General features: G+C 49.3%; 61 protein-coding genes and 1 riboswitch. Of the genes, 23 read left to right on the top strand and 38 right to left on the bottom strand.

Annotated features, from left to right (window positions below; genetic code table 11):
- Window positions 1-425: 425 nt before the first annotated feature.
- The 5 genes from ACTHMC_RS26660 to ACTHMC_RS26640 all read left to right on the top strand — a co-directional run bounded on the left by ACTHMC_RS26660 (window position 426) and on the right by ACTHMC_RS26640 (window position 5,200).
- Window positions 426-1,103: an OmpA family protein gene (locus ACTHMC_RS26660; RefSeq protein ID WP_440417989.1), complete on the top strand. Its 678-nt coding sequence runs from the start codon at window positions 426-428 to the stop codon at window positions 1,101-1,103.
- Between the two features lie 50 nt (window positions 1,104-1,153).
- On the top strand, window positions 1,154-1,801 hold the full coding sequence (locus ACTHMC_RS26655) for a porin family protein (protein ID WP_440417987.1): 648 nt from the start codon (window positions 1,154-1,156) through the stop codon (window positions 1,799-1,801).
- A 103-nt stretch (window positions 1,802-1,904) separates the two neighbouring features.
- A riboswitch (SAM riboswitch) is annotated at window positions 1,905-2,021 on the top strand.
- Window positions 2,022-2,265: 244 nt separating this feature from the next.
- A complete protein-coding gene (locus ACTHMC_RS26650) occupies window positions 2,266-3,456 on the top strand; it encodes a trans-sulfuration enzyme family protein (RefSeq protein ID WP_440417986.1) in 1,191 nt (396 codons plus the stop codon).
- Window positions 3,457-3,465: 9 nt separating this feature from the next.
- On the top strand, window positions 3,466-3,906 hold the full coding sequence (queF, locus tag ACTHMC_RS26645; RefSeq protein ID WP_440417985.1) for a preQ(1) synthase: 441 nt from the start codon (window positions 3,466-3,468) through the stop codon (window positions 3,904-3,906).
- 37 nt (window positions 3,907-3,943) lie between these two features.
- Entirely contained in the window at window positions 3,944-5,200 is a 1,257-nt protein-coding gene (locus ACTHMC_RS26640) for a homoserine dehydrogenase (protein WP_440417983.1), read from the top strand.
- A gap of 92 nt (window positions 5,201-5,292) precedes the next feature.
- Here ACTHMC_RS26640 and ACTHMC_RS26635 read toward each other — a convergent pair whose 3' ends face one another.
- From ACTHMC_RS26635 to thrA, 8 genes are all read right to left on the bottom strand, one after another.
- A complete protein-coding gene (locus ACTHMC_RS26635) occupies window positions 5,293-6,405 on the bottom strand; it encodes a TlpA family protein disulfide reductase (RefSeq protein ID WP_440417981.1) in 1,113 nt (370 codons plus the stop codon).
- 16 nt (window positions 6,406-6,421) lie between these two features.
- Window positions 6,422-7,945, bottom strand: coding sequence for a RagB/SusD family nutrient uptake outer membrane protein (locus ACTHMC_RS26630; RefSeq protein WP_440417980.1), 1,524 nt, complete (start codon window positions 7,943-7,945; stop codon window positions 6,422-6,424).
- Between the two features lie 10 nt (window positions 7,946-7,955).
- Entirely contained in the window at window positions 7,956-11,540 is a 3,585-nt protein-coding gene (locus ACTHMC_RS26625) for a SusC/RagA family TonB-linked outer membrane protein (RefSeq protein ID WP_440417978.1), read from the bottom strand.
- 140 nt (window positions 11,541-11,680) lie between these two features.
- Window positions 11,681-12,862 (bottom strand): FecR family protein, encoded by a 1,182-nt coding sequence (locus ACTHMC_RS26620; protein ID WP_440417976.1) that lies wholly within the window; start codon window positions 12,860-12,862, stop codon window positions 11,681-11,683.
- Window positions 12,863-12,941: 79 nt separating this feature from the next.
- Complete coding sequence (locus ACTHMC_RS26615) at window positions 12,942-13,553, bottom strand: RNA polymerase sigma-70 factor (protein WP_440417974.1); 612 nt, start codon at window positions 13,551-13,553, stop codon at window positions 12,942-12,944.
- Between the two features lie 110 nt (window positions 13,554-13,663).
- A complete protein-coding gene (gene thrC, locus ACTHMC_RS26610) occupies window positions 13,664-14,965 on the bottom strand; it encodes a threonine synthase (protein ID WP_440417973.1) in 1,302 nt (433 codons plus the stop codon).
- Between the two features lie 9 nt (window positions 14,966-14,974).
- Window positions 14,975-15,916 carry a homoserine kinase gene (locus ACTHMC_RS26605; RefSeq protein WP_440417971.1) on the bottom strand — a complete coding sequence of 314 codons (942 nt, stop codon included), beginning with the start codon at window positions 15,914-15,916 and terminating at the stop codon, window positions 14,975-14,977.
- 20 nt (window positions 15,917-15,936) lie between these two features.
- Window positions 15,937-18,372 carry a bifunctional aspartate kinase/homoserine dehydrogenase I gene (thrA, locus tag ACTHMC_RS26600; protein ID WP_440417970.1) on the bottom strand — a complete coding sequence of 812 codons (2,436 nt, stop codon included), beginning with the start codon at window positions 18,370-18,372 and terminating at the stop codon, window positions 15,937-15,939.
- A gap of 332 nt (window positions 18,373-18,704) precedes the next feature.
- On the opposite strand from thrA, the gene ACTHMC_RS26595 reads away from it, so the two are divergent.
- On the top strand, window positions 18,705-21,284 hold the full coding sequence (locus ACTHMC_RS26595) for a phosphoenolpyruvate carboxylase (protein ID WP_440417968.1): 2,580 nt from the start codon (window positions 18,705-18,707) through the stop codon (window positions 21,282-21,284).
- Window positions 21,285-21,419: 135 nt separating this feature from the next.
- On the opposite strand, the gene ACTHMC_RS26590 is transcribed toward ACTHMC_RS26595, so the two are convergent.
- From ACTHMC_RS26590 to ACTHMC_RS26580, 3 genes are all read right to left on the bottom strand, one after another.
- Window positions 21,420-22,544, bottom strand: coding sequence for an outer membrane beta-barrel protein (locus tag ACTHMC_RS26590; protein WP_440417966.1), 1,125 nt, complete (start codon window positions 22,542-22,544; stop codon window positions 21,420-21,422).
- A gap of 85 nt (window positions 22,545-22,629) precedes the next feature.
- Entirely contained in the window at window positions 22,630-24,018 is a 1,389-nt protein-coding gene (locus tag ACTHMC_RS26585) for an ammonium transporter (protein WP_440417965.1), read from the bottom strand.
- Window positions 24,019-24,265: 247 nt separating this feature from the next.
- Entirely contained in the window at window positions 24,266-25,402 is a 1,137-nt protein-coding gene (locus ACTHMC_RS26580; protein WP_440417964.1) for a sensor histidine kinase, read from the bottom strand.
- Between the two features lie 142 nt (window positions 25,403-25,544).
- On the opposite strand from ACTHMC_RS26580, the gene ACTHMC_RS26575 reads away from it, so the two are divergent.
- Complete coding sequence (locus ACTHMC_RS26575; RefSeq protein ID WP_440417962.1) at window positions 25,545-26,153, top strand: Crp/Fnr family transcriptional regulator; 609 nt, start codon at window positions 25,545-25,547, stop codon at window positions 26,151-26,153.
- A gap of 168 nt (window positions 26,154-26,321) precedes the next feature.
- On the opposite strand, the gene ACTHMC_RS26570 is transcribed toward ACTHMC_RS26575, so the two are convergent.
- From ACTHMC_RS26570 to ACTHMC_RS26520, 11 genes are all read right to left on the bottom strand, one after another.
- Window positions 26,322-27,827: a glutamate synthase subunit beta gene (locus ACTHMC_RS26570; protein ID WP_440417961.1), complete on the bottom strand. Its 1,506-nt coding sequence runs from the start codon at window positions 27,825-27,827 to the stop codon at window positions 26,322-26,324.
- A gap of 40 nt (window positions 27,828-27,867) precedes the next feature.
- Window positions 27,868-32,388, bottom strand: a complete 4,521-nt coding sequence (gene gltB / locus ACTHMC_RS26565) for a glutamate synthase large subunit (protein WP_440417960.1) — start codon at window positions 32,386-32,388, stop codon at window positions 27,868-27,870.
- Window positions 32,389-32,550: 162 nt separating this feature from the next.
- Window positions 32,551-33,366 carry a hypothetical protein gene (locus ACTHMC_RS26560; protein ID WP_440417958.1) on the bottom strand — a complete coding sequence of 272 codons (816 nt, stop codon included), beginning with the start codon at window positions 33,364-33,366 and terminating at the stop codon, window positions 32,551-32,553.
- 225 nt (window positions 33,367-33,591) lie between these two features.
- Entirely contained in the window at window positions 33,592-34,041 is a 450-nt protein-coding gene (locus ACTHMC_RS26555) for a LytR/AlgR family response regulator transcription factor (protein ID WP_440417956.1), read from the bottom strand.
- 537 nt (window positions 34,042-34,578) lie between these two features.
- Window positions 34,579-35,298 carry a hypothetical protein gene (locus ACTHMC_RS26550; RefSeq protein WP_440417954.1) on the bottom strand — a complete coding sequence of 240 codons (720 nt, stop codon included), beginning with the start codon at window positions 35,296-35,298 and terminating at the stop codon, window positions 34,579-34,581.
- A 175-nt stretch (window positions 35,299-35,473) separates the two neighbouring features.
- Window positions 35,474-37,543: an alpha-ketoacid dehydrogenase subunit alpha/beta gene (locus ACTHMC_RS26545; RefSeq protein WP_440417952.1), complete on the bottom strand. Its 2,070-nt coding sequence runs from the start codon at window positions 37,541-37,543 to the stop codon at window positions 35,474-35,476.
- A gap of 130 nt (window positions 37,544-37,673) precedes the next feature.
- Entirely contained in the window at window positions 37,674-38,285 is a 612-nt protein-coding gene (locus ACTHMC_RS26540; RefSeq protein ID WP_440417951.1) for a fumarylacetoacetate hydrolase family protein, read from the bottom strand.
- Window positions 38,286-38,432: 147 nt separating this feature from the next.
- Window positions 38,433-39,011: an aminoacyl-tRNA hydrolase gene (gene pth, locus ACTHMC_RS26535; RefSeq protein ID WP_440417950.1), complete on the bottom strand. Its 579-nt coding sequence runs from the start codon at window positions 39,009-39,011 to the stop codon at window positions 38,433-38,435.
- 173 nt (window positions 39,012-39,184) lie between these two features.
- On the bottom strand, window positions 39,185-39,793 hold the full coding sequence (locus ACTHMC_RS26530; RefSeq protein ID WP_440417948.1) for a 50S ribosomal protein L25: 609 nt from the start codon (window positions 39,791-39,793) through the stop codon (window positions 39,185-39,187).
- 41 nt (window positions 39,794-39,834) lie between these two features.
- The gene (locus ACTHMC_RS26525; RefSeq protein WP_440417946.1) at window positions 39,835-40,785 is read right to left on the bottom strand and encodes a ribose-phosphate pyrophosphokinase; all 951 of its coding nucleotides are present in this window, start codon (window positions 40,783-40,785) and stop codon (window positions 39,835-39,837) included.
- A gap of 188 nt (window positions 40,786-40,973) precedes the next feature.
- The gene (locus tag ACTHMC_RS26520) at window positions 40,974-41,189 is read right to left on the bottom strand and encodes a hypothetical protein (RefSeq protein ID WP_440417945.1); all 216 of its coding nucleotides are present in this window, start codon (window positions 41,187-41,189) and stop codon (window positions 40,974-40,976) included.
- A gap of 129 nt (window positions 41,190-41,318) precedes the next feature.
- Here ACTHMC_RS26520 and radC point away from each other — a divergent pair, with 129 nt between their 5' ends.
- Entirely contained in the window at window positions 41,319-42,008 is a 690-nt protein-coding gene (gene radC / locus ACTHMC_RS26515; RefSeq protein ID WP_440417943.1) for a RadC family protein, read from the top strand.
- Between the two features lie 4 nt (window positions 42,009-42,012).
- Here the strand turns inward: radC and ACTHMC_RS26510 are convergent, their stop codons facing one another.
- From ACTHMC_RS26510 to ACTHMC_RS26485, 6 genes are all read right to left on the bottom strand, one after another.
- A complete protein-coding gene (locus ACTHMC_RS26510; protein ID WP_440417941.1) occupies window positions 42,013-42,327 on the bottom strand; it encodes a DUF3467 domain-containing protein in 315 nt (104 codons plus the stop codon).
- A gap of 92 nt (window positions 42,328-42,419) precedes the next feature.
- Window positions 42,420-43,280, bottom strand: coding sequence for a BT_3987 domain-containing protein (locus ACTHMC_RS26505; protein ID WP_440417940.1), 861 nt, complete (start codon window positions 43,278-43,280; stop codon window positions 42,420-42,422).
- A 21-nt stretch (window positions 43,281-43,301) separates the two neighbouring features.
- Complete coding sequence (locus ACTHMC_RS26500) at window positions 43,302-44,795, bottom strand: SusD/RagB family nutrient-binding outer membrane lipoprotein (protein ID WP_440417938.1); 1,494 nt, start codon at window positions 44,793-44,795, stop codon at window positions 43,302-43,304.
- Window positions 44,796-44,806: 11 nt separating this feature from the next.
- The gene (locus tag ACTHMC_RS26495; RefSeq protein ID WP_440417937.1) at window positions 44,807-47,962 is read right to left on the bottom strand and encodes a SusC/RagA family TonB-linked outer membrane protein; all 3,156 of its coding nucleotides are present in this window, start codon (window positions 47,960-47,962) and stop codon (window positions 44,807-44,809) included.
- 254 nt (window positions 47,963-48,216) lie between these two features.
- Window positions 48,217-50,208, bottom strand: a complete 1,992-nt coding sequence (locus ACTHMC_RS26490; protein WP_440417936.1) for a ComEA family DNA-binding protein — start codon at window positions 50,206-50,208, stop codon at window positions 48,217-48,219.
- Window positions 50,205-51,023: a hypothetical protein gene (locus ACTHMC_RS26485; RefSeq protein WP_440417935.1), complete on the bottom strand. Its 819-nt coding sequence runs from the start codon at window positions 51,021-51,023 to the stop codon at window positions 50,205-50,207. Before ACTHMC_RS26485 ends, ACTHMC_RS26490 begins: the two co-directional genes overlap by 4 nt.
- 81 nt (window positions 51,024-51,104) lie before the next feature.
- Here ACTHMC_RS26485 and folD point away from each other — a divergent pair, with 81 nt between their 5' ends.
- The 10 genes from folD to ACTHMC_RS26435 all read left to right on the top strand — a co-directional run bounded on the left by folD (window position 51,105) and on the right by ACTHMC_RS26435 (window position 64,396).
- On the top strand, window positions 51,105-51,980 hold the full coding sequence (folD, locus tag ACTHMC_RS26480) for a bifunctional methylenetetrahydrofolate dehydrogenase/methenyltetrahydrofolate cyclohydrolase FolD (protein WP_440417933.1): 876 nt from the start codon (window positions 51,105-51,107) through the stop codon (window positions 51,978-51,980).
- 30 nt (window positions 51,981-52,010) lie between these two features.
- On the top strand, window positions 52,011-52,625 hold the full coding sequence (locus tag ACTHMC_RS26475) for a 7-carboxy-7-deazaguanine synthase QueE (protein WP_440417932.1): 615 nt from the start codon (window positions 52,011-52,013) through the stop codon (window positions 52,623-52,625).
- Between the two features lie 104 nt (window positions 52,626-52,729).
- Entirely contained in the window at window positions 52,730-54,646 is a 1,917-nt protein-coding gene (locus ACTHMC_RS26470) for an OmpA family protein (RefSeq protein ID WP_440417931.1), read from the top strand.
- 651 nt (window positions 54,647-55,297) lie between these two features.
- Entirely contained in the window at window positions 55,298-56,401 is a 1,104-nt protein-coding gene (gene dprA, locus ACTHMC_RS26465; protein WP_440417929.1) for a DNA-processing protein DprA, read from the top strand.
- Window positions 56,402-56,505: 104 nt separating this feature from the next.
- Window positions 56,506-58,008, top strand: a complete 1,503-nt coding sequence (guaB, locus tag ACTHMC_RS26460; RefSeq protein ID WP_440417928.1) for an IMP dehydrogenase — start codon at window positions 56,506-56,508, stop codon at window positions 58,006-58,008.
- A 27-nt stretch (window positions 58,009-58,035) separates the two neighbouring features.
- A complete protein-coding gene (locus tag ACTHMC_RS26455; RefSeq protein WP_440417926.1) occupies window positions 58,036-59,205 on the top strand; it encodes an Lnb N-terminal periplasmic domain-containing protein in 1,170 nt (389 codons plus the stop codon).
- 12 nt (window positions 59,206-59,217) lie between these two features.
- The gene (locus ACTHMC_RS26450) at window positions 59,218-60,045 is read left to right on the top strand and encodes an alpha/beta fold hydrolase (protein WP_440417924.1); all 828 of its coding nucleotides are present in this window, start codon (window positions 59,218-59,220) and stop codon (window positions 60,043-60,045) included.
- A 184-nt stretch (window positions 60,046-60,229) separates the two neighbouring features.
- Window positions 60,230-62,908, top strand: coding sequence for a PKD domain-containing protein (locus tag ACTHMC_RS26445; protein ID WP_440417922.1), 2,679 nt, complete (start codon window positions 60,230-60,232; stop codon window positions 62,906-62,908).
- A 120-nt stretch (window positions 62,909-63,028) separates the two neighbouring features.
- Window positions 63,029-63,790, top strand: a complete 762-nt coding sequence (locus tag ACTHMC_RS26440) for an SDR family NAD(P)-dependent oxidoreductase (RefSeq protein ID WP_440417921.1) — start codon at window positions 63,029-63,031, stop codon at window positions 63,788-63,790.
- Window positions 63,791-63,898: 108 nt separating this feature from the next.
- Complete coding sequence (locus ACTHMC_RS26435) at window positions 63,899-64,396, top strand: hypothetical protein (RefSeq protein ID WP_440417919.1); 498 nt, start codon at window positions 63,899-63,901, stop codon at window positions 64,394-64,396.
- A 58-nt stretch (window positions 64,397-64,454) separates the two neighbouring features.
- Here the strand turns inward: ACTHMC_RS26435 and sprA are convergent, their stop codons facing one another.
- Window positions 64,455-71,549 carry a T9SS outer membrane translocon Sov/SprA gene (gene sprA, locus ACTHMC_RS26430; protein ID WP_440417918.1) on the bottom strand — a complete coding sequence of 2,365 codons (7,095 nt, stop codon included), beginning with the start codon at window positions 71,547-71,549 and terminating at the stop codon, window positions 64,455-64,457.
- Window positions 71,550-71,647: 98 nt separating this feature from the next.
- A complete protein-coding gene (ruvA, locus tag ACTHMC_RS26425) occupies window positions 71,648-72,232 on the bottom strand; it encodes a Holliday junction branch migration protein RuvA (protein ID WP_440417916.1) in 585 nt (194 codons plus the stop codon).
- Between the two features lie 132 nt (window positions 72,233-72,364).
- On the opposite strand from ruvA, the gene ACTHMC_RS26420 reads away from it, so the two are divergent.
- From ACTHMC_RS26420 to ACTHMC_RS26410, 3 genes are read left to right on the top strand one after another with little or no spacing between them, the layout of a single operon-like run.
- Window positions 72,365-73,357, top strand: a complete 993-nt coding sequence (locus ACTHMC_RS26420) for a beta-ketoacyl-ACP synthase III (protein WP_440417914.1) — start codon at window positions 72,365-72,367, stop codon at window positions 73,355-73,357.
- A gap of 11 nt (window positions 73,358-73,368) precedes the next feature.
- Window positions 73,369-73,833, top strand: coding sequence for an N-acetyltransferase family protein (locus ACTHMC_RS26415; RefSeq protein WP_440417912.1), 465 nt, complete (start codon window positions 73,369-73,371; stop codon window positions 73,831-73,833).
- 35 nt (window positions 73,834-73,868) lie between these two features.
- Window positions 73,869-75,212 carry a S41 family peptidase gene (locus tag ACTHMC_RS26410; RefSeq protein WP_440417910.1) on the top strand — a complete coding sequence of 448 codons (1,344 nt, stop codon included), beginning with the start codon at window positions 73,869-73,871 and terminating at the stop codon, window positions 75,210-75,212.
- Window position 75,213: 1 nt separating this feature from the next.
- Here ACTHMC_RS26410 and ACTHMC_RS26405 read toward each other — a convergent pair whose 3' ends face one another.
- The 5 genes from ACTHMC_RS26405 to ACTHMC_RS26385 form a co-directional block, all read right to left on the bottom strand.
- Window positions 75,214-75,666 carry a hypothetical protein gene (locus tag ACTHMC_RS26405; RefSeq protein ID WP_440417909.1) on the bottom strand — a complete coding sequence of 151 codons (453 nt, stop codon included), beginning with the start codon at window positions 75,664-75,666 and terminating at the stop codon, window positions 75,214-75,216.
- Window positions 75,667-75,804: 138 nt separating this feature from the next.
- Entirely contained in the window at window positions 75,805-76,695 is an 891-nt protein-coding gene (gene fabD, locus ACTHMC_RS26400; RefSeq protein WP_440417907.1) for an ACP S-malonyltransferase, read from the bottom strand.
- Window positions 76,696-76,837: 142 nt separating this feature from the next.
- Window positions 76,838-77,434, bottom strand: coding sequence for a GTP cyclohydrolase I FolE (gene folE / locus ACTHMC_RS26395; RefSeq protein ID WP_440417906.1), 597 nt, complete (start codon window positions 77,432-77,434; stop codon window positions 76,838-76,840).
- 15 nt (window positions 77,435-77,449) lie between these two features.
- Window positions 77,450-77,869, bottom strand: coding sequence for a 6-pyruvoyl trahydropterin synthase family protein (locus ACTHMC_RS26390; RefSeq protein ID WP_440417904.1), 420 nt, complete (start codon window positions 77,867-77,869; stop codon window positions 77,450-77,452).
- A 38-nt stretch (window positions 77,870-77,907) separates the two neighbouring features.
- On the bottom strand, window positions 77,908-78,318 hold the full coding sequence (locus ACTHMC_RS26385) for a 6-pyruvoyl trahydropterin synthase family protein (protein WP_440417902.1): 411 nt from the start codon (window positions 78,316-78,318) through the stop codon (window positions 77,908-77,910).
- A 66-nt stretch (window positions 78,319-78,384) separates the two neighbouring features.
- On the opposite strand from ACTHMC_RS26385, the gene mqnB reads away from it, so the two are divergent.
- Both mqnB and ACTHMC_RS26375 read left to right on the top strand, forming a co-directional pair.
- Window positions 78,385-79,059, top strand: a complete 675-nt coding sequence (gene mqnB / locus ACTHMC_RS26380) for a futalosine hydrolase (RefSeq protein ID WP_440417900.1) — start codon at window positions 78,385-78,387, stop codon at window positions 79,057-79,059.
- Window positions 79,060-79,064: 5 nt separating this feature from the next.
- Window positions 79,065-79,904: a 1,4-dihydroxy-6-naphthoate synthase gene (locus ACTHMC_RS26375; RefSeq protein WP_440417898.1), complete on the top strand. Its 840-nt coding sequence runs from the start codon at window positions 79,065-79,067 to the stop codon at window positions 79,902-79,904.
- Window positions 79,905-80,050: 146 nt separating this feature from the next.
- Here ACTHMC_RS26375 and ACTHMC_RS26370 read toward each other — a convergent pair whose 3' ends face one another.
- The 3 genes from ACTHMC_RS26370 to ACTHMC_RS26360 form a co-directional block, all read right to left on the bottom strand.
- A complete protein-coding gene (locus ACTHMC_RS26370; protein ID WP_440417896.1) occupies window positions 80,051-81,361 on the bottom strand; it encodes a cryptochrome/photolyase family protein in 1,311 nt (436 codons plus the stop codon).
- 53 nt (window positions 81,362-81,414) lie between these two features.
- Window positions 81,415-82,266, bottom strand: a complete 852-nt coding sequence (locus ACTHMC_RS26365) for an aminotransferase class IV (RefSeq protein WP_440417894.1) — start codon at window positions 82,264-82,266, stop codon at window positions 81,415-81,417.
- 66 nt (window positions 82,267-82,332) lie between these two features.
- On the bottom strand, window positions 82,333-83,010 hold the full coding sequence (locus ACTHMC_RS26360) for a response regulator transcription factor (RefSeq protein WP_130543275.1): 678 nt from the start codon (window positions 83,008-83,010) through the stop codon (window positions 82,333-82,335).
- Window positions 83,011-83,792 lie beyond the last annotated feature (782 nt).

The raw sequence follows: 83,792 nt of genomic DNA, 5'->3' as shown, positions 1-83,792 counted from the left end.
TTCCTGCTGTGCCGTTCCGTTATTTTGTCCGTTTTCACCTGGCACTGCCTTGTTTACTTTACCATTTGCCATAATTGCAGAGGGTGTGTTTAAATTTGTTTCCGGGCTGCATTTTATTGAGAGAATTACACAAATCGCAGTCCACACCGGGGAAACATCAAAGATAAGAACAAAAGCAGACCGGAAAAGTTGTAGAACTCCAACTACTTTTTCAAGCTCATTGTCAATGAGATAGGTACCAGAATGCTATTGTGGTATAAAAATTGAAAAGGCAAGGATGAGTTTTCAAGATCAGGTGGATATTCTACTGTATGTAGTATTGCTAATTTTAATGAGTTTTGTGACCTCGTTTAGCCTGCTCTGAATAATTAGCGAACAATCAGTTCATTGGAAGTTTACCTTGATTTACATTTAAAAAAAAGTTTATGAAACAACTTAAAAACACCCTGACAGGAATTATGGCAGTATCTGTGATTTTAGCAGGCTGCAGCAGCATGAACAAAACACAAAAAGGAGCAGTAATCGGAACGGCCGGCGGCGCCGCAGTAGGTGCGGTGATCGGTAAAGCGGCAGGGAATACGGCACTGGGCGCCATCATCGGGGCCGCAGTGGGTGGTGTTACTGGTACTGTGATCGGAAAAAAAATGGACAAACAGGCATCTGAGATCAAGAACGAAGTACCCGGAGCCACCGTTGAGCGTGTAGGCGAAGGTATCGTTGTTGAGTTTGCAGATAAGAATGCAGTACTGTTTGGTTACGACAAAGCTGACCTGACTCCTTCAACAGAAGCAAGTCTGAAAAAGCTGGTTGCCATCCTGAAAGATTATCCTGATACCAATATCGAGGTTCAGGGCCACACAGACAGCAGGGGTACCGATGAGTACAATATGCAGCTGTCTCAGAGAAGAGCTACTTCAGTAGCTGGTTACCTCACCAGGAATGGTGTTGCAAGCGGACGTGTAACTACAAAAGGTTATGGCGAATCAGCTCCGGTTGCAACCAATGATACAGACGAAGGCCGCGCACAGAACCGTCGCGTTAACTTCCTGATCACAGCCAATGAGAAAATGAAGAATGAGGCTAAGAAAGAAGCAAATCAGTAATCATAAACAACCCTTAAAAACAAACCAATTCTTAAACAAAAACCAAGCAAATGAAAAGGAAATTTTTGGCTCTTAGCGCAATCTTAGCTCTGATGGCAGGTGCAGCGCAGGCACAGAACAAAACCACTTTTGGTGTTCGTGCAGGTGTAAACTTTCAGAATCTGACAGGTGAAGATGCAAGTGGCGATAAATACAATAACAAACTCAAAACCGGATTCAATGTTGGAGTGAATGCTGAAATTCCTCTTGCTGACGAGTTCTTCCTTCAGCCAGGTGTGCTTTTCAGCACCAAAGGCGCAAAACTGGAAGGTTCCGGTGACGTAAAAGCAAACATCGGCTATATTGAAGTTCCTGTTAACTTCCTCTACAAAGCTGACCTGGGTCAGGGCAAACTCCTGATGGGTGTGGGACCTTACGTAGGTATCGGCGTAACAGGCAAGTTTAAAGGTGATGACGGCGAAGCCGATATCAAATTCACGAACGATGCAAAAGCTGCTGATTACGTAGGTAAAGTTCCGATGAAACGTATCGACGCCGGTGGTAACCTGCTGTTCGGGTACGAGTTCGCCAGCAAATTCTCTGTTCAACTCAATGCCCAGTTAGGCATGCTCAATCTCGCCCCGAAATTCGAGGGAGAAAAGCCTGAAGGCAAAACCAAGAATACCGGTTTCGGTGTTTCTGTAGGATACAGATTCTAAACGGTCTCTTTTCCGCCGTTATTATAGGCCTGGAAACTCCGGTTTCCAGGTTTTTTTGTTTATATCAGATTGCTGATTATCTTTGCACCAGTTCTTTTTACATCTCTTATCAAGAAAGGCAGAGGGAAATGGCCCGATGAAGCCTTGACAACCTATTCTCCGTTTACAAAAACAGAGGAAAAGGTGCCAATACCACCGCTTAACAGCGGACTGATAAGTCAGATAATAGCTTCAAACAATACGCCTTCAAAACATATTGAAAAGCTCTTCCTGACTATCGGAAGAGTTTTTTTTTGCCCCTGCAGGAAAGCTTGCCAGCCTCCGCAGCCGCGCAGAACAACTCTCCCGATCGTTTTCCACTCTTGATAATGGCTGTCGCAGAACACTGTTTAATCACAATCATCAACGATGGTGCGCACTGAAAAAAACACATTCATCAGCACTCATCACAAAAACTGTTTATCATGCAAGCGACAACACAACTCATTCACAGCATTCCCGTTGATCCGTTGACCGGAGCTGTATCAGTACCTATCTATCAGACCTCCACCTTTGTGCAGGAAGCACCGGGTGTGAACAAAGGCTATGATTATGCACGCAGTGGCAATCCCACGCGCGCCACACTGGAAACTCTCATCGCTCAGCTCGAAGGCGGCTCCACAGGCCTCGCATTCGCATCAGGCCTCGCAGCCATCGATGCCGTTGCCAAACTCCTTAAAACAGGCGATGAGATCGTGGCGGTAGATGATATCTATGGCGGCGCTTACCGCCTCTTTACACAGGTGTATGCACAGTTTGGCGTAAAGATCAATTTTGTGGACACAACCGATCCCGAAAAAGTATTCAACGCCATCACGCCCAATACCAAACTGATCTGGCTGGAAACACCCACCAATCCAACACTGAAGATCTCAGACATTCAGGCCATCGCTAAAATCGCAAAGGCCAGTAATTGTTGGCTCTGTGTAGACAATACCTTCGCCACTCCTGCCCTGCAGCAGCCCCTGCTCCTCGGAGCAGACATCGTGGTGCATTCCGCCACCAAGTATCTCGGCGGCCACAGTGATCTCATTGCAGGCCTCGTTGTAACCAAAGACCCCGAGCTCGGAGCAAGGATCAAATTCTTTCAGAATGCAACAGGTAATATCCTCGGGCCATTCGACAGCTGGCTGGTGATCCGCGGCATCGAAACGCTGCACCTGCGCCTCCGTCAGCATTGTGAGAGCGCACTCACCATCGCCAAATTCCTGGAGCAGCATCCTGCCGTTGATAAAGTATATTATCCCGGACTGGCTTCCCACCCCAACCATGAGGTGGCGAAAAAACAATCCAAAGGATTCGGTGGCATCGTGAGTTTCTCGCTGAAGGCCGATCATATCGATGCAGCCACTGCACTGGTAACTTCCACACAGCTCTTCAAACTGGCAGAAAGCCTTGGAGGCATCAAGAGCCTCGTGAGCCACCCCGCCAGCATGACGCATAAATCCATCCCCGCTGAAAAGCGCCAGGCGGCGGGTGTTTCAGACAGTCTCATCAGGCTCAGCCTTGGCCTGGAAGACGTACAGGACCTGATCAGCGACCTTGAACAGGCATTCAATACAAGCGCAGCCAAACTGGAAAAAATCAACACAGGCAAGCAAACAATTGCCTGTTAAGCCAAGTATATGAGCACAGAAGTTTTAAAAACGTACAAAGACATAGACCGTAGCATTTTGAAAGGTATCCCGAACCCTACAGACCAGGCGTACGAGATAAAGATCAAGATCCCGGAATTCACATTCCTCGGTGTTAAAGAGCAACCGGACTTTGCCGTGATCTACCTCACCTTCTACCCCGGAAAGAAAGTGATAGAACTGAAATCACTCAAGCAATACATCTTCCAGTTGCGCAATATCGTTGCTTCCTATGAGCGGCTGATCAATATCATTTATGATGATCTCCAGGCAGCTTACGAGCCAACGCGAATGCGCCTCGTAATGATCTGCAACCCCAGGGGTGGCATCAGTTCCAAACTGACCATCGATTCTGACTGGAAGATCCGCGGCGGCAATGAGTCCTTCAATGACTGGAAGCTCATTGAAGACGAATGGGAAGTAACCATGTAACGATATCAAATCAACTATCAATATATAATCATCAACGATGGACGCACATAAGCAACTGACGATCGGCTTATTCGGTTTTGGTGTAGTAGGCGAAGGACTTTATAAAGTGCTTCAGCAGACACCATCTCTGAAAGCCAGCATAAAGAAAGTCTGTATCAAGAACCCCGGAAAGAAACGCAACGCACCAGATTCTCTGTTCACTACGGATAAAGATGTTCTGCTGAACGACCCCGAGATCAATGTGATCGTGGAAGTGATCAATGAATCAGAGAATGCATTCAATATTGTTTCCACTGCCCTGAAGAACGGAAAGGATGTGGTGAGCGCCAGCAAGAAAATGATTGCTGAGCACCTGCCCGAACTGCTGGAACTGCAGAAACAAACAGACCGCTCCTTCCTCTGCGAAGCCGCCGCCTGTGCGTCTATCCCCGTGATCCGCAACCTGGAAGAGTATTACGACAATGACCTCCTCCACTCTATCAAAGCCATCGTGAACGGTTCCACCAATTTCATCCTCACCAAAATGTTCGAGGAGAACCTGAACTTCCGCGATGCGCTCATCCTGGCACAACAACTCGGCTTTGCCGAAACCGATCCCAAACTGGATGTGGAAGGTTATGACGCCGTCAACAAATGGGCCTTCCTGCTCACTCATGCTTATGGCATTATCGAGCATCCCGATAATATCGTATTTAACGGCATCCAGAACATCCAGGCAGGAGACGCCAATGTTGCCCGCGAGAAACATTACGATATCAAACTGGTGGCACAGGCACAGAAACTCCAGAATGGTAAAGTGGCCGCATTCGTATTGCCACAGTTCATCAAACACGACGACCACCTGGCCTTTGTAAAGAATGAATACAATGGGGTGGTGATCGAAAGCGGATTCTCCGACAAACAATTCTTCTACGGAAAAGGCGCAGGCAGCTTCCCTACTGCATCTGCAGTACTGAGCGACCTGTCAGCGCTCCGTTACCAATACAAATACGAATACAAGAAACTCTACCACCATACGCCGCAGGAGCTCACCAACGACTTCTATGTTCGCGTGTATGTGAGCTTCGACGACTGGAAATTCATCCCCAAAGACAAGTTCGAGTGGATCGAAGAATGGCATGCTGAAACCGACCGCAAATACCTGGTGGGCGTAGTGGCATTCCAGGAACTGCGCAGCAATAACTGGTGGAGGGAAAATAATACATCCCTGGTACTGGCACCTGACCCCATTATTGAAGATGTGGAGATCAGGAAGCTCAAGAAGAAAAGCCTGGAGCTGGCCGGGATCGTTTAAATATTTAGTGTTTGAAAGATTGAATTAAAAAAGCGAGGCTGTATCAAATCAATGATACAGCCTCTTCGTTTTCATAGCAATACTTTCAATCTCTATTGCTCAAACAATTCTTTCAGCTTTTTTTCTATCTGTCCGTTCCCGTTCTTATCGAAACCGATCTCCTTCATAAGGATCTTACCATCCGGACCAACCAGGAAGGCAGTAGGAACACCAGTTACGCCAAAACCACTTATATACACCTTCTTCGTATCCAGCACCTGGGGCCAGGGAAGCTGCTGGTTATTGAGCTCTTTCAGCCAGGCTGATCTCACTTCATCGATGGAAATGCCGAGGATCTCAAATTTTTCACCGCCGTATTTTTTGTATACGGCTTTCATGTGCGGGAAAGAAGCTTTACACGGCCCGCACCAACTGCTCCAGAAATCGATCAGCAGGTATTTACCTTTAAGACTGCTGAAAGAAATACTGTCCCCTTCCGGCGTTGGTAAAGTGAAGTCAATTACCTCGTTGCCAATAGCAGCCAGCTTGAGTCCATTCAGGTGATCACCCACCGGCTTACCCGGTACCGATGCCTGTTGAGCAGGACTGAGCTTGTAGTATAACCTTTCGAGATCTGCTGTAGTGAGCATATTCTGATAACGGCTCAACACATAAGCGCCAATGTAGGAGGAGGCATTTGCTTCTACAAACCTGGTCACATAAGGAAGCACTTTCTCCCGCTTCAGCTGCACAAGCGCTTTTATTCTGTTAGTGTCGTTTTTGCCGGACTGAGGAAAACGTTTTTCGAGCGCTGCTTTGATCTCTTCATTCAGTTTCCTGTTGCCTGTTTCAAATTTATGGAAAGCCACTGCAGTTCTGTTCCCGCTGACAGTACCGGAAAACATCCCTTTGGTGATATCCGCCACTTTCAGGTAAATGACGCCTGACCCGTCTGGCACCAGCTGAAAAGCCGGTGGCCCCTGCATGGTCCTGGAATCATATTCAGAATACAGGAAAGGCACAACACCAGGCTCCCATGGGATACTGATGGTAAATGCGCCATCCTTCATTACAACAGAATCTTCTTTCACATTGTCTCCGAAATAATAGATCTTATTGTATCCCTTCGTATCACCTTTTACGATCCCTTTGATGACAATTTTCGTTTGTGCAGCCAGGTTAGTCAACAGTCCCGTCAGCACTATTGCAACGATCAACTTTTTCATAGTAGTACATTAATGATTAAAACGGGCGGTTTTCCAACGAAATCCCCCAGTTGGGATTGAACTTCAGCACCACATTTGAAATAGGGAATATAAAATCCCTTGAGTCGATGGTGCCAGTATAGGTTTGTCCGCCTACAGTATGTGTGATCTGTGATTGGGACCAGGGCTTTCCTGCATCCAATGTGAAACGTTTGAGGTCCATGAATCTTTTCAGTCCACCTACCGGCAGTTCTCTTCTTCTTTCTTCCAGCACCCATTGGATCACCTGGTCCTGTGTGCCTGTAGTCAGATCAGGAGTTCCGGTCAGCAGCCTGAATTTGCGCAGCGTATTGAGGTCGGCAATGGCCAGTGAAAGTTTATTATTCCTGGCATACGCTTCAGCGCGCATGAGCAATACTTCGGGCCATGAAAATCCTTCTGTCAGTTTCATTTTCCGGAAGCGGTAATTACTGATTCGTGTACCATCATCATAACCTCCGCCAAGGTTTGTTTTATATCCGGGCGCATTGATATAGAAAAATTTCCAGCGCAGGTCATTCGCCTGATCATACAAGGCCATCAAAGCTGCGGAAGGATACGAAAGCTGGCTGGCGATCCCTGCATCTTTATCGGTTCCCCGGTAGAACAGCATTTCACGGTTGTTTACCAGGAGCAGCCTGGTATCCTGCGCAGATATTATAGGGCTGGTAATGGGATTGGCAGTGCTCCAGGAGAACTGGTTGTAGTTGTAAAGCACATTCGCCGGATTGCCTGCTGCTCCTGCATTCCAGGCCAGATCTGAATAATACTCCACGCTGTCGTATCGTTGGGTGAACAAATGACAATAAGCGAGCATGGCATAACCGGCTGCTTTGCCGGCTCTTGAAGGCCAGGTGGATCTTTCAGGCAGATCAGGCAGCGCAGCGTACAGATCATGCAGCACCCTGTTCACCACTTCCCCGGAAGTGGAGAGATCGGGAATACGCACGTTGATATCTGGACTTACCACGTAAGGAATGGTTTTGGTGGCATTGGCCGTTCCGGGTTTGTAGACCGGCCCGTATACGCCATTGGCGTTGAAATAACACCAGGCCCTTGCCACCAGCGCCTGTGCAACGGACCTTCTTCCCATGGCTTCTTCTTCAGCCGCCTTACCGGCAATGCCACGGATCCCTTCTATCACGTTGTTGAAATAGGATATCTGCGGATAGATACCTAACACACCATTGCTCCAGAAATAATCCTGGAGGTTCGGGTCTTTGTACGGCTGACGGTAAACATGTGCATAATACCGTTCCAGGTTGGGGTGACTGGCAAGTACATACCCCACTTTTGCCTGCCCTTCCGTGATCTCGATATTATCTCCCAGCCCGGACAGGCTGGCGCCTTTGTTCTGGTCGAGGAAATTGGATTCCATGAGATTGGTATTGTCGAGCAAATGATCGTAATCCGCCACTGTTACCGGGATCAGTTTTCCTTTGGGCTTAACGTCCAGGTACTTCTTACAGGAACTGATCATAATGGCGCTGACAATGAATATAGATATATTTCGAATAAGCATGATAGTTAGTTTACAGGTTTACGGAAAATCCGATGTAGAATTCAGGCATCAGCGGCAGTCTTCTGACAACGGTGGCATTGAGCCCCTGCTCGATGGCTTCAGGGTCGATACCCACATTATTGGCTTTCACCGTCCAGAGGTTGCGGCCCTGAAAATAGATCCGTGCGCTGTTGAGACCTGTATTGCCCCAGATCTTATTATCGAGCCTGTAAGACACCGTAACGTCCCTCAGCTTCATGAAGTCTGCTTTTTCCACCAGAACATCTGAATAAGGGAAATACCAGGCATCCGAGCTGAATGCAGATAATTTGGGATAGATAGTGGTCAGTTCATCACCTGGTTTGCGCCAGCGCTGGCCAACATCCTTGTGATCGATATTGTTACCGTTGAATGCATCCCTGCGGAACACTCCCCCGAGCTGGGAGATGAACATGAAGCTTACATCAAAGCGCTGGTAAGTGAAACTGTTGGTAAGGCTCAATACAAATTTCGGTCTGGCCGTTCCTGCATACACCATATCTTTTACCGTTACTTCATTTCCGTACACTTTACCTTTTTCTTCCGTATAATACTGTGGCGTTCCCGTATCATCGAGTCCGGCAAAACGGTAAGCAAAGATGGCATCCAGGGGATAGCCTTGTTTCAATACAGCACCTGCGTTGTTGCCCAGAATTGCATTGGGAGCGGCAGCACTATACGTCAGGAAGCCGGTACTGGGATAATCGAAATTGAACTCCTGTACCTTACTTTTATTGTAGCTTCCAATAAAGTACACATTCCAGCCGAAATCCTTATTCCTGATCACATCGGATTCCAGGGAAAGCTCGATACCTGTATTCCTGGCTGCACCTGCATTCCGTGTAACGGAGAACCTGCCATAGGTAGGATCGATGAAGTCAGGCGAGAAGAGGTCTTTGCTGAGCTTATTGTAGAAATCAAGCGTAAGGTTGAGCCTGTTCCCGAACAAGCTCATATCCGTTCCCACATTAGTGATCAGCGTGCGCTCCCAGCGGAGTGAATTATTGGGCAATGATGATATGGTATAGGGTATACCGCCGGAGATCGGGGAATAGGCTCCCGGTGCTACCAGCAGATAAGGTCCTTCAGTCAGTGAGATATTCCCATTGATACCATAAGAGCCGCGAATGTTCAGCTTATCGATCCAGGGTACATGGAAGAATGATTCCTGTCCCAGTTTGTAAGTGCCACCCACAGACCAGTTAGGCCTGTACCTGTAGCGCGGATCGGTGCCGAAGGTATTGGCCTGGTCCATCCGGATGCTGCCACTCAGGATGAAGCGGTTATCATATTCGTAGGAACCATTTGAATATACAGACACGAACCTGTTATCGCGGAACTGATATGATCCGTTAGGCAATGTGGCATAGTCGTCACCGAACAGCCAGTCGGCCGAATAAGCATAGCTGTTATAATCAATATAATTGAAAGGCTGAACAGATCCTGCCTGATCGTTATAACCCGGTCTGGCAGGAGAGATATTATTATCCAGCACGTCTTTGTTTATCTCACCGCCTGCAATAACCGAAATACGGTGCAGTTTATTGAATGTCTTTCCATAATTGGCCTGCGCCCTCAAAGTGTAAGACTCGCTCTGGTTGCGGGTTTCATAAATGATGCCTCCATCAGGCAGATAGTGTTTGCCGGGAGTTGCCCTCGAGGAGGAAGCATTGTACTGACTTCTTACATAGAATGAGTTCACATCGCGGATGCTTCGCAACAGTCCGCTTCCCCTGCTCCAGACACCACCCACTTCAGCATTCAGCCCGTCAATAATGTTCACGGATACGCTGGCACCCAGCCTTGTGAGGTAGTTCTGGTTCCTCGTAGTTTCAAGGGCCTGATCGTTCAGAGGATTAAAACCCATATTCTTGAGACCGCCATACCTGTTACCATAATCTGCATACAGATCCAGTATCTCAGGCCTTACTGCGGGAATGTCCTGCGGATTACCGGACTGGTCAACAAGGTTGTAATAAGGCCTCATGATGCTCCAGGTGGTGAAGTCCGTTACATCATCCGCTGTGTTCATGGGTGACTTACTGGAGCTGAAATTGATATTGGAGAAAAGCTTTACCGTTACACCGTTCAGCGGCTTCCAGTCGTTTTTCAGATCGAGTATCAACCTGTTGTCGCTGCTATGCTGCATATTATTCTGGTTGGTGATGTAGCGGATGGCAGCATTGGTGGCACTTTTATCGGTGCTGGAAGAAATGGATAAATTATGCTGCTGCGTGAACCTGTTTCTGAACAGGTGGCGCTCCAGCTGGTCCATGGTATTGTTCCCGCGTAGTTTATCCAGTTCTGTATTCAATTCATCATCCGTGATCAGCCCATCTTCATGCATTACCAGCAATTGTGTTACACGGCCGTAACTGGTGTAGTAATTATAGTCATCCCTTACGGTGGCCGCATCACTGTTATAATTGGCGATCTCTGCATCCACGTAATCAGCCGCACTGGTCTTATTGAGGTAAGACAGGCGGGGGCGTTCTGTAAGCCCGGTGCTGCCCTTATAGCTTAGTTGCAGTTTACCTTTCTTCGCAGATTTAGTGGTGATCACTATTACGCCGTTTGAGGAGCGGGCGCCGTAAATAGAGGCGGCCACGGCATCTTTCAGCACAGTGAAGGTCTCGATATTATCGATATTGATGGATTCAAGTCCACCCGTAACAGGAAACCCGTCTACCACTACCAGGGGTTCTCCATTGCCCAGGAAGGTGGACCTGCCACGCACTTCCACCTTACCGCCCTTGGTGATGGCAACACCGGCGGCCTGTCCTTCCAGTGCAGTGAGCAGACTGGGCTGCAGTTTACCTTCCAGTCTTTTGGTTTGTACGGAAGAGTAAGACCCGGTCATTCTCTCGCGGGAGATCTGCTGATAACCCGTATTCACCACCACCGCCACTTCATCCAGTTTGGTGTTGGCCGGGCTCAGCTTCACTGTCAGTGGCACTTGGCCTTTGAGCATGGCGGCAGTAACAGTTACCTCGCGCGGCGCATATCCTACAAAAGAGAAGAGCAGTACATCGCCTTCGTTGACGGTTATTGAAAAATTCCCATCGGCACCGGATACCACGCCTTTTCCGGAACCTTTGATCTGGATATTCACGCCCGGCATCTGAATACCATCCATATCAGTGACCTTCCCCGTGATGGGCGGTGCTACCTGCAGGATCAGTAATTCAGGCTGCGGAGGGGGTAATGCTTTGCGCGAAAGAATGATGGTTTTTCCCTGGATCATATAATTCAGCCGTTGATCTTTCAGGATCAGGCCCAGCGCCTGCTGTAGGGGCATATCAGCAATGGACAGGGAAACCTTTCCGGCATCGGCCAACAGCTCTTTATTGCTGAACAACACATAACCGGTTTGTTGCTCGATCACAGAGAAAACCTGTTTCAGGGTCATGTCCCTGCCGGAGATGGTAACGGACTGGGCAGTGCCGGTGGCATGCGCCGAAACCAGGGCAGTGAACAGGAAAATAGGTAGCAGCCTCATCACTTTAGAGATTTGTGCAGGCAGCCTGCATCCGTTCAGGGCACGGAGATACAGGCAACCATTAGCAGTTTTTTGCATAACTTGTGAACTGTTTTGGTTGTAAATAAAAGTGGTTGCGAAACCTTTTAGGATCAGCTGAAACGTTGCCGGAACCGAGGCCAATCGATTCCGGCTTTTCATTATACATAGGAGGAAAGGCGGATAAGTATAATATTGTATCAGGGAGTTACCACAAGTGTTCTTCCTTCGAGGCGGAAATGCACATTTGATTTCTCCAATGCTATAAGCAGACCATTCAAGGGTATATCCCTGGTCATTTTTCCAACAAATTCAATATCGGGCACGCCGGCTTCATACTTCACATCTATATCGTACCATCTTTTCAACTGACGCATCACTTCATCCAGCCTGGCATCTTCAAAATCAAACACACCATTCTTCCAGGCCATCACTTTTCCAGTGGCTGCTTTTCTTACGCTGAGTTCTTTTGCGGCTGGCTTCTTTTGGAGGGAAGCCTGCTGCCCGGGCTCCAGCAATACTTTCTGTTTGGTGCGTGTGCCTGTTACAGCCACTTTCCCTTCAAGCAAGGTAGTGTTCAGCAAAGGTTCATCTTCATACGCATTCACATTGAAGTGAGTGCCCAGCACTTCCACTTCAAACCTGTTATCAGCATTCACTAAAAAAGGAACTCTCCTGCCCTGTTCTGTTGCAGGCGCAGCTTCGAAATACACTTCTCCTGTAATATCCACCCTACGGATATTTTTCGCGAACCTAGTAGGGTACCTGATAGAACTGGCCGCGTTCAGCCAGGCCACAGTGCCATCCGGGAGCATGATCCTGAACTGTCTGCCTTTGGGTGTTGCCAGCGTATTGAATGTTTCCTTTTCATTTTCTTCACCGGTATTTTTATATTCAAGCTGTCCGTTCTGCAGGTACAATGCTGCGCCGTTCTGATTGGCAAATATGCCATTGCCCAGGGTATCCAGCAGCACTTTCGTTCCATCGGCCAGGGTGAGTGTAGCTCCCTCCTGTCCGGGCTGGATAACTGCTATTGTTGACTGTTCAGCATGAGCAGTCCCTTCCTTTTTTGTTTCACCGGCGAAATACCAGGTGCCGGCAATCAGCAACACCAGGGCTGCTGCAGCGCTCCACCAGTATCTTCTGAAATATGAAGTCCTATTGCCCACGCGGGTTTGCAGTGTTGAGCGCATCCGCTGGTAAGCATCTTCAAAACCCTCCTGCATCGCATACCCCTTCAGCTGTTGCTCCTGCATTATCTTATCCAGTTCCTCCTGGAATTCAGACTGCATCAGCAGTTTGGAAAGCAGCTTCCTGCCCTCCTGATCGAGAGAGCCATCCAGCCAGGCGGCAATCATTTTTCTAAAGTCTTGTGGACCCATATTTACATCGGTAGCGCTTCGCGCTGTTTAATGGACGCATGAAAAAGGAAGGATAAGGGGTGGAACGAAAAATATTTTTCTATTTTCTTCCCAGCCAGCAAGCTGACAGGAGAAGCAAGGCATTGAAAAGGCCCGGATAGCCGGCCATTTTTGATTTAAGGAAGCTGAGGGCTTCACTGATATGTTCATTCACCGTGGCTTTGGAGATCTGCAATTGATCGGCAATTTCCTGGTGAGAGAGGCCTTCCTGCCTGCTCATCCTGAATACCTGGCGCCGCCTGGGAGGCAGTTGGTCGATGGCTTGCTGAAGCAGTTCACGGGACTGCTTGTAATCGAGTTGCATGACGGGGGAATCGCCGGGCAGGGCTGCAATTTCAGGAAGGAAGCTATTAAATTCATTGTCAGGTTCCCGGAGCAGTTTACGCAATCCGGAGATGGTCCTGTTACGTGTAACAACATGAAGCCAGGGCTCAAAATCGGCCACAATGGCCAGTTTAGACCGGTTGAGCCAGATACTGAAGAAGATATCCTGCGTGATATCTTCGGCCTGAGCGGCATCTTTGATATAAGTGCGGACATGGGCGAATACCTGCAGCCAGTACTGATCAAACAGGAGGGTAAATGCTTTCGTATCATCATCGGCAATACGTAGCAGCAGTTCCCTGGGATTATATGAAACGTTCGTAGACAAGTTTTGCAAACTACAGATAAAATAGCATTGCTATTCCGCCTGTTTGCTTTTCCTTTCAAAAATAATAATGCAGGCATGAACAATACCTGCATTATGTGTAACAAAGGATATCAGCGGAGTGTCAGCAATTCCGCCTTCAACGCCTCATACTCCGGCTCCATCAACACGCTTTCCTTTTGCAGATGCATGATAGAACGCACTGATTCCGGTAACGGAATATTGCTGCCGATCACCGGTTCCACCACATCATAGAATTTCACAGGGTGGGCCGTTTCCAGAAAGAAACCTTTCTCATCCGGGTGTGATTGCAGGTATTGCTGTAATGCTTTATAACCCACTGCCCCATGCGGGTCGGGTAAGTAACCATATGAGTTGTATACTTCGCGGATTGCCTTCCTGGTTTCCACATCCGTTACGCTGTAACTGGTCAGCACATTTTTCAGTGAGCCCAGTTCCTGGTTGAACAATTCCAGTACACGCACAAAATTGCTGGGATCCCCCACATCCATGGCGTTGGAAATGGTAGCCACAGCAGGCTTCGGCTTGTACTCCCCTGATTGCAGAAACTCCGGAACAACAGCATTGGCATTGGTGGCTGCCACAAAATGCTGCACAGGCATTCCGGAACAGTAAGCCAGCAGGCCTGCACAGATATTCCCGAAATTACCACTGGGCACACAGATCACTGGAGGGTGTTGTTTATCTTTCCACTGCTGCCAGGCAAACAGGTAATAGAATTGTTGCGGCAACCAGCGCGCCACATTGATGGAATTGGCGGAAGTGAGAAACAGCTGCTGAGTAAGATCAGCATCGGCGAAAGCCTGCTTCACCAGTTTCTGGCAATCATCAAAACTGCCGTTCACCTCCAGCGCCCGGATATTCTTACCCAGCGTGGTCAGTTGCTTTTCCTGCACCGAGCTCACTTTGCCGGAGGGATACAGGATCACCACTTCCACCCCGGGTACATCATAAAAGCCATGCGCCACCGCACCACCGGTATCTCCGGAAGTAGCCACCAGCACTACTACTTTCTCAGTGACACTTTGGGAGAAATACCCGAGACAGCGGCTCATGAACCTGGCACCCACATCCTTGAAAGCCAGCGTGGGCCCATGGAATAACTCCAGGGTGCTTATATTTTCGTTTATGCGTACCAATGGTATTTCAAAATTAACGGTCTCACTCACTATCCTGCGGAGATCATCTTCAGGAATAGCATCGCCCACATAAGGGCTGATCACCCGGTAAGCGATCTCCTCTTTGCGGAGGCCTTCAATATTTTCAATGAACGATTTTTCGAACAGGGGTATTCGTTCAGGAAAATACAGGCCTTTATCTGGCGCCTGTCCGCTGATGGCCGCTTCCTTGAAACCAACGGCCGGTGATTGTCTGTTCAGACTATAATATTGCATGATGGTTGTTTAAGTTGTTTGAGAAGGCACGGGCGAAATGCGCATACCTTCATAACTGATACTTGTAACGTATGTCCTGAAATCGATGCCCAGCTTAGTGTATACATCCTGCATCAGTTTCTCCACTTCGTATGCGGTGGACTCTTTTTCGCTGAGCATAAAGATGCTGGGACCGGAACCGGATATGCCGCCGCCCAGTGCACCGGCTTCACGGCTTTTTGATTTTACATCATCAAAACCCGGAATGAGGATACTGCGCACGGGTTCGATGATCACATCTTCCAGCGAACGGCCGATCAATGCATAATCCTGTTTCAGCAATCCCGCAACCAATCCGGCTATATTGCCCCATTGCTTGATGGCGCTCTTGAGTTGCACTTCCTTGCGCAGGATCTGCCGGGCATCTGCTGTCCGCACTTCAATCTGCGGATGCACTACCGTAACAAAAAGCGGCGGGCCGGAAAGCTGTACAATATCCAGCGGATGAATGGAGCGGATCAAAGTGATACCACCATAAATGCAGGGCGCGATATTGTCTGCGTGCTTTACACCACTGGCCACCTTCTCTCCGTTCATGGCAAAGCGCACCAGGTCCTCATTGGAGAAGGGATTGCCCAGCAGATGATTGGCAGCTACCACAGCTCCTGCAGAGCTCGCAGCGCTGGACCCCAGTCCACTACCGGGTTTGATGCGTTTATCCGTAACCAGGTGAAAGCCCGGAGGGTTATCCAGTTCTTCCAGCATGGCCAGTAAAGCAGCACCTGCCACATTCTTTTCCGGTTCAGTGGGCAGCTGATAAATATCTGTATGTTCGATAGTGATGCCCGGCTCTTCTTTCAGCGAGAGGGTCATTACATCATCGGGGCGATGCAATGCCATTCCCAATACGTCGAATCCGCAAACGAGATTGGCCACTGTGGCGGGAGCATGCACCTGAACTGACTGACTCATGTGTTGTTTGTTTTATTTGATTAATGGGCTGCGCGAAGTATATCTGCAAATACACCACTGGCAGTTACTTCCGCGCCTGCTCCTGCGCCCTTGATCACCATCGGCTGATCAGGATAGCGGTTGGTATAGAACAATACCACATTGTCTTTTCCGTACAGGTGGTAAAGGTTATGCTCCGGCCCGATATGCTGCAGCCCAACGGAGGCTTTGCCATTATCAAAGCTGGCCACGAATTTCAGTTTCTTTCCCTCTTTGGCAGCTTCCTGGAACAGGCTCTTGAAATGAGCTTCCTGGTTGGCCATCTCCTTGTAGAAATCAGCTACGCTGCCTTCCATACAACTGGCAGGCATGAATGATTTATTGGAGATGTCTTCCATTTCCAGTTGCTCACCGGATTCACGGGCAAGGATCATGATCTTGCGCATCACATCGGTACCGCTGAGATCGAGACGTGGATCGGGTTCGGTGTACCCCTCATCCTGCGCCTGTTTCACCACTTCAGCAAAAGGCTTCTCCCCATTGTAATGATTGAAAACGAAGTTGAGGGTGCCGCTCAGTACTGCTTCGATCCTGTTCACCACATCACCGGTACGCTTCAGGTCATTGAGTGTTCCTATCACCGGTAATCCTGCGCCCACATTGGTTTCAAAGAGGAAGCTGGCATTGAACTCACGGGCCAGGTCTTTCAGCCTGCGGTAATAAGCATACACAGAAGAGCAGGCCACTTTATTGCAGGCAACTACAGAGATGCTCTTTGATAAAAGCTGGTCGTATACCTTAGCCACTTCATCATTGGCGGTAACATCCACAAACACGGAGTTGCGGAGATTACGCAGTCTCACCTGGTCAACAAATCCCTGTAAGCTCATCGGCTCGCCGGCTTCCAGCACTTCTTTCCAGTTGTTCAGGTCCACTCCTTCTTCTTTGAATACCATTTTCCGGCTGTTCGCCATTCCTATAACCCTTAGCTGTAACCGAAGTGTATCCATCAGGTATTGCTGTTGCTGCTGCAACTGTGCAATCAGCTTACCACCTACATTACCGGTTCCTGCCACAAAGAGGTTCACCTGCTTGTAGGTGGTCTCGAAGAACTCTTCATGCAGTACGTTGATGGCTTTGCGCACATCGGAGGCGGCCACTACCGAAGTGATATTACGTTCGGAGGAACCCTGCGCAATGGCGCGGACATTCACGCCGTTGCGGCCCATGGCACCGAACATTTTGCCGCTCACGCCCGGGTGGCTCTTCATATTATCACCCACCAGTGCTACAACGGCCAGTTCTTTCTCTATCACCAGCGGGTCTACCTTGCCGGACTGGATCTCAAACCGGAAGGTTTCATCGATCACCTGCTTGGCTTTTTCTGCCAGTGCATCTTCAATGCCTACACAGATGCTGTGCTCGGAAGATCCTTGTGTGATAAGGATCACATTGATCTGTTCACTGGCCAGCGCTTCGAATAATCTCTTTGAAAAACCGGGGATGCCCACCATGCCGCCGCCTTCGAGGCTGAGCAGGGTGATCTTGTTAATGCTGGCAATACCACGGATATGATTGCCATTGAGGCTTACTTCTCTTTCAATCAAAGTTCCATATGCTTCCGGCTCGAATGTATTCTTTACCCACACAGGGATATCTTTCTTCATTACAGGCTGAATGGTAGGCGGATAGATCACCTTTGCCCCGAAGTGTGAAAGCTCCATCGCCTCCTGGTAAGAGATATGCGGCAATGCCTTTGCATGCGGAACCAGGCGCGGATCGGCAGTCATCATACCACTTACATCGGTCCAGATCTCCAGCACTTTTGCATCCAATGCAGCGGCAAAAATAGCGGCAGTATAATCGGAGCCACCTCTGCCTAAAGTGGAGGTTTGTCTTTGTGCATTGGAAGCGATGAAACCAGGCACTACAAACAGCTGATCATTCACTGAGTTGAAATACTGCTGAATGGCATGATCAGTGATATCCCTTACTACGGCTGCATTTCCGAAGTTGGAATCAGTAAGCAGCAGCTCGCGCGAATCCTTCCATACTGCACCCAGCTCACTCATGCGCGCAGCGATCAGGTGTGAGCTCATCAGTTCTCCGAAAGCCGCAATCCGGTCTTTGGTGCGTGCGGATAATTCACCGAGTAAGAACACGCCATTGCATACATCTTCAATTTCGTTGCAACGCTGCTTCACCCAACTGAGCACGCTGCTCTGCTTTGAAACGGGGATCAGGGCTTTCACGGCTTCGAGATGCCGTTGCTCTATTACCTGTAAAACGTTCTTGTATTGTTCATCGCCTGCGGCAGCCAGGGCCCCGCTCTGCAAAAGCAGGTCAGTAACGCCTCCCAGCGCGGATACTACCACCACGGTTCTGTCTTTTTCCAGTGCCTGCTGCACAATAGCCACTACTTTATTGATGTTGACGGCATTGGCTACTGAACTGCCACCAAATTTCAGGACCTGCATATATTGATTGTTGAATGAATGATTGATATAAGAGAATAAAGAATAACCTTTTCGGTATCGATTTGTAGCTTAAACAGCCCAGAAGGTAATATGGAAATATACAACCCTTAGCGGGTTGTTGTAATCGTAATAATAGTGGACGTAGCCGTGGTAGCTACGGAGGCAGAAGAGATGATATGTTTGTTGATTGCCACTATTATTTTACTAGATAGGTCAAATATACAACGTGTATTCTATAACAGCCGTTAGTTTCAAAAAATAATTTTCTGTTGCCGGATGATAAAATTTTATGGCGTAATTTCAGCACCCATCAATTCAAAATGCTTTAAAACATGGACCACCAGTCGTCGAGAGGGTTGCAGCAATTCAAGAACTATGTAGGGATTAAGTTTCAGTTATACAACAGTTTATTCACTTCCCTGCCCTTTCACCGCATCGAAAAAACAGGTATTCTTCTTTCTTTATTACTCAATAACTGTGAAGAAGGCTTCAAGCGAAAGTTAAGCCCCGTTCAGATCATCGATGAGTTTTTCGAGAAACATACATCCTATACCAAGGAGCAGGAGAAGATTGATCTCCTCTTCCGTTTCATTCAATATGTAGAACGGCAGGTAGTACTGTTCGATGCACTGGAAGATGCGGCTTTCCGCGATGTGAACGATATGAATGGCATCGGTACCCTCAAACACCTGGAGTCTGAAGTATTACAGGAGAATGCACAACAGCAACTGATCGAAAAGCTGAAAGACTTCTCTATCCGCCTGGTGCTCACTGCGCATCCCACTCAGTTCTATCCCGGCACCGTGCTCGGCATCATCAACGATCTTTCCCGCGCATTGCAGGAAAACAATGCCGCACAGATCAATACTTATTTACAACAGTTGGGTAAAACGCCTTTCTTCAAAAAGCAGAAACCCACTCCATACGATGAAGCCATCAGCCTTGTGTGGTACCTGGAGAATATCTTCTACCAGGCGGCAGGCCGCATCATCAACTTCATGAAACAACAGTTCCCTGAAGCAGTACCCAGCCATAACCCGGTGATCACAATGGGCTTCTGGCCCGGCGGCGACCGCGATGGAAATCCGAATGTAAGAGTAGATACCACACTCAAAGTGGCAGACACCCTTCGCGGCAGCATCATCAAATGTTATTACCTGGATGTGCGCAGGCTCAAACGCAGGCTTACCTTCAAAGGCGTTGACACCATCCTCAATGAACTGGAAAAAGAACTCTATAACAATATCTTCATCCCCGGTCAGCGTACCGCTATTTCAAAACAGGGATTGCTGGATGAACTCTTCAAGATCCGCGACATCCTGGTTTACCAGCACAATGGCTTGTTCCAGCACCTGGTAGACAGCCTGATCAATAAGATCCAGGTATTCGGCCTGCACTTCGCTTCGCTGGATATCCGCCAGGACAGCTCCGTACACAACACTGTGCTGGAAGCCATTGCAGAGAAAGGTGATGGACTGCCTGAGAATTATGCATCACTCAGCACAGAAGAAAAGATCAACACACTAACGTCGTTGACTAAGCGAAGTACACCGGATATATACGAAGACGGTGTTGTTAAAGACACCCTTGATACTATCTGCGCCGTCAAAACCATCCAGGAGTACAACGGGCAGGAAGGCTGCAACCGTTATATCATCAGCCAGTGCAACAGCGTGCTCAACGTACTGGAAGTATTTGCCCTCTTCACCTTGTGTGGATGGGATAAAGAAGAACTGAGCATCGATATCGTTCCGCTTTTTGAAACCATCGATGATCTTCAGAAAGCAGGAGAGATCATGGTGGCCTTATATAAGAACCCGGTGTACAAAGCCCATCTGGCCAAACGCCAGAGCAGGCAGACCATCATGCTTGGTTTCTCAGATGGCACCAAGGATGGCGGCTACCTCATGGCTAACTGGAGTATCTTCAAGGCCAAAGAAGAGCTCACCCGTTTATCAAAAGAATATGAGATAGATGTGGTGTTCTTCGATGGCCGCGGCGGCCCCCCCGCACGAGGTGGTGGCAAAACACATAAGTTCTATGCGAGTATGGGCAGGAATATCTCCAACCAGGAGATCCAGCTCACTATTCAGGGACAAACCGTGAGCTCCAATTTCGGCACCATCGATTCAGCGCAGTTCAATATCGAGCAACTCCTCAATGCAGGTATCAGCAACGATCTCTTCTCTACCCGGGAAAGGACGCTGGATGCTGCAGAGGAAGAACTGCTGAAAGAACTGGCGCAGGAAAGTCTCGATGCCTACAAGGAACTGAAAGACCACCCAGATTTTCTGCAATACCTCAGTCATATCAGCCCGCTGAAATTCTACAGCGAAACCAATATCGGAAGCCGTCCTGCCAAGCGCGGCAGCGGCGGAAAGCTCAGCCTGAAAGATCTCCGCGCCATTCCATTCGTGGGCGCCTGGAGCCAGCTGAAGCAGAACGTTACCGGTTACTACGGCGTGGGCGCGGCCTTGCAGGTGCTCGACAAAAAGGGGAAGACACCTCAACTGAGACAACTCTACCAGCAGTCACTTTTCTTCAGAACGCTTATAGATAACTGTGAGATGGCCATGAAGAAATGTTTCTTCCCGCTTACAGAATACCTGGCGCAGGACGAACGTTATGGCGAGATCTGGAACAAGATCTACAACGAGTACGAGCTCACACAGCGTTATATCTTCCAGCTCACAGGCAAGAAGGAACTGATGGCAGACTATCCGGTTGAGCAGCTGTCTATCATGATGCGCGAGCGCATTGTGTTACCACTGACTACCATTCAGCAGTATGCCCTTACAAGGATCCGGCAGATGGAAGAGGAATTAGCACCTGCGCAACACCGTGAGATCCTGGAGAAGCTGGTGATCAGAAGTGCCTTCGGTATCATCAATGCAGGACGCAATTCGGCTTAAGCCATAAAAAAGGAAAGGCGCCGGAGACCCGGCACCCCTCATTCTTAACAAAACAACACAAGAAATTTAAGCAGTAAGTAGTGGTTGTTTGGTTAATAAGCTGTAGTTGTGTTTCTATTTGTTGCGTTAATTCATTTAGAATTTATAGATAGCGGCCAGCAGGAAACTGGCGGTTGACTTTGTGGGAGCAAGGTCCTTATCATAGAAGAGGTCCTTGTTCGCATTGTCGAACCTGATCTCAGGAATGAAAGTGAATCCATCCACCTTGAAGTTGGCAGAGAGCGTTGTTGCGATCACGGAGCCGCCTTCAGGAGAGAATGCATATACTTTCAGCTGGTCCTTATCTTCAAAATACTCACCACGTAATGTAAGGCCGAACCAGGGCTTGGGATCAACGTTCAGGTACACGGCAGATCCCCACCAGTTTTTGGCATCGGTATTCTTGGTGCCATCCCAGAGCTTGGTGCTGTTGTAAGTACCATTGAATCCTACATTGAACTTGTCGCTCACCTTCACAGTGGCAACAAAATCCACCTGGTTCACTTTGGCTGTGTCAGGGGCTTTACCACCTACATAGTTGAGGAAGAATTTCACGTCGTCAGTAGCAGCAAGACTGTACTGTGCGAGGATGAATTTCTTATTGATCTGCTCATCCGGTGGAATGCGGTAGTCGGTTGGATTGGCCACACCCAGCATGAACCCATGTTTACCTTTGGTTACTTCCGCTTTCAGACCGGTATGACCGAACGGACCGTTGGTAAACATATAGCTCATACTGTAGTTGCGATTGAGATAGGGGTCCAGAACTTCGTAACCCACATGCGTTCCCCAGGTACCGGCAGTGAGTTTCAGCCAGTCTGTAGGTGCGTAGGTGATATAGAGTTGTTTTACTGCTGCCAGTAAAGTGCCTTTATCGTTGTATGCAAATTCTTCTGCGCGGGTACCGAAGCCCAGGTCAGCCACGATGCCTACTTTGCCCTGTGTATGCTCCAGCTTGAGTGAGGCCATACCAAGGGCAAAACTGTTATGAGAACCGGTGAAGGATGTAAAGTTATTATAACCCACAGCCTTTGTTGGTTTGGCGAAATTATACCTGTAATAAACATCGGCGTAACCTGAGATCACAGTTGAAGGTTTGGGCTCTTCCGGAGCGGATGTGGTCTGAGCAGCAGTAGTGGTTACGGGAGCAGAGGCTTCCTGGGCGATTGCCGGTACGAAACAAGCCATAGCAAGGCCTGTTGCAAAAAATTTTTGTAACATTGCAATAGATTTTAAGTGTTAAAGGAAAAGGGTACGGAGATGAGCGTGTTCCAGACGCTTGTCATTCATCCGTACCTTTTTCTATTTAATGTTCAGCCTCAATAAGTTTTTCTTCGTTGATTTTTCCATTGTTATGCACCAACAATGTTCCCTGGAGATATTTCTCATTATGCTGGGTAGCATCCAGACCGAGTTCTTCTTCTTCAGAAGTAACACGCAGGGGAAGAATGAAATTGATGAATTTGAATATAAGCCAGGATACAGTAAAGCTGAAGGTTACCGCAATGAGCATGCCTTTCACCTGTGTCCACAGGAAACCTGCATTGCCCAGCCAGAGGCCGTCAGCGCCAGCTCCATTCACTGCTTTGGTGGCAAATACGCCAGTCAGCAGCATACCTACGATACCGCCGAGACCATGACAGGGGAATACATCCAGCGTATCATCCAGTGTTGATTTCTGTTTGTAGAAAACAGCAATATTGGAAACCAGGGCGGCTACCACACCGATAGTGATGCTCTGAGGGATGGCAACAAAACCTGCAGCAGGTGTGATAGCCACCAGACCAACTACCGCACCGATACAGAAGCCCAGTACAGATGGTTTTTTACCACGGAGTACATCAAAGAACATCCAGCTCAGACCGGCAGCAGCAGCAGCCGTATTTGTTGTGAAGAAGGCGGACACGGCCAGGCTGTTGGCAGCCAGTGCAGATCCTGCGTTGAAACCGAACCATCCGAACCAGAGGAGGCCGGTACCGATGAGAACATAAGGGATATTGGCAGGTGGGATCTCCCTGTGTTCTTTATGTGAATTACGGCGTTTCAGCACCAGGGCTCCAGCCAGGGCAGCCATACCTGCAGAAATATGCACTACGGTACCACCGGCAAAGTCCAGCACACCCATCTTGAACAGGAAGCCATCAGCGTTCCATGTCCAGTGCGCCAGCGGTGCGTATACCAGCAGGCTGAAGAGCGCAATAAAGAGAATGTAAGAGGTAAAACGGATCCGTTCAGCCACAGCACCTACCACCAGGCCCGGGGTAATGATGGCGAACATCAGCTGGAATACGGCAAACAGGGAGCGCGGGATAGTACCCCAGGGCTCACCGGAAGCTACACCTTTGAAGAAAAAATGGGTAGTCGGGTCACCGATGACACCACCGATGCTGGGGCCAAAACAGAGGCTATATCCTACCACCACCCACAGGATGCTTACCACGCCTGCAGCTGCCACGCTCTTGATCATTGTAGAGATCACGTTCTTTCTGTGCACCATGCCGCCGTAAAAGAAGGCCAGGCCGGGTGTCATCAGGAATACCAGTGCTGCGGCAACTATAACCCACACAATGTCCGCAGAATTATAAGCTCCCTTTGTGTCCACGAAGTCCGGGACCGAGGGAACAAATATCGCAGCTATCGCCACACCTGCCAGAACCAGGAATGGAGCTACCGATTTAAGCGTGATCTTTTTCATACCAGTTGATTTTAGTGTTGTTATTAAGAATAAAAATATGTGTGTTATTTATACTAAAATACCGCTAAAATCTTTCGAAATCAAGTCTACTATTTAAATAATAAATATTTATAATATTAACATTTATTAGTTTTTAATGTCTTGAAACAACTACTGGGGCTGTATTCTATAGAATATTCAAAAGGGAAATGCAAAAACATGCACTTATTGCATGTCATCTAAAAAAAGTTTTTTCCAACTATTTTTTTCAAATGCCATTATTGTTGAACGCAGGGCTCATGGCATTGAATGCTGGTGCCGGAGCGGCAACCAACTGAATGGCCCGGGCGGGCTCTTTTTCCTGAAAAGGGATATGAAAAGTAAAATGAAGACAGTCATCCGTTCTCTCCACTTCCAGGTTCTCATCATACAGCTTTTTTAAGCGCATCTGCGTATTGCGCAGCCCCACTCCCCTGGTCTGGAACATTTGTCGCAGGTCTTTTCCCTGCACTAACCCGGTATTGCTCACCCGGATCATCAGTTTCCTGGCCTGACGGATAAGCGATAATACGATCACCCCTCCTTCCACCGAAGGTTCGATGCCGTGTTTCAGCGCATTTTCCACCAGCGGCTGAAACAGCATACTGGGAACCTGCACATTATCCAAGCCCTCTTCCATATGGATCACCACCCGGAGGCGATCGCCAAAACGATGCTGCTCCAGGGAAAGATAAGTCCTGATAAACTCCACTTCCTGCTTCAGCGAAACCCTGTCTTCCTGCGAAGCCATCATAGCATACCGGAATATATCGGCCAGCCGCGCGATGAGCTCCCGCGTAAACTCCTGCTGCGCAGGAACAGAACCACTGATACTGTTGAGGGTGTTGAATAAAAAATGAGGTTGGATCTGCGCTTTGAGACCGGCGATCTCTGTTTCGTATTCTATCCTGCGTAATTCTTTTTCGCGCGTACTCTGCTCTTCCTTCTGACGGAAGTAGTGGTACAGATGCAGGAAACTGAATGCCTGGATATAGAAAAGTACATTATGCCAGAGATTGGAGAATACCTGCACACCAGTCATCACCGGATAATGGATCAGCGTATTGTAAACGGCATAGGCCAGCACCCATATTGTATAGAAGATAATAACAGTGATCAGGTGCAGCACCACTCTTTTCTGCCAGCTGGCAAAGGGAAAGATCTTGAAGTGAAGCCACCAGCCCGGCACACAGGACACAGTAATGATCATCGCATCCACGGCAATATCCTTCACCTGCATGGCAGTGAAGCCAGTATTGATCAGCTGCGGCATGCCATAGATCATGTCAGTAACCAGGATGGTCAGAAACAACACAACGGGCTCAAGCCAGTTGGCACCTGCAGGCAAACGGTCGTGTTTTTTCATTGCTATACTCATGTCGGCGTTCCTCGTCAATACAAATGTAAATGATGCCGGTTCCGGATGCTAATCTGCTGCCTGCCATCGGCACTTTTCCGACATAGGTCAGATTTTTTATAACTTACCGTATTATCAATCCTGCAAATCAATGAATCCATTTGAACATGTGCTGCAATGGCTGAACGTACGGAATATCCGGCTGAACCAGCAACAACTCAACCTGATCCGCGACCATACGATCATTCGTACCGCCAAACCCAAAGAAACGCTGATGGGGCAGGACCAGGTGGTGGAAAAATTCTATTTCCTGAACAGCGGCATTATCAGGCTCTACAGAATTCATAACGGAGATGATCATACGCTCGGATTGGTAAATTCGCATGAATTCCTGGCTGCGCCCCAACTGGTGCTCTCCAGGGAAGTATCTACATGCGGCATAGAAACCCTCACCGACGTGGACCTGCTTGAATGGGATGGGGACGCATTCCTGAAAATAAAACAACTGATACCCGAAGTATATACCATTGAACTGGCAGTGATGGCAAGATTACTGAACTGGGTACAGCAGAACCAGATAGAGATGATCTGCTTCCCCGCAGAAAAGCGCTACCAGCTGATGCTCGAGCGGCAACCGGAAGTAGTGCTGAACATTCCACTCAAATACATCGCCTCCTATCTGGGTATACATACAGATAGCCTGAGCAGGATCAGGAAGGGTGCATCTGCGGAGACCAGTCGTTCGCGTCCCCGCGAGTAACTAATATTCCGTTGCCTCCGGCGACACGGTGTTCGCCAGAGGCGAACAAATAGTACTCCCTCGCCAGAGGGGAACGAGTGCTACCCGATTATCTGGCATACCTTCAAAAAAAGAGACGACCCTTACGGGCCGCCTCTCACACTAAAAACATTACGATCTGCAGAATAACTATATTGTTGCCAGAACCGTGTTCTGATCCTTGCTTTCCAGTAACGATGACCCCATCAGGAACTCATCCACTTTACGGGCCGCTTCGCGGCCTTCGCTGATTGCCCATACCACCAGGCTCTGCCCTCTTCTCACATCACCGGCTGCAAAGATCTTCTGAATGCTGGACTGATATTCTTTCTCGTCTGCTTTCACATTCCCACGATTATCAAGTTCAACACCTAACTGCTGCAACAGCCCTTCATGCTCGGGATGCACAAATCCCATCGCCAGCAATGCCAGCTCACAGGGAATTTCTCTTTCACTTCCTGCTATCTCCACAAACTGTGCAGGCCTGCCATCTTCCATCAGCTTCCATTCCAGGTCAACCACGGTGAGTGATTTCAGTTTTCCGTTCGCATCACCATTGAAAGATTTTGTGGCGATGGCCCACTGGCGCTGCACCCCTTCTTCATGTGAAGTGGAAACTTTCAGCGTCATGGGATAACTGGGCCAGGGCATATAAGCTGTGCGCTTTTCAGGAGGTAAAGGCAACAACTCAAACTGGTAGACGCTTTTTGCACCCTGGCGGTTGGAAGTCCCTACACAGTCGCTGCCCGTATCACCACCACCGATCACCACTACATTCTTGCCGGTAGCCAGTATGTCTTTGCTGAAAATATTGCTTTCGATATTTGCCCTGGCCAGCGGGTCTTTGCCGGCATTACGCTTGTTCTGTTGTTTGAGGAACTGCATGGCAAAATGAACACCATCCAGCGAGCGGCCGGGCACTTCCAGGTCGCGTGGTTTGGTAGAACCACATGCCAGCACAATCGCCTGGTATTCGCGAAGCAGGTCATTGATGCCTATGTTCACACCGATGTTTTCGTTACACCTGAAAGTGATGCCTTCTTCTTCCAGCAGTTTGATGCGGCGGTCGATCACAGATTTCTCCAGTTTGAAATCAGGGATGCCATATCGCAGCAGTCCACCAGGTGCATCATCACGCTCAAATACCGTTACAGTATGACCGGCATAATTGAGCTGCGCGGCCGCCGCCATACCGGCAGGGCCTGAGCCTATCACGGCAATTTTCTTTCCGGTGCGCACATTCGGTTTCCGGGGTTTCACAAAACCCTTGTCGAATGCGATTTCGATAATATGCTTTTCAATTTCCTCGATAGCTACCGGAGGCTGGTTGATACCCAGCACGCAGGCAGACTCACAGGGAGCCGGACAGATACGGCCGGTGAACTCGGGGAAATTATTGGTAGATGTAAGGATCTCGTATGCTTCGAGCCAGTTCTTGCGATACACGGCGTCGTTGAACTCCGGGATCACATTGCCCAGCGGGCATCCGCTGTGACAGAAAGGAACGCCGCAGTTCATACAGCGCGCTGATTGCTGGTTGAGTGCCTGCTCGGAATAGCGCTCAACAAATTCACCATAATTCTTCAAACGCTGCTCCACAGCTGTTTTGCCGGGAAGTGCGCGGGTGAACTCCAAAAATCCTGTAGGCTTTGCCATATCTTAATTCGTTGACGGGATGAGTAGTGATTGTTTAGGATCAGGAAGGTTTTGCATTGGTAACCTTCGCTTTCAGCTGCAATGCTTTCTTGTAATCGGCAGGGAATACTTTCACAAAATGCTGAGCCTGGTTCTCGATATCATCCAGCACAAATTTTGCTACAGTACTGCCCGTATAAGCATAGTGCCTGGTGATCACATCCTGCAGGAATTTGATATCATCCTGATCAAGCGGATCCAGATCCACCATCTCGCGGTTCACACGGCCAGGGAATTGCCCCTTCACATCATACACATAAGCAATACCTCCACTCATACCTGCTGCAAAGTTCCTACCTGTTTCTCCCAGGATCACCACGCGGCCACCGGTCATATATTCACAACCGTGATCGCCTGTTCCTTCCACTACCACTTCTGCACCCGAGTTACGCACGCAGAAACGCTCACCTGCCTTACCCCGGATATACGCTTCTCCGGCAGTAGCGCCGTAAAAAGCAGTATTACCGATCACGATATTCTCTTCGGGAATATAAGTGGACTGACGGTGCGGATACACAATCAGTTTGGCGCCGCTGAGGCCCTTACCGAAATAGTCATTCGCATCACCTTCCAGCTCCAGTGTAACTCCTTTGGTATTGAAGGCGCCGAAGCTCTGCCCGGCCGTACCGGTGAAATTGAAGTGAATGGTATCTTCCGGCAATCCTTCCGACTTGTACACTTTGGTGATCTCGTTGGAAAGAAGTGTTCCGATAGTACGGTCGATATTCCTTACCGGGAAAGAAGCGGTTACCCGTTCACGTGAGTCGATAGCAGGTTTGGCTGCTTCCAGCAACTGCCAGTCGAGGATCTCTGCCATTCCATGATCCTGGTCCTCCATATGATACAACCCGGTGAACGGAGAGGCGGGCTCTTTGTAAAGGATCGGAGAAAGATCCAGCTTACTGTATTTCCAGTGTTCGATATCATCACGCACTTCCAGGTTATCTACCTGTCCCACCATTTCATTGATGGTTTTGTAACCCAGCTCTGCCATGATCTCGCGCAGGTCCTGCACCAGGAATTTAAAGAAGTTCACCACATGATCTGCATCACCGGTGAAGCGCTTACGTAGCTCAGGGTCCTGTGTGGCAACACCTACGGGACAGGTATTCAAATGGCATTTGCGCATCATGATACAACCTTCCACTACCAGCGCGGCGGTGGCAACACCCCACTCTTCTGCTCCCAGCAAGGTTGCGATGGCAATATCACGGCCGGTCTTCATCTGGCCATCCGCCTGCAGCACTACCCTGCTGCGCAGTTTATTTTTTACCAGTGTCTGGTGAGACTCGGCGAGACCGAGCTCCCATGGCAGACCTGCATGTTTGATGGAACTGAGTGGCGAAGCGCCTGTACCGCCATCATTGCCTGATACCAGGATCACATCGGCTTTCGCTTTGGCAACACCAGCGGCGATAGTGCCTACCCCTGCCTTACTTACCAGCTTCACGTTGATGCGCGCAGCACGGTTGGCGTTTTTAAGGTCGAAGATGAGCTGAGCGAGATCCTCGATTGAGTAGATATCGTGGTGTGGCGGCGGAGAGATCAGACCAACACCTGGTGTGGAGTGACGGGTCTTACCGATCCAGTCATCCACTTTGTGTCCGGGCAATTGACCACCTTCTCCCGGCTTGGCGCCCTGCGCCATCTTGATCTGCAGTTCATCTGCTTCGGTCAGGTATAAACTGGTTACACCAAAGCGCGCAGAGGCCACCTGCTTGATAGCACTTCTCATACTATCGCCATTCGCCATTTTGTTGTACCTGCTTTCATCTTCTCCACCTTCGCCGGTATTGCTTTTACCACCGAGACGGTTCATGGCAATCGCCAGTGTGGTATGTGCTTCCCAGGAAATGGAGCCGAAAGACATGGCGCCTGTTGCAAAACGGCGATAGATATTTTCAGCCGGTTCCACCTCGTCGATGGAGATAGCCGGGCGTGTTCTCCTGAACCTGAACAGGCCACGCAGTGTGGCTGCTTTCTCAGCCTGCTCGTTCACCAGTTTAGTATACTTCTTGAAAGTATTGTATTCGTTCATCCTGGTGGAATACTGCAGCAGGTGGATGGTCTGTGGGTTGAACAGATGGAATTCACCTTTGCGTTTCCACTGGTAGAGCCCGCCCACCATCAAACGGTCAACAGGCACATTCTTTTTACTGAAGGAGAAGAGGTGCTTGGAGAGCGCTTCTCTTGCGATCTCATCCAGACCCATGCCTTCGATACGGCTGGTTGCTCCGGTGAAATATTTATCCACCACTTCATGGTTGATACCGATGATCTCGAAGATCTGCGCACCCTGGTACGACTGTAAAGTGGAGATTCCCATTTTGGAGAAGACCTTCAGCAGGCCATCGTTTACGGCCTTGATATAATTCTTCTTGAGTTGTTCTGCATCCAGATTGGTCTGCAACTTGTCCGTGAGCTTCATGTCGCGGATAGAACTGAGCGCCAGGTACGGGTTGATGGCAGTTGCACCGAAACCTAAGAGACAGGCGAAATGATGCACTTCCCAGACATCGCCTGCTTCCACCACAATACCAACCTGACCACGAAGTCCTTTACGGATCAGGTGGTGGTGAACTGCGGCTGTGGCTAACAGTGAGGGAATGGGCGCGTGATCGGAATCGATGGCGCGGTCCTGCAGCACCAGTACTTCAAACCCGTCCTCCACAGCATCCACCGCATAGCGGCAGATACGGTCCAGTGCGGCTTTCAGCCTGCCTGGTTTTCCGTCTGCCCGGAAATAACACTGCAGTGTTTTAGCCTGGAAGATACCGGTATCGATACTGCGGATCTTTTCGAGTTCATGATTGGTGAGTACCGGATGCTTCAGCGCAACGGTATGGCAGCTCAGCGGATCTTCCTGCAGGAGGTTGCCGTTATTACCTACGAAAGTGGCAAGGCTCATGACCATTCTCTCGCGGATCGGATCGATCGGAGGGTTGGTCACCTGCGCAAAGAGTTGTTTGAAATAGCTGCTGAGATGTTGAGGCTGATCGCTGAGAACAGCCAGCGGAACATCCGTGCCCATGGAACCGATCGGCTCCTTGCCATCGATGGCCATAGGCGCTACGATGGTTTCCAGGTCTTCCGTTGAATAGCCGAAAGCCTTCTGGTATTTGAACACCTGATCATGTTCCAGATGCGTGAACATCACGCGTGGTTCAGGCAGTTCGTTCAAACGGATCTTGTATTTGTTGAGCCATTCAGCATATGGCTTCTGTGAAGTGATCTGCGATTTCAGTTCATCATCGCTGATGATACGCCCCTGCTCCATATCCACCACGAACATCTTGCCGGGCTGCAGCCTTCCCTTCTCTTTCACGAGTGTGGGATGCACGGGCAGTGCGCCGGTTTCAGACGCCATGATCACACGGTCATCCGTAGTAACGCAATAGCGGGAAGGACGGAGACCGTTCCTGTCGAGCGTGGCGCCGATGATCTTACCATCGGTGAAAGAGATGGAAGCAGGACCATCCCAGGGCTCCATCATGGCTGCATGGAATTCGTAGAAGGCCTTCTTCACCGGGTCCATATCCTCATTGCCATCCCATGCTTCGGGGATGAGCATCATCATCACATGTGGCAGTGAGCGCCCGGAGAGCGTGAGCAGTTCGATCATATTGTCGAGACAGGCGGAATCCGACTGTCCTTCTGTTACGATAGGCAGCAGCATTTCCATTTCTTCACGGGTGAAGAGATTGGAAGTAAAACCTTTCTCCGATGTTTTCAGCCAGTTGAGGTTACCCTGCAGCGTATTGATCTCACCGTTATGAGCGATATAACGGAAAGGCTGCGCCAGTTTCCAGCTGGGGAATGTGTTGGTGGCAAAGCGGGAGTGCACCAGTCCGAATGCGCTCACCACTCTTTTGTTGCTGAGGTCAGGGAAATAATTCCTTACCTGGTTACTGGTAAGCTGGCCTTTGTATACAACAGTTTTATAAGAGAGGGAAGCGATGTAGAAACCGATAGCATCGCGCTTTACGGTATTATTGATCACGTGGCTGGCGTAATTGCGCAGTACGAACAATTTGCGTTCAAACTCTTCAGGGTTGGTGATATGGTCAGGGCAGGCGATGAACACATGCTCCATTTCAGGTTCCACGCTGAGTGCGGTAGCACCGATACCATCGGGGTTTACAGGCACTTTCCGGTAAGCGATCACTTCCAGTCCCAGCTTTTCCACGGAACGGTTGAAGATATCACGGCATTCTTCCCGCAGACGGATCTCACGGGGGAAGAAGATCACCCCAACGCCGTACCTGCCGAAAGCAGGAAGGGGAACGCCGAGGCGGATACATTCATCGAAGAAAAACTCGTGGGGTGTCTGGATCATGATACCTGCACCATCGCCGGTATTGCTTTCGCAGCCGCAGGCGCCACGATGCTCCATGTTTTCGAGGACTGTGAGGGCATCGGAGATGTGCTGGTGGGATTTGTGACCTTTGATATTGGCTACGAAACCGATACCACAGGCGTCTCGCTCAAAGGAAGGATGATATAAACCCTGGTTACTTGACATCGTTGACAATTAGTTTTGAAATTTATCTAATAATAAACGCACTTTATAAGACGAATCTTAAAAAGTGGACAAGCAACCAGCTGAAATTACAACAAAAAGATAATAATACCGTTGATTTATTCAATTAATTTTTCTTACTAACGTTAGTATGGAAATGGACAATTACAGTACATCCGGGATATCAAAACTGTGTAGTATGGTAAGGTCATTACCGGTATCTTCATTTAGCAGGATGAGGAAAATCTCGGCATTATCCCAGGGGTAGGCGCTGATATTTCCGGACCAGTCCTCAAATATTTTTGAATCGATGATGAATCCGTTGCCATCGAAACATTCCCCGTTTGCACATTCAAAGGATTTAGCTCCCAGCGGTGTTTTGGAATTGGGGCCGGTGCGTTTGTAGGCAGCCCTTTCAAAATGTACATAGTCCCATTTGGGATCGCGCCTCAGGAATTCAAAATAAGGATCAGAGCAATCCATGGGAACAGTCAGCTGAAAGCTCCTGGTGGCGTCTGAAAGCACCACGTATGGCTTCCATTCTTTCTTCAGTTCATTTAGGGGCGCTTTTACGGCAACGCCGGTCTGTACCAGCCGCAGATCCTTCTTCACCCTGAATTGCCGCCAGATCACTTTGTTATCGTTCTTAAGCTTCATGTCAATCACAAAGGAGGCACTGTATTGTCCTTCGGCCATTCCATCGATATCGATCCTCAGCAGATGATTGCCTTTGGTGAATCTTTTCAGATACTGCAGGCCGTTGCCTTCTCTTTGCAGCACTACATATCCTGAATCCACCCGGGCCAGTTCAATGGTGGATGCATCAAAATGCACCTGCAGTTCTCCCTGAACAGGGGCTGTTGGGTATTCCGGTGCAGGTTCAGGTGCAGGTTCCTCTTTACCGTTGTTCTTACTGCAGGATGCAGACAGTATTCCCACTACTGCTGCAAGCAGTGGCAGTACTTTGAAATTTTTAAGCATTACGATTTGATTTGTGTATTGACAATAAAAATGCAGCTGTGCGTGAGTGCACAGAACTGACAGGTATCCGGACAGTGAATAATGTAGTTTCAGGAGCGGGGTGGCGCTGCTGAATTGAAGAAAAAGTTAGCCGGGGTTTGCAATACAGGCAAGTGAGGGGGAATGCAATCCGGTGAAGCGGAAAAACGGGATACCGGCCGGGGTGTGGGCCGGTGTATACACTTGTTATTCTCCCAGCCAGGCTTTGAAAGCAGGTACTCTCTCGCGGCTGATGATGATGGGATCGGGATGAAGCGGTTTCACTTCCACTCTCAGCTTACCATGTGTGCTCACAAGCACTTTTTCAATGGCATCATGGCTGATGATGAACTGACGGCTGACCCTGAAAAATCTTTCCGGGGAGATGAGCTTCTCGATCTCTGTGATGGTGTAATCCAGGATATGATCCTTATTGTCCGACATCTTTACGAAAGTGAGTTTTTCGCGGAGGTAGAAATAACGGATCTCGTTCACAGGAAGGGAGATCAGCTGATGTCCTTTCTTTACGAGGAACCTGGATTTATAATCGGGAGAAACCTTCTCAGGAAAATATTCCTGGAAGAATTGTTTCCAGGCAGTTTCTGAGTCGGGTACCGCCTGGGTGAGATGTTGCATCGCTGCGTGCATTGCGTTCATGACTATTAGGTTTGTTGGTGATTCATTGATCTGACAACAAAAATGCATCGTTCGTTACCATTCATCACTACCATTTGGCCAAAACCACATGAATATGCGATCCAAACTGCGTTATTCGCCCATCCAAACACTAAAATCAGCATGCTGAAAAAAAAGAAGGTGGTAGAAACCACCTTCGAGTCACATGAGAAAAATTCTATACCGCAACTAAGGTTAATGATCCAGGGATGAGTTGCGTCAGAAGTAGCATAAGGGAAATCCCCGGAGAAATATTTCGAAATACATTAGATTAATATACGATACAGGAAGAAGGTTCAACTAAAACAGGAGAAGGTGTGGGTTTATTACGAGATGCAAAAGAACTCAAAATTTATTGCCGGAAATAGTTAAAATGTGCGAAATGACAGATTATCCATATTAACAGAGCAAAAAGCACTCTGACGGGTTTTAAAAATAGGCAGTTCCGGAGAACCGGAACTGCGAGTCACATGAGAAAATTCGAATGCAGCAACCAATACACCGGGTGGTTGCGAATTATTATTTTCCCGGAATGCTTTCTCTGGCAACCATTGTTTTTGATGTATGCAACGGCTGCTGATGCAAAATGTCGAGCAACATCTCGTAGATGTCCGCTGAACGGTGATTGTATCTGAATTCAGTTTCTTTAACGTGCAGGTAGAGGGTGCCACCATTGAGGCCGCGGAATTTCACTAGCCTTGATTTGAGCATGCCCCAGAAAATATCGATATCATCCTGTACATTCTTTATGCCATTGCCATGCCCGTTAATTCCGTTGAGGCGATGCAACCTGATGCTGTTGAAATCGGCAATTCCCTTGTACAGGTGTAGTGAATATTTCTCAACCAGATCCGATCCTGCATCAACCCGTCCCTTGATCCAGTCGTTCAGCCAGTCACCATCCACTTCCGGTAATTTGTCCGTGTAGATATGATCCTCCTTTTTATAGATGCCATAGAAAGGCTTCCTGGAGCCGTTCTCGGCATTATCCAAACCAAGTGCTGTACTGTCAACTGGAATAAAAGCATGTGTGCCTTTTGATACACGCAGGGGATTTCGCTCTTCGCAGAAGCGGGCTATATGTGTGCGGATAAGCTTGAAATAAGCATTCACCGTGATACGGCTGATGCCTGTAACGCTTGCGATCTGTGTGGCTGTCAGATCATCGCAGAATAATTTAATAAGTTCCCTGACCTTCCTTTCGGAAAGGTGGGCACCTTTCAGGTATTTGTTCTTCATGGCGGCGCGAGGTGGTTAAGTACGATACTTTACGTAAATAAGGTACTTTTTATGCGATTCGCATTGTTAAAATTTTACGAGCGGCCAATGAGTGGGATGTATGACGTAGAAAGATAATATACTTATCTAGTCTATATCAACTTATTGGGTAGTATGGAACTAACGGAGTAAAGGATCAGCTACTGAGCAACTGATTTACCAGGTGTGCAACCTTATCAGGGTTGGGAAGCATCGCCTGCTCCAGCACCATGTTCATGGGTACTGCGGGCAGGTTGAGTGCGCCCAGCACTTCAACAGGTGCATCAAGCCATTGGAAACAGTTGCGTGAGATCCTGCCTGCCAGTGCTTCCGCAAAGGAATTATTCTGTTGCTCCTCTGTAAGCACCAGGCATTTTCCGTGTTTCTTTACTGTTTCATACACCAGCTCTTCATCCAGCGGGAAGAGGGTACGGAGATCGATGATCTCCACCTGTCCGGGGAATCTTTTTGCTGCTGCTTTAGCCCAGTAAACGCCCATACCATAAGTTATGATACAGCAGGAACTTCCTTCGTTCACTCTTGCTGCATCAGCCGCTGCTACAATCATGCCTTTTCCGAAAGGCAGAACATAATCACGGGAAGGCTCATGCGCTTTTGCATCTTCGGTGCCCGGAACCTTGCTCCAGTACAATCCTTTGTGCTCAAGCATTACTACGGGATTGGGATCGAGGAAAGCCGATTTCATCAGGCCTTTCATATCGGCTGCATTGGAAGGATAGGCTATTTTGATGCCTTTGATGGAAAGAAGCGTGGTTTCGATACTACCGCTGTGATAAGGGCCACCACCACCATAGGCTCCGATGGGGATGCGGATCACGGTCTGTATGGGGAATTTGCCACAGCTAAGATATGCTGATTTTGAGATCTCAGTAACAAGCTGGTTGAGGCCGGGGTATATATAATCTGCAAACTGCACTTCCACGATGGGCTTGAGGCCCACTGCGCTCATGCCTACAGTAGACCCGATGATATAGGCTTCCTGGATGGCCGTATTGAAGACACGATGATCGCCGAACTGTTCGGCCAGCGTGGCTGCTTCGCGGAACACGCCTCCCAGCCTTCTGCCTACGTCCTGGCCGTATAGAATGGCCTCCGGGAAATCCTCCATCAGTTCACGGATGGCAAAAAGCGCTGCATCCACCATCATGATCTTGTCGCCACTGCCATTGCCATTCCTGCTGCCCTTTTCTTCCGTAACCGGCGTGGGGGCAAATACATGTTGTGTTACGGTTGCCGGATCAGGATCAGGTGCCTGTACGGCCATTGCAAACTGGTTATCTACAAACTGAACGGTTTCTGTTTCCATCAGCTGAAGGTCTGCTTCTGCAATGCCTGATTCCAGGAGCCGCTGGCGAAGTTTCGGACCGGGATCGTCTACCAGGTGTTTGTTCCAGTCTTCCTGCGTACGGTAGAATTCTTTTCTCACACCACTGGTATGATGCCCCAGCAGCGGCACTTTTGCCTGCACCAGGTATGGTCCGCGGTGTTGCCGCACATACTGGATGATGCGGCGCATATTGTTGTAGCTTTCTTCAAAGTCACTACCGTTGATGCGTACGCGCCCCATACCCGGGAAGCCGCCCGCATAATCGTAAGCATCCATTGCCCGTGCTTCTTCGGAACTAACGGAGATGCCCCAGTTATTATCCTGTACCAGGTATATGATGGGCAGTTTTTTGAGAACGGCAAACTGAAAGGCTTCGCTCACCTCTCCTTCCGTAACGCTGGCATCACCGAGTGAACATACCACCACGGGCATTTCGCCGGCAGGGCCGAGTGGCAGGGAAGCTGCATGGATCTGTTCCAGGAACTGCACACCCTGCGCCAGGCCGGTGGTTGGAATGGCCTGCATGCCGGTGGCGCTGCTCTGGTGAATGATGGTTGGTTTATCGTTGCCCCTGTAGTTGGGGTGACTGTAATATTCACGGCCTCCTGTGAAGATATCCTCACCTTTTGCCAGTAACTGCAGCATCAGCTGGTAGGGCGTAAAGCCCAGGCCCAGGAGGATGCTCTCATCACGGTAATACGGGCTCACATAGTCGCAGGGCAGCAACTGAAAAGCGGTAGCCAGCTGAATGGCTTCATGGCCGCGTGAGGTGGAATGCACGTATTTACAAACCTGTCTGTTGGATTCATATTTCTCAGCCATCGCCTTTGCTGTGCACATCAGGCGATAGGCTTTCATCATAGTATCTGTACTGGTCATAACGTCTTATGCGGTATATCGGGCAAAAGTAATAAAAACAATAACGATTGTTAGTTTTATATTGGTTAAGCATAAAAAAAGCCCTCCCGCAGAAGCGGAACGGCTTTTTCCTTGTAGTGATCTATAACTGTTATTTGATCTCGAGGTTCAACATGCTTTCATCTTCGATGAAGGCTTCGAGCTCATCTCCTACCACGCATTCTCCAACGCCTGCGGGGGTGCCGGTGAAAACGAGGTCGCCGATGTTCACGGAAAAATAATTCGAAATGTGAGCGATCACTTTATCGAAACTATTGATCATGAGATTGGCATTGCCCTGCTGAACAAGTTCCTTGTTCTTGTAGAGGCAGAAGTTGAGGTCTTTCTTATTCTTTACGTTCTGAAAGGGGATCCATTTACCGATCACAGCGGAGTTGTCCCACGCTTTTGCTTTCTCCCATGGCAGTCCTTTCTCTTTCAGCTCACGTTGTACATCGCGGGCAGTGAAGTCTATACCGGCAGTAACTGCGTCGTAGTATTTATTGGCAAACCTTTCCTGGATGTATTTACCGTTCTTTGATATTCTTAATACCAGTTCACATTCGTAATCCAGTTCATTTGTGAATTCAGGATAGTAGAACGGAGTGTGTGCCTGCAACAGAGCACTTTTTGGTTTCAGAAATATGATAGGCTCATCTGGTACTTCGTTTCCCAATTCATTTGCGTGTGCCACGTAATTACGGCCTACACAGAATATTTTCATACACAACAAAGGGTTTAACTGTGATAATTGTTTTCAAGTTTCATAACCTGGACAGGTGGGGGTACAGTTGCATAGAAATATTGAATATCAAAAAGTTATTATCCATTCCGGGATACAATTGCGAAAATAAAGATTCAAATTAACAAATCATAGTGGAAACTCCAATTTATTAACCTCATTCATGGTGCGTTCAATCCCAATGTGGACAATGCTTTCGATAGCTTCGACGCTCTTCTGTATCTTCTGCATCACAACAGGAATTTCCTCTTTCCACCATTTCCCCAACACATATTCTGCCTGCATTCCTTTGGGATAATTGTTACCGATGCCAAACCGTAGTCTGGGATACTGATCGGTTCCAAGTATCGCCTGAATGCTCTTCAAGCCGTTATGACCTCCATCGCTACCCGAAAGTCTCAGTCGAAGTTTCGACAGTGGTATTGCGAGCTCATCTACGATGACGATCATATTCGAAGGGGCGATCTTTTCTTTGTCGAGCCAATATTTAACAGCTTTCCCACTCAGGTTCATATAAGTGGTTGGCTTGATAATTATCAACTGTTTTCCGCGATATTTCAGTTCAGCCAGGTCTGCAAGCCTGTCTGACCGGAATGGAACACTATGCTTGACGGCAAGTGCGTCAGCCACATCAAAACCAATATTGTGGCGGGTTCCGGCGTATTCGATGCCAATATTGCCTAAACCTACGATAAGGAATTTTGACATACTAGAATCTTTTAATCCGTTCCTGTTACTGAGATCTGTGTAAAGGTTATGCGGGAACGATTAGTGGTTTCTGGAGCGGAACTTTTCAGTAACAGGAAATCTCACCTGAAATAAAAACAAGCCCGGCAAGGTTTCCGGGCTTGGATTTTATTTCAATGCTTTTTTAACTGGACTTATTTCTTTGCAGCAGGTTTAGCAGCGCCACCTTTAGCAGGTGCAGCAGCTTCTTCCTGTTTCAGCTGACGGGTCATCACTACAGAAGCGATGGGGATACGTGGAGAGTTCAGGATCTCGTAGTTATCAAGCTTCACGTCTTCTACACGGATGTTTCCGTTCAGTTCCAGACCTGTCAGGTCAACTTCGATATTCTCTTTCAGATATTTTGGAAGAGTTTTTACCTTCAGTGATTTGATCTTTGTGATCAGTTTACCACCGGCTTTAACACCAGCAGAAGTACCCACGAACTTCAGCGGAAGCGTAGCTACGATAGCTTTGTCTTCTACCAGTTCCAGGAAGTCGATATGGTTCAGTTCATCAGTTACCTTATTGAACTGGATATCTTTCAGGATGGTCCTGTAAGTTTTTCCGTCAACTTTGATTTCTGCTACCTGAAACTCCGGAGTGTAAACAAGCGGTTTAAAAGCCAGCACTGGAGCTGAAAAACTAACTTCCGATGCACCGCCATAAATTACACCAGGCACCTGACCCTGAGAGCGAAGTTGGCGGGTGGCTTTTTTCCCGGTTTCGGTCCTCAGTTGTCCTTCGATTGTAATTGCTTTCATTTTTATATGTTTGTTTAAATTGAACACAAAGTGCTGTCACCTTATTTGTTCCTCAGCTGGCTGTGGATGAACAGGCCGGTGATGCTCCTGTTCTCGTATGCGTTGCGGATGGCCACTGCAAACAGTTCTGCCACGCTCAGCACTTTTATCTTTGATATCTTCTGCTTCAGGGGAATGGTATCACAAACCACCAGTTCCTCCAGTACACTGTTCTCGATATTTGAGTAGGCGTTGCCGCTCAGTACCGGGTGTGTACAGAGTGCCCTTACACTCCTGGCTCCTTTCTCCAGCAGCAATCCTGCTGACTTGGCAAGGGTACCGCCCGTATCACAGATATCATCTATAAGAACTACGTCCCTGTCTGTAACATCACCGATCACAACCATGCTGGCGATCTCGTTGGCCCGTTTCCGGTGCTTATCGCAGATCACCATATCTGCATTGAAGTAGGTGGCAATCTCACGGATCCTGTTGGCGCTGCCTACGTCAGGGGCCGCAAAGGTAAGATTTTCCAGCTGAAGTTGCTGAATGTAAGGAATAAATATGGCAGAACTGTCCAGGTGATCCACCGGAATGTCGAAATAGCCCTGAATCTGGGGAGCATGGAGGTCCATGGTAATCACCCTGTCAGCGCCAGCGGCTACTAACATATTGGCAATCAGCTTGGATCCGATGGCTACCCGGGGCTTGTCCTTCCTGTCCTGGCGGGCATACCCGTAATAAGGTATCACCACTACCACTTTGTAGGCGGATGCCCTTCTGGCTGCATCGATCATGAGCAGGATCTCGAGGATATTCTCTGCGGGAGCAAAAGTGGACTGCACCAGGAAAACCATGTCGCCTCTGATACTTTCCTGGAAAACAGGTTGAATTTCGCCATCGCTGAACTTGGAAATAGTGATTTTTCCCAGCGTGGTGCCATATTGCTGTGCTATTTTTTCGGCGAGGTACTGAGACCCGGTGCCGGAAAAGATCTTGACAGTTGTTTCCATACCAACATTAAAAATGTGCGGCGAAGATAAAGCGAAGGAAGGGGATTAGGGGTAATCCGGTCAATAATAATTTTTGACGGAGGAACAAAAAACAAGGGTACGGACAAGCGGCATGCCGCCGCAGGAGAACGGACGAATATAAAAAAAGCCGGCCGTGTTTCAGACCGGTTATTGATTATTTATGTGCTTTATTTACCAGTAACTGTGAGCAAAACCTGGCTGCTGCCCGCTATTGATCTTTCAACAGGCGCTTTCTTTTCTGCCATTGATTTCCTTGGATTGGCAGCATGAAAGATGGCAGAACAGATAAAGATGGAGAAGAACAGCGCAACGAAGTACATACCTGCGCAGAATAAGAACGGTTGATAGCCACCGATGGCTGAGAGGGTAGTTTTTCGCTTCATGGATAGTCGATTTTAGGGCTTCTGAAAAAGTATTGGATTTTCCTTAACATTATAACGCGGGCATAGTACAATTATTATTCCCGGTGGTTATATAATGTATGGGGTAAAATTAAATGCCCTTTGTGGCTTATGCAAGAGAAAAAATACGCTATTAAAGACTGGCCCGAGGATGACCGGCCCAGGGAAAAACTACTTGGTAAAACTCCCAGTGCACTATCTAATGCTGAACTGCTGGCTATACTTTTCAATAAAGGCACCCGTGATAAATCTGCGGTTGATCTTGCGCGTGAAGTACTCAATCTCACCAATAATGATCTTGTGGAACTTTCCCGCAAATCAGTTGATGAGCTCATGCTGATAAAAGGGATCGGCAAGGCCAAAGCCACTGCCATAGCCGCCTGCCTTGAACTGGGAAGGCGTCGTCAGGCCTCCCTTCCCAAACGATTGTCTCTCATCAATGCCAGCCGGGAAGCAGCCAATTACCTGAAAACCCATTTGGGCCATCATTCGCAGGAAATATTCGGAGTGATTTATCTGAACCATGCAAACGATGCAAAATGCTACCTTCTTCACCAGGGAGGTATCACTTCCACCACCGTAGATGTACGGGTAGTTTTGAAAAAAGCACTGGAAACAGACACTGTAAAAATGATCCTCTTCCACAATCACCCATCCGGCAACCTGCAGCCGAGCGCTGCAGATAAATCCATTACCTCACGTATCAGCGATGCAGCACGGCTCCTCGATATGGAAGTACTGGACCACCTTATCATAGCAGAGCACGATTATTTCAGTTTTGCAGACAAAGGTTTACTCTGATTACTTAAGCCTGTGCAGAAGGACCACCAAAATTCATCGGGATCTGGGATTCTTCCAGGTCCTGGATCTTGCCATTGATGCTCTCAAACCGGTTGATGTTCTCCGTGAGTGCCTTCATGAAACGTTTGGCATGCTGGGGTGTCAGGATCACCCTGCTCTTCACCTTGCTCTTTGGGGTACCGGGCATCACATTCACGAAGTCAACAACAAACTCCGCATGTGAATGGGTAATGATCACAAGGTTCGCGTACTGCCCTTCAGCTACTTCTTCTGAGATCTCGATATTCAGTTGATTATTTTGCTCCTGTTGGTCTTGCATATATGATGTATTGCTGCGAAGATAACATGTAGCAGGCATAAAATGAGGGGCGGTCATCATCAGATGCCGCCCCTGGGTGCTGGTTGCAAGGTTTATTTCTTTTTTATCTGCTCCCTGATGATCCGCGGTCCCCCTGCCCCATTGTAGGAATAGTTCAGGGTGAATGTCTGCGTGGCAGGGTCATAGGTGTTCGGCCCCTGATAATCTATATTGGGAGTGGCGCCGAACTTGGCAATAGACACGGTATTGTCAGCATTGATGGTAAGTATCATCTGGTAACCCGATCCACCCAGATCTCCCAGGTTGGCCTGCACGGAATTGGGTTCCACGGTCACCAGCTCCTTCTCTTCATCTATATCCCTGGTACCTGCCGTAGGGTGAATGAATTTACCGGTAGCCTGGTACAGCCCATGGTACTTGTTTTTTACCCTGAGCTCCACTACCTGTTTGCCATAGTTACCACTGATGGGATAATTGGGAGAAGTGGAGGCGATCCTCAGTCCCAGCGCAAACTTTCCTGTTTCCAGGAATGCCGGGTTCCTGATAGTTCCATTCAGCTCCGCTTCCCTGCTGCCCTTGGGAATGGTGATCTGTAATGTCTGAAAAGCATAATTGGCCGCCGGCAATGGCGCCAGGCTGCCATCAGTACGGTTGTTGAACTCGGTGATCACTGCGGGGTCCACCACAAGCGTTACCTGGATGTCTTCCGGAGCCGGCTGCTCTGAAGCCAGGTTCACCGTTATCATTTTAAAAGTGGTATCGCCATTACTGAAATTCAGTACCTGGCCGTAGGATCCGATGATCGGCCCCATCACTTCCACCACTTTGCTGTTCTTATCGATCACTACATTGGCCATATGATCGTCATAAGCCTTGTCTTTCAGGCAACCCGTTGCCGCTATCAGCAGCAGGCCCGCACAGGAAAAAGCAAGGAGTTTATGTTGTGCATTCATATCAGAAAGTTTTTTACATGATTATTTATCCCAGAACACAGGCGTGTTGGGGGTGATATTTCCCTGTGCCTGAACATTGGCGCTGTTCACAGCATATTCCGCAGACGGATAGATCAGCCTGAGCGGTATCACTCTCGATCCCCTGGCCTGGTTCACGGAAAGCGGAACATCGGCGGGGACTCCCAGCCTCCTGTAATCATTCCATGCTTCCAGCGGATTGATGCCGATGAGCGCCAGGTATTTCTGCTTCACAATGAACTTCACTTTAGCGTCTACAGAGCCGCCTGAATTGGCCCAGTCAGCGCCGGATGTTTCCAGGTAGGCCGTTGCCTCATCCTCTGCATTTTCTACACCCAGCCACTCGAATGATTCATACACGGCATTTTCATATGCCTCCTGCGCATCACCGGGCAGCCAGCCACGGGCAACAGCTTCTGCTTCCAGGAACATACTCTCCACGGAAGTGATGATCCACTGGTCCTGGTCAAATCCTTTCACCAGTCCCTCTCCTATATTGGAAGTACGGTCGCCATTGAAATTCACATCCGGGTCCCTTCCGTACACCGTGCCTACATAAGGCACGGCAGGGTTCAGCGGCGTAGCGGCTGGTTTGAAGAAATATTCCAGCCTGGGATCTGCCCCGTTCCTCAGCTGCGTAACGATATAAGCATTGGCGCGGAAATACTCATTGGCCTGGTTGCCGGATGGAGTAAGACCATAAGCGCCATAGAAAGGGCTCTGCTTATTGGCGTCATTCACATAACCCGGATTGGCCGCTGCACTTTCACCAAATGAGAGTACGCCACCATGGGCTGTGATCTTGGCCAGTTCTGCTGCAGGATTGGGAACTGTGATGGAATTGCGGATGAGCATACGAAGCTTGATGGTATTGGCAAATTTTGTCCAGAGTTCTGCATCACCGTGATAAATGATATCCACCCTCTCATCCACCGATGTAACAGACGCATTTTCCATCAGCGTAATGGCAGTATCCAGTTTCAGCTGCAGGCTTGCATACACATCTTCTCCTTTGTCATACACGGGCGTGGGAAACTCAAATGGCTTGAATGCCTGTGAGTAGGGGATATTTCCATAGAGGTCCACCAGGTTCTGGAACAGGTGCGCCTTTGCTATCATGGCCATGGCACGCATATAGTCCTGTCCTTTTGCCTTTGCTTTTGTTTCCGCCACATCCAGGTCAAAGAGCGCGTTGTAAATATTGGCCCATTTTGTTTCCTGGAAAGAGCTGGTGATATTGTAAGTGCTCTCTTCCGTATTGGGGTTATAGGAACCTGACGGCGACCAGTAACCCATCCAGTTGGCCAGCCAGCCATAAGCCAGCGCAGTCTGAGCACCTGTATTGCTGAGTGCATTTGGCAGGATGAGCTCTGCCGTGATATTCGATTCCGTAACGTTGTTCGGATTCTTGTTGATATCCAGCTGCTTTTTGCAACCCGCTATTCCTGCGGACAGCATCACAACCGGCAGTATCCATTTATACATTGAATGTTTCATTGTAATAAAATTTAGAAGGTCAGTGTAATGTATCCACCGAATGTTCTGGCAGGAGGCGTTGAGAATACGTTGTTCAAGCCGAATGTATTACCAGCGGCTGTATAGTTGAACTCGGGATCCGTCCACTGGTTGGATTTTGGAATGAACGCAAAGAGGTTCCTTCCTGTGAACCCGATCACCGCCTTCTTGATCACCTGTGATTCGCCGATGAATTTGAACGGCAGCACATAGGAGATAGCTACTTCACGCAGCTTCCAGTAAGCAGCGCTGGAGAAGTAGTTGGTAGCTATGGAAGTATTGGTGGCACCCACAGCCCAGAAGCTTCTGTTGCCGCTGGATGTGGTAAGATTGGTGTTCTCCACATACTTTCCTGTACCATCATCATACACGGAGTTTGGAAATACGAAACGCTGACGGCCGAACTGCGCACTGCGCTGTGAGATGCCAGTGAAGTCCATATCGGAACCGATGCCATGGTATGCATAGTGACCTCCCTTGTAATCCCATGTCATGGAGAAAGTAAGCCCTTTCCAGCTGAAGCTTGGGTTGAAACCGAGTGTCCAGAGTGGCATGGACCTGCCACGGGTCACCAGGCTGTCTTCCAGCATAGGATCACCGGTTACCCTGTCAACGATCACCCTGCCCTGCGCATCACGCGCATAATCACTGAGCTTGAACACAAAGGCAGGCTTGCCAACAATGGCATAGTTGAAGGCGTCAGGAGAGCTGGCAGCGATCTGCGTGAACAGGTTGGTACCGCCGATGGCCAGTTCATTGATACCCGGAAAAAGAGAAGTCACCTTGTTGTCGTTGTAAGTGGCATTGATACTGAAGTTGATCCTTCCCTGCCCGATCTTCACAAGCGGCGTCAGGTTCAGATCGATCTCCACACCATAGTTCTCAAAGTCGGCCGTATTGGTACGGTACAGCGTATATCCTGTGGCGGATGACTGTTGTACATCCAGGATCTGGTCTGTATTTTTCTGATGGTAGTAAGTAGCGTCCAGGTTGAAGCGATTGTTCATGAAGCCTAGTTCCACGCCCACTTCCTTTGAATTCACTTTTTCAGGCTGGATGTTCGGATTGGTTACGCCATTGTCTGCACTGAAACCACCGAGGCCACCGTATGGGAAACCGCCCGTCTGGCTGTAAGTGGCTTCCAGTGCATAAGTTCCAAGATTCACGTTGGCAGATTTGGACCAGGAGCCACGCAGTTTTGCATAAGACAGGAATTTGCTTTCGCCCAGCGCAGGAATGGCGTCGGTGAGCAATACCGAAGCACTTACGCTTGGATAGAAATAGGAGTTGTTATCGATATTGAGCCGGCTGTCCCAGTCATTGGCTGCTGAGAATTCCAGGTTGGCCCAACCCTTGTAATTCAGACTTACCTGTCCGAATACCGATACCAGACGGTTCTTGATATTGCTCTCCGTTCCTACGGCTTCGCCGGAGCGGTTGCTGAGGTTGAAGAGATAAGGAACCACCAGGTTATTACCGGTAGTATTGATATTTTTTGCTCTGTTCTCACGGTAACGGCCACCCGCTATATAAGTAACAGCAAAATCGCCGGGCAATTCTTTTCTTCCATTGAGGAAGAATTCATGTGTGATCCGGTTATTGAAATCGCTGCCATCGGCTACGCTTCCTGGTGCCGCATCAAACTGCTGGCCACGGTGGTCCTGCGCAAACTGAGTGGTCTCAATAGGTGCGTTCTCATTCTTGAAAGTGCCGTAGGTAAAGGAAGTACCGATGCGGTAAGTAGCCTGCAACCAATCGAACAGATCATAGTTGAGCTCCAGGCCGCCAAGCAGGTTATCCGTTCTTCCTTTGGAGCGATGCGCTTCAATGGCCCAGTACGGGTTCACAAAGTACTCGTTGTAGTAATTGGAATACTGCGCATACTTGTTGTTGCGGATATCCTTGTAACTGGTGAGGGGCACATGCATGGGCGTATTGAGCACCGTGAAGTATACGCTGCCATTGTAGCTGCTGGCAAAGCGGGCTGCATAAGCAGCATTGTTCACGATGTCATAATTGCTCTGAACATAGTTCAGGTTGAGGGTGGCTTTGAACTTTCCGTATTCACGGCTGGTGTTGATGCGGATAGAGTTCCTTTTGTTCACGTCTTTAGGCATCAGGCCTTTCAGGTCGGCGAGCTGGGCAGACATGTAGAAGTCTTTTGCGGCATAGGCCACATCGGTCTGCAGCGTAAGACCATTGTTCCAGAATTTTTTCTTTTCATTCTTCAGTGGACTGTAGCGCACGCGCTGAACATCGCCGTCTTCCAGTTCCGGACCGAGATCAATCATTTCTCCATTGAACTCCGGGCCAAACTGCTGGTTCTCGATGGGATCATACAATGGGCGGCCCAGTGCATCTTCACTGGTTCCTCCGCCAAAACGTGATTGCATTTTAGGCAGGAAGCTCACGCGGGCAAGCTGAACGGACTGGCCTACCACAAAGTAGGGCTTTCCTGTAGAGCCCCTCTTGGTGGTAACGAGGATCACACCGTTCACACCGTCCGGTCCGTAAAGAGCCGCAGCGGATGCGCCTTTGAGTACGTTCACGTCTTCCACATCGTTCGGGTTCAGCACAGAGATGAAACCGAGAGAAATAGGAATATTGTCAACTACCAGCAGGGGCTGGTTATTGCCCGTGAGGGAACGGAGGCCGCGCAGGTTGATCTTGGTTTCTTCAAACACACCACTGTTGACGGTGGTGATGCTCAAACCGGAAACCTTTCCGGTCAGGCCGTTCTGAAGGTTCACCGTTTTTGCCTGGTTGATCTCACTGTTACGCACACGCGCAGTTGCATATCCCAGTTCTTTAGCCTGACGGCGTACACCCAATGCCGTTACCACCACTTCCTGGAGGTTACCGGTTTTAACAAGGGTAACAGACAGCACGTCGCTGGTACCAACTGTTACTTCTGAAGATTGGGTTCCCACCGCTGTGAAGACAAGTACATCGCCGGTGGCAGCTGAGATTCTGAAATTTCCGTTGACGTCCGAGGTAACGCCTTTTCCGGTGCTTTTGTGAGTTACTGAAGTGAAAGGTACCGGTTCTCCCTGATTGTCCCGGACCTGGCCGGTGATAAACCGGCTTTGGGCAGTTACCGATACGCAATAGAGTATCAGCACTGCGAGCAGTGAAAGAATTTTTCTCATGTGACTAGTGAGTTTAATTTTGAACTACGTAAATATAGGAAGATTTAAATCTTCCCAAAAAAATGTTAAAACAGGGAGGCGGATTAAAATGTAGACAACAGGAATTTTGAAAATGCTGCCAAAAAATCAAAATGTTTTTAAAAAGAACCCAGCATTTCGGGCAGCCACAATTCAGTCCCCTGCTGCTTTTCAGTAAATTGGTGATACATAGCAGATTAGCACTTGCGGTTTTATGCAGCCTCTTTCCACCACCATCAGCGCAGCCCGAACATCAATTGCACACGCAGATCCGTTTGAGGAATTTCCTCCCCTTCTTCAGCAGGTACTGGCAGCCCGGAAGGACGTACAGCGATGGCATATTTCAACCATAATTCAGCACTCCACCTTCCTGGTTTATTTGCCAGTTTATAACGTGTAAGCACATACGAACGGATGGCATTCCCGGCAAAAGCAGGCATGGAATAACTGTATAAAACGTCCCGCTCATAACTGTAGACCCTGCTCAGATAACTGCCTGTTTCATAGATATGCAGCCTTGCATTGAGCTGCCATCGCCTGCTGGCTTTGAAGCTGGCATCCAGCCATAGGCTCACCCCGCTTTCTTCCGGTACGCCTTTTATACCTGCAAGCAGAAAATCCGTCCGCTGCCTGATGGTAAAGCGGGGGCCCATCTCCCAGCTCCATTGCACCCGCCATTGCCTGCGCTGCTGCCAGCCCGGATATTTCACGGCAAATGTATCAGCCCCGTTCAATGGTTTCAATGCATACTGGTAACGGAACTGCCAGCTGATCTTTCTGGAAGGTTGCCAGGTCATCAATAGCAGGTGCTCATACCCGTTAGCAGGCGCATCCACCCGGTAACGAAGCCAGGGAAAACGGAAGATATCCGTCTGCGCCTGCAGCTTCCAGCAACGGTTCAACTGCCAGTCGAGCCGCAAAGCAATACCTTCTTCATTGGAAGGCGCAGCACCCTGCGAAACCGCGCTGCTGAACAGGCTCTGGTATTGTTTACTGAAATAGCGATAGCTGACAGCCAGTTGCAAGGCCGGCAACAGACTGCAAAGCATGCCGGCTGTGCCTGCTGTCTGTGCACGCTGATCGATGGCAAACTCACCGAACAAATGAAGGTTGCGGATGGTGAAGGCATAATCCGCGCTTGCATTGCCCCATTGCTTACCACTGATAGCAAACAACCTGTACACCGCAGGCGGCGGCCGGAATGCAATGGATGACCGGTACTCAACAGCATTCAGTCCCAGCTGCAGGCTGCGATGCCTCCACCGCAGGCTTGCGCCTGTGGTGAGCAATTTAACAGTATGCTTTGCTTCCTGCTCAGACAAAGTGCGATGATAACCACTGGTAATGAAATTAGTGAAGTACCGGCCCGCACTATCGTTTTGCAGGTGTGCTGATAATTTACGGTACGATATGAATGCAGTCACCTGTAATTTTCCGGTACCCATAGTAACGCCAATCCCACGATGGAAGTTGAACTCCCCTGCCGAACTGTATGGCTGCAATACTTCGCCTTGTTTTTTGGCGCCCAGCACTGCACTGAACGCATAATTCATCCCCTGCCATTGTATCAGTCCCTGCCCCATGTTCACCTGGAAATCCCCCAGGGCCAGCACCTGCAAAGGCCCCACCCTTCTGGCAAAAAGATGGGCGGAATAAAAATCGAATCCCTGCTGTTGCACACCCTTGAAAAAGGATTCTCCGGCATCTTTATCAGCAGTGATGCCCCATTGCAACTGCCGCCCGCATTTATAACGATACCGTACATACGAAGACGGTCCTCCTGCAGCGAACCACTTTCCAGTCCTCAGCAACAGACTTCCCTCCCCTTCCCTGAACCTTTTCAGGAAAGGCAGGTCGCCTGCTTCCGATTCTCGGATGCTTACAAAGGGCTGGATCCTTTGAATGGTTTCCACGTCCCAGCCGGGAATTGCCTGTAATTCATAAATGCTCAGCAACCTGCCGAAAGTTTGCCGGTAGAGCAGGAAATTTCTGATCTGCCAGGGTTGCAACAGTTGAAGTTCCTGCAGATCATCGGCAGTGGCCATATTGAGCCGGAGAGGATGATGGCGGCGGTGTTCATACAATTGCCACTGTCCGTCATCTTCGGTCATGTTTTCTTCTCTTGCCTTCAGTTGTTCCAGCTGCAGTTCCTGCATCGTTTCTTCTTCCTGGGCGTACACAAACAGCGTTTGTGCGATCATCATAAAAAGCACCATCATCGTTCTCATAACCCTCCTTTTTCAGCGCCTGAAACGATCAGCAGCACACCGGGCGAAAATCCCAGTATGGCATGATAACTACCGGTAACGCCTAACTGTATCAGGCCGCATAACCATTTCACCCGCATCGATGGCCGGGACTCAGCCAGGTCCAGGAAACAACTGGCCATCAGCCGCTCCCCTGCCTTGCAGTGAATGCCGGTTTGTATGGCAGCCCGCTGATTTTCATTGCCCATAAGCGTTGCCTCCAGCAGGATGCCTTCTGCTACCAGCCATCCTAACCCTGCCGCATAACCGTAAGCAGGCCGCAGGCCAGGGGCATTGGAAAACATATCGCCGCCCAGGCGATAGAGTTGCATACCCGTTGTGATGGCCGGACTTAGCTGCCAGAGCAGTCCGATATTGCCGGAGACCTGCCACTGGTTACCATACCCACTGGCCGATTGCGCCGTGTAATTGAAAGTTGCCCCAATACTCCATCTACCCAGTTTTTTGCCATAACCCAGACTGGTTTCCCAGTTGCGGTAATGACTGATGCCGGCATAATCCATCGAAACAGCCCAGCCACTGCCTGCGGCGGGTGCGCCTGCCACCAGCTGGTACTGCTGCAATCCTGGCAGGAGGTATTTCTTTTCTACCCAGGCTCCTGCCTCAAAATCCCTGATGCTTCCCAGCAGGGCGGGGTTAATTCTCGATGAAAAAATATCAGCAAACGTTTGATTATAAGCCGCTGCATGGAGTGGAAGCAGGGCTGGCGATTGTGTGATTTGGGCTACAGCGCGCGCTCCCAGCGCGCAAAACAGGCCCCAGAGGATTGTTTTCAAATAGTAGATTTTCCATGGAAACAAAAAACGAGGAAAGTTTTACTATTCGTTTCATTAAAATTCTTCAGTTACCTTTGCGCCATGGAAATTTTAGACGGACAAGTTGTATCGCAGGCCACCAAAGATGAATTGAAGGTGAAAGTTGGACAATTGACCGCAGCAGGCAAGAAGGTTCCGCACCTCGCCGCTGTGCTGGTTGGAAGCAATGGCGCCAGCGAAACCTATGTTGGTTCCAAAGTAAGGACCTGCGAAGAGATCGGTTATAAATCAACCCTCCTCCGCCTCCCTGAAGATATCAGTGAATTCAAGTTGCTGCAGGCCATTGAAGACCTGAACAACGACCCTGATGTTGACGGCATCCTGGTACAACTCCCGCTCCCAAAACATATTTCCGAAGCCAAAGTGATCGAAACCATCGATCCTTCCAAGGATGTGGACGGTTTCCATCCCGTAAGTGCCGGAAAGCTGGTACAGGGGCTTCCTACATTTGTTTCCGCTACTCCGCACGGCATTATGCTGATGCTGGAACATTATAAGATCGAAACCAAAGGCAAACATGCCGTGGTGATCGGCCGCAGTAATATTGTAGGCCGCCCCATGAGCATCCTGCTCAGCGCCAATACCAATCCCGGTAACTGCACGGTTACCGTTTGCCATTCTCAAACAAAGAACCTTAAAGAGATCTGCCTCCAGGCCGATATCATTGTGGCTGCCCTGGGCAGGCCCGAGTTTGTAACGGCAGACATGGTAAAAGAAGGCGCCGTGGTGATAGACGTGGGTATCACCCGTGTAGCAGACGCCACTAAAAAAAGAGGCTATTCCATCAAAGGAGATGTTGACTTTACCAATGTTTCCCCCAAATGCAGTTATATCACTCCTGTACCGGGTGGCGTAGGACCGATGACCATCGCTGCGCTGATGGCCAATACCTACAGGGCCTGCATGGAAAGGAACTAGCATTGTTCATCATTATCCTACCTTTGCATCATGTCAGAAATCGTTACCACTCAGCTTCCTGTAATGGAATCCTTCTACACCATTCAGGGTGAAGGTTATCATCAGGGAAGGGCCGCTTACTTCATCCGCCTCGGCGGTTGTGATGTGGGCTGTGTATGGTGTGATGTGAAGGATAGCTGGGACGCGGCAAAACATCCGCTGCATGATATCGGCACCATTGTGGCCGGCGCGGCACAATATCCCGGCCGTATTGCCATCATCACCGGCGGCGAACCGCTGATGCACGATTGCACCCCGCTCACCGGTGCCCTGCACGAGGCAGGCTTTCAAACGCATATCGAAACCTCCGGCGCCCATCCTGTGAGTGGTAAATGGGACTGGATCTGCCTTTCGCCCAAAAAATTCAAAGCACCCCTCCCGGAGATCCTGCCACTGGCCAACGAACTCAAAGTGGTGATCTATAACAAAACAGATTTCCAGTGGGCCGAAAAGTTTGCCGCCGAAGTATCGCCCAACTGCAAGCTCTTCCTGCAGCCTGAATGGAGCAAATCCGGCCAGGTTACCCCCCTCATCATCGATTACATCAAGGACAACCCGCAATGGGAGTTTTCGCTCCAGCTCCATAAATATATCCATGTGCCCTAAACTGGCATAGTTATTATTCTACAAGAGAATAAACGGCATACACATACGTTTTTAATTTTTGGGTATTATCTTTCCGGTGCGCGCTGACATTAAAAACTGTTGTCATGGGTTTCAAGTTATTCTGTACCATAATCGTAGCCTCCGTATTCACCGGCCAGATCAGCTTTGCACAATACGATCCGGAAAAGATCAATAAAAAAGTGGCAGCCCTGTACGAACAGGCCATCTCCATTGCCCAGGACGGCAATTTTCCGGAAGCCCTTAGAATACTGGAGAACGCTGTCAGTAAAGAGCCCGGTTTCCTGGACGCCTGGCTGTCCATCGGTGGCCTTCACGGCGAAATGAAACAGTACCAGAAAGCCATCACAGCCTATGAGAAAGCAAAGTCCATCGACAGTATTTATTTCCGCGACTATAATCTTCCCTACTCCATCAACCTGGCCGGCAAAGGCGATTTCGAAAAAGCACTGCAGGCCATCGGGGATTTCATCAGCATTCCCAACCTCAACGACCAGAGCCGCATGGTAGGCGAATACAGGAGAAAGAGCTACCAGTTCGCCATCCGCTATGCACAGCAGAAGCCACTCGGTTCCTATCGTTTTGAACCCACCAACCTGGGCGACAGTATCAATTCCAAAAACTCTGAATACTATCCCACCATCACTATCGACGGCAAAGAACTCATCTTTACCCGCCGGGTGAATGGCATCAATGAAGACTTCTACGGCGCCAGCCGCAATGGAAAAGGCTGGCATGCGGCTCAACCGCTCACCGGCAATATCAATACCCAGAGCAATGAAGGCGCGCAGAATATTTCGCAAGACGGCCAGTGGCTGATCTTCACGGGTTGTAATTTCCCCGGAGGCGCGGGCAGCTGCGACCTCTACATTTCCTATCTCACGCCCGGCGGATGGAGTGAGCCTGAAAGCCTTGGCAACCGCATCAACACAGAAGCCTGGGAATCCGCCCCCTCATTATCACCCGATAAAAAAGAGTTGTACTTCGCCAGCAACCGCCCCGGTGGTTTCGGCGGCAGCGATATTTATGTAAGCCGCCTGCTTCCCAACGGAAGATGGGGCGAGCCCGAAAACCTGGGCCCGGAGATCAATACACTGGGTGAAGAAAGTTGTCCGTTTATCCACGCCGATAACCAGACCTTTTATTTCACTTCGAATGGGCATCTGGGTTATGGCGGCGACGACCTCTTTGTATCCCGCAAACAACCCGGCGGCAAATGGACCAAGCCGGTGAATCTCGGCTATCCCATCAACACCATCGAGAATGAAGGCAGCCTGGTAGTATCCGCCGATGGTAAAACCGCCTGGTATGCCAGCGACCGAAGCGACAGTCGCGGCGGCCTCGACCTCTACACCTTCGAGCTCCGCAGCGATATCCGTCCTGCGCGCACACTCTGGGTCAAAGGCAAGGTGTACGACAAGAAGACCGGCAAGGGACTACCCTCCGCTGTTGAGCTTACAGACCTCAGCAGCCAGGAAGTGCTCAGCAAAGTGCAGACCGACGAGACCGGCAACTACCTGGTGACGCTGCCCGTAGGCAAGGACTATGCCTTCAACGTGAACCGGAAGGGATATCTCTTCTTCTCAGAGAACTTTGCACTCAGCCAGCAGTCCGATTCCATCTTCAACATCGATATCCCTCTGCAGCCGATCGAGGCGAATGCCACCATCGTGCTGCGCAATATCTTCTTCGATGTAAATAAATTCGATCTCAAGCCTGAATCAACTTCAGAGCTCGACAACCTGGTGGTCCTCCTCCGCGACAACCCGACCGTGCGCATCCAGCTCAGCGGCCACACGGATAATGTCGGCAGGGAACAGGACAACCTGTTGCTCTCCAACAACCGTGCGCGCGCCGTAGTAAAATATCTTGTTGACCACGGCATTGAAGCAGCCCGGCTGAGTTTCAAAGGTTTCGGAGCTTCCCAGCCCGTAGCGGATAACGATTCAGAAGAAGGCCGCGCAAAAAACCGGAGAACAGAGCTTAAAGTAATCAGTCAGTAGATTTTGCTTTATCGGCTTTTGCCGTGGAGGGCATAAAAATTCCGGTTGCAAAACAAACCGCACATTTTTGGGGTACTATTTTGCTTTTGTCTGGAGAGATTAAGCTTATGTAATTCTGTTCGTCTTTTGCGCCTTGGTTTTGAAGACCGGATTTTCATACCCATCCACGGCTCTGGCACCATCAACGTGCCACAACCTGCATGAATACTCTTTCACCTCTTTCCTTCCACAAGATTTCGCATATCCATCTCCGATACTAATCTCCCGCTCCACGCAGCCCCTGCCCAATTTACTTTCGCATCCCGAAGCTTTCCCCTCCTGCCCCTCCCCAGAGTGCAAGAGATGCAGCTATCATTTTTCACCACGCTGCATGGCGCAGATATCGTTTGCTGTTGCCTCTATCTGTTACACCTCCCGGGTGCCCAGGCTGCCGCAAAGGGTATGAACAAGGCGCCTTCAAAACATACGTTCCTATCGCCCGGCCCTGCACCGCCGCCCTAACATACCCCTCAAAAGCCCATCAACCAACCAAAAGGTGTGGGTATGTTTTACAGCGCCGTTTCATACCCTTTGGCCGCAGCAACAGCAACAATATGAAAAGAATCTAACGGTGCAACACATACGTATATCTCCCCTACAAAAACGCACTCCATGAAAAATGATCTGCTGTATCTGCTTGCACTCCGCAATATCCCCCTCATTGGTGATGGGCAGGCAAGATTACTGATGAAACATTTCAGTTCCGCAGAAGCTGTTTTCAAGGCCTCAGGGAAACAGCTGGAGAAGGTGGAAGGGATTGGTGCATTGCGTGCCAGGAATATTGTGGCATACAAAGATTTTTCAGAGGAGGAACAGGAGCTGCGGTTTATACAGAAGTACCAGGTGAAGGTGCTGAGTATAAATGATGAAGCTTATCCGAGGAGATTGCTGCAGTGTTATGATCCGCCGGTTTTGCTGTTTTACAAAGGCGGGGCTGATCTGAATGCAGGGAAGATGCTGGCGGTGGTGGGCACCAGAACGAATTCTGCATATGGAAAGAGAATAACGGAGGAACTGATAAAAGAGTTGGCAGAAGCTATTCCGGGTGTTTGTATTTTAAGTGGTCTTGCTTTCGGGATCGATGCGGTGGCGCACAGGGCGGCGATGACGGCAGGCTTGCCGACGGTTGGGGTGCTGGCGCATGGGATGGGCACTATCTATCCGAAGGAACATGCGGGGCTGGCAAAAGAAATGATGCAGGAGGGCGGGCTACTAACGGAGTTCAGCAGCCGAAAGCAGCCTGACAAGCATCATTTCCCTACCCGCAATCGGATTGTGGCGGGCTGTTGTGATGCGGTGGTGGTGATAGAAACGGGTGTGAAAGGAGGCAGTATGATCACGGCAGAGCTGGCGAATGGGTATAACAGGGACGTGTTTGCTGTTCCGGGCAGGGTGACTGACCTCCGCAGCGAGGGGTGTAACCAGTTGATCAGGGATAATAAGGCAGCTTTGCTGCGGTCTGCAGACGATCTGCTGCAATGGATGGGCTGGCAGGAGCAGGAAAGGAAGCCGGTGCTGCAACCACGGCTTTTTCCGGAACTGAGTGTTGCAGAATCCGCACTGGTAGACATGATGCGCTTGAAAGACGCGGTGCATATGGAGGAATTCAGCACCAGGAGCGGCCTTACGCCGGGAAATCTGGCGGGTGCGCTGCTGAACCTGGAACTGCAGCAGGTGATTGAAGCGCTGCCTGGGAAAATGTACCGCCTCAGGTGATGACAGACCGCTGACAAATTGCCAAAACCCGCTATGGGAAAGGGATTCAACTGTTTAACAAAATTTCATTTGGAGCATATTGTTTTGCTACCATACCTTTGCACATGGCAAGAATAAATAACGCTCCCGGAACAAAATCCCCCCAATCGAGTAAGTTTTTTGGCGATGGTTTAACGTTCGACGACGTTTTACTGGTACCCGCATATTCCCAGGTCCTCCCCAGGGAAACCAATATCAGTACCAATCTCACCAAAAGTATCGTTCTGAATATTCCCATGTTGTCATCGGCAATGGATACGGTCACTGAGGCCAACCTCGCGATCGCACTGGCCCGTGAAGGCGGCATAGGTATCCTGCACAAGAATATGAGTATCGAAAAGCAGGTAGAGCAGGTCCGTAAAGTGAAGCGTAGTGAAAGCGGTCTGATCATCGACCCCATCACCCTTCACCAGAATGCCACCATCGGAGATGCCCTCCGCCTGATGAAAGAAAACAAGATCGGTGGAATTCCCATTATCGATAACGCAAACAAACTGGTTGGGATCCTTACCAACCGCGATCTCCGTTTCGAGACCGACAACAAACGCAAGGTAGCCGAAGTGATGACCAGCCAGAACCTCATCACTGCTCCCGAAGGCACCGACCTCAAAAAAGCGGAAAAGATCCTCAAAGGACATAAAATAGAAAAGCTCCCTGTAGTACGTAAAGACGGTACCCTGCTGGGACTGATCACCTACAGGGATATCCTCCAGCTCAGCAGTTACCCCAACGCGGTGAAAGACAGCTATGGCCGTCTGCTCGCAGGTGCTGCCCTCGGCATTACCGGCGACCTGCTCGACAGGGCTTCCGCCCTTCAGCAGATCGGTGTGGATGTGGTTTGCCTGGATAGCGCACACGGTCATTCCAAAGGTGTGATCGATGCACTGAAGCTCCTGAAGAAAAATTTCAAGAAGCTCCAGGTGATCGCCGGTAACGTAGGTACTGCCGCTGGTGCACTGGCTCTGGCCGATGCAGGTGCTGACTGTGTGAAAGTAGGTATCGGACCTGGTTCCATCTGTACCACACGTATTGTGGCAGGTGCCGGAGTTCCCCAGATCACTGCAGTAATGGAAGCAGCTTCCGTTCTTCATAAAAAAGGCATTCCGCTGATTGCGGATGGTGGTATCCGTTATACAGGTGATATGGTGAAGGCACTCGCTGCCGGCGCCAACCTGGTAATGATGGGCGGTGTGTTTGCAGGCACAGAAGAAAGCCCCGGCGAGACCATCATCTACGAAGGACGTAAGTTCAAACAATACCGTGGCATGGGCTCTATCAGCGCCATGAGCAAGGGCAGTGGCGACCGCTACTTCCAGGATGTAGAGGATGATATCAAGAAGTTTGTACCGGAAGGAATTGAAGGACGTGTTGCCTACAAAGGCAGTCTCAGTGAAATTGTTTACCAGTATGTAGGCGGGCTCCGTGCAGGTATGGGATATGTTGGCGCCAAAGACATCAAGGCACTCCAACAAGCCCAGTTCATCAAGATAACAAGTGCAGCCATGAAAGAAAGTCATGCGCACGATATCGAGATCACCAGGGAAGCTCCGAACTACAGCAGAAGATAATCAGCCTCATTCCCGAAAACACTGTTCATGAAAAAAACGCCGGTCCTACTGTTGGTGCTAACCCTGCTTTGCGCAACCCTGAAAGCAGATACCGGAACCGATTCCACTGATTGCCGCCTGCGTGTGAGCCTGCTCACCTGCAGCCCCGGTGCGGAATTGTATTCCACTTTCGGACATACCGCTGTGAGGGTGATCGACAGCAGCCGTGCACTGGACTATGTTTTCAACTACGGAACCTTCGACGACAGAGATCCTGAGTTCTTTATAAAATTCACTAAAGGGCTTATGCTGTATTCCTTATCGGCATACCCCTTTAGTGATTTTGTTTATGAATACCAGAGCGCAGGCAGAGGCGTAACCGAACAGGTGCTCAATCTCTCCTGTCAACAGAAACAGGCGCTGATCCATGCACTGATGACCAACAGCACAGAAGCCAACCGTCATTATTATTACTACTTCTATACAGACAATTGTACCACCCGCGCCCGCGATATCATTGTGAAATATGCAGGCGATTCCGTTCAGTACGGTCAGGTGCTGCCCACGCCCGAAACCACTTACCGGAACCTCATTCATCAATACCTCGATTCCACCGGGATGACCTGGAGTAAGTTCGGTATCGATATTCTGCTGGGAGCCCACCTCGATGCCAGGGCCGATAACAAAGGAGCGATGTTCCTGCCGGATTACCTGATGTTGGCCATGGATAAAACCAATATGGATGGAAGGCAGCTTGTGAGCAGTTCCAGTGTTATACTGTCCCCCGCCCCCATCAGCGGCGATTCCCGCACTGCCATTTCCCCGGTAATGGCATTCGCAGTCCTGCTGATAGCCGTCACGGCGCTCAGTGTAATGAATAAGGAATGGGCCAACAAAATCCTGACAGGCTTTGACTTCTTTTTCTTCTTCCTGCTGGGCGCGATGGGCGTACTGCTCCTCACCCTCTGGATCATACGAGTGGATGATGTGTGCAGGAACAACTATAATCTGCTCTGGGCAATTCCTACACACCTGGTTGTGGCACCGGCATTGCTATTCAATGCAAAGAAGCAATGGATCCGGAAATATTTCCGCATCGTTTGCATGCTTACCGGTCTGGCGCTGCTCTGCTGGTTCTTCCTGCCGCAGCAACTGAATCCGGCCATCGCACCATTGATGGGCCTGATACTGGTACGCTCATTTTACAGAAGCAAATAAAAAACTGTTCGTATGTTCATCGAAAAAACCATCACTACCAGCGGTCAGCAATGGTATTACCGCAAAGCAGGTAAGGGCACTGCCGTGATACTGGTGCATGGTTTTGCGGAAGACAGCCAGGGATGGGCTTTACAACAGGAATTCCTGCAGCAGCATTTTACCGTCATCGTTCCGGATCTTCCCGGCAGCGGCCATTCCACGGCTGACTCTTTCCACTGGTCAATGGAAACATTTGCCGACGGCATTCACCAGATACTCGAAGAAGAACAGATCCCTGCGGCCATACTGATCGGGCATAGCATGGGAGGCTATATCTCGCTGGCATTTGCAGAAAAATTTCCGCAAAAACTGCTTGGTCTGGGACTCTTTCACAGTACGGCACTGGCAGACAGTGAAGAAAGGAAAAATATCCGCAGGCGCGGCATTGAATTCATCAAAGAACATGGCGCTGCCAGATTCCTGGAACAGGCAACTCCCAATCTTTTTTCGGAACTAACCCGTAAGGACAACCCGGAACTGGTGCAGCAGGTCACTGACCGGTATGCAGGTTTTCACCCGCAGAGCCTGATCGGTTATTACGAAGCGATGATCCGCCGTCCGGACCGGACCGCTATCCTTCAGGCCATTACACAGCCCGTACTTTTTGTGATCGGGCAGCACGATGCCACCATCCCGCCGGACCAGGTGCTTCCACAGACCTATCTTCCCGTTTTTTCTTTTGTTGAGATCCTCAACAATTCCGGCCATATGGGCATGCTGGAAGAAACAGCACGCGCAAACCAGCTCCTGTACCGCTTTTGCGATGCCTGCCAGACAATGGTCCGCGGCCCCCTGAAATAACGGGAATTTCCTACCAACTGTCCCCGCATTTATATCGTATTAAATTTATCAGATTCCCGGCCATCCGGGCGTAGGATTGTGTATATTCAACATCCCGAATTCAATATCCCTTCTACAACCCACCTGTTGTACTCTATTTACGGCTACCGGCATAAAACCGGCCAAATCAAAACGGTAGTAAATGATGAGAAAACTACTTTGGCTTGCATTATTCATGTTGACCCTTTCTTCGCTCCATGCTGCGCATATACGGGGTGGGGAGATGTCATATAAATACATCGGACCGGGTACCGTCACCGGTACTTCCCGCTATGAACTTACCCTGAAACTTTATATCGATTGTAATCAGAATGCCCCGGGCCAGCTGGAGACCAGCGTTCCGATCACCATCTTCCAAACCTATGGGAACAGCCTGTATGGCACGGAGATCGCAGCCATGAGCAGTGAGAGCTTCATCCGCTACGATCCTGCTTCCAACCCCTGTATCTCCAACCCGCCCAATGATGTCTGTTACCGCCTCCGTTTCTTTACCACCAATGTTACCCTGCCCGATATTCCCGGCGGATATACCATCTCATTCCAGCGTTGCTGCCGCATCACCGGCATCCAGAACGTTGCCGCCCCCAGTGACTCCTATGGAGCGACCTACCTGGCTAAGATCCCCGGTGATGATGTAGCCCTGGTGCCTGACGCATTCAAGAACTCCAGCCCCAAATTCGATCCCCGCGATGCAGTAGCCATCTGTTATGGCTCCTACTTCACCTTCGATTTTTCAGCCATCGATTCCGATACCAATTCCGTAGGCAAACTCACTGACTCACTGGTGTACTCGCTCTGCGATGCCTACACCGGGGGTGGCCAGGGCAATGTATGTCCCAACTGCCCAAGCCCTAACCCTGCAGCAGCACCACCCTACAATACACTTAATTACAGTGGCAGTTATTCCGGCAGCTCCCCCATGGGATTCAATGCCACCATCGATCCCAAAACCGGTATCCTTTCAGGCATCGCCCCTTCGGCAGAAGGACAATATGTGGTGAAAGCCTGCGTATCCGAATACCGCAACAATGTACTCATCAACGTTCATCATAAAGAAATACATATCCGTGTGTCTGACTGTATCCCGCTCAGAGCCAGGCTGGAACCGGATTACTCCTACTGCGATGACTTCAATGTGACCTTCCGCAATGAACAGGTGAACCCTGCAGGCACCATGTATATCTGGGATTATGGCGATGGCAGTAAACGGGATACCGTATTCACATCTGATGGTATGGTGCAGCATCTTTACCTGGCACCCAATGATTATACCATCAAACTGAAAGTGATCCTTGCCGGACAATGTTTCGATTCCACCACCACCATTGCCAAAGTATGGCCGGGATTCACGCCCGCCTTCGATTTCAGGGGATCCTGCATACTCAATCCCGTGGCATTCACAGACCGTACCACCAGCGCGTACGGCACCGTTAATAAATGGCGGTGGGACTTCGGAGATGAAACCTCCACGCAGGATTTCAGCACCATCAGAAATCCTTCCTGGAAATATTCCACCACCGGATTCAAAACGGTAAGACTGATAGTAGAAAGCGATAAAGGATGTATCGATACCCTGGAGAAGAATGTCATCGAGATTAAAGACAAGCCTACCATCACCCTGGCTTTTAAAGACACGCTGATCTGCAGCAACCGTCCAGTTCAGGACACATTGCAGCTGCAGGCCAGCGGCTTTGGTGTGTTCAGCTGGACGCCCGCCACTGATATCCTCAATGCCAATACAGGAACTCCGCTGGTATGGCCTTCCATTACCACTACCTACCGGGTACGGTTAGACGAAAATGGCTGTATCAATAATGACAGTGTGCGTGTACGGACAGTCAGTGTGGTAACCCTCAATGCAGGACCGGACACTACTATCTGTCTCACGGATACCATACGGCTCCGGCCAATTTCAGATGGCCTGAAATTCACCTGGAGCAGTAATCCTGCCGGCAGTCCCATTGATGATGCAAATGCCAAAAGCCCATTGGTCTGTCCGCCCGGTAATGCCACCTTCACCCTGCTGGCAGAAATAGGCAAGTGCAATAAAACGGACCTGCTGAATGTGCACACCGTGCCTTACCCCATTGCCAATGCAGGCCCTGACGCCATCATCTGTTATGAGGATACCATTCAGCTGCAGGCATCCATGGTAGCCAACAAACTCCTATGGAGTCCTGCCAATACCATGAATAATCCCACATCGCTGACACCTGTTGTATGGCCGTTGCGAACCACTACCTATGTGATGCGGGTGACGGATATTCTCGGTTGTCCGAAACCGAGATACGACTCCGTTACTGTAACGGTAAGGCCGCAGATCATGGCGTTTGCCGGCAATGACACTACCATCGTAACCGGCCAGCCGCTCCGGTTGCAGGGAAGTGGTGCTGAATTCATCGAATGGTGGCCTCCGAACTATCTCAGCACCACCCGTGGATTCAATCCCACCGCAATGCTGAACGAGCACTTCACTTATTATATGCGTGCCTCCACTTTTGAAGGCTGTTATGCTGATGATACCATCAATATCAAAGTATTCAAAACAAAACCCGATGTGTTCGTTCCGAATGCATTCAGACCTGGCGCTTCGCAGAACAATGTATTGAGGCCCATTCTGGCAGGTATTTCAAAGCTCAGTTACTTCCAGGTATACAACCGCTGGGGACAGCTGGTATTCCAGACCTCACAGCAGAATATGGGATGGGATGGCCGCATTGCCGGCAAGATGCAGGACCCCGGCGCTTATGTATGGGTAGTGAAGGCCGAAGATTATCTCGGCCAGTGGATAGTGAAAAAAGGTTCCGCGGTGCTGATCCGGTAAATTCAAAACAGCGTATGCCCCGTAAAATCAAGGTGTGCCCAGTCGTTCGCGTCCCCGCGAGCGACTGGGCATATCCTTATATATTTTTCTTTAGATTGCAGCCTCAAAATCATTCACATCATGGCAAAAACAGTATTGATCACCGGTGCTACGGCAGGATTCGGAAAGGCTTTTGCAGCTAAGTTCGCAGCCAACGGATACAGGCTCATCATCACCGGCCGCAGGAAAGACAGACTCCAGGCCATCAAAGAGCAATTATCTGCCGCTCACAATACAGAAATCCTCACCCTGCATTTTGATGTGCAGGACCGCAACGCTACTTTCAAAGCCATTGAAACATTGCCTGCTGCCTGGCAGAACATAGATGTACTGATCAATAATGCAGGGCTGGCCCTGGGCCGGGATTATGTGGATGATGCCAACCTCGACGACTGGGAGACCATGATCAACACCAACCTGAAAGGACTCATGTATGTGACCAAGGCTGTGCTGCCCCTGCTGATAAAAAACACTAAAGGGCATATCATCAATATCGGTTCCACCGCCGCCAAAGAAGTGTATGAAAAAGGAAACGCTTACTGCGCCACCAAGTCTGCCGTGGAAGCTATTTCCAAAGGCATGCGCATAGATCTGCTCCGCCACGGGATCAAGGTAACGGCCATCCACCCCGGCGCCGCCGAAACGGAATTCTCCACTGTCCGCTTCAAAGGCGATGAATCCCAGGCCTCCAAAGTATATGACGGATTCCAGCCCCTTAGCCCGGAAGATGTGGCCGAAGTAGTGTTCTATACCACCACTTTACCCCAACATGTCTGCATAAATGACCTGGTGCTCACCTGTACGGCCCAGGCCAATTCCCTATACTTTTATAAGCAAGGTTAATACGCAATAACCATTATTTTAATGCGTTTTTTGTTGACAAAGGCTTGGCAGAGTTTTTGAATTGATTACTTTTGACACATCCAAGTTCCGTCCAAAAACCGTTACCGTATGTTCAAGACCCTGTTGAAATTCATTTCCGGCGCCGCCCTGGCGCTAATGGTCAATGCGAGCCATGCGCAGGACCATATCAGACAGCAAAGCTGCGATATCAGCGGCTACACTACCGCCATAGACAGTATCAAGAAATATTATGGAGATCGTGGGTTCAGCCTCCTCCGGGAAGCGAGCATGACCATGGAAAGCGAATACGAAATGCCCATCGTGCTGCCCATGACACAGGGAAGCTGGTACCAGTTCGTATTTATCGGCGATCCCACCTCCCGGCTCTACGAAGTAAGGATGTACGATTACAATGAAAAGCAGGTAATATTCAAACAGAACAAGTGGGGCGATGTGGATGGCAATATCATCAACTTCGATTTTGTACCACAGTTCTCAGAGATGCATATGATCAAACCTGTTCAGGTTAATAAGAAAAAGAAGAAGCTTTGCGGCTATGTAATGCTGTTCAAACGAACAGCGCCTCCCGGAGAAGCAAAGAATTAAACTCCTGATAAATCATCCACTTTTATAAAAAAATCCCGGCCATGAGCCGGGATTTTTTTTACTGTGCCAGTGAGATCCTGATCTGTACACCTGCCCTTGTGTTGGTGATGGGCGGGGATGATGATATCTTTGGCGTTACCCTTCTTTGCTCAAAATACAGTTTCACATTTACGCGATTACTGATCACATAATCTATTGAAGGATTGATGAAGATAGTCTTGGCGCCGTTGGTAGGCAGGGTCTGCGTCTGATCAAGACGGCTATTGGCCGTTACATCATCACGTACGCTCATATCAAGCCGGAAGCTGGCATCATTCTCCAGCGGCTTGCCTTTCCACTTGATCCAGGAGAAAGCCCCCCGCTTTCTGAAACCTGCCCCGATGGTAAATTCTGTTGAGCGTGTTTCACTCAGCTGGTAATCGATCAGGCTTAAACTCAGCGTTCTTGCTTTCTTGTATTCGAAGCGTGCCGTCAGTTGGTTGGTGAATGTCATATCCAGGTCTATCAGCGGTGCAAATTCTTCCGAGATAGTGATATTAGGCACCAGGAAGTAAGGCACATAGTTGCCTGATGAATCCACGAAGCCGGGGAATCCATAACGCATATCATCGCGGTAGAGCAGTGCCGAGTTGAAACTGTTCATTCCTAACGTGCTGGTATAACCGTGTGCAACTGTTACGTTGGTGAAGATCTTTTCCAGCGCCTTGATACGCGTAAGACCGGTATAAGTGATCCTCCAGTTCGGCTTCGGCAGAATGCCGGAGAACGGATTGGAACGGATATTCGGGTTGTTCTGTTTCAGCAATGGCACACTCTCAGGGCTCTTACCCGTGTATGCGGCAATGAAAGCCGGGATCAGCACATCCTGCGCATAACGGCTGTACCCTTTGTAGAAACCATCGGACAGGAATTTCTCGTTATCGGGCAATGCCTGCCAGTATGGGTTCTGCTCCGCCAGCCTCTTTGAAAGGATCATACGATAGTCCTGGAACTTCTGGAAGATATTACTTACCTGGTTCGGTTCAACTTTCTGGAAGAGTGTCTGGAACGAAATATAGGTTACACGGAAACTACCGGCGCTGTACGGGTTGAGCCTTGCAAAGTGAAGACCGGTTCCTGTTGTGTCTTTATACAGCTCTGAATAGTTCTTACCAAATTGTTTGTCGATGGTGATATCGATCATCAGGTCGCGGATCGGTTGTAACTGTGCCGTGATATTGAATCGCTGCGTATAGTCCTGCCTGTTCTGGAAGTTGAAATTGCTGTCTGCGGTCAGCCAACCCTTCTGCGCCATCGTATTGATGAATGTGGTATCAGGCTGTTTACCGAAAATGAATGGCAGACCTGGAGCTCCGGACTTGAAGTTCATGCCGAGTGCACGTGTACTGTCAGTATACCCATAGATGGTGGCTGCAGCCACTTCGGAATATTCCACTTTCACACGTTTGAGCATGGTGAGGAACCTGCCGGCGAATTTGGCGCCGCCCCCCAATATGAGTGGCTCATTTTTATCCCGCTTCTTTTTAGCGGTATCCTGCGGATTCTTCGGAGCTTTCGGCACAGGTGGGCCTCCTTCGTCTTCAAAGGCGCGGAAGAGCCTGCTCCTGCCATACAGTTGTGTGAAGTCCATCTCAAAGGTGAGGGTCTTACGTTGCTGGTTGCTGAGCGTATTTCCAAATTCACGGGCAATCAGTGATGCCCCGATCCAGTCGAAGTCTGCTGCATAGGATGCACGGAGTGTGGTCCAGTTCAATGCAGGGATCTTGGCCATCGGCACCATATAACTGAACTCAGCATGCTGGTTGTAAGAAATGGTACGGCCACCCTTCCAGAAATTATCCCACATCCGTTTCTTCTCATTTTCATCCAGCCTGCCGGAGTCTTCATCGATCCATGCTTTGTTCACGGCAGTGAAATCGATGTTCAGAGAACGTGTAAGATCCCAGCGGAGATTATAGAAACGATCGAACGTAAAGAATTTATCGTAGGTCTCGGGCAGGCCGCCTTTCGGTCCACCCACATTACGCGGCCTGAAGGCACCGAACTGACGGTTCACATCGGCCCTGAATCCCAGCAGCGATGGCATCGGGTTGATATTGAAATCCTTGAAGAGGGCCAGCCAGGGCGACTTTGATTTGATCATCTTTTTAGCCGGCTCCCAGAACCTCGGCGTTGAAGTATAGTTATACCCCAATGCCGCTCTTTGCCTGGTGAGTTCATTTCCTTCGATCAAAGGATTGTGTTGCTCTTCTTTATAATAGGAATAACTCAGATCGATATTCTCGATGCTCCAGATCTGCTGCTTCTTGCCACTGGTATTGTTCTTGCGCACGTTGGTGAATGCGAAGGAACGGATGGTTTTCACATCCACGGCATCATCACGGATGGAATCCTTTGTACTACCGGGCGCCTGCTTCAGTTTGTCTTTCAGCTTAACGTCCAGATCATAAGGATCATATTCAGGTGTAGATACTGATTTTGAATAACTGGCATAAAATGGAATACTCATGCCTGCTTTGGCAGGAATCAGCTTGCCCAGCTCCAGGTTGGCGGCAACATCAAACTGCGTAAAGTTGTCCCTTGACCTTTCATTGATACGCTGTTCCAGTGAACCGAAGCCGGCAGTATGTGCGGCACCTGCCACGTACAAGGTACCGAGATCGGCCAGTTGAATGTCCACGCGGCCGAGTGCGGCCCATCCACCTTTCTCATCCAGGTCGCTCAAACGGAGTTCATTGAACCATACTTCTGTACAGGCTTCTTCCCTGTTGCGGTTCTCAACACCCAGGAAGAAGATACGTACCTCACCCAGGTTGGGGTTTCCTAAGATCGCATACTCCTTACCGTCATTATCGGTTTCCTTGAAGTAAGTGGATACCTGTCCATTATTATTACGGGTGACCTTCAGTTTGATGAGGCGGTCAAGCGCCAGATCCAGCTCATTCGCCAGCGGCCAGATGAGTGCCGGGTCATTGGCAAACCATGGCGTCATCTTCAACGGGATCTTGATCTCATAATAGTTGTTGATCAGATCGGCGCCAAGGCGGATCACACCATATAATTCGTTATCGCGTACATCACCGCTTGAGTTCACAGACTCCGCGTGAATATATAATTGCATGCGGCCGTACTGACGGAGATCGAGGTTCATGGTTTTGAACACACCTCTCGACTCCTGACGCTTCAGGTTACAAACCTTCAGACTCATTGATTGCTCATTGAGCAAGAGATTTACGTTGTTATTGCTCAACGCCTGCTGACGCTCCACATTGGGTGGTGTGCGGTATGGAACTGGCCTGCGCGCATTGTTCTCCTCCACGTTCACCGCCAGTTGATTGAAAGTAGTGGGTGAATTGGTAGGGATGGGTTTGTAAGTACCGGTGGTATCCAGTTCAAAGCTGAATCTGCGCCATGTATTGCGCACCAGTTCCAGTTTGGCGAAACGCAGTACTACGGAATCCTCAAACCCGGTAAGGAACATCCGGATGAAACGGATGGATTTGAAGTCGGGGATATTACCCACCTTCTTTTCATATTGTGCAATAGGGATACGGAACAGGTACCATTTCTCGGGGATGCCGCCACTTGGCGTAACTCCGATACTGTCGGTAATGAAGTTCTGTCCTACTTCAAATTCGCTTTGTCTCAGTTCAACGCGGTACTGGAAATACTCCTCCAGTTCGTTAAGTGTATTATCACGGTTGAATTCTTCCTGGTCAGGCAACATGGTGAAGGCCGCCACATTGGTCTGGTTGGTAGCTACGGGAGAGTTACCCTGCGGGCCATTGTAATTCTTATAACGTCCAAGGATACCCGAACGTGTCTGATCGTAGGCACCATCGCGGTAATTGAGGAAGTCATCATTGCTTGGATCCCGCAGTGCATTCTGATAGGCAAGGCTGTTCACACCAAAACGGTTGGCCAGGTCCTGCAGGTAACCTGCAAACTTTTCTCTTTCGGCATCGTTGATGAGACCGTCGAAACCGGCATCCTGCAATTGCCTGTCGGCAGGATCATTACTGAATGCCTGTGTAACCTGGATAGGGTTGCCGGGCACCTTACCCCATCTTGTATCGGGATCTTCGAGCGCTTTGGTAACAGCACCGCTGATACCGTTCTCGAAGAAACGTTTTCCATCTTTCAATACATCCTCGGAAATATTACCAAGGTTGAAATAGAGCTGACCGCCGGTACTGCCTGGATTCTTGATGTACGGGTCCTGCATCCAGAACTCGATGAACTCCACGTTGCCTGTTTCAAAGTCAACCTGGTCGAGGCCACGCATGATACCCCCCCAGCGTTTCTGAGGATCCAGCAGCTTGCCGTCTGCCGTTATATTTTCTGAATCGAAGTTATAAGGGCCTTTCTCCGTTGGATAGTAAGCGATATCGAAAGTCACCAGCTGGCTCTGCCCAAGATCAGGTGTACGGTTGGGATAGATCTGTGTGAGATTCACGGGACGAATGCGCGGATCGGTGAAGTCTTCATAAGATCTTACCGGGTTATTACCGGACCGCCTGTCCTGCAGTACCGGTTCAATATTATACCAGGCGATCTTGGCGCGGTTATATCCGTAAGGCAATGAATCCCTGTAATTGGCTTCGGGGAATAATCCGTTATTGGCCGGTGTACTGGAAATACCCCAGCTGACCAGCGGGAAGCGCAGGTCGATGGAGTTGCGTGATCCTTCGAAGTCATCGATGAAGATAAGGCCGGCCTTGCCCTTACCGATCTGTGGCGGGTGACCCGGTTTCAGCATGGCCGCTTCACCATAAGCTGTGATGGTACTCATCACATTGGTAGAATAGAATGGAAGTTTATCCAGCAACCTGGTAAGCTTCGGCGCTTCTGTACGATAGTTGAAATCCAGTCCGTACATGGTATTACGGATCGGATCTTCATTGTACTGGGTCTTGGTGAAGAAAGGTCTTTCACCCAGCCGCACCATACTCAGGCCAATGTTGAGTGATTCACGGGCAGTATTTTTCACCTGGTACCCTAACCGTAGCCCCATGAAGTTCCGCTGCTGTATCCCGATGCTGGCATTGTTCTCGAACTGCACACTTACAGGAACACCGGAAGCCAGGATGGCGGGGTTGATCACACGCAGGGTGCCTACATTGTAATCGATCGTATAATCTATGTCTTCACGCAGGATCTGTCCACCGGATGTAACGGTAACGGATCCACGGGGAATATTGAAAGCATTGAGCGAGATCTCTGAAGTTGAATTGCCCTTCCCATACCCGCTGATGATATATCTGTCCAGGTTGGCATAGGTCTGTGCAATGGCCTTGATGGTATCGTACAGCGGGTAATAGACATACTTATCCCGTATATCAGGCGGGCTGTTCCGGAAGGCAACGGAATCAAGGTCGCGACCGAAAGGTTCCAGGAAAGGAAAGATCACACGTGCCTGCTGGCTCATGATGGTAAATCCTTCTATATAGTCGAACACCCCATCGGGCATGGGGTCGTTCCGGGCATTCAACCGGTCCAGGTTGAGTAAGGTGATGATGGGCACGCCGGGCTGATCTCCTTCGGGCAGGAATCTTTTCTGACCCAGGCTGGGCTGCTCATACAATACGTTCAGTTTGAAATCCTGTGGCTGTACGCTGGAGAGATAGCTCCCATCTTTCGATTTCAGGGCATACACGTTCTTCATCATCAGGTCCCAGATCGGAAGGTTGGTACGCTGAGAAGTGGCTTTCAGCAGTTTCAGGAAAAAGATCTTCTGGGTCCCGCTCTTGCCTGCTGTTGTATCGGGCACAACGTCCTGGGAGAATTCACCCACCTGGAAGATGCGGCCATTGTAGCTGTACTGGTAAGCCACGCCCAGCACTTCATCCGGCTGCAGAGGCTGGTTGAGTGAAAGGAAGCCTACCTGTCCGTTATAATAATATTCGGAGGGATTGAGCTTACGGGCAAAGGTCTTTTCAAAATCCTGCACCGGGTTCAGGCCCAGGGAAGAAAGTTTGGAAGTGATCAGCGCCGGGTTACGGCTGCTGGGATCGGAATTGATCCTCGAGAACAGGTTATTCGCATCGTTGTACGGATAGGGCTGTGTGGTATTGGATTGGATGGATGGGTTGAATGGTGCCGGTTCGGCAAGGTCCATCAGGCCCACCACATCTCTGGTTTCTGTGGTTGATCCGTTGCGGTTGGTGACCCATACTTCCAGGCGTAGGATCTGCACCTTTGAAGTTACCACCGGCAGTTTGCTCATGGCGGTATTGTACTGGTTGCGGAAGTACTGGGCCATGAGGAAGTGACGGTTCTCCTCGTAATCATTTGCCTTGAACTCGAAATACATATTGGAGCTACCACCTGCCATATTCATGCTCTGCCGCTGTGAACGCTGATTGGCCAGTACGGCAGATACAGACAGCTTGCCGAACTGTAGTTCGGTCTTGATACCGAAGAGCTGCTGCGCACCGGGAATGAGGGATCCTTTGGAGGTCCAGCTGACGTTACCAGCCTCTATACGCTTGATGATCTCATCATCTGTACCGGTATAATCCAGTTTCAGCTGGTTCTCAAAATCCATATTGGCCAGCGTATTGTAGTTGATGGGCAGTTTGAGCTTGTCGCCGATATTACCGATCACGCTGAGGTTGGCATTCATATCGAAATCGAACCCTCCGTTCCGGCGGGCCCGTTCAGGTAATGAGGGGTTCTTGATATTCTGGCCCTGGTAGCCGGCAATGAGGTTCACTTCTCCCTGGGGCCTGATCTCGATCTTGCCGTTTCCGAAGATCCGGTTGAAGAGGTTATCGGTAACGCTCATTTTGGGACGGAGCAGCTTCTTGTTGAGGCTGTTCAGTACGTTGGACCGTTTTTTGAAGTAATCGTTCTCGGATTTACGGGCCTGCAAAGCCAGGAACTCTTCAAAGGTCATGGAGGTGGGCTTCCTGTAATAGAAAGAACCTACTTTTTCAATGATATAGTATTGCCTTGTTTTGGGATCATATACCACGGAGTCCGTGATGTTTACAGGATCCCGGAGATCGAAGGACCTTCTTGGCTGAGCGGAATAGCGGTCACCCCTACGGTCATGGATAGGGTATTTCAGGGTATCTGCAGCCTTCCTGACTGAGCTATCCTGCTGCGGAGCATAGTTAGCCCTGGCGGTTGTGCAAAGCACAACGAGCATAGCAAGGCATACTGTTGCTAAACAATGTTGGTGGTTAAATGTACGGGCCAATCTTTTTTTCTCAAGAATTAGTTAAGTAGAAATCTCTGACGATAGGCTTAGAGTGTTTTTAAAGCTTTCTTAATAATGTCTTCTACTACGGAAAGGCCCGGTTCAGCTTTGAGTACCTTTTGAATAGCCTGTTCACCGGCGGCTCGGGCAATACCCAGCGCCATCAGAGCATTTAACGCATCCTGACCTGTAGGATTGTATGAACCGGAAGGAATATTTGCGTCCAGCCTGGATTTGGCCAGTTTATCCTTTAATTCGAGTACAATTCTTTCGGCGGATTTTTTACCGATCCCCTTGATGCTTTCCAGGAGTTTGGTGTTGGAATCCACAATAGCCCTTACAATTTCTTCGGGCTTTACGGAAGACAGCATCATCCTTGCGGTAGCTGCACCAACTCCGGACACACTGACCAGTTGGAGGAACAGTTCTTTTTCTACTGTATCGGAAAAACCATACAGGATATGTGCATCTTCCCGGATAGCCAGATGTGTGTACAGAAGACCCTTTTCAAGGCCCTGGATGGCAGAGTAGGTATTCAGACTGATCTGAAGTTCGTAGCCAACGCCATTTGCCTCCACATGCACCACTGCGGGCGTTTTATGCACAAAATTACCCCGTATAAAAGCGATCATGACTGCGAAAATAAGGGAAAAACCGCTTAATTTATATATAGATATGAATTGGTAGTATGGTGATAACTTTTGGCGTATTTTTGTCGGCTTTATAAAGCAAGCTTAATTTATTTCCATATCTAAATCCCATCGATGAGTCAAAAAATCACAGCCGCCATTACTGCCGTTGGCGGATATGTTCCTGAAGATAAACTGACCAATTTTGACCTGGAGAAAATGGTAGACACCAACGACGAATGGATCAGGAGCCGTACCGGTATTGAAGAAAGAAGGATACTGAAAGGTGAAGGCAAGGGTACATCCGATATGGCGGTTCAGGTTGTATTGCAGATCCTGGAGAAAAAGAATTTAAGCCCCCTGGATATCGATGCCGTAATCGTAGGCACCGTTACCCCGGATATGATGTTCCCCTCAACTGCCAACCTGGTTTGTCATAAAGCCGGACTGAAGAATGCATGGGGATTCGACCTCCTGGCCGCCTGCTCCGGTTTCCTCTACTCTTTTTCTACCGGCGCTGCCCTCATTGAGAGCGGCCGTTACAAGAAAGTGATTGTGATCGGCGCTGATAAAATGAGCTCCATCATAGATTACTCCGACCGTGCCACCTGTATCATCTTCGGTGATGGCGCCGCAGGCGTGTTACTGGAGCCCGATACCGAAGGCTATGGACTGAAAGACACTATCCTCAGAAGTGATGGTTCAGGAGAACCCTACCTTCATATGAAGGCCGGCGGATCGCGTCGCCCCGCCAGCGCTGAAACCGTTGCCAACAAAGAACATTATGCTTACCAGGAAGGTCAGACCGTTTTCAAAGCCGCCGTTAAAGGCATGGCCGATGTCAGCGCTGAACTGCTGGAAAGAAATAGCCTCACCGGCAGTGATATCGCATGGCTGGTGCCACACCAGGCCAACAAACGTATCATCGATGCCACTGCAGACAGGATGGGACTGAGCCACGATAAAGTGATGCTCAATATCCAGCGCTATGGCAATACCACAGCTGCCACCATCCCCCTCTGTCTCTGGGAGTGGGAAAAGCAACTGAAGAAAGGTGATAATATCGTGCTCGCTGCCTTCGGAGGCGGATTCACCTGGGGCGCTACCTGGATCAAATGGGCCTATTAAACTGATCATACATGGAATTCAACGTCCGAAGGGCCGTAAAGGCCGATTGCCCCAGACTGATGGAACTCATCGTTGAGCTGGCAGTGTTTGAGAAAGAACCCGATGCAGTGACCGTTTCACCCGCCCATTTTGAAGAAAGCGGCTTCGGTGAAAACCCCGTCTGGTGGGCATTTGTTGCCTCCACCACCAACCCTTCGGGCGTTGAGACCATCCATGGCTTCGCATTGTATTATATCCGCTACAGCACCTGGAAAGGGCAACGCCTCTACCTGGAAGATCTCATCATCACAGAAGAAATGAGAGGCAAAGGCCTCGGCAAACTGCTGTTCGACAGATGCCTGCAGGAAACTAAAGAAAAAAATTTCAGCGGCATGGTATGGCAGGTGCTCGACTGGAATGAACCTGCTATCGATTTTTATAAGAAATACGGCGCAAAACTAGACCAGGGCTGGATCAATTGCTCACTGGAATTGTAAAAAAGGTGGTAACTTAAGGGACTGAAACTGTCACCATGAGACCAACCATTCTGTTCGCGATAGCCATAGCGATATCCGCTTACCTGCCTTCCTGCAAAAAAGACAATAACGGCGGAGGAGGCTCTTCCTCCGACAAGCTCAAAGATTCCACCATCCTCTATGCCCGGGATATATATTTGTGGTACGATAAGATCCCTGCTTCGTTCAATGCCCGCAGTTATGATGATCCCGATGCCATTATGGAGGCCATCAGGGCTTACAGCAGCGAACCCGGATTTACCGGCCCCGTTGACCGGTGGAGTTTTGCCGTAACACAGAATGTATGGGACGATCTCAGCCAGGGCATCAGCAAGGATTTCGGCCTCGGCATCTTCTTCCGTACAGCCAATGATCTCCGCGTCAGCTTTGTAGAGCCCGCCTCTCCTGCCGGCAAAGCCAATATCAAAAGGAGCTGGCAGATCAAACAGATCAATAACAGCACCAATATAAGTACCAGCAACCTCGATTTTGTGCGCAATGCCATCTTCGGAGCCAATTCCGTTACCATCGTATTCGGTCGGGATGGCAAGGCAGATACCACGGTCACCCTCAATGCCGCTACCTATCTTGAACAACCGGTGATACTGGATACCGTTTACAATACAGGCGCTACCAAAACGGGTTACTTCGTATTCAACTCTTTCCTGGGCGATACCAATGCCATCCGGAATGAATTTGCACGCATCTTCAACCGGTTCAATACGGCCAATGTCAGTGATGTGGTACTGGACCTCCGGTATAACGGTGGAGGCTACGTGCTTTTACAGGATGAACTGGCCAATTACCTGGCGCCCAATGCAGCCAATAACCAGGTGATGGAAGAACAGAAATTCAATAACAAGTATACCCAATACAATTCAACTACACGCTTCAAGAAAAAAGGAACGCTCAACATCAGCAGGATCTTTGTGATAGTGAGTCAAAACACCGCATCTGCCAGTGAACTCCTGATCAACAGCCTCAAGCCTTTCATGAATGTGCAACTGGTAGGACCTACCAGAACACACGGCAAGCCGGTGGGCTACTTCCCTATTCCGGTGATGGATTGGTATATCTTCCCGGTATCATTCCGTACGGTCAACAAAAATGGAGAAGGAAATTATTTCGATGGATTTGCACTCAACCATACAGTGGCAGACGGGCTGGATAAAGCCTGGGGCGACACGGAAGAGAACTGTCTGGCCGCGGCCCTCAAATACATCAGTACCGGCAACTATGCGAGGGTACTTGAGCCCAACAGCAAAACAGACCTGAGCACGCTCACTATCAGCAGCAACGACAAACTGGGCGCCGTAAGATTCAGAGGCGCTGTGGGCATTCCTAAAAAATTAAACAGGTAGATTATCGTATACGCGAAAAGGTAAGTTCATCAGGCAGTCCCGGACGCTTGTAGAACTTACCTATTTTAAATCTGTTCAGGTTGGGATCCAGTTTGAACGCGAATTGTTCATACTTGCTGGAAACGAAAAAGTTGTAAATATTCAGGCTATCGCCGCCAGCGTTACGGTAATATGCAAAAATGCCCCCCGGAGAATTGATGCTGCCGTCATAATCTTTATACACTTCTGCTCCCATGAAGAACACACCTGCATTATCCGGTGGCCTCCAGGGCAATTGCTCAAGCATCTGGGAAGGGATATTGAAGTTGAGAGTGTCCTTTCCCTGGCTCAATTCCACCCATACCCCTCCGAAAGGGCCTTTTTCAGAAAATGCACTGAACTGCTGGTCCGACTTGTCTTTTTTACAGGCCATCACTGTCAGCGCCAGAAACGATATGATAAACATCCACCTCATCGGGATCATAATTTGAAAATCTTAACTGATACAAAAGAAAACAGGTCAGCCGCATAAGTAAGGTTATACAGTTGACCTGTTTATAGGGTGAAAACGTTGTTCCGGGTCCTTGAAATTGATTTAAATCAACCTTTTCGGCTAGGCTACGCCTTCAGTAGTAACAGTTTTGTCGATTTTGTTCACCAGCCCCTGCAATACCTTGCCTGGGCCTACTTCTGTGAAGCGGTTACCGCCATCGGCGATCATCGCCTGAACGCTCTGCGTCCAGCGGACAGCGCCGGTAAGCTGATCGATGAGGTTCTTTTTGATCTCTTCCCGGTCCATCACGGCCCTGGCCACCACGTTCTGGTAAACGGGGCAGGTGGGTGTATAGAAGGTAGTGGTTTCGATAGCTGCTTTCAGTTCCTCTTTGGCAGGCGCCATGAGGGGGGAATGGAAGGCCCCGCCTACAGGCAGTACCAGGGCGCGCTTGGCGCCGGCAGCCTTCATCCGCTCGCAGGCTATTTCAATACCTTTGATGCTGCCGCTGATCACCAGCTGACCAGGACAGTTATAATTTGCGGGAACAACAACTTCACCGGTTTCGGCTGCCACTGCCGCACAAACTTCTTCCACTTTCGCATCATCCAGGCCAAGCACTGCAGCCATGGTGGAGGGTTGCAATTCGCAGGCTTTCTGCATGGCCTGTGCACGGATGCTTACCAGTTTCAGTCCGTCTTCAAAGCTCAGTACTCCATTGGCTACCAGTGCAGAAAACTCACCGAGTGAATGTCCGGCCACCATTTCAGGTTTTACTGAATCGATTCCTTTGAAGGCGATCACTGAATGCAGGAATACCGCAGGTTGCGTCACTTTTGTCTGGCGCAGGTCTTCCTCCGTTCCCTCGAACATGATGTCGGAGATGCGGAAACCAACGATCTCATTGGCCTGCTCAAACAACTTCTTGGCAAAAACACTTAAATTATAATGGTCTTTTCCCATACCCGGGAATTGTGATCCTTGACCGGGAAACACAAAAGCATGCTTCATAAGTTACCTGGGGTTTAGTCGAACAAAAATGCCACAAAGGACTTAATTAACCAAAATCTTTGTGGCATACGAAAATTCCATTCTTTGCAAAACTGCGCCCCGTGCGGATTACCCGTAAACGGCCAGGCAGCAGCACAATAAATTAGTGAAGTCTGGAAGAGATCAGCTTGGTGAACTCACTGCGTGTTTCATTTTTTTCAAATTCACCCCAGAATGCGGAAGTGGTGGTCACAGAGTTCTGTTTCTGCACTCCACGCATCATCATGCAAAGATGTGATGCTTCAATTACCACGGCAACACCCAAAGGACGGAGTGTGGTCTTGATGGCATCGAGGATCTGCGTGGTCAGCCTTTCCTGAACCTGCAGTCTTCTTGCATACACGTCTACCACGCGGGCCAGTTTACTGAGGCCGGTGATATGACCGTTAGGGATATACGCAATATGGGCCTTACCGAAGAAAGGCAACAGGTGGTGTTCGCACATGCTGTACAGTTCGATGTCCTTTACCAGGATCATCTCACTTACTTCTTCTTTGAACATGGCGCTCTGCAGGATAGCATGTGCATCCATCTGGTAACCCTGTGTAAGGTACTGCATGGCCTTGGCCATTCTTTCCGGAGTTTTGATCAATCCTTCCCTTTCAGTATCCTCACCCAGAAGATTCAATACTTCACGGTAATTGTCCATCAACCCTGAAGTGATCCTGTCTTCATATTGTTCCGTCTTCTTGTAAGCCATTGTCTGATTTTTAAATTAGTTGTTCACCGGGTATTCCACGAAGTTCCGCTCTGTTTCATAGAGGCGGACCTGCAGATCGAATTGCATATCGATCTTTGCACGCAGGAGTTCGTAGATCACGATGCAGATATTTTCAGCAGTCGGATTCCTGTCTTTGAAAAACGGTGTGTCAAGGTTCAGGTTCCGGTGATCGAAATGCTCCAGCACTTCATCCCGGATAAGATCGCTGAGCAGTTTGAGGTCCATCACATAACCGGTTTGCGGATCCGGCTCCCCCACCACTTTTACAATCAGCTCGTAGTTATGCCCATGAAAATTGGGGTTGTTGCACTTACCGAATACAGCATCATTGGTGGCCATATCCCAGGAAGGATTGTACAACCTGTGGGCTGCATTGAAATGCTCTTTACGAAATACGGCTACTTTCCTGCTCATATCAAATGTATTACGATAATGGCTTTAAAAAGTTTAGCTTACCCGCCAAAGTATTCTACATAGATCCTTGGCGTTTCGTACAGCTTGATGCAATGCAACTGCACTGCAGGGGGCAGATGCGGCTGCAACTGCTGCCAGATGGCAATCGCCAGGTTCTCCGTAGAACAGAGTTGACCCTGCATAAAATCCACATCCATATTCAGGTTCTTATGATCCAGCTTATCCAGCACATACTGTTGTATCAGCTTGCTGAGTTGCTTTACATCATAGAGAAATCCTGTTTCAGGATCAGGTCTGCCTTTGATAGTCACCAGCAGTTCGTAATTGTGACCATGCCAGTGCTCATTGGCACACTTACCAAAAACGGATTCATTTTTCTCCTTGCTCCAGGCGGGGTTATAGAGTTTATGGGCGGCATTAAAGTGTTCAACACGAGTCAGATGCACCATAGATCATAATTAAATTGCCGCGCAAAGGTACAATTTAATGAGTTCACATCTCCTATCTTTGCCCGCATGGATATTATGCTGGTAGCCGCCACCATGCTGGAGATCGCACCCACACTGGAATGGCTTCAAAAAAATGAATTCCGCGCCGGATCCAATACCGTGCACGTGACGATCACGGGCATCGGGAGTATGCAAACCACCTACAATATGATGGAAGCCATTCAGGCTCAGCGGCCTGAAGCACTTATTCAGGCAGGTATCGCCGGCAGTTTTTCCCATGGCTACAGACCCGGGACCTGCTGCATCGTGCAGGATGAATCCACCGGCGACCTGGGCGTTGAAGAAGCTGGTAGCTTCCGCGATGTATTCGATATGGGCTTCCAGGAAGCCGGCCAGTTCCCCTTTACAGGCAGGACTTTACACAATCCGGATACTGCGGCATTGACCCGCTTCGGACTGCCCCTGGTGAAAGCCATTACCGTAAACGAAGTGACCACCGCCCCCAAACGCATAGAAACCCTGCAACAAAAGTATTCCGCGATTGTTGAATCCATGGAAGGCGCCGCATTTCATTATGTGGCCCTCCGTCAGGATATCCCCTTCCTGCAACTGAGAGCAGTAAGCAATATGGTAGGCGAACGCGATAAATCCAGGTGGCAGCTGAAAGATGCCATCAGCACGCTCAACCAGCAACTGATGCAATTACTGCAGGAACCGGATCTATTTCAGAAACACAATTGATGAATATGAAACTCACGCTCGGATTCTCTCCATGCCCGAACGATACTTTTATCTTCGACGCACTGGTGAATAATAAAATAGATACGGAAGGACTGGAAGTAGAACCAGTACTGGAAGACGTGCAGACCCTCAACCAGTGGGCTCTCGAAGGCAAACTCGATATCACCAAGATCAGCTATGGCGTACTGCCGCTGATCCTCTCCCGATACATTGTGCTCAATGCAGGGGGCGCACTCGGTAAAGGCGTAGGCCCCCTCTTCATCACCCGCAATGATACAGACCTGAAACCCGTGGAGGAAATGACCATCGCCATTCCCGGTGAGCAGACAACCGCACATATGCTCTTCTCCCTTGCCTACCCGCAGGCCAGGAAAAAGAAATTCCTGCTCTTCTCCGAAATTGAAGATGCCATCCTCACCGGAAAAGTAGATGCCGGCGTGATCATTCACGAGAACCGCTTCACGTACCAGGAGAAAGGCCTGCTGAAAATCGCAGACCTGGGCGAGTATTGGGAAACCACCACCAGCAACCCTATCCCCCTGGGCGGTATTGTAATGAAACGCAGCCTGGATGTAGTGTTGCAGCGTAAGATGGACAGCCTCATCCGGAAGAGCCTTGAATATTCATTTGAACACTACCCTGCTGTGACTGATTATGTGAAACAACATGCGCAGGAAATGAGCGAGACCGTCATGCGCCAGCATATAGACCTGTACGTGAATAATTACTCGCTTTCACTGGGTGTGGATGGCAGATCAGCGGTGAAGAAGTTCATTGATATTTATAGTGAACTGCATCAGACAAGTGTGAACGGGACGGATCTGTTCTTAGAGAATAATTTATAAAACCAGGTGTGCCCAGTAATTGATGGTGTGCCCAGTAGCTCGCCTCCGGCGGGTTACTTATATTGGTTCGCCTAAGGCGAACACCGTGTTGCCGGGAGGCGACGGAATAAACGTCACTCGCGGGGACGCGAGCGACTGGGCACACGCTACTCATCCCGCTTCAGCGCCTTACTGTAAACTTCCAGGCAACGCTTTCTCGCGAATTCATGATTAACTACCGGTTCCGGATAACCGAAATCATCCAGTTCAGGGACCCATTTACGGACATACTTCAGATCTCCATCGAATTTCTTTGTTTGCAGTTCAGGATTGAATACGCGGAAATAGGGCGCTGCATCGCAGCCACTGCCTGCGGCCCATTGCCAGCCGCCATTATTGGAAGCGAAATCGTAGTCCAGTAATTTCTCTGCAAAATATGCTTCGCCCCAGCGCCAGTCTATCAGCAGGTGTTTGCTGAGAAAACTAGCAACGATCATGCGTACGCGGTTATGCATGAAGCCGGTGGCATTCAGTTCGCGCATGCCGGCATCCACAATCGGGTAGCCTGTCATGCCCTGGCACCATTTCTCAAATTCCTTTTCGTTATTGCGCCAGTGGATCAGATCATAGGCAGGTTTGAAGGCTTTCCCCAGCCCTACATGCGGGAAATGCCAAAGGATCATCTGGTAAAAATCACGCCAGATAAGTTCGTTCACAAAAGTTGCACTCAGCGGCCTTGTCAGTTGCAATACCCTGCGGATACTCACAGTCCCGAAACGCAGGTGCACACCAAGTCTGGAAGTCCCGGGTATGCCGGGATAATCCCGCTGCTCACTGTATTTTTCGATCAGCACCTTCTTCACTTCATGCGAAGGCAGCGGCTGCCCGGTGCTTTGAAATCCGATGTTGCGCAATGAAGGAATAGCAATGGGCGACTGCTGAAAAAAATGTTTGAAGTATTTACTGTTGGGATAACTGCTTGCATAAAAATCATTCAGAGTGGCCAGCCATCGTTTGCTGTACGGCGTGAACACGGTGTAAGCCTTTCCATCATCCTTTACCACTTCGTTCTTTTCAAAGATCACCTGGTCCTTGTAGGTATGCAGAGGAATATTGTGCTCATTCAACAGGATGCGAACTGCTTCATCACGGTCTTTTGCATAGAGCTCATAATCATGATTCGTATATACGTTACCGATAGTGTACTGTTTGAGCAACTGTGTAAATGCTCCCAGCGGTGTATCATACATTACATGGAGAGTAGAGCCCAGTGCCTGTAATTCTTCCTGCATTTCCTGCAGGGCAGCATGAATGAATTCCACCCGCCTGTCCTGCTTATCTTCCAGCTGATCAAGGATATTGGTATCGAAAATAAATATGGGAAGTACGGGATCTCCCTGCTTCAGCGCATGGTAGAGTCCTGCATTATCGTGCAGGCGCAGATCCCTTCGAAACCAGAAAACGGTCAATGTATTCATAAAACATGCTGCCCTTAAAAGGCGGTGAATTGATTGGTCAATAAGTGAAAGGGTTACTGTGCATTCATCGGACTGACCAGCTGTTTGTACAACTGCGTACCAAGCTGGTTACCGTACTGACTGTTTCCGCACTGTGCCACCCAGCGGATACCGCTGATGGCATTGGTGAGAAAAACCTCATCGGCTCCGGCAAGATCAGCTGCGGTCCCTGCCTGCTCGATCATACGATGGCCCGTGATGGCTTCGCAGTTTTGCAGCAGGTAGTTCCGCATCACGCCGCCCACACAACCTTCCGATAAGGGTGGGGTAAAGATCGTTCCATTTTTGATCCATGCAATATTTGCGATGGTTGCATCGCAAATACGGTCATAAACGTTCAACAAAACGGCATCATTGAGCTGATTGTTTCGCGCAAACTGTGCGCCCATGAGATATGGGAGATAGTTGTTGGATTTGAGATGGGAGAAGGCATCGCTGCTTTTCCGGGCATCGGGGTAGATATCTACCTGCAGTCCGTTCTGGTTAAGCTCCATAAGGTGCTCCTGAAGGGGCCAGCACTGGATGAGCAACCGGGGCTGCATGGTTTCGGGATCATAGGGACCGCCATTGCCGCGAAGCACAGAAAGCCGTACGCGGGCTGCCCTGCCTGCTTTGTTCTTCCGGCAGAGCTGCAGTATGATCTCGGTTATGGAGGCAGGAGTAAAATGTTTTGGGATGTCAAACCCAAGGAGTTCCATGCCATTGAAAAGCCTTGAGAAATGGAGGCCGGACAGCAGCAGCTGGTCGTTGATCACTTTGATAGTCTCGAAGAGACCGTCGCCATACCGGAGGGCCCGGCTATCGGCAGTGATCACCGGGGTGCCGGTGGGGATGAACTGACCGTTGAAATAATCGAAGGTTGACATGGATAGTTGCGGGTGACTGTTCACAGTTGGGATCACTGCGTCACAGCAACCCGCAACAGGGACTGATTAATTGCCATTCTGGTCGATGATGCCATTTTTTACAGCATACATTACCAGTCCGGCCATTGATTTAGCGCCCGTTTTCGTTTTGAGTTTATCGCGGATCGCTTCCACAGTACGTGGACTGATCTCCACAATATCTGCTATCTCTTTAGTTGTTTTTTCTTCGCACATAAGTTTGAGCACACGCATTTCCTTGTCGGACAGGTTCACATCCTGGGGGCCAGCGAGGTCGGTTCTTTTGGTGCGGAGTCCTGTAAGCAGGGCTTTATTGGTAAGCTCATTAAAGAAGAACTCCTGTTCAAAGCAGGTTTTGATGGCCTGGTAAATAGTTTCAGAATCGGAGTTTTTGGTGAGATAGGAATTGGCGCCGATCTCCATGAGCTTACTGATCATGGAGTGATCGTTGTGCATGGAAAGCACAATCACTTTTGCCTCAGGGCGAACCTTCCTGATCTCGGGGAGTGTTTGAATGCCATCCATGATAGGCATCTGGATATCAAGGAGGATAACATCAGGCTCTATATGTTTCAGCAGGTTGATCAGCTGCATGCCATTGTCTGCTTCCGCAATGAGTTCCACATCTTTCTTAGCCGATAAAGCCGTTTTAACGCCTGCCCTGAACAGGGCATGGTCATCTGCAATAGCTACTCTTATAAGCCTTTCTCCATCTGGTTTTTTCATACGGTTCTATTGTATTTTATATTGTGTTCCAGGTTTTCGTTTGATAAGGCATCAAACTGAGGGGTTGAAACATTTCTAACCGGGCTCAAAATGATAATTTTTCGTGACAATTACTATAGCAGATTTACGAAATTATACTATTTCGGAATATACAGGAAACTATTTATAAACAGGAAATCTACGTACAAAAAACGTTGATTTACGAGACCTCTTCTGTAAATTTTCGATTACGTCTGGTAAATACTGAAATTTAAAAATGAAGCAATTCTGCTCTTGTCCACATAGTTATCCACAATTATTTTTGTCTTCAAGTTGATTGACGAGGATTAGCAACCTCACACCATCCAATGTCCTGATAATAACCGTCCAGAAAAGAATTCCAAATATCCAATGAATGCCAGCAAAGTCCAATGTCAATCAACTTCTTTTCTTTTTATCTCCGCAGAACTCATAAATAAGTAATACAGCTTTCAATTCTTCCCGTCCTTCCTTTCCTGCAGTTATTGCGAGCTTACGGTAATCTTTTACTTTTTAATTTTTCCGTAACCTTGAAGTTGTTCAGTTCAAACTGAAAAGCAATGCAAATCATTGCCGGAACTTTTCCGGGTATTCAAGGATCTATGGCTCCCTGTTTTTTGCATTACTTTTTTTTCTAATTTAGAAGAACCGGCTTCTTCCTTATCTGCATAACTTTTCCTGACTTCCGAACGCTCTCAGGCTTTTATCGGCCCGGTCCTGTTAACGCATCACCCATTCCCGTCATTTGGTCAAGGTTCTGGTTA

The organism is Pseudobacter sp., assembly GCF_051955275.1.
In the GTDB taxonomy this organism is placed as follows: domain Bacteria; phylum Bacteroidota; class Bacteroidia; order Chitinophagales; family Chitinophagaceae; genus Pseudobacter.
Note: the sequence above shows the minus strand (reverse complement) of the source record. Positions and strands in the feature narration are given on the sequence as shown.

Bases quoted from the DNA above. Each gene is read 5' to 3' on its own strand.
- ACTHMC_RS26590 (WP_440417966.1), bottom strand. From the start codon at position 22,544: ATGTTACAAAAATTTTTTGCAACAGGCCTTGCTATGGCTTGTTTCGTA.
- pth (WP_440417950.1), bottom strand. From the start codon at position 39,011: ATGTCAAAATTCCTTATCGTAGGTTTAGGCAATATTGGCATCGAATAC.
- ACTHMC_RS26495 (WP_440417937.1), bottom strand. From the start codon at position 47,962: ATGAGAAAAATTCTTTCACTGCTCGCAGTGCTGATACTCTATTGCGTA.
- dprA (WP_440417929.1), top strand. From the start codon at position 55,298: ATGAAAAATGATCTGCTGTATCTGCTTGCACTCCGCAATATCCCCCTC.
- ACTHMC_RS26560 (WP_440417958.1), bottom strand. From the start codon at position 33,366: ATGCTTAAAAATTTCAAAGTACTGCCACTGCTTGCAGCAGTAGTGGGA.
- ACTHMC_RS26510 (WP_440417941.1), bottom strand. From the start codon at position 42,327: ATGCAAGACCAACAGGAGCAAAATAATCAACTGAATATCGAGATCTCA.
- ACTHMC_RS26525 (WP_440417946.1), bottom strand. From the start codon at position 40,785: ATGGAAACAACTGTCAAGATCTTTTCCGGCACCGGGTCTCAGTACCTC.
- radC (WP_440417943.1), top strand. From the start codon at position 41,319: ATGCAAGAGAAAAAATACGCTATTAAAGACTGGCCCGAGGATGACCGG.
- ACTHMC_RS26545 (WP_440417952.1), bottom strand. From the start codon at position 37,543: ATGACCAGTACAGATACTATGATGAAAGCCTATCGCCTGATGTGCACA.
- ACTHMC_RS26385 (WP_440417902.1), bottom strand. From the start codon at position 78,318: ATGGTGCATCTGACTCGTGTTGAACACTTTAATGCCGCCCATAAACTC.
- ACTHMC_RS26450 (WP_440417924.1), top strand. From the start codon at position 59,218: ATGTTCATCGAAAAAACCATCACTACCAGCGGTCAGCAATGGTATTAC.
- ACTHMC_RS26660 (WP_440417989.1), top strand. From the start codon at position 426: ATGAAACAACTTAAAAACACCCTGACAGGAATTATGGCAGTATCTGTG.
- queF (WP_440417985.1), top strand. From the start codon at position 3,466: ATGAGCACAGAAGTTTTAAAAACGTACAAAGACATAGACCGTAGCATT.
- ACTHMC_RS26530 (WP_440417948.1), bottom strand. From the start codon at position 39,793: ATGAAAGCAATTACAATCGAAGGACAACTGAGGACCGAAACCGGGAAA.
- ACTHMC_RS26365 (WP_440417894.1), bottom strand. From the start codon at position 82,266: ATGTCAACCTTCGATTATTTCAACGGTCAGTTCATCCCCACCGGCACC.
- ACTHMC_RS26585 (WP_440417965.1), bottom strand. From the start codon at position 24,018: ATGAAAAAGATCACGCTTAAATCGGTAGCTCCATTCCTGGTTCTGGCA.
- ACTHMC_RS26360 (WP_130543275.1), bottom strand. From the start codon at position 83,010: ATGAAAAAACCAGATGGAGAAAGGCTTATAAGAGTAGCTATTGCAGAT.
- ACTHMC_RS26390 (WP_440417904.1), bottom strand. From the start codon at position 77,869: ATGAGCAGGAAAGTAGCCGTATTTCGTAAAGAGCATTTCAATGCAGCC.
- ACTHMC_RS26655 (WP_440417987.1), top strand. From the start codon at position 1,154: ATGAAAAGGAAATTTTTGGCTCTTAGCGCAATCTTAGCTCTGATGGCA.
- ACTHMC_RS26550 (WP_440417954.1), bottom strand. From the start codon at position 35,298: ATGAAGAACAAATACCTGAAAGGTGCCCACCTTTCCGAAAGGAAGGTC.
- ACTHMC_RS26370 (WP_440417896.1), bottom strand. From the start codon at position 81,361: ATGAATACATTGACCGTTTTCTGGTTTCGAAGGGATCTGCGCCTGCAC.
- ACTHMC_RS26490 (WP_440417936.1), bottom strand. From the start codon at position 50,208: ATGAGAACGATGATGGTGCTTTTTATGATGATCGCACAAACGCTGTTT.
- ACTHMC_RS26455 (WP_440417926.1), top strand. From the start codon at position 58,036: ATGAAAAAAACGCCGGTCCTACTGTTGGTGCTAACCCTGCTTTGCGCA.
- ACTHMC_RS26440 (WP_440417921.1), top strand. From the start codon at position 63,029: ATGGCAAAAACAGTATTGATCACCGGTGCTACGGCAGGATTCGGAAAG.
- ACTHMC_RS26605 (WP_440417971.1), bottom strand. From the start codon at position 15,916: ATGAGTCAGTCAGTTCAGGTGCATGCTCCCGCCACAGTGGCCAATCTC.
- ACTHMC_RS26620 (WP_440417976.1), bottom strand. From the start codon at position 12,862: ATGGGTCCACAAGACTTTAGAAAAATGATTGCCGCCTGGCTGGATGGC.
- ACTHMC_RS26640 (WP_440417983.1), top strand. From the start codon at position 3,944: ATGGACGCACATAAGCAACTGACGATCGGCTTATTCGGTTTTGGTGTA.
- fabD (WP_440417907.1), bottom strand. From the start codon at position 76,695: ATGAAGCATGCTTTTGTGTTTCCCGGTCAAGGATCACAATTCCCGGGT.
- ACTHMC_RS26570 (WP_440417961.1), bottom strand. From the start codon at position 27,827: ATGGCAAAGCCTACAGGATTTTTGGAGTTCACCCGCGCACTTCCCGGC.
- ACTHMC_RS26410 (WP_440417910.1), top strand. From the start codon at position 73,869: ATGAGACCAACCATTCTGTTCGCGATAGCCATAGCGATATCCGCTTAC.
- ACTHMC_RS26420 (WP_440417914.1), top strand. From the start codon at position 72,365: ATGAGTCAAAAAATCACAGCCGCCATTACTGCCGTTGGCGGATATGTT.
- ACTHMC_RS26415 (WP_440417912.1), top strand. From the start codon at position 73,369: ATGGAATTCAACGTCCGAAGGGCCGTAAAGGCCGATTGCCCCAGACTG.
- ACTHMC_RS26595 (WP_440417968.1), top strand. From the start codon at position 18,705: ATGGACCACCAGTCGTCGAGAGGGTTGCAGCAATTCAAGAACTATGTA.
- thrA (WP_440417970.1), bottom strand. From the start codon at position 18,372: ATGCAGGTCCTGAAATTTGGTGGCAGTTCAGTAGCCAATGCCGTCAAC.
- ruvA (WP_440417916.1), bottom strand. From the start codon at position 72,232: ATGATCGCTTTTATACGGGGTAATTTTGTGCATAAAACGCCCGCAGTG.
- mqnB (WP_440417900.1), top strand. From the start codon at position 78,385: ATGGATATTATGCTGGTAGCCGCCACCATGCTGGAGATCGCACCCACA.
- guaB (WP_440417928.1), top strand. From the start codon at position 56,506: ATGGCAAGAATAAATAACGCTCCCGGAACAAAATCCCCCCAATCGAGT.
- ACTHMC_RS26555 (WP_440417956.1), bottom strand. From the start codon at position 34,041: ATGAACGCAATGCACGCAGCGATGCAACATCTCACCCAGGCGGTACCC.
- ACTHMC_RS26435 (WP_440417919.1), top strand. From the start codon at position 63,899: ATGTTCAAGACCCTGTTGAAATTCATTTCCGGCGCCGCCCTGGCGCTA.
- ACTHMC_RS26505 (WP_440417940.1), bottom strand. From the start codon at position 43,280: ATGAATGCACAACATAAACTCCTTGCTTTTTCCTGTGCGGGCCTGCTG.
- ACTHMC_RS26650 (WP_440417986.1), top strand. From the start codon at position 2,266: ATGCAAGCGACAACACAACTCATTCACAGCATTCCCGTTGATCCGTTG.
- folD (WP_440417933.1), top strand. From the start codon at position 51,105: ATGGAAATTTTAGACGGACAAGTTGTATCGCAGGCCACCAAAGATGAA.
- gltB (WP_440417960.1), bottom strand. From the start codon at position 32,388: ATGTCAAGTAACCAGGGTTTATATCATCCTTCCTTTGAGCGAGACGCC.
- ACTHMC_RS26500 (WP_440417938.1), bottom strand. From the start codon at position 44,795: ATGAAACATTCAATGTATAAATGGATACTGCCGGTTGTGATGCTGTCC.
- ACTHMC_RS26405 (WP_440417909.1), bottom strand. From the start codon at position 75,666: ATGAGGTGGATGTTTATCATATCGTTTCTGGCGCTGACAGTGATGGCC.
- ACTHMC_RS26630 (WP_440417980.1), bottom strand. From the start codon at position 7,945: ATGCTTATTCGAAATATATCTATATTCATTGTCAGCGCCATTATGATC.
- ACTHMC_RS26475 (WP_440417932.1), top strand. From the start codon at position 52,011: ATGTCAGAAATCGTTACCACTCAGCTTCCTGTAATGGAATCCTTCTAC.
- ACTHMC_RS26540 (WP_440417951.1), bottom strand. From the start codon at position 38,285: ATGAAAATATTCTGTGTAGGCCGTAATTACGTGGCACACGCAAATGAA.
- ACTHMC_RS26470 (WP_440417931.1), top strand. From the start codon at position 52,730: ATGGGTTTCAAGTTATTCTGTACCATAATCGTAGCCTCCGTATTCACC.
- thrC (WP_440417973.1), bottom strand. From the start codon at position 14,965: ATGCAATATTATAGTCTGAACAGACAATCACCGGCCGTTGGTTTCAAG.
- ACTHMC_RS26375 (WP_440417898.1), top strand. From the start codon at position 79,065: ATGAAACTCACGCTCGGATTCTCTCCATGCCCGAACGATACTTTTATC.
- sprA (WP_440417918.1), bottom strand. From the start codon at position 71,549: ATGCTCGTTGTGCTTTGCACAACCGCCAGGGCTAACTATGCTCCGCAG.
- ACTHMC_RS26625 (WP_440417978.1), bottom strand. From the start codon at position 11,540: ATGCAAAAAACTGCTAATGGTTGCCTGTATCTCCGTGCCCTGAACGGA.
- folE (WP_440417906.1), bottom strand. From the start codon at position 77,434: ATGGCTTACAAGAAGACGGAACAATATGAAGACAGGATCACTTCAGGG.
- ACTHMC_RS26575 (WP_440417962.1), top strand. From the start codon at position 25,545: ATGAATCCATTTGAACATGTGCTGCAATGGCTGAACGTACGGAATATC.
- ACTHMC_RS26520 (WP_440417945.1), bottom strand. From the start codon at position 41,189: ATGAAGCGAAAAACTACCCTCTCAGCCATCGGTGGCTATCAACCGTTC.
- ACTHMC_RS26580 (WP_440417964.1), bottom strand. From the start codon at position 25,402: ATGAAAAAACACGACCGTTTGCCTGCAGGTGCCAACTGGCTTGAGCCC.
- ACTHMC_RS26445 (WP_440417922.1), top strand. From the start codon at position 60,230: ATGAGAAAACTACTTTGGCTTGCATTATTCATGTTGACCCTTTCTTCG.
- ACTHMC_RS26635 (WP_440417981.1), bottom strand. From the start codon at position 6,405: ATGAAAAAGTTGATCGTTGCAATAGTGCTGACGGGACTGTTGACTAAC.